Raw genomic sequence first — 87,684 nt, 5'->3', positions numbered from 1 at the left:
ATGGACGATGCCGATTCGAGACTGGAAGCCTGCACTCAATCGATTTGCGATCGAGTTTGAAGGCAGGTTTCCCCTCTAACTTTTACCCTTGACACAAAAAGATTGACATATCCAAATAGTGTTCAAAAGGATCGCTTGAAATTGGCGTAGAGATCATAGAACAATGATGAAGTATAGCTGCGCTACTATTGTAGTACGTTCTTTAGTTGGTGGCAAAACGCAGCAGTAGCAAACAACCTTTACTACTTTGCAAACGGCTTTCGTCCATTCGCTATCACACAGTATTATCCTAAGTTATCAACACTCTGCACCCATGATTGAACTTCATAGTCTTGCTTCTTGGGACTATAAGTAAGGACGACATTAGTGGGATAATCATTTCCGATCTGCTCAAAGATTCTAATAATTTCATCGATTTCGAGGAAGTAGAGGACTTGATAGCGTTCTCTGTCTGAACTTACAAACACTCCACCTAACTTATGTTCATCGTTAAAAAACTCTACAAAGACGTAACTGTGTACGAATTGGTGACAGAAGAAAAGCAGATTTTTGGTAACAGCTTGTGGAGAATCGAGATTGTATAACTTATCTATATCAAGCCAGTTCATCCTAGTAACTAGCTGACCTCTCCAGGTGTAGGCACTGGCTTCAATATTTTGATTTACCATTGAATCTGATAGCTTCTTGGCTTCAATAAGTTTACGAATCGTGTAGAAACCAAGCATTACTGCCTGTTCTAACTGTCCGGAAGATATTTCAGTCCATCGCTTCTGTACAGTCTTAGAACGAAGAAACTTTGCCCTCTTTAAAAGATCATCTTTCCAAAATCTTGATTCGTAAATCATCTTAAGCTTGCGAGTTCGTCTTCCACATCATAACTAACAAGCGAAGCAGGCCAACAAAAGAATTAAGGCTTTAATTCAAAACTCGAGTATCTTGTTGTCCGACATTCAAGTAGAGGTACATCTTGCACCCTAACCATCAAATTTCCGCTCGTTAGGTGGACGCACCCACAGCGGACAAAATCCGCTAGTTGCTGGTTTTCCATTCACCTCGAATGTCACCTTGAGCTGTGCGGCCTGCTGCTCACAGGCAAGTCGCCCCGATGGACTACGAGTCAATCCGCGCTGATTCCACTGCATAATCTGCTGAGCCAAGCGTCCTTGATTGCTGTTTGCCCACTTCAGAGCGTCCACATCGGCCTGGGTGAGCTGATGCGTTCCAGGCGTGTATTTGACCAGATTTTGCTGCCAGCGCATCAGGCTGTAGGTCACGCCGCTCCCTAACGCGATCGACAGCAGCAACAGCAAAATTCCGCCCGTCACCGAGGCCGCATTGAACGATCGCATCACCTGCTCGATCGCCGTGCGTCGCACCAAGTTGTTGACTGCGACTGAAATTTCTTTTTCCTGCACTTTGACGGCGGCTTTGGCGATCCGATCGCACTGATCGATGCGCTCTTGATACTGATCGTGCAGCCGCTCCTCCCAAGCGTCGAAGAGGGCTTCCAGTTCCTTGGGGCGATCTTCTAGAAGCGCCTCTAGCCGTCCGGTTGCGACCATCAGCAAAAAGGCAGGCTCTTCAGGATCGACTCCGGTTTGCACGACAATTTCCCAGACCTTTTCCTTGAAGGTGGCATCGCGATCGCGCATCACCATATCGAGCAGTGTGGGATAGGCGACTGTCTGCCGCTGGCGATAGCGGGCGATCGTGCGTCGTCGCTGCTGCACGACATCTTCCACACTGGCATCCACACTCGATCGGGCCTGGGCAAGTGACATTGCTTCGGCCTCATTAGCCTCCTCAAAGTCGGTCTCTGGCTGCGCTTCTTCCCATTCTTCGGTTAGCCCTGGTTCAACGTTATCTTGTTGAAACTGCTGTGATCGCAGCGGCGATCGATCGGATTTGTGTCTACGTCGCTGCGTCATGATTCCCCTGTTACATCAGATTTTGGTTTCGGTTTGGCCGCTTGTTTGTTCCACATGCCGCTGCTGTCGATCGAGTCGTGGGCAGAGCGCAGAAACTTGAACACGCGCTGCATCCCCAGGATGCCGAAGCGTGACTCAGCTAGCGCCTGCGAAAATGAAATGCGGTGTTCGTCAAAATAATCGCGTTCGCGGTAGCTGAGCTTGGGCAAATCAACGATCGGAATTTTGTGTTTGCTCAGGGCGGCTTGCAGGACGGCGTGTTCCTCCAGATGGCTCCAGTCATCTTGCAGCCCCCAGTTTCGCACTAGAATATGGGGCAGTTTGCCGCCGTAGTGGTCGATCGAGGCCAGAAACAACCGCACACTGTCATAGCCTCCGGTGCAAACAAACCACTTGCACAAGCGCACCTGATGCTGATCTTCGAGTTCGAGTAGATTGTTGCGATCGATCCACTCGTTCACCAGCGTGAACACCTGCGCGGGCAAATTCACGATTACGGGCTGCTTGAGCGCCAAGTCAAACAGCAAGTCCGCTTCGTCCGCTTTGCGCTCTGCTTCGCTAAATACAATGCGTGTGTAGTCGTAGCGGCGAGATAACGCACCGTTCTCCGACTTCGCCTCGGATATGACTTTCGAGAAGGTTTCGCCCACATCCGGGTTAGAGGCGTCGGCCTCGACGAGATGATAGTCAAGCTGGCGATCGATGCAGTACTCCACCAGAACGCGAGCAAACAGCGATTTGCCTGCGCCGCCTTTTTCACTATCGACAAGATGAATCGTTGCCATTGCTGCTCCTTAAACTAAAGCTGATCGAGTAGCGACTGATAGTTCGGCTTGGGTTCAGACCGAATTTCATGCGTGGCTGAGGAAGTTGGCGCACCGCCATTGGCGATCGCTCCGCCCATTTCGTTCGCCGTCATCACCGTTAAATCGAACTGTGCCGAGAGGTAGAACACCTGCTGCTGCAAAGCCGCACAGCAGCGTCGCGCCATCTGCTGCACCTCGATCGCGGAATAGCGATCGCTTTGCTGCATCGCGATCGCCAGCCAATACGCTCTGATCGCCTGCAACAGCAATGCTTTCCCCGTACTGACGCCATCCCCTTGCTGCATCAACTCCAGCAAACAGCCGTCGAGCGATCGCCGCTGGACACGAAAGCGCGCACTGAAGTCAATTCGACTAGAATCGTCTGCTGGTGCTGGGGCGAAATCTTCAGGTGCATCCATTGCTAGTTCTCCTTGCCCAGCGCGATCGCGCTACGAGCGCTGAAGTCTTGAAACAGTCCAAAGCCATCGATCAGCCGAAACGCCAAGCGATCGAGTTCGGCTGCTGAACCGACCTGCTGCTGCACCGATTGCTGCACTTCCATTCCCCATTCGGTCGGCGTGGCGGGGAAATGAGCTTCAATCTCCGATCGAAATGCCAAGGCTGCGCCGCCGCCCACGATCACTTCATCTACGGGTTGCCGCAATACGCTGTGTAGCCATTCGCATAGCTGCCGGATGTGTGCTGTTCGTGCGGCGGCGATCGCACTGGTAAGCTGCTGCGCTTCGAGCTTGGCGTTGGTCGGGTCGTAGCTTTTCAGTAGCGATCGAATCGTGGCGGAAGCAGGCTGTGGCTGAGCGCCTGCTGCGGCTAAGGCTGGTGTGAGCTGCGTTGTGTTCTGGCCTGCGGTTGCCGACATCACCCGCTGCACAAACTGGCTAAACCCTAACGGTGTCGTTTCGCCCTGCGTGTAAACGCCCCGTTCAAACACCAACAAGCTCGTATTGCGGTGGCCGCACATCAAAATCGCGATTCGCTGCTGCTGTATCCAGTCCAGCCCCTGCTGCTGTGCCCGCAATAGCAAGAGTCCTGACCCTTCGGTGCGGCACTCAAATCGATCGAGCTTGACCTGATACTGGACGCCGCGAAACTGAAATCGTCGGAGGGCAGCTTCAAGCTGCTGCTGCAAGCGATCGCGGTTAGCAATTTCGTTGGGCGGCAGCAAGCTGGTGATCGCAACGGCAAACTTTGCGGGCAATCGTTCTTGCTGAGCGATCGCACCAACGACGGCCAGCAGCTTATACAGAGCCAATTCGTACTTCAAGCGATCGAGACGCGGCAGCGCCTGAAACTGACGTGCCAGAAAGCCGACCAGTTGCACGACTGACTCGCTGCCCTCCGGTTGCGGCAGTTCGACCCAAGCATCGTCTGTGGGCTGTACCGTTGTGCTGCTGTTGGCCTGCTTGAGCGTGGCGATCGCGCTGCGGGGCAGTTCGATCACTTCCGGCTCCATCACCAGCAGTTGTGGAACAGTATGACGCCCCACTACTTGATACAGCACCTTCGTCAAGGATGCTCCTGGATCGAAGCCAATTAAAACCAGCGGTAAGGGCGATCGACTGCTGCGACTTCCGATCGATCGCGAGGATGACAAACCCGCCATCGACAACCTCCAAACTCAACTTCAGCCTTGAGGTTAAACGGGTCGCTTCCTGCTGCTATGGCGCGCTCGTGACGCTCAAGTGACGATCGCCCAAGCCGAAGAGTCAAGCGATCGCAGCTTCTCAGTGATAATGTGCTGCCATCTCACCGCCAAAGTAGCGCCAGTCCAACCCACTCCGGCCACCACTCCAGCGCCATTTTCTTTCCGTCAATCCTCTGCTGTTTCTAGGCTGATGTCGATAATAGTGCGTTGTTGACAGGTAAACCGCCCAGATTTCGCCAGTCCCTCACCACCCGATCGCCCGTTCAGCGCCACCAAGCGATCGATCGCGATCGCCACCGCAACCGCAGTTTGTGAGCGCCCCAGATGCCAACAGCAACGAAAGCAAGATGTGTCAAACGTCGATCGTACCCCTTGAGATTTTGCTGATTTCGCCCTAGCGCTCAAGCTGTCGATCGAGCGGCTTTTCGATCGCCTGTTGCTGTTGCTGCAACCAATAACGACATTGGCTCGCGCTCCACTGCGAAACTTGATGCAGGGCAGCAGCTTGATTGGGATGGTGGGATTGGACTAAGCCGTTGCGCTGCATTCCAACGAAGCTATACTGCCGCCCAAGCTGCCGCCCTGTAAAATGCTGTCCCTCCAGACCGTAGCTGATACCTACAACATCGCCTGCAACCTGCTTCAACTGCACTTCAACGTCATTGGCCTTGAGCCGCACTAGGAGCAGGGCGATCGACGGCTGATCTTGAGTCGCGGCCTGAAGCTGCTGCCAAAGCTTTTCCTTGGGCAAAACTTCGCCCGTCCGCTGCTTGTAGCGGTATTCGCCCGTTGTCAGGTTGTGGCGATCGCGCTCTGGCCGCTGGCTGCTAGCAACCAAGCCAAATTCTTGCTCTAGCTGTGGCTCTAGCTTTCGCAGCCGCAGCCGAATGAAGCTGTCGGAAACGTGCTTTCCTGCCCAATCGGCGGTTGACACGCCAATATGCCAGTGCTGTACCTGCGCTTTATGCACCTGATCAAAATGCTCAACGGATAGAAACGGACAGTTCCCATACCCCATTTCGTGCAGCAGTCGATCGGTGATCGCGCCGCGCATCTGCGGCGTGACTTGCTCCCCAGGCGTGAGCGAGATGGAAAAATGCCCCATCGTCTTTTTCACCCGTCGATTCAGTTCATGCACCGATCGCAACTGCGCGGCCATTTCGGTGGCTCGATCGCTCTCCAGGTTTGTCTGTACCTGCATCGCCTGTCCTGATGGCTGTTTAGCCGGATCAAGCAGGTAGGTTACTAGCCCCAATGGATCACTGCCATTCGTAAATTTGATTCGCATTAAACCAATCCCTCATTCAAAAACGCCGTCAAGCTAGCGGATGCCAGTGACGTTTTTGTGTCAGCGCTGCTATCGCAGCCGTTGCAGCGTCGATCGCAATTTGAAAATTCTTCTTATGACCACATCGAAGCGCCCTATCCTACTTGCTAAACCTCAGCGCCCTGTGTCAACAAGAGTGGCGACGATTCGGCAAAATCGCCGCTGGCGTGTAGCTTCTGCTTCTCAGCCTGATGTGCTTGCTGCTCAACCCCGACGGCGCAAGTCGATCGCCATCGCGCCAAAGCCCAAGCCGCAACCCACTCCTCAAACAATTGAACACCGCTGGACACGAGAGCGCATTGCCCAGTTCTATAGTCAAATCAGCCAGCTTCAGGTGCATCTTGAGCGGGAACACGGCCAAATCTTTAGTCGAGAGCAAATTGCCAATGCCGCGATCGTTTGGCTTGAGGAGTGCCTGGAGCAGCTTGTTCGCGAAACGGCTTGGCACTGTATGACGGGGAATCCTGACTTCAGCTTCAACCGCCACAGCTTTGAGCGATCGCTGGCTCGATGCAATCCACGACAGCGAGGACGCCAGCCAAATTCGCCGCGCTAAACCCAGAGGCGATCACGATTCGCCGCAGCGATCGCCTCTGGATGCGATAAAAATAATTGGCGGAAAATGACAAGGAAGACCGCAACGCAAATGATCGATCAAACCTATTGTTGGCGAGGATTAGGCAACTGGGATTCGCATTGCCGCCTTCGTATCTTTCGCCCGCATCCCGAATCGATAGTGGTTGTCGTTGGCGATCCAGGTGGCGACAGCGGCACGTCAATTACCAACGGTGCAGGTGAGTTAGCGACTTGCATCATCAATCAGTTCCGCCTTGCCCCGGAATTACTGATCTGGATCGAGCATATTCCGTCTTCTTCTGTGGAATTTAGCCGAGTTGAATTTGACTGGTTCAATGGTGTAGCTAGTCATCCGCGCTGGTCGTACCTGACACGACTCGAAGCTGAGGCGATCGCCGGAGTGCCGCTATAAAGTCTCCAGCCGCAAGCAGCAGTTTACAACATTGGAATCTGTCCTTTATCGCTGCTTCTTTGTCCCGTAAAGGCTCAAACAATCTCTGTAGAATCGCCAGATCTTGAGAAGTTACCGTTGTCAAAATAGTGGGTATTCTGTCTGCACCCTATTCACCTGATTGAATTGTGGGTTCTGGGCGGTGAATTTTGGGCGATCGCCTATCCAGCCTGATGAATTGTCAGATGCAACCGCCCTGGCTACAGTCAGACAAGATTGGTCATCAGCGCAAATTGGAAGTGTGAGCAGTTGAATCGAGATGTTTTAGGAGCCTGAGTCACCCGTGTTGTCGTCTGTTTTCGATACCTGCATTCCCAGAGACGAAATTCTCGCGGGCGATCTCTCGCTCGATCGCTTTGCCGCCAAGCTCCGCCTCGTGGTCGAAGGCAACGCGCCGCAGGTTTACCAGTCGCCCGATGTTTTCTTTGCCAGCACCTACCCGACCGAGGGATTGAAGACGTTGATTGCCGAGGTCTTTGGCCGACTCGCAGGCGTGGCGATCGGTTCACCAATCATTCGACTGGAAACTAGCTTTGGCGGTGGTAAGACGCATGATGAAATCGCCCTCTGGCATATTGCCAAGCAGGGTCGATACATTGGAGGACTCGATCGCTTTGTTGACCTCAACCTGATTCCCGCCCAGAGCGTGCAGGTGGCGGCGATCGCCTGCCAAGATCTCAGTCCTGCCGACGGCGTTTATCATCCTGAAACAGGCATTACGACTTACACGCTTTGGGGTGAGATCGCCTATCAAATTGGCGGAATCGACGGCTACCGCTTGCTGCGCGGTTCGGATGAGCAAAAAATCAGCCCCGGCACGGCTGTTCTCGAACGCCTGATTCGCGACCAGCCCACGCTGATTGTCCTAGATGAGATCGCCCGTTATCTACGAGCCGCTAAAGCAACCAAAGTTGCGAATAGCGATCTCGCCGCTCAAGTTGTGGCCTTTTTGTTCTCGCTGATGGATTTGGCTGCTGCCTGCAACAACCTGGTTTTTGTCTATACCTTAGCCTCCTCAAAGGACAGCTTTGGCGAAGAAACAACAGAAATTCGTGAGGCGATTCAGGCTTCGGCAAGGCAAGAGCGCGTTCTCAGCCCCAGTACCGACGTTGAAATCTACAACATCGTCAAACAGCGCCTCTTTAACAGCGTTGATGCCAAAGCTGCTGAATCCGCTAGTCGTGAGTATCTCAATACCTATCGAGCTAGCCGCATCGCCCTTCCCGATGGTTGCAAAGACGTCAGCTACGCGCAGACGATTCAATCGAGCTATCCTTTCCACCCAGAACTGTTCAATCTGCTCACCAAGAAAGTTGCCTCCATTCAGAATTTCCAGCGCACACGCGGAGCTTTGCGCCTGTTTTCCCTGGTGGCTCGTCATCTCTGGCAAAATCCCTCAATCTGGTTGCCGCTGATTCACCCACACCATCTGCCGATCGGCGTGAATGAAGAAGTGACAAGCGATCTCACGTCTCGACTAGAGCGTCCTTTGATGCGCCTGCCGCTCCAAGCCGACCTCTACAACCCCAATGGTCGAGAGGCGCACGCGCAAGTGCAAGATCAGGAATGGACGGCAGCAGGAAAGCCGCCCTTCTCAACTTGGGTGGGACGCACGATCTTCTTGCACTCGCTGACGCAGGGCATTTCTTCCGGCATTCGTCGCCCCGAACTGAATCTGTCACTGCTCACGCCTGGACTGGAAATCGGCTTTGTCGATCGCGCCGTCGAGCGCCTAGAAGCGGTGGCCTGGTATCTCGACAACGACCCGATTACCCAGATCGCCCGCTTCAAAGAAGAACCTTCGATCAACAAAATCATCGCTGAGGAAAAAGAGCAAATTGGCCGAGGGGAAGCCAAAGATGATTTGCGATCGCGCCGCGACACAATCTTCGCCGACAAGTTTTTCAAACTGATCTCTTCCCCTGAAGGAGCCGGAGAAGTTGATGATGTGGCTGACTCGATCGCCCTGTGCCTGATTGACTTTAACGAAGCCACTGTCGCCACCTCAACTGATTCTGCGCCTCCGGTCGTCGAGCAAATCTTTCACAACACGGGCGAATCGGGCAAGTTTCGCACCTTCAGAAATCGCCTGCTGTTTCTCGTCGCAAATCGACAGGAGCTAGAGCGAGCAATTAACAACGCTCGCGAATATCGAGCAATTGGGAATATCTTGCGATCGCCCAATCGCCTGCAAGACTTGTCGGAAAGTCAGCAAAAGCAGCTTAAGCAGAAAGAAGGCGAACTCGATCTGGCCGTGCGAATTTCGCTCACGAATGCCTATCGGCACTTGTTCTATCCAGCCAACGACTCGATCAAAGCGCCCAAAGGCATCATGCACTACACGCTTCCGGCGCAAGATGTTGGCGATGTGAAGGGCAAAAACAACCAGCAGGACGTGATTCTCAAAGCCCTCAAAGACTGCCAGAAAATTCGATCGGAAGATGCCACACATTATGCACCCGCCTATGTGCTGCAAAAAGTGTGGCTCGCAGGGCTAGACCACTGGACAACCAAAGCGCTGCTCGAAGCATTCGCCAAAGATTTGAGCTTGAACATTCTGTTGCCAGGGGAAATGTCGAAGCTGCGCGACACAATTCGATCGGGTTTGCAGAGCGGCCAGTGGGATCTTAAGATTGGTGATCGCGTCTTCATCTGCAACGAGAACGGTCAGATTGCGCTGCCTGACACGATCGAATTCTCCGATCGCATGATTCTCTACCGTCGCGGCATCCTGCAACCGCCCCAGCCGCGATCGATCGAACTGAGTGCCCAGCCAATGCCTTCTAGTGAAGAGAAAAAGCCCGTGCGCCTGCGCTGGCGAGCGTCAGGAGCGATTGCGATCGCACTCTACCAAGACGACATCGAGATCCCTGGAGAGTTTCAGCCCTCAGATGCGTATGAAACCGCGATCGATCGCACGACGAGCTTCAAGCTAGTGGCTGACTACGGCAACGGTGAGACGGCGACGCAATCCACCTCGGTTGCGATCGCCTCAGTAAGCGGGCGAGTTCAAGACGGTGGCGCGGATTTTGTGACGCTGCCGCTGCGACCCGAAGTGATCGAAACTGACGGGACGCCCAACAGCGTGTTCACTGACCTGAGCGATCGCTGTGCAGACTACAAAGTGCAGGGCATCAAGGCGTTGGAGATGGCGGTTGGGCAGGCGATCGACTATCGCAGGCTGACGACAACATTCCCCCTTCTAACGTCTCGTTTTTCCCTCCAAATTGACCAAACCGCTACGATTCAAGTCGAGGGCCAGTTTGTGCGCTTGGTCTACCAAGGGTCAGCTAAGGGCTTTCAAAGCTATCTCACGCCCACGAACGCGCTGCTGAGCAATCCTGATGCCAAGGCGGACGTGCTGCTGAAGCTATCGATCGAGTTTGCGGCTCTGGTGCAGCCCGATGGACAGGAAGTGAAAACGATCGCGCAGGCGTTGGGGCGCAATCCGGTCGATCGAATGCACTTGACAGCGCGAGTAACATATTAAGTCTGGAGGGCTGTTGCCCACTAGCTGTCCGTTGTGTTGCTCCCTTGTCCTATGCAGGAATTTCAGCTTCGCGTCGTCCCTACTGACAACAACAACTTTGCCCTAGAGCTATATCAGTGCGCCTATAAGAAGGCGGGTGAGAAGAAGCGATCGCCAGCCAAGCGGATCGGGCGACTCAAGGGGCAGGCATTGGTGCAGGCACGGCAGGCGATCTATGACTGCCTGAAGGCGAACGGCTATGACCCCAAGACGCTCAGCCAGTCGCGGCAGTCTCCCTATGTCTTGAATGAAGAATCGGGCGTGAATTTGGCGCTGCTGTTTCAGACGTTGCAGCCGCTCTCGAAGCCGGAGCGCATTGCGAATATTGCGGCGGGGGTGCGATCGATGAGCAACGAGGAATCGCACTACTGGTTTGCCAAGGTGTCGAACGGAAAGCGAAGCCAAGCTTTGAGAGCCATTCGAGTATTGCTGGGAGATTAGCCGTGACGACAGGAACACCGAAATCAATAGCAGATTGGAAGCGAATTGCAATCGTTCAAGGCGATATTACTCGCCAGGATGTCGATGCGATCGTCAATGCTGCCAACGAGTCTTTGCTTGGAGGGGGTGGTGTCGATGGTGCAATTCATCGAGCTGCTGGGCCACAACTGCTAGAGGAATGCCGAAAGTTGGGTGGTGCTCAGACCGGACAGGCAAAAATCACGCAGGGCTATCACCTGCTGGCAAGGTGGGTGATTCATACGGTTGGTCCAGTTTGGCGTGGCGGGCAGTTTCATGAAGAGGAACTGCTGGCAAAGTGCTACCGCAGCAGCCTTGCGCTTGCTGTGCAGCACTCGGTTCGCACGATCGCCTTTCCTGCCATCAGTACGGGAGTTTATGCTTTTCCGCTCGACCGCGCCACTCACATTGCGATCACAGAGGTCAAAGATTTTCTTGCCCAAAATGCTTCGATCGAGCAGGTTCGGTTTGTGTGCTTTAGTGCGGCAGCGTACCGATGCTACCTGGACACTCTGAGTCAGACAAACAAATAAGATCGCTGCTAAGGTTGGACTATGCGATCGCCCTTCCCCGGAATGAACCCGTACTTGGAGAACCCTGAGCTATGGTCAGAAGTTCATAGCCGCTTGATTGTGGCGATCGCAGACGACCTGACAGACCATCTGAGCGAGAAGTACCGAGTTGCGATCGAGAAGCGGATTTATCTCAGCGGTGCAGACGACAGCGTGTTGGTCGGAATTCCTGATGTTTCTATTGTCTCCAAGCAGCCTCAGAATCAGCCTGTCGCGACAGCAACGCTTACTCAGTCAGCCGAGCCTATTACCGTGACTGTGCCGCTTACGGAGGAAGTGCAGGAGCGGTATCTCGAAATTCGGGAAGTGGCGACGGGAGCAGTCGTGACGGCGATCGAAATTCTTTCGCCTAAGAACAAGCGAGCGGGTGAGGGCAGGCAGGCGTATGAGCGCAAGCGAAATCAGGTTCTAGCGAGCTTGACGCATCTGGTTGAGATTGATCTGCTGCGAGGCGGGCAACCGCTGCCGATTTTAGGAGGTGTGAAATCGGACTATCGAATTTTAGTGAGCCGCAGCGATCGCCGTCCTTTGGCTCAGCTTTATGCTTTGAGTGTTCAGCAGGAAATTCCTAGTTTTTTCATACCAATAGGGATAGGTGAGGAAGAGCCTTTGCTAAATCTGCAAAATATTATTGGAAAAGTTTATGAGCGAGGACGATATCATTTAGCGATCGACTACACTCAACCTGCTCACCCGTCGCTCGCTCAGGAAGATGCAGATTGGGCAGATACTCTGTTGAAGGAGCACAAGCTCAGAAACTAAACTGCCTCAGCAGGAAAGACTGAAACCGCCTGGTAAACTTGTTTCGGCTGTCTGTAAGAAGACGAATAAATAAATCACGCACTGAAAGGACTTCAGCACTGTTAGGAAAATAGATTACGCTAAACTCTAAGACGTGGCAAGATCTGGGTTCGTAGGCGATTGTAAAGCTGTACCTCTGGGTCAGAGTGGCTAACAGCCACTACCAAGGCATATCTTTGAGAAGGAATTTCCTCTACCTTCACCCATTTGCGGTTACAACTTACAACCAGATATAGCGAACCTGCATCATATTTTGTTGCTAAATTTGAAATTTCAACAACTCCGCGTTGCAGCGTTCCTTTTTTACGACAGGTTGTACCCGGTGAAAGATCGACAATGCAGCCAGACGTAAATTGTTGCCTCAGTTTTTCTTTGGAAAGCTCAGAGTAATCTCCATCGTCTCCCAATTTCTGAGCTTTCTTAGCATCAACGTAGGTACTGACTACGCTATCTCGGTCAACTCCCTTAAACAGATCGAATTCCATCGTAATGCCTAGATAAGAATCTCCACGAGTAGGACGAGTGGGGGGATCGAATGCTAAGGCAATTGAAAGAAATCGCTTCCCTTTCTTTTGTAAAAACTCTGGAGGCAACGCAGGAATCTCAAAGAGGTCGAAACTGCCTACTCGAATGTCGAGATGGTCTTCCAGCAAAACGACGTAATTATCGGCAGAGTACATAGCCCGTTGACTATTGGCTTGCCCATAACCATAGATCGCAAGTCGATTTTTGAGTTGTTCTGATTTTTGCTTGTCAGATTGTTTGGAGCCAGTTTGAAACTCTAGCGGGATTTCCTGGGGCAGCGAGGCTGAGGTCGCTAGCAAGGCTCGAATCAAATTTGGTGATGCAGTTGGATACTTGTTGTAAAGTTGAGCGGCGAGATTAGCAACACGAGGGGCAGCAAAACTGGTGCCGCTGGCTACTTTGAACAGAGAAGATGTGTAGTTTTGGGAGAAGGTGACGATCGAAACGGCGGCATCACTGTCACCCGCAACACGATCACCGTCTAGCACAAAATCTCCACCAAAATCTACTAGGTCGGGCTTGATCATGTCATCGACTCCAAAGCCCGTGCGAGTAAAGGGGGAAGGATAGCCCAATACTTTAGCGACAGCATTACGGCGGGCATCAGTCGCGTAAGTCATGCTATTGCGACCAAGCGATAAAGCGCCGACTGTTAAAGCGATCGCTGAGGTGGCGGGGTCAATAATTCGTGCAGCAGGGTCTAGTAAATAATTGGGGTAGTCTGTGCGAAGCAACTCCCGTTCGCCCGCATAGGGAAAGGAATTGCCTGCTGCAACTACAAACAGGATATTATGCTGCTGGTAGCGGTATGCCAACTCATCAATTTTGGCAGCAATGCGAGTCTGTTTGTTGCCCTTCTGGTAAATCTGTTCGGCATTGCCCAGCGATAAGTTAATGACTTTGCAATTGGAATATTCCTTGATGAAGTAGGAAATTGCTTGCTCTAGCTGGTTTTCCAGCAGCAGGTCTTCATCAAACTGGTTTTTCTCATTCAGAACACGGGCAGAAAAAATCCAGGCAGTGGGATCAAAGGACTTCTTCTGAATGCAAGCTTCAATGTCACCATAAGCCGCAATGCCTGCTACGCCTGTGCCGTGATCTGCTTGATCATCTGGTTCTGTTTTGAGAAACTCACGTTTGGTATCTGGAAAAACTTCCGCCTCTCCAATTACAGATGACAGTAAGGGATGACCTCTCTGTACGCCGGAATCAATCACGAGAATTCCGCAGGTCGTAGTGCTGGGAGAGACAACTTTAGGAATGTCAGAAAGTGGCGGGTTGTAGTCAGTTCGTAGCTCAAACGCCACTTTGGGACGGCGATCGATTTCTTTGACAATCACCTCGGTTAGCAAATCGTTGAGGAGTTCTTGATCGACTTTAATTCGGGCAATGCAAAGATAATCTCCAATGTAAAAGTCTGTCAGGTCAAAGGGAGCAGATGGAGTGGCGCGATCGCGCAAGCCTTGCCGTACCTGATCGATGTATTTTTGCATCTCTTGGCGATCGCCCGTATGCCAAAACTCCAGATCGAGTGCTGCAATTTCCCCGGCTTGTAGTGGCTCCAATTCTAATAATCGTCCCAAGCGATCAGCAGGTTCCAGCGGAGCAAGCCACTCTACTGCATCCAGATAGCCATTCTTGAAGCCCGATTTGATGCCAGCATAAGTTTCCCAGCGAGTACGAAATTCTGCCAGTCCTTCATCTGAAGAAAATACGACGATCGCTTTGTTGGCAGCTGGTTCACGTCCCAGCAAAGTCAGTCCTGACTTCGGTAAATCTTCTTCAAGATCTTCAAACTCGTTTGCCAGCTTGATCTTGAAGATTAGCTTCGGATCAAGGCGAAAGGAGCTTTTACGCTCTTTGACAGTTTGCGTAAGAGACGAAATTTGAGCGAGGATCTGAGTGCCGTGAGTGTCACGGTTGTCACGGTACTTTTTGTCACCACCGCCACCACCCGCACGGCGCGGTAGCTGAATGTTGATTCGAGGCAGTTTTAGATGCTCAAACTCGCTCGCCATGTTCAGTATCTGTAGAGAAGTCTGTTGAGTCCGATATTATACGTTCTCTCCGCAAGTAGCGCCCAATTGCCGCTTCCAAATCAGTGACAGTTAATACGTTGTCGCCCCGCAGAATCACCATTTTAATTGCATCAGCACAAATGCGCTCCACATCTGCACCTGTGGCATTTTCAATTCGAGCAGCAAACGAGGTTAAGTCGATGCCAGGATAGCGAATTGCTGACAAATATCGCTTCAGCAGGGTGATTCGTAAATCTAGCGTAGGCGGCTCAAACAAAATCACCTCGTCGAAGCGTCGCCATACGGCACTATCTAGCAAGGATTCATGGTTGGTGGCAGCAATGAAGAGGCTTTGGCTCGTGGTGGTGTCAATCAGTTGCAGAAGGCTATTGACCAGTCGTTTGACTTCGCCATGCTCATTGGGCGTATTACGATCGCGGGCAATAGCATCAAACTCATCGAACAGAACGACCCATTCGTCACGCTCAACGTAGGTAAATATCTTTTGAAGATTGGTTGCGGTTTCACCCAAAAAGGATGAAAAGACAGCCGTTAGGTTAACGTAGACAAGCGGCAATCCCAGTACGCTAGATAGAACTCTGGCAGTCTGTGTTTTACCGCACCCAGGTAGCCCACAGAATAGAAGTTTGTTTTTGGGTTTTAAGCCGTAGGCAGTCAGAACGTCCTGCTTGCGATTCTCTAGCACAACCTCATTCAGGGTGTCGAAAATAGTGTCGCTGAGAATGATGTGATCCCAGGTTAGGTCGAACCGCTTCACATCGAGTAACGGCAGACCTGTTTCTTTGTCCTTGGGCGGTTCAGGAAACTGATGCCATGGAGCAGGGTTAGAGGCAAGAGGTCTAGAAGAGTGCCCATTGCTGTCGTGAAGAACCGTTTCTAAGTCTTTAGCAAGGAGAAGATGATTTTTGCCGCGCTCTTCTTCAATTAATTCTTTTGCAGCAGAATAGAAGGCTTCTCTCTCATTGCGAGAAAAGCTCTGAAAGAGTTTTTTTAATATCTCTCCTCTTGCCATCTGCTAAAGTTGCTGCTTACTCCCTCATTTTAGTACAAACGAACTAGGCTGTAGCCAGTTAGTCACAAACCCTTTAGGGTAACACTAAGGTAGCGTTCGCCCTCTTCTCTGTTCTTAATCTACATGACCGACCCTACGCCTAAGCGCAAATCCGTGTTCATTGAGAAAATCATGCCTGTGACGCTGCTCAATCGGCAGGTGTATTACGAGCATGGCGGGAATCCGTTTAAGGGGCTGCATCGGTGGTATTCGCGCAAGCCGCTGTCGTTTAGTCGCGCTTCCGTGCTGGGATCGCTGCTGCCTGCGGATGTGTCGATCGAAGAATTTGAGTATCTGCTGGGACTCGATCGGCGCGTGTCGGGACAGCAAGACCAAACGACGAAGCTCTACAAAACGCCGCCTACTTCCGATCGCATCCAGAAAGTCCAAGAACTGTGTGAGCAGATGTGGGGGACGCGCACTCCGACCATTTTGGATGCGTTTGCGGGTGGCGGCAGCATTCCGTTTGAGGCGGCGCGATATGGGCTGAATGTGCTGGCTTCGGATCTCAATCCGGTCGCCGTTGTGACGATGAAGGCGGCGATCGAATATCCGCTCAAGTTTGGGGCAGACCTTCAGGTGGAGATCGATCGCTGGGTGAAATGGGTCGGTGAAGAAGCCGAAAAACGTCTCGCTCCATTTTTTCCCTCGCTGCCCGGAGAGAAGGTTCAAAATTATCTTTGGGCGCATACGGTGAAATGCCCAAACTGTGAATCGATCGTGCCTCTGAGTCCGAATTGGTGGTTGTATAAACGACCGGAGAAACAGAATCTAAATAAATGGTGTGCAGTTAGACCAATTCCGAATCCGGTTGAGAAGCGGGTGGATTTTGAGTTGGTGAAAGGGAAGAAGGGGAAGGGGGATTCGATCGTTCTTGAGTCAGGTGAAGAATACGACCCATCAACGACAACAACATTAAGCCGAGCAGTCGGTAAATGTCCAAATTGTGAAAGCGTAATAGAAGATAATGTAATTCGTTCTCAAGGAAGTTTAGAGGGTTTAGGACATCAGCTTTATGCTGTTGCTTACCGTAAAGGAAGAGGCATATTGGAATTCAGAGTTCCAATAGCAGAGGATTTAGCAGGTGTTACATTTACTGAAACAGCTATTCATCAGAAGAATCAATACTGGCAATCGTTGGAATTAGTGCCGAATGTCGAGATTCCTTATAGTCACATGGCACATGAAAGAAATGCTACTGCTGAACTGGGATTAACGCACTGGCATAAGTTCTTTAATTTTCGCCAACTTCTGACACTAATAACCTATGTTGAGATTCTTGATGATGTGAAGCAGAAATTACAGCAGGAGTACGAACCAGAAAGAGCAGAAGCAATCGCAACTTACTTAGCTTTGGTATGCGATCGCTGTGTTGATCACAACTCTCGGCTTTCAGGTTGGCACTCCAGCCGTGCTTCTGTCGATCGGGCTTCCAAAACTCATGCTCTTAATTTGACGTGGAACTATCCTGAAGTAGCAGGAACGGGAGAACTATGGCACTGGTGCGCCGATGCTTTTGCTTCAGAATACATCGACCTATGTAATTTGATTGGAGCAAAGTCAAATGTTCCTGAACTTGAGATTCATGGTCATAAATATATTCAAATTAATTTAGCGTCAGCCGATAATTTAATTCATATTGCTAGTGATTCGATCGATGCAATAATTACCGATCCACCCTACTACGGAACGATTCAATATGCTGAAATGTCTGATTTCTTCTATGTTTGGCAAAAGCGCACATTAGGCGACATCTTCCCCGATCTGTTCGCCTCAGAACTCACCGACAAAGACCGCGAAGCCGTTGCCAATCCTTCGCGCTTTCGCAACATGGGAGCCTCGCCCGAAGAACTTGCCAATCAGGACTACGAAGCAAAAATGGCGCTCGCTTTTGCCGAATATTATCGAGTTTTGCGCGATGATGGCGTGATGACCGTGCAGTTTAATCACAAAGACTCCGGCGCGTGGGACGTGCTAGCCAAATCGCTGATCGATGCCGGATTTGAAATCACCGCATCCTGGGCAGTCAGTACCGAAAATCCGCAGAACTTGCATCAGGCGCAAAAAAATTCCGTTTCCAGCACCGTCCTTTTGGTGTGCCGCAAGCGCGATCGACTGGCCGGACAAGCCTGGTGGGACGATCTGCGCCCCGCCGTCGCCAACTTGGTCGAACAACGCGCCCCCGAATTTGAAGCCAACGACATCACGGGCATCGACCTCTACCTGAGCGCCTTTGGCCCCGCCCTCAATGTCTTCTCGCGCAACCACCCGATCCTCGACTCGTCCGGCAACGAAGTCCGCCCCGAAGAAGCCTTTGCCGAAGCAAGACGGGCGATCGCCAACTACCGCTTCTACAAACTCGCTCAAACCGACACAGCCGGATTCGACCCGCTCACCACCTGGTATATGCTCGCCTGGGATGCCTTCCGCGCCCGCGAATTTCCCTTCGACGATGCCCGCCAGCTTGCCCTCGCAGTCGGAGGATTCAGCGTCGCAGATCTGGCAAAAACCTACAAGCTGCTCGACTCCACCAGCGGCACGTGCAAATTCCTCACGCCCCAACAGCGCCACAAAAAACGCGCCTTCTCCCTCACCGACACCGAATTTTCCGCCCGCCACCTGATCGATGCCCTCCACGCCATCATCACCCTGTACCTCGAAGAGCAATCGATCGACCCCGTGCGCCGCTTCCTCAAATCAACAGGTCTATTGAGCAACGATTTGTTCATGCGATCGTGGGAAGTCGCCCTCAAAGTCATCCCCAGAATCGGTGACGAACGAAAGCGCATCCCTGAAGAAAAAGCCCTCGCCGACCTGTGGCTGGCAATGGACGAAATCAAAGCCAAAGTTGCCTACGTCCAGCCAAATCTAGAATTGGAATATGGACAGCAAAGCTTAAACTTTGATGCTGCCAATGAGCAGGAGGAATCCTAACCGTGAAATCGACCGCCCCCAAGAAGAAAGCTTTCTCCAAATTCAGGCTCGATGAAGCTTACAAACAACTCAATCTCACACAGCTTACTAGCTGGAAAATCAAGTTTAACCCAGTTCCTCCGAGCGATGCGTTTCAAACTCATCTCGATCGCCTGCAAGTATTCGATGTAGGTCGATCAGAAGAAGGAAAAAAACTAATCATTGATGCAATTTTGATCGAAGCACTCCAGCCCTTCAAGCGGCTCAAGTTTTGGAAAGGCGCAACCTTAGAGAGTGAAGTTGCACACGGAGCCGCCGACTATTTGATGACAGAAAATAGAGGATACTTTGAAGCTCCTTTCTTGTGCATCGTAGAAGCCAAAAAGGACGACTTTGAGCAAGGCTTGGCACAATGTTTAGTTGAAATGCAAGCTTGCCTGTGGAGCAATCAGGCGATCGATCGAACCATTGATGTATTTGGAATCGTGACCAGCGGTGAAGGCTGGAAATTCTATCGACTTGATCTAGCAGGAGCCGTTCACGAAACCTTGCTATATTCCGTGAGCGATACTAACTCGATCTTAGGAATACTTCACTCTATTTTCGAGCTTTGTGAACAAAACCTACAGCAACAAGAAAATACACCATGAAGATCAAAGGAATTAAGCGCGGACAAACGATCGAACTCATTGAAGCAATCGATATTCCAGATGGAACCGAAATCTCGATCGAAATTGACGAACAGCAGTTGATCAGCGCCGAAGAGCGCCAAATGTTAGAGCTATACTACGGCAGTCGGGACGAGCTAGCCGACAATCGACCGCTCGCTAGCTTTATTGGAGCCGCGAAAGGCAGTTTTGCTACACCTGAAGAGGGTCGATCAGTTCATCCGACAGGAGCGTGATGCATGGGACTCCTGACCGCAATTGTGGGCGATCGAATCTATTTGGATGTCAATATCTGGATCTATGCGCTAGAGCAACACCCCACCTCCTCCCAATCATTAACTGAACTGTTTCAAAAAGTTGACGAGAAAAAACTTACCGTTTTGACAAGCGAACTGTCATTGACAGAAGCCCTCGTTGAACAAAAATTAGACTACGGACAACGAAGCTTCGATTTCAACACTGAAGTGTGAATTAACTGCTAGGTGGGCATTATGTGTCTATCTACTGAAGTGAGCGAAGACAATGAAGTCAATGCAGAACCAAGACTACCTTGAGCTATTAGAGCAGGGAGTGAATTCTTGGAACGAATGGCGAGAAAAATATCCTTGGATTAATCCAACTCTTGAAGGTGCGGTACTCACAAACAAGTACCTTGTGTCCTGCAACTTTAGAAATATGGATTTAAGATCTGCTACTTTCCGTTTTTCAAATCTTGAGAGAGCAGATTTTGAGGGAGCAAATCTTGAAGAGATTTGTTTTAGCGAGAGCCGTCTCTCGTCGGCAAACTTTAAAGGGGCAAATCTTGAACAGGCTAATTTTAAGGAAGCTGATCTTGTTAAAGCAACTTTTGAGAATGCCAACTTAAAGTTTGCGAAACTTGAAAAAGCTGATTTGATTGGTAGTAATTTTCAAAAGGCAAATCTTCAGTGGGCAAGTTTGGCGAAAGCAGATTTAGGCTGGGCAAATCTTGAGCAAGCAAACCTCATTTACACCAACTTAAAGAAGGCCAATTTAAGCAAGGCTAGCCTTAAATGGGCCAATCTAGCGGGTGCAAATCTTGCAAGAACCGATTTGCAACAGGCAGATTTATCTTGGACTAAACTTCATGGTATTAACTTCAATCGAGCATACTGCTGGGGAACCCTCTTCGAGGGAGCTAACTTCTCGATGTATCTTGGTATCAAGCGCCGTCCTGGGAAGGAGGGGGAGAACTTCGATGAACTAGATTTTGAGGAGGCGAGCCTCATTGGAGCAGTTTTAGAGCAAGCGAAATTCGACTGCGCTAGTTTAGAAGGAGTTGATTTCAGCTTTTCAGATCTTGAGGAGGCTAGCCTTGAGTGTGCAAATCTTCAGGGAGCATACTTTATTGATGCAAGTTTGAAGAACGCTCATTGTGAAAACGCAAATTTTAAGGGAACGCTCTTAATACGCACGGATTTAAGTGGAGCAAACTTTAAAGGAGCAAATCTTGAGGAATCATTTGTCTGCGATGCTGACGTTCAAGAAACAAGTTTCAAAGACGCGGCTATGGTCGGCATCGAACTTGTACGGACGGATTTACAACAAGCGGTTGACGTAAATTTACAACAATAAAATCCAGTAAATGATGCCGCAATCGCTCCGCAATTACAACTGGCTAATCGCTTACTCCAGCGACGAAAATAATCCGGTAAGTGACTTTTTCATTCCCGCTCTCGAATGCGCCCTCCAGTACGATCGCAAATCTGGCTTTTTCAACAGCAGCATCCTCAGCAAAGTGGCGCGAGGATTGGGGGCAATGCTGCAAAATCAAGGGCGAATACGGCTGATCATGGGCTGCCAGTTCAGCCCTCAAGACTTACGGGCCGTCCAGCAAGGCTACAAACTGCGAGAAGCCCTGACCGGTCGCCTCGATGCCGACCTGCAACCGCCCAAAAACTTCGCGCAACTCAAGCACTTCGAGATTCTAAGCTGGCTGATTCAAACCCAAGCCCTCGACATCCGCATCGCCGTTCCGCTCAAGGCAGACGGCACACCTGAAGAGAGCGATCGCCAGCTTGACCCCAACCGCATCTTTCACGAAAAAGTCGGGATCATCACCGACGCCAACGGTGACCAGCTTGCCTTCAGCGGCTCGAATAACGAATCGATCGGCGGCTGGGAAGCCAACATCGAATCTTTCCACGTCTATTGCGCCTGGGATGGCGGACGTGACCTAGAGCGCGTTCAGCTCGAAACTCTCCGATTCGACAAGCTTTGGAATGACGAGCTGCCCAACGTGCGCGTCTTTGAGATTCCAGAAGCCATCCACAAAAAGCTGTTGCGCTACGCTCCCACAACTCAACCTCAGTGGAGCCACCAAGCTGAATTTGATGCGCGATCGCTGCCTGCTCCGCAGTCGATCGAAGAACCGTTCTCCACACTGCCCATTCCCCCTGCCTCTGCCGAAGATTTGTCACGGGAACGACAAGCCTTTGCTCAGCTTGCCACCTTGCATGAACATCCGGGCTGTCTCGACTTCTCGATCAAATCCGTCCCGGTTAAACCCTGGCCGCATCAGCTTAAAATTCTGCGGCGCGTGGCCGAGCAGTTTCCCCGCAGCTACTTGATTGCCGATGAGGTGGGACTGGGAAAGACGATCGAGACTGGCTTAATCTTGCGCTACCTACTGCTCTCAAAGAAGGTGAAGCGCGTTCTAGTTTTGGCTCCCGCCAGCGTCCAACCGCAGTGGCAGGAGGAACTGCGCGAAAAGTTCAACCTCCACTTCTGGTCGCTCAGCCAAGGAGAACTCAAAGATCCGTATGGAGGCGCGATCGCCCCTGCTGTGAATCTCTGGAATACCCAAAACCTGATCCTGGCTTCTAGCCACCTCGTCCGCCGCAAAGAGCGGATGCAAGAACTGCTCGAAGCCGATACTTGGGATCTCGTCGTCCTCGATGAAGCGCACCACGCCCGCCGCAAAAATCCCCAAGCGCGGCAAGACACCCCCAATCGACTGCTGGAACTGATGGGGCAACTGCGAGACAAAACGAAAGCGCTTCTGCTGCTGTCCGCTACCCCGATGCAAATTGACCCGATTGAAGTCTTTGACCTGCTCAAGCTACTGGAACTTGCAGGCCGTTGGCGCTCTGGCGACAGCTTCTGCCACTACTTCGCCAGTTTGACAGACGAGCCAAACCAGCAAAGTCTGGACTTTTGGCAGCAGATGTCTACCGACTATTTCGATCGCGGCGGCAAACCCTGCCCTCACTTGCAGCAATACCTGGAGCGCGGTAGCTCAACTGATCCGCAAGCATCCCGGATGCTCGCCTACAAAGTGGAAGACATCTGGGAAGGTGGCATGAGAATTGTCAATGCTCGTCAGCTTCTAGCAGATGAATCGTTCCTGATGGCCTCACGACAATACCTCACGGTCAACACGCCGCTCAAAGACCTGATGTTTCGCCACACTCGCGACACCCTGCGCCAGTACTACCAACGGGGACTGCTCGATCGAGATATCCGCGTCCGGGAAGTCAAAGATAATGCGATCTCGCTGGAAGTCGATCGCGAAGTGCCGCTCTATCGAGCCGTGAGCCAGTATGTCCGCGACTTCTATCGACTGGCTCAAAAGGAAAACCGCAAAGCGCTCGGCTTTTTAATGACGCTCTACCGCAAGCGGCTCACCAGTTCCTTCTACGCCATTCAGCAATCGTTGCAGCGCCGCCTTGATGCCCTCCTCGCTCAGCAGGGAACCGGACTGAGCGAAGACGATTTGGCAGATTTCGATGATGCGGATGATGCCGTGATCGAAGGGCTGGAGTCATACCTAGAGCCGATCGACCCGCAGGAAATCCAGTACCTTCAAGACCTGCTGCGCCAGTTTGAGAACACCGGAGAAGACACCAAGCTCTCCTGCGTGATCGCAATGCTGCGTCAGGAGCTAACCGATCGCGAAAGTGCGATCGTCTTCACCCAGTACACCGACACGATGGACTATTTGCGCGGCGAACTGCGGCTGCTCTATGGCGCTCAGGTTGCTTGCTACTCCGGGCGCGGCGGCGAACTGCTGCGAGACGGACAGTGGCAGCGAGTGCCCAAAGAGCAAATTAAGCAGCGCTTTCGCGATGGCGAAATTAAAATCCTTCTGTGTACCGAGTCCGCGAGTGAAGGCTTGAACCTGCAAACCTGCGGCGTGCTGTTCAACTACGACATGCCCTGGAACCCGATGCGCGTTGAGCAGCGAATTGGCCGGATCGATCGCATCGGCCAAAACTACCCGACCGTGAGAATCCATAACTTCTACTACGACGGTACGGTCGAGGCCAAAGTCTACAAGAAGCTGCGCGATCGCATCAACGCCTTTGCGATCGTGGTTGGCAATCTGCAACCCATCCTGGCAAAAGTGCCCCGCTTTATCGAACAAGCCGTAATGAGTGCTGATCCACAAGAAGAAGATGTGCTGCTCTCTGAGTTCGATCACGACCTCGACAGCCCGCCGCTACGTCCAGCACTCGATCAGATGGTGGTGATGGATGTGGAAGCTGATATCGCTGAAATTCGCAAGGCGACCTCCCCGTCACCCGTCACCCCAGAAGCGATCGAGCAACTCTTGACGACCTCAACTTTGATTCGCTCTTGTGGTGCAAGGTTTGAATTGCTTAGCGATTCTTCAGCAGGACGCACCTGGAAACTGACGTTTAAGGGTCAGATTCATGCTGTGACTTTTTACACAGCGGTGTTTGAAGAACAGCCCTCCCTACGTTTGATGAGCTTTGGCGATCCGCTGTTTGAAGAATTGATTGCGACTGTGGTGAGCGATCGCCCTTCGTCGCGCTAGCGATTCAGATTTGCAACTGCTTGGAGTTTGGTTAGCCCCCATCGCAATTTCTGCTATCGCAGAACCTCGATCGCTCTTTTCGATCGAGGCTTATGGTTACGACTTCCAGCTTCCTGCCCTGCCACTTCAACGCCGTCCAACAAGCCCAACTTGCAAAACTCAAAATCGCATCAATTCGCGATCTACTCTATTACTTTCCTCGCGACTACATCGACTACAAACTCGTCTCGATCGCAGCCGCCGCGATTGGCGAAACGGTTGCGATCGTCGCGACCATCGGGCGTCATCGCATCACCAATGTCCGTAACGATCGATTGCTGCTGCAAACTTGGGAAATCAAAGACGCAACGGGACGAGTGCGCTGTACTCAGTTCCATCGCTCCGCCTGTCGATCGCAATTCTGGCGGCACCAGCAGCACGCTCGCCATCGCCCCAGCACGAAAATTTTGGTGTGCGGCAAAGTCTATCGAGATAGTTACAGCGGCCAAAAAGCAATCAAGGCCGATCGAGTCACACTGATCGACTTCCCCACTACCGTAGAAGATTCAATCATTCAAGCCGTTTACGCGCTCAAGTCCGGCGTGGATGCGACGACACTACAAGCTTGCATTCAGCAGGCGATCGCCCACTCCTCGATCGACGATCCGCTTCCCCATAAAATTCAGCAGCACTACGGCCTTGTGGATCTGGCAACGGCGATCGCTCACCTGCATCAACCGCCCAATCGAGCCGCCCTAAAAGCAGCACGCGATCGCATTGCCTTTGATGAATTGTTCTACCTGCAACTTGGTCTGCTGCTGCGCCGACAGTCCCTTCGCGCTCAGTCGCGATCGATCGCCCCGCTGCACTTTGATCTGCTCGATCGCTTTTACGATACGCTGCCCTTTGCGCTCACGGGCGCTCAGCAGCGCGTGATTGCCGAAATTCAACAGGATTTCGCGCAGCCTTACCCAATGAATCGACTGGTGCAGGGCGATGTGGGATCGGGGAAAACCGTCGTAGCTGCTGCCGCTTTGCTGCTGGCGATCGCTACTAGGCAGCAAGCAGCACTGATGGCTCCGACCGAAGTTTTGGCCGAACAGCACTACCGCAGCTTATGCCAGTGGCTTATGCCTTTGGGCATTTCTACTGCGCTGCTGACGGGTTCAACGTCACTGGCCGATCGCCGTCGCATCTACGCCGCACTGCGGTCGGGTGAACTGCCGCTAATCATTGGAACCCATGCCCTGATCCAAAAGTCCGTGCAGTTTCAGCAGTTGGGCTTGGTGATTATCGATGAGCAGCACCGCTTTGGTGTGAATCAGCGACTGTGCTTGCAGCAAAAAGGCGATCGCCCGCATGTTCTAACCATGACGGCAACTCCCATTCCGCGTACACTCGCACTCACCCTGCATGGCGATCTCGACATTAGCCAGATTGACGAACTGCCGCCGGGACGCCAAGCCATTGAGACAACCGTGTTGACGCCCGACGATCGCGATCGCGCCTATGCCTTGATTCGCCGTGAACTGAGCTTGCGCCGCCAGGTCTACATCGTGCTGCCGCTGGTTGCCGAATCGGAAAAGCTCGACCTCAAATCGGCGATCGAAGAGCATCAGCACCTTCAGGACGTGATCTTCCCGCAATTCAAAGTTGGCCTACTGCACGGACGGATGACATCGGCTGAGAAGGATGACGCGATCGAGCAGTTTCGCCAAAATCAAACGCAAATTCTCGTTTCCACCACCGTTGTCGAAGTCGGCGTGGACGTTCCCAATGCCACCGTCATGCTAATTGAACATGCCGAACGGTTTGGCCTGTCGCAGCTTCATCAGTTGCGAGGTCGAGTCGGGCGTGGGGTGGCACAGTCATTTTGTCTGTTGATAAATACGGCTGCGAATGAAAATAGTGCTGAGCGACTAGCCGTGTTATCTCAATCTCAAGACGGCTTCTTCATCGCCGAAATGGATATGCACACTCGCGGCACAGGCGAAGTTCTTGGCTACACACAAGCAGGCGTTCCAACCTTTACCGTTGCCAATCTCGATCGCGATCGCCACTTGCTCCTCAAAGCTAGACAAGCGGCTGAAAAAGTCGCTGCCAAATCAACCGAACTGCAAAGTTGGAACGTCCTCTACAGCGCTTTGCAAGAACACTATCCCCACCTCGATATCGGCGATCGATCGAATTAGAGCAACCGCAACTCCAGTCGATCGGCTATCGCCGTTGCCCCGTTTGACCCTAATTTTCGACTTTTCGCAGCATGGCCTACCTTAACTTCAACCTCACCACCACGCCGCAGCGGTTTCATGTGCTGTTTCCCTACAGCAACCCAGGTGCGGTCAACTTCACCGCCTGGGAAAACCACCTCAAGATGCTTTTGACTGAATCTGACTATAACGATACTCGTAAGCTCAAGCTCACCGATCCTGACCCCGAACCTGAGAGCGTTGAATTTCATGCTTGGCGGCGTCAGCAGCAAAGCACTCCTGCTACGCCTCCATCTTCCGATCAGCGCTGAATCCGGCGCGATCGACTCAGTTGACGCTGCGGCGTGGATTTCGATCGCGCTGGTGGAGTAAAAGTTGCACCATTGCTGTTCAAGTACGATAGACGGTACTGAGATTTTGCCATGCGCTGCGCATCCTTCGCGCTCCACCGCTTAACTCGCTCCAGGTTTGGCACTCCCCAGAGCGATCGCCGCACCCGATCATCACCGCTCAACCGTGCCACGATCGCCGCAATCAGCTTGCAGCAGGACAAGGGCGATCGCACGATTTGAGATTCGGCCAGTCGCACCACGATCCAGTTGCCCCGCAGAAAAAACTGGTTGCGTCTCTCCTCCTTGCGATCGCCCGTGCAGTGAATGGGTGCTTGGCTTTTTCCTTCATACGGCTCGTCGCACTCCACGTCAAATGCCAGTCCCGATGCGTGGTGGTAAACCACAAAATCCGCGCAGTAGGATTGATCTGTACCGGGAATCGCAAATTCGATGCCACAGCACACGGAGAAATCTGGGTACGGAAACCATTGCAGCAAATGCACGAAAAATCCTTGCTCACTCACGCCCTGCTGCGCCTGCACTCTTCCCTGAATTAGATTGGGAGACATGACCTGTTCATTCTTTACTTGCTGAAGCTGGTGAATGGGTCGAGTCTCGTTTAGATCTTGCAATGATATCAGTGCTGCTGGGATCGATCGGGTCGAATGAGCGGATCGCGCTTTTGCAAGTACGCCGACTACGATCGAAGCTCCGATGATCCAGCCAACCCACATCAGCCAGCTACCCCAACCCACAAACACAATTCCAGCCGAGACAAGTAGGGCGAGGAGCAGCGCGATCGCAGCAACCAGATTTGATGTCTTCACGGGTTGAATGTCTGGCCGCATCAAGGTTGGTTGATTTGCTTTTTGTGCTGGTGGTGATTGTGGCGCGATCGAGGAAACAATTTTCGGCCTTTTCTGCAAACTTGCTGGGTACAGCACGACTGGGTAATAGTCACTCATGCTTCAGACCCAACTGCCGTCATAGTCAACGTAATTCATCTTTTCGCTCACCTGCAATAAGCCTTCTTTAATTCTATTTCTTGGCTTTTAGGCGCTGTTGACGTTGCAACGATCGAACCAGAAACCCGACGCTCTTAATGGTTAGGGTGCGAATTTAGCTCCCGACATCAATGCAATCTTGCGCCCTAACCAGCGATCGCGCTATCGCGCTGGCGGCACTGCCGTTTTTTGTGTCGCTTTCAAATGCTGATTCAATTTCTTGACTACCTGACAGCCCTGCAACACTGTTTTGTCTTTGCTTCCAATCCTGATACGCTGCTGCTCGAAGCGATCGCCGCCGATCGCGACTACCTCGAAGTGGGAGGCCGCTGGTGATGACCTTAGCTACCACACTTAGCACGATGCACCAGCGCTGCCAGGAAATTTGGCAGCAGCTTGAAACTGCCGATTCTGCCGTCCAAGCTCAACTGCTTGATGAACTTTGGGCAAATCAGGCTGATCAAGAAGAAACGGTCGATGCGATCGTCGAGCTGATGCTGCAAATCGACGCGCAAATTCAAGGCCACCAGCAGCAAATTGATTATTACGTGCAGACCCACGAAGGCGCGATCGCACAACTCAAACAGCAGCGCGATCGCATTACGGCCTCAATCGATCGACAGTACCAGTGCGGTGTCATTCCTCAAAGGCTCGTCGGCACTCAGCATCGAATTTCGGTGCGGTTCAATCCGGCGAGTGTCGATGCAACTCAGGTTGATGCCACAACCTTGCCCGATCGCTTTCGTCGCAGCAAAACCGAATATGTCGTTAACAAGAAAGCGCTGCTAGCGGCTTACAAAGCGAATGAACCGCTGCCGAGCGGCGTTCGCGTTTTCCAGCGCCGCAAAATCGAGTTTGGGCCGATTTCACACCTGGTCGATTTGGCGTTTCAATCGCCAAGTTAACCGAACAGAAATCGTAATTTTGCCAATCTTTGCGCTTCTACATTTTATTTGCGATCGCCACAGAATTTGCCCTGCAAGTTTCATCGAGGCTCTATGACCCAGTGGCTCACGATCGAGCAGGCAGCGACTCAGTTTAAGCTGGAAGCTGCCACGCTCACCCAGTATCTTTCACAAACAAATCCGGCTTCGCACTTCAGCCAGGTTGGGCTGTACTTCGATGCGAATCGCTATCAAAATCAGCAATCTGACTTTTTGCGGCAACTAGCTCCCAGCGATCTACCGTTCGACTTCGATCGCGGCAAAGTTGACATTCACCTCACGCTTTATCCTGCAATGGAAGGCGATCGTCTGGTGTGCCTGTCGATTACAACTCAGGAAGACTTCCCGCTGATCGCTGCCTGCAACTTTGCGGAGTTGATGCCGCTGCCTGCACCTCTGGCAGAACTAATCGATCGCTTCCAGCAGGATTTGCCGCTGCGACAGTTGCGCCATCAAGTGCAAGAACGCCAAAAATCCCAAAAGCAGCACCAGAAACCTGCTTCCCCTACCACAGCGCCAAGTCAGCCTGCGACAACCGTGCCGAGAGGCGGCGAAGCCATTGTTCCACCTCCACCTGCGCCAAAAGTTCAGCAAATTTCCTTGCTATGACTACACCAGAATCCTCGACCTTTGATTTGCAAGAGACGGTAATTGTCGTTTATGAAGGCCAGCAGCATCCGGTTCCCCGCTGCATTGCTGACGACGATCAAAAGTTGCGTGATGCCTTTGCGCCGATTCATCCCCAATTGAAAGAAGCCACGATCGAGCGTAAGGATGGAGAACCGATTCAAATTCGCCGTAAACCCGGCGCAAAAGCGGTTTCTACTCCGATCGATCATCTGATTGCTGCCCCTGCCAACATCAATCCAGCGATCGCGCTGCTGCATTCAAACCGCAAAATTGCTGCTAGCGATTTGGTTGCTGAGCTTGAGCGATCGATCAGGGATATTGAGTGCGTCGATCGCAGTCTGCTCTACCTGTGCCGCGTCGATGCGAGTGTGCTGCCGCTGAAAATTTGAATCAATCATGCCAATTTCACTCGATAGCCGTGCTGCTGTTCTCACCTTGGCGCAGCAGCTTTCTCCAGCGGCAAGGCTGCCTCGATCGCTACAGGGGTGGATCGAACATCAGCAGCTAGCGCAAACGCTGCGATCGCTCCACCAAACTTACTTTCCGCAGGCGTACTGTCGATCGCGCCGTGCCCTCGTGCCCAACAGCGATGCGAACGCTCACACGGCACTAGAGCAAGAATTTTTTGCCCTAGTCGATGAACATCTATTTCCACTCAATGGATGGGCACTCGATACGGCAAGGACAGAACGCCTGTGGACAATTCCCATCCTGAGCTACTGCCTGTGCTGGGAAGAAGACTTCGACCAGTTAATGCAACCTTGGCAGGCGCTGCTGGTTTTCACGGACTACGGGCGCGAATGGATTGAAGACGATGGAGATACGGAGGAATGGTATCGCGACATTAGCGGGCGATCGATTGCCGACATTGCTCCTCCCGATCGCATCAACTTCAAGCAGCTTCGCCGTCAGTGCCGATCGAGTCCAACGCCAATTCGACACCTGCCCCACGCGCTCAACTGGCTCAATCACTCGACTGGTAATCTCTGGCTCGATCTGCATCCGGAGTATAGCGATGAGTTCGCCTGGTCAGCGGTCAATGTGCAGCGGCTGACGCGATCGTGGCAAAAGGCGCGATCGATCCTCAATCGCATCACCAGCTTGATTGACTGGCTAAACGAAGATTTTGAATCCAACTTTGACTTGCTCATCACCGAATGGAACGCTTGCCAACTTCCTCACCCCCGTCCACTCACCTCACCGCCCAGATAGTTGAACAGATCCTTGCACCCGTCCAGCAAGAACGATTGTCTCTATCAGGTACTTCAATTCAAGCAGCCTTGCTGTTTATGGAGGGCTGGTATCTATTTCAGTATCAGGCGGGCAGCCAAACGCAATACAAATGCCTCGATGCCGCTACGCTTCGCACTGCCTTTAGCCACGACCCGATCGACAGCGGCTTCCTTCCCCCAAATTTGTGGCGCTGGGCACTGACACCGCAGGGCACTTGGGTTGTGCAACTGATCGCTGCTCAGCAGGTCACGATCGCCCACGACAACGATACGTCGTTCACGATTCCTCTTCCGCCCCTCGTCTTTGCAGGCTGTCAGCAAGAGTATTACCTGTGGGCGCTGAACACCCCGAATCCAACGCCCGACTCGATCGCGTTTGCGGCTCCCCTTCCGAACGTGAACGCTGGAACGGGCGAAATCTGCTGGGGCAACAACAACCCGCCGATCGCGCATCCCACAACGATCGTCGCCGCTTGGAATTTGTTTATTCAAAGTCCTTTCAGCCATCACTGGACGGGCGGCAAATCCAAGCAGTTTCGCGACATTTGCCAGCAGATTCAAACGCTCGATCGCAATCGTCGCCGCCGCTATCCCCTCCCAGATTTGATTTCCACTCAAGTTTCGATCGATACCTGCCTCAATCGCCTGATTTATGGATCAACTAACTTCGCTCATTGACCACAAGCTGGTGGCTGACGCGCTACCTGAACACACCAGCTCGAACCGTGAATATCTGTATGCCAGCAACGGCGTGTTTGTGCGTGCCGTTCGTCCTGGCTTAGTCGCGATCGTTCCTATCCATTGGTACGATCGGGTGATTCCCGGACTGGGGGCGATCGCTCCGATCGTCCAGCTCACGCCGCGCCTGCCTGAATTTTTGCTGCTGCAAGCGTGGCAGCGCTGCTATGCCGCCTGCACTGAGTCTAAAGAACTGCTGTGTCATTTCGTGTATGAGAATTCGAGCTGGCAGCTTGTCGTTCCCGACCAAATTCAAGAGAATTCGACCTGCCACCCGCCCGATCAGCCAGATTCGTCTTACTACAGCGCCACGATCGATCTGCACTCGCACCAGCGCTATCCGGCTTATTTCTCAGACACCGACAACGCCGATGAAGTCGGATTTCGCCTCTACATCGTTCTCGGCCAGTTGCACCTGCCAACGCCGCAAATTCTCACTCGCGTCGGCATCTTCGGCCATTACTGGATAATTCCAACAGCCTGGGTTGCCGAAGGCGCAGACCACTTCATCGATGCCGCCTTTGAGAATGCGCCATGCTAAATCTTGACTATCTCAACGCGCAGCGCATTGTCACCTTTGACTACCGCGCCATTGACATTTGGCTAGTTGGCGTGGGTGGAACTGGATCGTGGCTTGCGCCGATGCTGGCTCGCTGGGCGATCGCTCAATCATCACCGTATCGATCGATCACCTTAACGCTGGTTGACCCGGATACAGTGGAACGCCAAAATCTGACGCGGCAAAACTTCAGCGCGGCGGAACTGGGTGCAAACAAAGCGAGAGCGATGGCGCTGCGTCTGTCTTTGACCTCTACCTTGCCAGTCGTTGCGATCGATCAAGTCTTTGACCCAGCCTGGATTCAGCCGAGTACCGAAACGCTGACGCTGCTGTGTGGCTGTGTCGATAATGCCGCCGCTCGCCGCAGCATGGCCGCCGCCCTGCCGCACAATCGCAATTGGACGCTGCCGCGCCTTTGGCTGGTTGACTGCGGCAATCACCGCACGTCGGGGCAGGTGGCGATCGGCTCTCATCTTCAGGATGACCCGAACTTCTACCAGTTTCAGGCGATCGGAGCTTGGGCACTGCCTGCTCCTACCGTCATCCTGCCAGAACTGAGTTTTGACGAATCGCCCGCCGCGCCGCAGTTTCGCTGCGTTGAGGGGGATGATCAAACTATGAGCGCGAATCAGATGGCCGCGACACTGGCGCTGGTGCTGATCGCGCAATTAATGAGCAATCGCCTCAAGCATTTCCTCACCGACTTCGATCTAGAAACGGGCAGTACGCGATCGCGCTACATCACTGCTGACACAATCGCGCAACTGCTGGGTCAAGCCGCTGACATCCGCAGCCGTCACACTCGATCGATGCCTTTGCGCTCAAACGCGCTTTAGTCGCAGGGCGCGATCGCGCCTTCCCTCGGGGTTCCCTATCACCCCACTGCAACCGTTCACTTTTTCGTGTCGCTATGGCAAAAACGATTCGACTCAAAGATGGAACACTCCGCGTTCCCGTATTTGACGGCTCTGCTTCCAGCGGCAAAGGCGAATTTCTAGAGCCAGTCAAGCTCGCCAATACGCTGCTGCAAGATCTCTTCGACCTCGAAGAATTGCGATCGCTCCTCATCGTCAAGATCGACCAGGACTTTGACAATCCAGGCGATCCCAAACATTTGTGTATGCGCGAATTTGACGATGGCAATCTTCGCCAGCTTGCCTTTTCTTCTGGCAAAAACTACTACTATGCCGATCGCGCCCTCAAAGATAAAATTAACCAGCTTTTTGACATCGAGCCAGATAAAGCCTGTAACTACGGATCGCTACTGACGAGCAACTGTCATGAAGGCGGCGGACGCTTTGCCGAGTTGCGCGTCAAGCTCGTCGATTACCAAGACCCCAAATTTGCTCGCTACAAAACCAACGATTGTCACGGCAAAGCTGCGCCCTGGATCGTTGAAGCCCTCGGCGGCAGTTCCAGTCGTCCGTTTCAGTTTCGGCTCGGCTACCGCGACCAGGCTGCTGCCCACAGCGAGGATGCGCCACCTGGAAGCTTCATCGCTAAGGGAACACTGTTGCAGCATCAGCGCTTGTGCGAACAAGAAGATTGCGACATCATTCTCGATCGCTCCTCAATCAAGCCGAAGCGCAACCTTGACTGCCGCACCTACACCCTGCCACTAGCGGCACTGGGCAACCGCAGCAACGCGAGAAATTCTCAGTTCAACTGTAGCTGGCAGTTCATCCAGTGGTTTTCGCCGGATGCGGTGCGAACTGATTTTGGCCCTGCTACCGCAAGAGCTGCCCAGCAGCTTCGCGATTTGCAAAAAGATCCGCGCCGCCTGATTGCCTATCTAATTGAGCAGCACGACCAGCGTAAGCAGCACAGCGGCAGCGATGATTCGATCGACACCCCAGATGACAATGACGATCGCAACTCTACTGAACAGCGCGAAGACACCAAGATGATTCGCCTGCTGCGAAGCGATCGACTCGGACTGCTGACTAGTTCACCCCGGTTTGGCGTTTACCTCGAACGCGCCACCGCTAGAGCCTGGAACAATCTCGCCAGCAAAAGCGCCGTCAAGTTTCGATCGGGCATGGCAATTCCCGCCAGCGCCAGCGAACTCGATCGCAGTCAGGTGTGCATTCCCGGTGTGCCCGACGGCGAAATTGTGCTGCTCACCCGCTACCCGATCATCAACCGCGACAACATCCGCAAATATGTCAACGTGGCTCATCCGACGCTCAGTCGGCTCAAAGGCACGATCGCAATTCGCGGCGAAAGCCAAGGCGACCCCGGTGATGCGGCTGAATTTCACCAGATGGATTTTGACGGCGATGAAGCAGCGTACCTGCTGGCTCGCGACTATCCCAACGTTGCCCGCGAATGTTACTGGGCAGGCGCAAACGCCAAATATGATTTCGACCCGGTGACGCAGCGCCCCAAGCAGTCTTACCTCGACATTCGCGACGAGCAGGGCGATCGCAAATACCGCAATCTCGCTTCGATCGCCGTCGCCAGCAGCAATCACAGCGTCGGACGCATCGCCAACTACATCGGTCGAGTGCAGTGTTCTAGCTCTAATCCGCGTGAACAGCCAAAGCAGTTTCGTGCTGCTCAGCGATCGCTGCTCAACCGCTGCTTTGATGGCCTTCAGGTCGAAGTAGACTATGGCAAAAGCGCCCTGCGCATTGCTGATACTGACCCAATGCTGATTGACGACTGCATCGCCTGGAAAAAGCAGCACCCTGTCCCCTTCTTCGACTTTCTCAAGCACCCCGACTGCTACCGCAAATTTCCGCTGCCAGCCGTTGGCGAAAGCTCGGTTGACCTGTTGGCGCGAGAAGCGGTCAATCCCCAGTGGGAGGCGGCTCGATTGCAAAAGCTCGATCGCCACTACTTCCAGTTTCTATTTGAGCCGCCGCGCAACTCGAATCTCAAAGATTGGGCAGCTCAAGTCTCAGAAGAGGTGAAGCGGGCAACCAGTCGCATTCGTCGCCGCTGCACCAGTAGTCAGGGACGCTTCGATCGCGACCAGTTTCAAACTGAGCTAGGTGATCTTTATCAGGCTTACGAAGAAAAAGTAAACCGCGCCTTTCCGCCGAGCGCTCCGAATCGCCGGATGCAGGCCGCAGCAGCGCTATGGCACGAGCAGCATAAAATGCCCAGCGAAAGCGTCGATCGCAAAAAGTCGTTGCAGTCCGCGCAGGGCATGAAGATCACGTTTGAATTTGAGCAGGAGCGCAAGCTGCCCAACCGCGCCTTGCCAATCGATACTCATGTGCTGACGGTTCCCTTTCAAAAACCGCTTACAGATGGCAACGGGGACAGTCGCGATCGCAACGGTCCGCTGTACTGGCGCGAGTCGCTTCAGGCTAAGGGTATCGAGTTTGTTGCCGTTGTCAACCCGAATCTGCCCGTTGTGGAATTCATCTTGCCCAATTTGCGCGAAGCCAACGTTCAACTTCTCGATCGACGCTTTGGGGGTAACGACCTCGATCCCACTTTCGAGACGCTGCCCGATCGGATTGTGCCCCCGACCGAATACAAGCACTGGACAACTTCTGAGCAAGAACCGAGTCAGGGCGCACTGGTTTATAACCTGTTTACCGAAGAGATTTGCCAGCGGCTCGAAACCTATCAAATTCACGAACTGTTGGTGCAGGGCATCGATCGCAACGCTTACGCCAACACAAACTTCCACTCGTCAAGCTGGCGCACTCAAACCATCGAACTCACGGTTGAGCCGTACCAGCTTGACCCCAATCACCCCGAATTCGATCGCTACAGCGGCGTTCCCGCCCTCACGCTTAACGGCAAATTTCTCGGCATGTTCACGCCGCAATCGCCGAAGCTGCCGATCGGCAGTCGGATTGAAGCCACGATCGAGCCACAAGATAAAATTTTGCGGCTCCACACCCAGCCCGATCGCGTCTACGTTCCACCCCTGGAAGCCCAAACGGATACGGCTACGCTAAGTGTGAACTCGCTGCGGCGTGAACTGCAACAGGTTCACGATGAAACGCAAGCGGTGCGCTTTCGGCTGGGGCCGTTTGCGGTTCGGGTTGATGCTGCCGATCGCAGCTTTACGGCCTACGACGAGCAGAGAAACCCAATTTGGCAAGGTGCGATCGATCGAGCAGGCCAAGACGAAATTCCGCTCAGTTCCACTCACCTTGCTGCAATTCAAATTGCTTTTGACGAGCCGCCTGCTTCTGCTGTCGATCGCCTGCCCGTGCAGCCCCCAGCGCAATCGATCGCTTCACAGCCGCGACACAGCCGCAACACATCGACGCTAGAGCGTTAATTCACAGTTGCCTTAGTTTCTGCTTTTTCTTGCAGGCTATGGCAACTCGACCTTCTGTTTCTTCCCGTTCAAAATCGCATCGTGACAACGGCAATAGCTACCTAACTGACGAAGCCGACCTCAACTACATCCTCGACACGCTCGACGCTGCGGTTGATGCCGCCGATGTGGGGCAGTTCAAATCCTGGCAGGATTTCGCTGCTTACGTCGAAGACTTTAGCGCCCAAGGCGGGAACGACCCGATCGGGGTTGATTTGGTCAAGGGCAATCACGGCAAAGTCGTCGAATTTCATCTTTCCCTGGCAGATAGCCCGCACCAGTGGACGACGGCGAAATATCTGGCAACGAACCTCGGCCTCGTCGATGATCAGGGCAACATTGACCCAGATTACGACTTCAGCCCCAAGGGACTCGAATTCCTTGAAGTTCCCGATCGCAGCAAAGCCAAAGCCGCAGCTCGCGATCGCAGCAGTTCGGGCAAATCTGCGACTCGCCGCGATCGCCGTGCTGTTGCAGCTCCTGATCTTGGCGATGATCTGTTTGATGATGCCGATGCGGACAACGCAACCGCTGACGACTCGGCAACCCGCCCTAACCGCAGCCGTCGATCGACCAAAGCTACGCAGCTTCTTGGTGAAATCGAATCCGCATCCAGCCAGACTACAAGTCGCGCCCGTTCTCGATCGCGCCCACAGGCCGAAGATGAAGAGCTGGACGTTGACGAAACCGGAGATGAGCTAGAAGACGAAGCCCAATTTGTGCCAGCGCCGCCTCGCACTCGCCCTTCGTCCCAATCGTCTGCTCGTGCCGCCAGCCAAAAGCGCGATCGATCGCAGCTTGAAGTTGACCCGGAGCCAGTTCGCCGTCGTCATGTCCAAGTCGAACCGATCGAAGGTGAACTCGCACAGGCTGCCGCTGACGTTAGCCGTCGAGTCGCTCAATCAAGTGCAGAAATCGACGGCGCGACCGTCTCTGGCCTCAGCGCTCAAACCGCGATTGCTGGTGTCAGTACGATCGCGCTGCTTTACAAAGTTGCCAAAGATGCCCACCAGCGCGATCGCCTCAAAGCACTCGCAGAGCGACAGGTTGCCTTCGATGAGGACGTTGCTACGCTGCACCAAAAAGCCGAGCAGCTTGAAGATCCCACTGTTCCTGCTCAACCAACAACGCAGGCGCAGTCTGCTTCGCCTTCTCGAAAATCATCGCCGCCATCGCAAGCAGCACCCCCGACCGCTGAGCCGAAAACCAGCATTGACAAACTCGATGAAGTCGGTCGCAAGCTCGACCCCAACTACCAGTCGATCGCCAACGACCTCCCTCAGTTTGACCCCAAGGCCAGCATTGAAGCGCAAATTGCCGCACTCGAAAAGCGGATGACCCGATTAGAGCAGCGCCTCGATCGGCTTGAAGCACTGCTCGAAGCCAAGCTGGAGCAGCAGTCGTCTAACGACAAGGTTCACACCAGCGACACGCCCCTGCCAATCTCAGATTCGACCATACAAACACAATCGATCGCTTTGGAGGATAAACCTGCAACGCCTTCCACTCAACGTCACGCGCCAGACCATACGCCAATCACGCCCCTTGTGTCCTCGACTCCTGGAGCCAATCCGCTCGAAGATATTTTGAGCGATCAGCAAACCAAGCAGCAGCAAACGCTTTGTGTCGAAGCACTGGCGGCCTACGCCAAGACGATCGCCACCGTCGAACACATTGACCTTAACCACAGCCCGGTTCCGCTCAGCCACGATCGCTTCATCTATCTCACCGAATCCGATCGCGGTACAACGATTTCGCTAGAGCAGACGGTGGTTGGCACAGCCCTAGAAGATGGCAAGTTCAATCAGCAGTTTGCCGCTCATAAACCCGCCAACCAGAACGCTTGGCAGATTACGACCGATCAGCTCAGTGCCGACGACAAAACGGCGCTGGCACGACTGCCTCAATCTGCTGCCGCGCTTGAACAGCAAGGAGCCGCCCAAGCGTTTGTCCACTCGCTTGAGCAGCACTTTCCCGATCGCTTCACCGCTGAGGCGGCCAGCTCAATTCAGTGGAACGAACAGGGACGGCCAAAATACCGATTCGATGTGGCTCGCGAGAACGATCGCACCACGATTCTGGGGCATAACGCCCATAAAGACCTCGTACTGCAAGCCACGCTGGGCGATCGCAACAACTCTGTTGCCGATGTTGCGCTCTGCACAATTCCAACTCACGAAATGGTGCAGGCGATCGATCGGCTGGGTCAGGTTCAAGACGCGCCCGCAGCAGAAGCAAGACGGCAGCGCGATCGCAGCCCAGTCAGTGCGGCTCCAGATCAGGAACGCTAATTCTCTCCTCACCATTCAACGAATTTAAGCTATGAAAACTCGACTTCGATCTCTTCCTCGCAATCGCGCCCTGCCCATTCGCCGCAGCGATTTCGCCTTTATTGGCATTTGCCTGTTGGCGATCGCTTACTTGCTAATTCGAGAACCGCTGCTGCTGGCAATTTTAGGCTGCGCCAGCATTGTTCACATGGGGTCGTGGCAGATTGTTCGCGCTTTGCCGATCGTCGAAAAGTGGCTCAGTGCCAAAATTACGCCTTGGCATGTCGGCACGATGATTATGGCGACGACTGCTGTATTTGCCGTGCTGCCGCATCCGGCTCACGCCATTTTCCTCAGCGGATTGGAGAACTTTGTCACTGACATTGCCAACAGCGCTGGAACAGCAGGCGGCGGCACGGCAATTCCGGCAACAACGGTGGCGCTAGTTTTCAACATGATTCGCGCCGTGTTTTTGCTGCTGGTAGGCGCTGCCGCTTTGTATTCGTACAACCAGGCGCAGCAGGGCAATGACTGGAGACCGATCGCCAGCCAGGTTGGAATTGCGTTTGGTGCAGTTTTGGGCATCGATGTGATCACGTTTTTGTTCATCGGCAACGGCCAAACCGCCTAGCGCTCGCTTTGCTCAACTTCACTGACTGATGGACTATGCAAGACGATCGCTTCATCAAGTACAACAAGCTGCTGGGCAAGCAGGCCAGCATTGGTCCGATCGCTGCCGACCAGATCATCCCCTGGATGGCAATCATCTTGCTCAGCTACCTGGTTACGAATGGACTATTTAGCTTTGGCCTGCTGTGGTTTTTTGGGGTGGCGTTCTGGCTAATTGTCAGTTGGACGCTGATTGCAGGCGATAAACCTCACAAGTTCACTGACCAGTGGCGTCGCCCGCCGGGGCGAGATTGGTACAACGCCCGCATCCGCTATGTTTCCCCGGTCAGCGAGTTTCGATCTCCAGACTCAAGCATGGGATCGATGCCGATGCGGATTCGTGCGAAACCCCTGACTGTTCCAAATCCCGATCGAGGCAAAAGCAGATTTATGCCGTTTCAAAACGAAGTGAACCTCTGCTGCATTGCGGAACTCAAAGTTGAAGACCGCGAAGCTGCTGCCTTTCTGCTCGAAAAAGGCAAAGACGAATATCAGGTCGTGTTTGCCTTTCACGTCGAAGGACTGCACGACATCCTCCACGCCAGCGAAGTGGAAGAAACGGCCTTGGCGATCGAAGCGGCGATGAAAGATTTGCCGCCTGGAGAGAAAATCACGTTCTCGACCAGTTGCACCAGCGACGATCGCGACCGTCAGCAGGAGCTAGAGCAGCTTGCCGATGGCTGTAACCTGATGCCGATTTCTGTTCTGCTCCGCAACGAGCAAGTCAAAGTGGCTGAGCTAAGCGATCGCGGTGTGCGGCAGCGCTGGCAGCAGATCGCGTTTTGCACCTGGACAAGCAACGCCAAAGGCAACTCCAAACAAAGTGACTGGCTCTCGAAAGCGCTCGATGGCCTGTTTGATGTGGGAGCGATCGCGCTCAACACCTTGACGGGCAATCAGCGCGTCTACCGCGAGAGCTTTTTCAAGCATCTGCTGCTCAAGAGCTTTCACGAAGGCTTTTTACCCTGGGAACTGCTGCTGAGTACAAAAGCGGGTTTGACCGTGCGCCCCTACTCGCAATCTGAACTGTGGCAGTGGCTGTATGGCCGCTTTAATCCGGGCAATGCGCCGCCAACGCCGCAGGTACTGACGCTAACTGAAACCAAAACCGGGTTTCACCTTGACGAGCAGCGCACAACGGAAAAGCACGCCGTTACCGTTTTGATCGAAGGCATGAACGGTCACTCAAGCTGTCCGCGCCACTACGAGCGCACGGATCTAGTGTCGATCGAAGGCCACCAGCAAAAATGCGGTGTTTTGACGATGGAAGAAGCGCCTGGAGGCTGGAGCAGTTTGCGCGATCAGCTCAAGTGGACGTGGAAAATTCTCAGCGCCAGCTACGTCCACAACACCGAAGCCTGGATTGAAATTAGTCGCGGCAACGATTTTCTGATTCAAGACAATCTTGCAAGGCAGGCTAGGCAGTCAAAGACCGCTCGCATTCGCGCTACGACGCAGGGGCAAGGCCGCGATGTCGGTGCTGAGATCAAGCAGGAAGAATCGTTTGACGCGCAGCGCCGTCTGTATCAGGGGCAAAAAGGGCTGCACTGCGGAGTTGCTTTTTTGGTTTACCGTCCCAATGCGGAAGAATTGGCGATCGCCTGCAACACCTTATGCAGCGGCTTCGATTCGGCTAAGGTGCTGCGTGAGCCGAATATTGCCTGGGAAATTTGGCTGCAAACGCTGCCGATTACTACGCGCTGGCTGCTGCACGACAACAATTTGTTTAGCGAGCGCCGTCTGATGCCGGACAGCCACACGATCGCCGGATTTTTGCCGCTGACCGTGCCTAAACCGATCGACTCCGCCGGAGTAGAATTCCTCAGCGAGCGCGGCGGCAAACCGATTTACATCGATTTGTTTCGGCACAGCGCCGATCGTGCCTTGATTACCGGGATGTCCGGGTCAGGTAAAAGCGTGTTGGCATGGCGCTTTATGATCGACGCGCTCGCGCTCAACATTCCGATCGTCGGCATGGATATGTCGGCTTCGGGCGGCAGCACCTTCAAAACCGCGATCGAGCTATTGGGCGACGATGCCGCCTACTTCGACATCCGCCAGGGCAGCTCAAACCTGATGGAGCCGCCGGACTTACGCAAGTTCAGCAAAGAAGAGCGGCTTGAGCGCATGAACACCTGGAAAGATTTCATCCACAGTGCGCTGCTGGCGATCGCGCTGGGATCAGATCTTAAGGTGCATAGTGCCCTGCTCAGCCAGCGGATCAACTCAATTTTGATTCGCACCCTCGACCTCTACCTCAAGGACGCCGATATCAAAGCTCGCTACAACGAAGCGTTTCGGCAGGGCTGGAAGTCTGCGGCTTGGCAGACGATGCCGACACTGCTCGATTTTGCTCGCTTTTGCACCCGTGAACGTCTCAACCTGCGGAATTTGGAGGACATCGATCGAGCGGCGATCGGACAGATTCAAAGTCAAATTGAAGCGCTCAGTAAGTCGAGTTTGGGGCCTGCCATCTGTCGTCCCAGCAGCTTCTCACCTGACCCCGCCGTCAAGTTTTTTGCCCTAAGTAATCTGAGCAACGAGCAGGATTCCTACCTGATGGCAATCTCGGCGCACACGGCCTGTATGCGAAATGCGCTGTCGCACCCGCAAAGCTTTTTTGTCGGAGACGAACTGAGCGTTTTGCTCAAGAAGAACGGCTTCGCGCAGATGGTCGGCGAAACCTGCGCGACCGGACGCAAAGAAGGCATCTCCGTTCTGCTGATCAGCCAAGACCCCGACAGCATTTGCGAGTGCAGCAGTGGCGCTCAGATCATGCAGAACATCAACTACCGCATCACCGGGTCGATCACGGCTGCCGCTGCTGCCTCATTCCAGAAGTTTCTGGGCTATCACCCCAGCTTGATCGATCGCAATACGACCGAGGCATATCTTCCCCGCACCAGCGAACTGCTGTCGCACTGGCTGATCGAGCGCAACCAGCGATTTTGGCGCGTCAACTATCATCCTGGCGAGATGGCGCTGGCAAGCGTCGCCAACGCTCAAGACGAAGCTGCCGCCCGCGATCGCATCTTTGCTACCTATGACACCGATGCGATCAGTCGGCTCCGTGCCCTCAAAGCGTTCACTGACCTTTACATTCCGGCCACGCAAGCAGGACGAGGCTATCGCCAAATTCAGCCTGCTGCCACCCAGCGCGATCGCGCTGCGGCTTAACCCATCCTTTCACCCTTGATTTTGACTATGCTTCCTTTTCGCTCCCTCACCGCTGCCACCGTTTTAACGGTCAGCTTTGCTCATCTGGCGATCGCCCCACCCGCTGCGGCTAATTCGATCGAAGCGGCGGCTGATGCTGCGGTTCACCCCTCTACAATCACCTCGGCTCCGCGTGTCAGTGCTGCCTGGGATGAACAAATTCCCGGTACAGGCACGAACACGGGTAGTGGTGGGATTGACCTCAACTTTCCGATCGATGCGGGTAATTTGCCGACGCGCCGCGTGTCGATCGGTGGTTTTGGCATTCGCATTCCCGACGTAGGTAGCATGACCCGTAGCCTCGAAGCTTGGTTTCGCAATCTGGGAGATGACCTGCTCGGTCAAATTCTCGGCAACATCCTGGGTGGTGATGGGCGAACCGGAGGCGATCCCGCTACTGGGACAACGGACGACAAAGACTCGATCGACCACAAAGACCTGGGCGATTTGTTTGGCGACCTGGGCGTTCCCGATGTCGAGAAGATTCGGAAGCTCTTGCTCGATCGTCCCACCAGCACAACTGAAGCAACGCAGCTTGCCGAAGTGTTGCAAAATCGCATTCCCGGCTCAGGCTCCTACATCATTCGTCAGGAAGTCGCTCAAGCTGGAGTGCGCGAACTGGCAAACCAGATGGCTGAAGCAGCAACGCTGAGCAAACCCGCACAGGCAGAATTAGCGCTCGAAGCAGTGCAGGCGCAGGCAACGACCGAGCAAAACGCCAAGCTTGCAGACGAATCGCAGCACCAAGATGTCTCGCAGCACATCTTGCAAAATCTGTCGGCGCAATCGGGTTTGAGTGCCTCGATCGAATTCAAGCAGCTTAAAGAAGCGTGGCAGGCTCGCGTCGATCGCGCCTACAGCAACGTTCTCAACGCGCAGCAGGCGCACGAACTCGCGGTCGTCAATACGGCAGATCGCCGTGAAGCGATCGGGACGGGCAACGCTGCCAACATCGAAACCGCCTTGATTACGCTGCCGGGTGGCTACTACCTGGGATCGCCAGGAAAGTCGAGGTGACGCAGATGCTTTCTCCGCTTTATTTGGCTCAAGCCCTGTCTGATCAGGCAGGCGGCATTCCCGTCACGGGCGGCGAACAAAGTGCGCTCAACATTGTCACGCAGTCGATCAACATCGCCAAAGCCACGACTGAATCTTGGAATTCGCTGTGGGTGATGCTGTTTGACCCGACCTTGAGCGGATTGTGGACGGGATTGGTGTGGTTGGGATTGTCGCTAGCTGCGCTGTCGATCGCATACATGGCGCTGACAACCGTGCGAGAAGCCGTCGAGAAGCAATCTTGGGCGGATCTGGTGGCGATATTTGTTTGGCCGCTGGTGATTGCTTTGTTTTTGCACAGCAACGGCGCGTTTTTGGCGCACACGACGATCGCGATTCGCAACTTCGGCCACAGCCAGGTCGAGAAAATCTTGGATATCCAGGTGGGAGAACTCAGCTTTCGTCATGCTGTCTCCAACATCGGCATTAGCTCAACTGCCCGACAGGAACTGGAAAATCTTTATCGCGAATGTCAAGGACTCGTCGCCGATGAACTGATCGAGTGCTGGAACAACAAGTCCGATCGCGCCCAGGAGATTATCAAGGCGGCTCAAGCAGCGGTCTCCAGCCCGATTCGCGGCATGGCCGAACTTGCCGTTGAGCTATCGACTGTTCCTGGCATGATCTCCAAAGCTGCCGAGCTTGGCTCGAATGCGATCACGTTTGACTATGCCAGTACGCTCTCTCACAATGTCGTCCTGCCGCTGATTCGCTTGGTGCTGGCGGCGACGCAGTGGGCATTCGTGAACTGTCTAGAGGCCACGATTTTGCTGACGGCCTTGTTTGGCCCCATTGCGATCGGCCTGTCGATTTTGCCGCTGCAAGGCCGCCCGATTTGGACATGGCTAACCGGATTAATTTCGCTGTTCGGCTTGCAGCTCGGCTACAACCTGCTCGTAGGACTGGTAGCCGTCGTCATCGTCAAATCCGGTGCGGAACTTGCCAGCGACATTGCTTTTTTAATTTTCATTAGCTGGTTTGCGCCGATCTTGGCGGGTGCAGTGGCAGGCGGCGGCGGACTGGCGCTGTATCGCGGCGTTGCCAACAATGCTGGACGCATGGCGATGTTCGCAAGCGATCTGGTTGCCGCCGGAGCGCGACTGGCGATCAAAGCTTATACCGCTGTGGGGTAAAGAGATGAGAATCAACAAGCTTCAAGGCGAACTGCTGCCTCAAACCAAAAATATTCTTGCCTTGTGCTTCATTGCGCTCACGGCTTTTTCGGGGCTAGGCTTCGTCATCAGCCTCTACACCAATGCCAAAGTTCTCGCAGCGACCAATCGCCGCATCACAATGGCGCAACTGACCAACGGCAACACGATCTATGTTGCGCCTCGCAGCGCCAACTGGCGCGATCCCGAAGTGATCAAGCAGTTCGTCTCCAGGTGGGTGACGCTCAGCTTCAACTGGGACGGCACACTCACAGGCTCAGACCAGCCCGATGAAGGTGTGCAGGTGCGAGAAGGCGGCAAAGTTCCAACCAACACCTGGTTTGCCTCGATTTTGCTAGAGCAGCAGTCGGGGCAGCAGGGCACATCGAGCTTTGCGGAAACTTCGCTTCAGCAAATCGCTGAGTTTGTGCCGCCCGGTGTGTTTAGCGGCGTCTACCGTCAGGTGATTGTGATCTCCTACCTGTCCGAGCCGCGTCAGATTGCTCCGGCCACCTGGGAAGTCGATATGGTGGCAACTCGCGTATTGATCAACCGTCAGGACGGAACTTCTGAGCGCATTCCGTTCAACCGCACGTTCACACTAAGAACCGCAGAAATCCCCGAATCACCGTTGGGCGCAGATGCACCACCTGTCGAGCAAAAAATCTACGAGTTTCGATCGGCAGGCTTGGAAATTACCAAAATCGTCAGCTTCAACCCCAACAATCCCAACAACCTCACTAGCCCCATCCCCGATCAGCCCAGTCCTCAATCGAGTTCTCCTGCATCATGACTTCTCCAAACAATTCTTCAACTTCTCCCAGTTCGATCGCCGACATTGATTTCTTTGACGATGCGCCAGCCCCAATTCCTGCGCCTGAGTCGGATCACAAAGCGCTAGAGCAAGAAATCGCCGGACAGCTGCCGCTGACCCCAGCCCACCTTCAGCTTGACAGCCTCGAAGCCCCGCCCACCGTTGCCACCAGCCAAAAACCGCTGGTTCGAGCCGCGATCGTGCTAACTGGCATCGGCGGATTGTTGCTGCTCACTCTTAGTTTTCTCTTTAATTTGCACAGCAAGCCTGCGCCCCCTACCTCCGCTACTGAAAAAACGCCGATCGCCCCGACCACAACTGATGAAGAAGGCACACTCAAAAGCCAGCTTGCCTTTCAAGGCCAGCAACAGCAGACTGAAGCGCGATCGCCCCAACCCGCTTCGATCCCAAATGCCAGTTCGACCTCCGGTTCAACTCCGACTCCACCGCCACCGCCGCCTCGCTCAATATCTCGCCCTGCTTCTGCACCGCCACCGATCGAAGTTGCCCGACCCAGCCGCGCAATTTCGGCTCCAGCCTATCGGCCTACGATCGAGCGATCGCAGCCGCCCGCTCCTCAAGCAACTCCAGCAGAAGCGATCGATCCGTTTGAGCGCTGGGCACAGCTTGCTAGCTTGGGCAATATGGCAAGTACGAGCAATCCTGCTGAACTCTCCAGCACCAGTGCTACCTCAACGCCAGAAGCGCCTACCCCTGATCCTGCGGGTACGACTGTCTTGGTTTCTGCACCTTCTGATCCTGCTGCGATCGAGCTTCCCGCCGATCCATCGATCAAAGCCACTCAGACAGCGGGCACGATTGGAATTTTAGAGCGCCGCCCTGCCGATACGGTGCAGCTTCCACCCACGATCGCACCAGATACAACCGCACAGGCGACGGTCACGCTTCCCTTGATTTGGGAGTCCGATCGCGACGCTTCCAGCCGCGACAGTGCTGCTCACCGATTTTTGCTCAAGCTGGACGATCCCTTGCTCGATTCGACCGGAGTGATCGCCCTGCCTGCGGGCAGCGTCATCGTGGCCGAAGCGAGCGACGTGGGCGCTGATGGCACAGTTGCAGCAGTTCCAGTTGCGATTGTCTACAGCGATCGCAACGGTTTCGTACACCAGCAGACAATTTCACCTGAGACGCTGGCGCTGCGAGGCGAGGATGACGAACCGCTGCGGGCGCGATCGCAACGCAATCAAACGGATGTAAATTTGCGCCGAGCGCTGCTGCATGGCGTGTTAGGCGGCCTCGGTCGTCTAGGTGAAACGCTTTCACAGCCGGATGTACAGACGCGATCGCACGGTTGGGTGAGCGAGCAAACCGTCACGACGGATGATTCTCAGCTTGTCGCAGTGGCGCTGGGCGGATTTTTCAACACTGCCCTAGACGAACTCGATCGCCAAACCTCCAGCAGCGATCGGCAAAGCAGCGCTGAAGACCTTCAGATTCTGCCAAGAGGCACTGCCGTTTCTGTCATTGTCACTCAACCGTTTCAACTAGAAAATCAAGATGCACAAACTGCTCATTCCACTGCTGCTCCTTAGCGGCATCAATGTCTGGAGCGCTTCTCCTGCTTACGGCTTGCCCGCTAGATCTCCAATTTCTCCAGGTCGTTCCGCCGATCGACCAAATGCTTTGCGGATAGTCGATCGCGCCAGTGCGATCGCCAGCCTTGTCGATGTGCCGATCGTGCCCGGTCGCGCCACGCCAATTCAGTTTCAAACGGGCGAACAAATCACCAGCGTTTTACTTGCCGATCCGTCACGCACGGTCTACACCACCAATGCGCCGATCGGCAGCGAACAGGCGACCATTTTGTTTTTGCGATCGATTCAGCCCTTGGCCTTTCCCGGCGTGACCCACGCAGTTATCACCAACTTAGAAGTAGTCACCACTGATGCGGCTGGGACACAGCGCCTATACAGTTTCAACCTTGTGCCTGCCACTCAAACTCCGAATGCTGTGGGGGTCGCGATCGTTGCAGGTGTGCCTGGAGCGCAAACGCTATTGCTCCCCTCGCAGCAAAGGGCAATGCTCAGCGATATTGAAGTCGGCTTGGAAGTTGCACTTCAGCGGGGCTATACGACTGCTGCCGATCCGATTGTCGATCGCGTCCGCACCTGCTTGTCGATCGCACGTTCGCAGTCAGTGTCGATCGAGCAAGCTGCGGCAGCAAGCAATGTTGAAGTTCGGGTGCTGCAAGCTTTGGCACAGTTGGCGATCGAGCAGCGGTTACGCGAAACTGTTTCTTTGCCACCGTGATGTGAAATTCATGCTACTGAGCGGCTGTTGGAAAACTCAACATCGATACTAAGCGCTTCTCTCAGCCTGCTCCAACTGTGAGTTTTAGTTTCTGCTTAATTGTGTCTGTCTCAAAGACTCAATGATGCCCTGTTTCTTGATGGTATCCTTGCGGTCGTTCAATGTTCAAGTTCGTCTTATTACGGAATGAAGATTTGCCTTGCACCGCGATAGCTGTCAATATCAAGCACAATCTCAATCAAACTTTCAATACACCGATTTCGATACTCACTGTCGTTTAGCAATCGGTCAGCATTGCTAATAGTCACTACAGGCAACGACGCTGAGGTGTTTTCTTCACGCATGACTTGTTCTAGAGAATCTTTTCCTTTCATGCTGCGATTAGCTGTGAGCAAAACCATTTGATTTTCTTGAGCGAGTTGCCAAACCGTCCTATCATCGCTGTCAATCGATAACTCCATTTCTAAAAACGTGACAAAGCGAATTGGGACAACATCAAGCCAGCCTTGACTTGCGATCGCGCCAAAGAAGATTAGGGCGTGACCTTTGAGATTGTGATCGATCAAGAAAATCATGCCCTAGACATGCGCTTTGCTTTCGTAGCTCGAAGTTTTTCCCAAGCAGCTTCGGTTCCAGGTTTGGGTGGCTGTGCTGCAATCCGGGTAATTAACTCACGATTTTGCTCTTCGTAATACTGTCGGAGTTCTTCAGACTCTTTGAGAACTTGCTGGTACTCGACTTCTACTTCTGAACGATGAGTTTCGATATAAGCTAGAGCAGCATTAATTTGCTGCTCTGTCAGCTCAAATAATCCTTGAATAAACTTAGGTGGATACTGAGCCGTCACGTAGTCCATCACATCGTAGAGAGTGATGCGCGTGCCTGCGATCGTCAATCCGCGCTCAGTACGAATAATTGCGGCTTGCTCCTTTGGCGCTGAAGTCATAACTGCTTCTTTGCAAAATACAACCTTATACTATCTCAAACCCAGTAAAGATGTTGAACTATTAAATAGAGTTTTACAGTTGCTTGTGCTTCTGAATACCTTATTTGTTTTGGTGTATTTTCAACCTTAGAACTTAGCATTTTAGGGAGTTTACTATTCTGGTTAAAGAATTGAATAGTTCTACACATCATACTGCTGCGATTGCCCCCTTCATTGAAATGCGATCGCCTTCATCGTTGGAGTAGTTAGATCCTCGTTCACTGCCTCAAACAGCTTAATCTCTGCGCGGCGTGATGTCTCGATAGCTGATAACTCGACCGACGATCTCGCCTTCGAGCAAATGTGGCTTAGAAAAGCGCTCAAACACTCGTCCGTCTTGAAGCTGAACTTCGCCGTGACAGTCAAGGTCGGGAAATAGATATTCGGATTCGACCTGCTGCAAAAAGTTCTCTGGGTTCTTGAGTTGCGCTTGTTGAAATGGCAGTAGATGCTGATCAACTCGCTGCGCCAAAATATGCGCTGGAATGCGCCAAAGCTCGATAAACTTTTGATTGCAGTAAAGAATGTCTCCATCTCGGCTTAGCACCAGCAATCCGTCTGCCGTTGCTTCCAAAGTTGTTTCTAGTAGCGATCGAGATCGCGTTAGCTCAGCACTCGCTTGATTACGAGCCGTCACATCCATTACCAGTGACAGAAACGAGACAACTTGACGCTGCGGATCGAACAACACGGAGTTGTGCCACTCGCACTCGATTACGCTGCCTGATTTAGTGTAGTTGCGGTTGCAGCAGGTATTAAACGTGATCTCACCGCTCCTAAGCTGCTCGATGACGCGCTGCACCTGCGGTAGGTCTGCTAGCACAATCATTTGCCAGTCAAACGGATGCTTGCCCATTACTTCTGCGGCACTCCAGCCAAATAGCGCTTCGGCGCGATCGCTCCACTGCTGCACGCGAAAATCCGCTGTCCACTCAATCACTGCCAGCGGCGAATTATTGATATGTCGCACAATTCGCTGGCGAGCATCAAACAGTTGCTGTTGCGCCTGCGAGTACTCAGTTCGATCTTCAATCAGCGCAAAGCTGCCAGCAGAATCGGCATCAGCATCAATCACCCAGCTCACTGTGATCCGCACCCAAACCGCATGTCCCGCTTTGTGCAAATAGCGCTTCTCCAATGAATAGGATTGCCGTTGCTGCTGCTGGCACTGCTGATGGAGAACCAGTTCGTTCTCAAGGTCTTCTGGATGTGTCAACGCTATCCAAGTTTGCTGCTCTAGTTCATCCGGCGTATAGCCCAACAGCCGACAAAAAGCGCTGTTCACTTCCACATAGCGACCCGTCTGGCCGTCTGTAAACGTGATGCCGATCGGGGCATGGTTGTAGATCCGAAACAGGCGGTCTTCACGCGCCCTCAGCGCCATCTCTGTGATCACGCGATCGCTCACATCGAGCATAACGCCGTCGATCCACTCAAGTTCGCCCGCCGCATTCCACACGCCGCGCCCCCGATCCTCGATCCAGCGAATCCCATTGGCTTGAATCCGATATTGCAGGACGAACGGCGCTTGATCTGCCAGCGCTGCCTCTAATTGTTGGTCGCACCGCTCCAAATCTTCCGGCAAAATCAGATCTGCGTAAGCTGCATCACCCTCTGTTGGAAACGCCATCAGCAGATGATCGATTGCCCGAAATAGTTGCCCTGTTAGCCCTTGAAAGCCTCGACTGACATAGCGCTGCCGCCACTGCTGACCTGCTTGGCTGCGGTAGAAAGCACCCGGAAAATTATCGACTAAAATTTGAACTTGCTCAGTCGTTTCCTGCAACGAAGAGCGCATATTCTGTTGCTGGGTAATGTCTTGAGCATTCACTATCCAAACAGGCTGTGCGGCGATCAAGGTTCGATGAATCTGCATCCGCATCCATACCCAGCGCGCTTCTTGATGTCGCACCCGCAGATCGATCGTACCGCCCCCTTCCCACACAGCAGCCAGAATGCTTTGGTCTTGCGGATGAATCCATGCCGCCAGCGGATGCGCCAGCCAATCTTGCTCAGAGTACCCCAGTAAGCGGGTGAGCGCCGCGCTCACAAACGTCATTTGTCCTTCGCTATCTGCTTGAATTGCCAGTTCTTGCGAGTGCCGCCACAGCGCTTGCTGACGATCGTGCAGCCGCTGATACATGGTTTGAGCAATCACGCGATCGCTCACGTCCGTCACCACTTCAATCAGTTGCTGTGCCTGCCCAGTGGCATCACGAATTACAATTCCCTCATGCCGCAGCCAGCATTGAGACCGCTTGGCCGTGCGACATTCGTATTGATAGGTCGAGCCGCGATCGATCGCCACTGCGATCGCTTGTCCAACCGAGGCACGATCGTCGAGATGAACCAGCACTAGAAAATTTGCTAGGGTTGCGATCGACTCAGCAGGGACAGACACGCCATAAAGCTGCCGCACCGCTGTTGACCCATGCCACTGGTCAAGCGGAACGCTGTATTGAGCGGTTCCAATTTCTGCCGCGTCTAGCGCCTGATTGAGCAAGTGCGCTGCGATCGCGGTGGGTGTGGTTTGATCCAAGTTCAAGAGCGCGTGAGTGCTGACCGACTACGATAGGCGAAACAGAATCTGCAAAAACTGAGCCTCATTGCCTTTTGCTTCGTCCAAAGCGAAATCAAGCTGTACCAGCCATCTGCCTGCTGTTTGCGCCAGCGCTGGTTCTGGCGAATAGTGAGTAACGGCAGCCAGCAGCGATCGAAACTGCTGTATCCAAGTCGATCGATCCACCCCGATAAAAAGTTCGCCAGTGGTCACGCGGTAGCGCCAGAGCAACTGCTCGGCTGCATCGCGCAAAACCCATTGATTTAGCTCAGACTGATATTCTAGCCGCCAAGCCTCGGCAGTCAACTCACTCAAAGTCTCCCATTCTCGCAAAATGGCAACTACGCGCTCGCGATCGGCCTCTGACACCAGAATTCGCCTGCCGTTTGTGGTAATTACTGTTCCTTCAAGCTGGTTTCGCACCGATTCTACTTGGACTTTGCGCGATCGAGTTTTGCCCGCTGGGGTTTGACTTTGCTCCGGTTCCAATTGAGGTTTAGCCTCGCGCAAATCGAGGAGGTCGCGCAGTCGATCGGTGACTAGCTCTTGCAGCAGCAGCAGTTCGGCCACACTGCTCATTTGCTGAACCTGCATTCCCAGTTCTGGACGCGCGGCTGGGTCGAGGTCGATCACCTGTGTGAGTAAAAATCGCTGCTGCTCTGGCGTTAGGCAGTTAAAAATCTGCTCAAACTTATCAAGCTGCGGGAACGTATGGCCGTTGCGGAATGTGCTGATCGTTTGCTGCGAGATATTGCTCGCTTTGGCAAGCTGTGTGGCGTTGATTCCAAACTTATCTAACGTGATTCGGAACGCCAGCGGAAACTTAAATTCCATTTGCTAGGACTGTCCCCCGTCTTCAAATATAGTTTAAGATTGCGATTAGATTTAAGATTGGGGTTTGGTAGAAGCACCCAAGCTCAAATCCCACCCGATCGTTCAACTACTGATGGTTGAGTCTCAGTATAGTATTAAGCACTCACAAGGTTGCATAGTACGGATACGCCAATCATTTCAGCGTTAGCGCAACCGCGATCGGGTGACCTCCTGAAATCGAAGCGAAAGGAGTCATCACCATGTAATCCCTCAAACAAAGTCAAAAACCCCAACTGGAACCAACAGCGGGGTTTGACAGCTTATTTGCGTTTGCAAAAGGTGCAGGGTTTAGATACCTAACCAATCAAGCTTTGGCGAGCAGTCAGGTTAGGGCAGCCCTCGAATTGCTGTGCTTATTTTACGGCGAATTTGTGCGATCGTGCAAGTTCCCACAAGCTGCTGCATGGCAAAGTTTCGCAGTCAGGGTGAAAGTAGGAAGTTTCAAAAAATGTAACGTTTCGCAAACGAAAATTAGCTGTTGCTCCCCTCGACTCACTCAACAGCCCGCCTCACACCGTTGCGATCGCGGGCTGTTTGCACACAAGAGCAAGCAGCAATGTCACTAGAATCAACAGTTTCGTCCTTCGCCTTTGTGCGCGAATGGCACGATGAATTTTTGACTTTATTTCCGCATCGTGGTGATTATTTGTGGGCAACGCATCCTGATCCTGGTCAAAAGCCGACTTGGAAAACTGAATCGCGGCATTTGCTGAGCGATCGATTAATTGCCCAAGGCCGTCATCTCTACGGCGTTCGGTTCGGCCAAGCCACTCAATATCTGCTCATCGATATCGATATTGGCAGCCCTTATCACCCTTGCCACGATGAATTTGCGATTCGTCGAATTCTAAACGCACTGGAACCCTTGGGGATTACGACGGCGGTTGCAATTCAAAGCAGCGATCGCCAAGGTATTCACCTGTATTTGCCCCTGTCTGAGCCGCATACTTGTTGGGCGATCGCCTTAGCTGTCGCCACGCTGATTGAGAATGTAGGCTACTCGCTCAAGTCCGGCCAGGTTGAACTCTACCCCAATCCCAAACCTTTCAGCAGCAGTTGCACCCTATATGGCGGTCACCGTTTGCCGTTGCAGCGTGGCTCCTACCTGCTGAATGCTGACTGGCAGCCGATGTTCACAACTCCGGCAGCGTTCGTGCGTCAGTGGCGCTGCGCCCAAGTCAAGAACGAGGTTGATCCGCAGGTGCTCAAGCAGGTTTTAGCGACCTGTCCCCGAAAACATCTCGGTTTACGCAGTAAGGGCGAAAAGTACCTCAACGACCTCAACACAGATATTGAACCGGGCTGGACGGCAACCGGACAAACAAATTTTCTGCTGGGAAAAATTGCCAATCGCGAGCGCGTGTTTCACCATGTCGTTTGGGGCGGTGAACCGCTCAGCAGCGGAGCGCTGGTCGAGACGATCGTACAAACGGCGCGATCGCTACCAGGATTTACTCAGTACTGTCGTCATCAAACCGACCTAGAAGTTCGAGCAACGCAATGGGCCAAAGCCGCTGAGCAGCGCTACTACCCTTACGGCTCCAAGTTCATCACTCGCTCATCCGCCACAGCCGTACCTGCCGATCGACCAACCTGGAATCAGCAACAGTCCCAATCCGCACAGCAGCGAATTACGGGTGCGATCGCTCAGATGCTGCAACAGAACTGTCTACCCGCTCAAGCGACCTCGCGCTATCGCGCTCTCAAAACTTTTGGGATCGGTTCAACCACGTTAGATAAATATCAACATCTCTGGCACCCTAACCATCTTCAAGCTTGTTCGATCGATCATCGTGAACTGCTGCCACCGCCGCTTGAATCCCACCCCTCTGACGCAGAAACTGCTGATCGCGATCGCCTCAATTCGGCTGTAGGTGAGCAGTCCCACACCACTAAGACAAATAAGCTTGCGCTTGAGTCTACGTCTGTCGATCGCGACTGGTGGCAGGAAATTGAGCCGCCTTCACTTGCTGCTGCGGCTTGGCAGTGGCTTGAAGTGGCTTCCAGCTTCGGCTGTGTAGACTGGTTGGCCTTCATATCGCTGCCACCGAATTATCGGCCTGAAGATTTGCACTGGTGGATTTTCGATGATGCGATCGCACTGATGTGCAACGAAGATGAGTCGAACGAGAATGCGGTGCGGCTCGATGTGGCAATGCAGGAGATTCCGATCGAGGCATGGCAGCGAGTGCGATCGCAGCCTTCCCCGACCCAAGCGATCGCAACCGATTCGATCGCTTTGACATCTGGCATCGCCCAAGCTAAGAACGACTTTGTTGCTCGATTAATCCAACAAGGTTTAGATCCCTATCGATATGGCCGCTGTCGGCAGTGCGATCAACCCATTCGCATTCCTGGTTTGGATCACAATCTCTGTGCGGGTGAGTGCGGCTGGGTCGTTGATTTGGAGTGGTTCGCTTGGTACTACAGCGGCGAGAGGAGGGCGACTTAGCTGAAGACTCCATAATTCAAATCGGTTTTCCGTGCTGTCGCACGATTCTCGGCGTCAATCTCGATCGCGGTTACGGCTGAGTGTGAACTTCCGGCTGAGCGATCGGGCGACAACAGCAATATTTGTGGTTAGGGTGCAAACCTTAACCACGTTAAGCCTGTAAATTTGCACCCTAACCATGTCACATCTCCACCTATTGAACTGGGGCATGGGTGTCGAAAGCACAGCGATTCTCGTACGCTGGCTGCGAGAACCAGAATCGCGCCCATTCTCAGACTGCCGACAGCTCATTGTGGTTTGCGCTCAGACGGGCGATGAAGTCCAAGAAACTAAGTACTTGGCTGAGCACTATTTGTTTCCGCTCCTGCGACAGCACAACGTTCGCCTGGTGCAGCTTGCCAAGCGATCGGCGTCGAAGCGCGACGGTTATGTAATTCTTTCTGATACCTCGCAGCCGGATGTGCTGCACATCGAAGGCTGTACCAAGCTCAGCGATCACTGGCTGCTAAACGGCACATCCCAACGATTGTCGCGCCCGCACATTTGCGCCCAGCGCTGGAAAGGCGAGGTGCTAGAGCAGTGGGCGATCGACACAATCTACTCCCCACAACTGCTGCTCACCTGTTTAGGCTGGCAGTCGCTAATGATTTTCAAGGCTCTGTGCCTCGATGCCGGAGAGTTCTGGCTGGTTTGTCAGGGTATTCCCTTCAGTCGCGCTTGGCGATTTTACGTGCGTTTGCACCAGTGGACAGTGCAGCAGCTCGATCGCTTCGTGTTCGGTCCCTACCTCGGCTACAGTGCCGAAGAGACCAAGCGATCATCAAAGTCCGATGGCTACGGCTGTTTAGGACGCGAATATCGCTATCCGCTGCAAGAGTGGGGTTGGACGCGCCAAGACTGTTTGAACTACCTTCAGCAGGGGTTTGGCGTCATCTGGGTCAAGAGTGCTTGTAAACAGTGTCCGTTTCAAGAGCGCAGCGTTGCTCTCGCTCGCTACCAGCTTCAGCCCCAAGATGGCATTGACACGCTGCTGATTGAGCGGAACGCTCTGGCATTCAATCCGCGTCTTCACCTATTCAGCTTTGGCACGGCTTACTACCTGATGGTGAAAAATCAGAATCAAGCCGTTCTAGCTGGATATCGACAGGCGCTCGATCGATTGGAGTGGGCAATCTACCACGTGCGGCGAATCTACAAGCGCTATTCGACGGCAAATGGCAAAAGGCGCATCGATTGCGATCGCTGGGTGCAGATGGTCGCGACTGGCGATCGTCCTACGATGCATCGCGCCCTCCGTCAGCAAGCAGAGCAGCAGCAGGCAACCGTGATCAACGAGTGGGGCTGGCGCTTCTACCGTCATCGCAAACCGAAGCAACCGCAATGCTATCCGGCGATCGAGGAGTTCTATGTGGCAGCACCGCGATTTGCCCAAGCCAAATGCCGCAACTGGCAGCGCTTTGAGCAGGAATGGAACCAGCTTACTGGCACCTCTGCAACTGGCAACCATGCGCGACTGATTGTCGATCGCGCTCTCAGTTTGCTAGATCAAGATTCAACCTAATATCTTCAAAGTCTGTTTCTGGAGCAGAGATGCTTCTTAGACGTGATTTAGTAAGATTTGAAGCTGTTCGATCCATTGTTCTACTTCTATTACGACGCGGCTATTGTTCCAAGCCTTTTCCTGAATCAATAGCCGCGCTGCAAAGCGAGCGACATTAACCAAAATTTCTGCGTCTTCAGCCCGACTTGGCAGCAATTCAGGTACAGTCCACTCAACATAGCGCTCAATTTTACGAAGTATTGAATTACACGAATCTTGAGCATCACTGGGCGTAACCGTGTACCCAACCTCTACCTCATTTTGCAAAGCTTGGAGTTCGCTGGCGATCTGTAAGATACGAGTATCGAGGGTAAGTGAAGTAAACTGAGCCTGCAAGGGTGCCCATTCTGGTTTAACTGTCTGCATGATACTCTCCAATCAACTGATTGATAATTTCATTAATTCTCGATCGAATGCTAGCATCTTGAATCACCATTGAGCGATTGCCTTGGCTCGGACGAATATTAATGATCGAGTCGTATTCTATTTGATGGGTCTTCAAATTAAGCCCAGCACCCCAAATATTTTGCTGCATACTGTCAACGCTTAGTAAAACCGCTTCACATTCAGCGTGGGATTCACCACCTCCTGCTAGAATACTACGTTCCACATCCACTGCCAGTTTAATGTAGTTTCCGAACATTCTTGACATTCGATACATCTCAGCAGGGGTTGCAGGTTTGGCGATAATACAAATCATGAACAGAGGCTACAGACTTCTTAATTGGGTTTAGAAAATATTACCAATTAAGGCACAATCACTTGTAGATGCAGTCTTGAACATGATGTGGTTTTGGCTGGTAGTGCGGCTAGCCTCTCAAGAGCAAACGGCACACGTGTTATCTTAATCGCTCTGCTTCCAAGTAGGATTCTCCTTGCAGATAAGCGTAATTAGCAAGCTTTCTTTCAAGGCTACCAGGGAAAGAATTCCCTCGCTTTTTTCCCCGACTCTCGAACCGTGTCTGTTATTTTATTGTTGATTTCTCGTTGGGATGTATCTTGAATCTCTTGACCGTTGAGATCGTAAGTGGCGATCGTTTCACCGACAATAAACGCTTTTTGAGCATCTTTGGGTAAGGTTGATCGATCGAACGCTCTGCCACCTGTTGCTCGATAAAGCTGCGCGGGACTGACATCAAATAGCTCGTTGCTCATGGCAGTGGCGCTATCGATTTGAGCGCGATCGTCTCCGCCTTGATGCTCGATCGCTTTGCGAAAATCTTTGTTAACAACCGCTCCATCAACTCGCTCATGCCGTTCAATTTCAGCATCAGAACTATGGCCGTTCAGATCCAGTGAGAGCTGTTGTTCCTCCGGTTCTTCCTGATTGTTGACCCACCATTGCAAGAAGCCCATAGCCTGCCTCCTTCTCTTGGGTTGTGAACTTGATATCTGAGTCAAATAGCTGCTCAAATCCAACTTTGAGCGCATCGAATGCGCCTGGAATCGTCAGAAATTCATCGAGAATTTGCTGCCGAAACTCATAATTCCAGCAACCTGACTGAAAATTGAAGTGCAAGGTGATCAGCGTCCACGAGTCCATACAGCCTTCCCAAACATTGAGCGCATGGAAACGGCAAAGGGCGCGAACCCAGGTTGACCTACAGCGCAGATCGCCAAAGGTGCGAACCTCAAGCTTGAACAATTCCGGCTGAATAACTGCGCCATTGTACCAGCAGCGGCGCTCCCAGTCTTCATAAACCTGCTGCTTCAATTGTTGTAGCCGCATCGCTACTTCTCCAAGACTGAGCAAAGCGTACAGTCATACTACAACAATTATTCGTCAATTTTGTCTCCTTAAGGTTACCTCGTCGATCGCTACCGCTGCGATAGCAGCCCGATTCGAGCAGGCGGCCAAAATCGCAAGATGGCTCGACCCTCGATCGCCTGCACGGGCAAAGCGCCCCAAATATGGCTATCGCAGCTATTATTACGGTTGTCGCCAAGCACAAAAACGCTCTGGGGTGGAACGGTGCTAGCTGTCATCTCATAGTTTGGTTGCGCCTGCACATACGGTTCCTTCAGCGGCTGGCCGTTCACGAAAATCTGCCCAGACGAAATTGCCACGTGATCGCCTGCCACAGCTACGACCCGCTTGATCAAATCAATTCGAGTTCCAGGTGCAACGTGACAGGCCGCCAGCGTTTGGGTGGGAGCGGCGAAAACCACAATGTCACCCCGCACGGGCGCATGAAAGTGATAGGACAACTTCTCAGTTAACAGGGTGTCGTTCACAGCGAGCGTGGGCTGCATTGACTCGGAGGGAATGTAGACCGGGGAAGCGATCGCACTTCTCACACCCATTGCGATTAATAAGCCACCCACTGTCATCGTCAGCGGCTCATGCCAGCAGCGCAGCAGTTTCGATCGAGAAGACTGGGTAGATGACCGAGTTGAACGGCGCAAAGGTAAGGACATCGATTTCAACTATTTCTCAGCATCGTCAAGCTAGAGCGCGGCTATCGCATTGCAATGACGCTGTGACTCCAACGATCGTCACAGTGCAACTGACTTTGTAAAGTGGTTAGGGTGCAAAATCGAACCATAACTAGCCGACCGTTTGCACCCTAACCACAATCGATCGCGACCCCACCACTTAGGGATTGCCCTCACTGCTCAATCCGAGCACTCCTCCCCAAAACAAGGAAAGCTGAGCAAAGTCGAGGATGCCTGGATTAATTGCTGCCCAGGCCATTGCCTCAGCAACCAGAATCGGGTCACCAGAATTTAGAAACTGCTGCATTCTTGCCATCTGCTTTATCTGGGATGCCTGTCGTTTGAGGTGTTGTCGCTGCCTTTGCGCATCTCGATCGGCCTGTTGATGCACCGCTTGCCAGGTTTGCACGTCAAATAGGGGTGACTGAATATAAGAATTGGATTGCAGCGAATCTGAGGCAAGATTGGCATCGCTGCAATCGCCAGATGAATTACCTGCTGATGAATCCTGAGATTGTGATGCTCGATCGCTAGAACCTTGACCTGGCAAAGCATCACCGCCTACCTCTAAAAATAAGCTTGGGGGTGTTTGAAAGTTATTTGAAGCTGGTTCTACCTCGCTAAGATGGTTGGGATGCCACAAGTCACGGTGACGGTAGAGTGAAGCACCACCAATGCCATAGGTGAGGAGCGATCGAAAGCGTGCCGTTGCTTTACTGGGAAGTGTGTTCTTGTCTAGCAGGTCTGCGATCGCTGCTCGAATCCGTTCTCGTGCTGCTGTGGATTGCTGTTGATTCCAACTGGGGGCCTGCTCGATCGCTGCTTTAAGTTCTGGATCTGCTTTCGCTTTTAATTTTCCTTGGGGATCGCCGTAGTGGTAGTAGTGGCTACTTTCGATGCAGCGCGTCCATTCTTCAGCGCGGTGTTCGATCTCATGCTGATGGCGACACCACTCTTGGTAGCCAGGAAGCGATCGAGCCGTTTCAACAATTTCTTTGACCAGTGTTTGTCCAACTAGTGGTTCACCGCCGGAGAGGACGTGGTGAAAAATGAACGATCGCATTGTGATCCGTCCGAGTAGTCGATTGCTTTGTCCATACCCAGTCCAACCCAACTCAATTTCAGCGTTCAAGTCGTTGAGGAACTTTTCGGCTTTGCCTGAAATGCCGAAGTGCTGTCGCTTTGCTTGCTTGAGAATCTGTTTGAGTGTTTTACTTTCAACATCGTTGTGAGTTTGGGTAAGCTGCCATTGGCTTACAAACTGGTTAGTGTCACTCCAGACTGGCTGATATTCTCGATCGAGCAAATACGACCCGATTTGTAGGGGTAGTCGGTGAGCATTGAATAAGCTGAAACTGCCGTCTGCTGAAAACGGTTTTGGGTTTGGAAAAACTTCGAGTTGTCCGGGTTTGAGTTTGAACCCGGCGTTTTCGAGTAGGCACGCTAGGGCGATCGCTAACTGCCAAGAGCTTTGAGCCTGCTGGAATGGAAAGTAGACGTGCAGGCCGCCGCTGTAGCTCGAAGTGCAGGCAAGATGTCGAACTAGTCCGAGTGGTTCGAGGGCAGCAGTGATTCGAGAAATTGCAAACGGATCGCGGCTGGGGTGGTAGGGGCTGCCCGTGTCAATGTCGAGGAGGCAGTAGTTTGTTTTCGTGGCAAAGCGAACCCCGTAGAGGTAAGCACCTTGTCGGATCAGGCGATCGCTTAAGAGATGACGACTCTCAGTTTTCCACTCAACTGCTGCACCTGACTCTGGGTGCTTTGCCCAGATGTAGTCGAAGCGATGCGGGAAGAGAGCTAAGAAGCTGTCGTCCCATTCGTGGATATATTGAAATTTGATTGGTGGGTCGGCAATATCCATATCGGCTCCATTTGGATAATGGAACCGGTTCAGATAACCCCTGCTTACACAAGTTCAATACGACAACCTAACAGCCCGAAGGCTGTCACACTACAGCTTTAGCTCAACTAAAGCAAATTGTGCCAGGGCTGGCTAGACCCTGACAATTTTGTGTGACAAATCCTTGGGGACTGCTATCATGCAGATACACAAAAACCCGGTTGAAGAGATAGGCGTTTCTTCAACTCAAGGCTAGGAAGCCGGGACGATTGAGACTTTGGCGAGGCTCTGTTCCGGTTTCTTAGCTATTGTGGGTCAATGTTGCAGGCTTTTTGAAATAGAACTTGTCTAAGCGCTGGCTTTCGAGCAGCCATTGCGTCATTGTGTTGTAACCTCCAAGTTGTAAAACGAGTGGGACTAGGAATGTATTGATGCTTAGAACTGAAGAACTAAGCGCTAATGCACTCTATTAAACACCTAAAGATTTACAGTAAAACTGGCCGAAACTCTTAATTGAAGAGGATTACGCGGGAGTGATAGAACAGATATACTCAGGAGTGATAGAGCGATTTGTACGTCGGAGTGATAGAACAGAAATCAACTATCCTTCGGAGTGATAGAGCGACTTGTACGTCGGAGTGATAGAACAAGGAGTTTAATCCTTATTCTTGAAGGATTATGCTGTGAGCATCTTTCTCATCTTGACGTGGGAGTGATAGAGCGATTTGTACGTCGGAGTGATAGAACGGGTACAAAGCCATACGTGAGAGTGATAGAGCAATTTGTACGCGGGATTGATAGAGGTTAGATATAAAAACATACGTGGGAGTGATAGAACAACAGAGCTATTGGTAGGGTGTACGAGATCAAAAATCCAATACATCTAGTAGAATTCGTCCATTGCTCAGCTTTGTGATTCTATGACTGCCAGTAAAAGTAGCTTAAATTTTCCGGTAGATGGGCAGCTTTTGATGGTGCTGCCCAGAGCCGGAGCCTCCGTTAATAATCCCGATGTCCATTTACCGATCTTGCGCTCAGACGGAGATGGCTACTATCTGGAGATGCGGGTTGAGGCAGATACCGCAGATGTTGGCGAAGTTGCAGTGACAAGGCGGGTTCCGCTCGAAGACCTGACAACAGATGAATGGGAAGAATTAAAGCAGCAGTATGACAGCCTTGACCTTGAAACTTTAGCCGCTCAAGGGATCGGTAAGGGACTTGAAAAGATTCAAGACCGTAAGATTCAGCGCCTGTTCATGGCACTGCTGACCTTCTTAAATCCTCGTCAGGTTGGAATTGTACTGTATCTCTATAAGCTAGCAGCCGAGCAGAATAATGGTCCGATCGTGACTTTTCGCTCCAATGACTTGCTGGAAAACCTCGGCTACTCGCGCAGCAAAGGAGGCAGTTTTCACGCCAAGATGCGATCGCAACTCAACCGTGACCTCGTAGCACTTCATCGAGTTGAGCTAGTTCTTGCCAAGTCTTTGAGGGAGGGAAATAAAATCGGGGCAGAAGTCATTATTAAGAGTATTCTTCGGATTAAAAGTTACAAGATAGAAAACCTCTCTCGCGATTTTGATTTAGCAAAAGCGGCTGATTACACTTATGAACTGGCTGATTCATACACAGTGTCGTTAGAGTTTTTTGAAGGCCCCAGTCGCACAGGCGATTATGTCCTGTTTGCTGGAGATGTCGATATTGCTCAAAAACTTGGTAGCAATACCAAGAACGACTACAGGACTAAGCTGCTTGTTTATCTAGCAAGCCGACTGAAATGGGATTCTCCCCAAGATGGACAGTATCTAACGATTTCTAAGCAATATTTATTCAAAAACCTTGATTTGTTCGGCAGCAACTCCTCACGAAACAATCAAATATTTTGGCGCACAGTCGAGGAGTTACAGCAGGAAGGCTACATTCTTGGCGCTAAAGAGCTACCCGGTAAAAGGAAGACACCCAATATTCAATTTCAAATCAACTCTGAAAAGCTAAAATCAAATCTCAATTGAATTGATGGAATAATGAGGATAGGGAAAGATTCTTGCTATTCGTGTTGCTTCGTCAGATTGCCTATAGGATAACTGATGAAAATTAGGTCAGTTTCAATTTCTTCAATAAATTGTTGGGGTGAAGCGAGGTAGCAAGGTGTCAAGTAATTTCCTGACGCTAGAAGACAAGGTAGTGTTGAGGTATAAATAGGTTGTGACCGAGGATGAGCAACGAAATTCATTGTCTTCAATTGAGTCTGTCGAGTACGGTGTCGTTCTAGCGGGAGTTGCTGAACTGCTAGAATCAGCGCGGCGGGCAGCAGCGCGATCGGTCAATGTTTTGATGACTGCTACCTATTGGGAAATCGGACGACGCATTGTTGAGCTGGAGCAGCAAGGAGAGAGCCGAGCAGAGTATGGCAAGCAGCTTGTTGGACGGTTGGCACAAGATTTGTCTACTCGCTTCGGTCGAGGTTTCAAGCGCAGCAACCTGTTCCAAATGCGATCGTTTTATCTAACCTATCCGACGATTTCAGAACCACTGGTAGGACAGTTTGACGATCCTGACATTTTCCAGACACTGTCTGGAAGATTCCCACTGCCCTGGTCACATTATGTCAAATTGCTCAGTGTCAAAGCACCAGGAGCTAGAGCATTTTATGAAATGGAAGCTGTACGTAGCGGTTGGTCGGTGCGGCAGTTAAATCGGCAAATTGCAACTCAATTCTATGAGCGCACAATGCTCTCTCGCAATAAGGCAGCAATGCTAGAGAAGGGGAGCCAAGCTCAAATTGAGGATGCAAGTCGCCCAGAACATGAAATCCGCGATCCGTTCGTTTTGGAGTTTCTAGACCTCAAGGACGAGTATTCAGAAAACGAGCTTGAAGAGGCGTTAATTCGCCACATCGAAAGTTTTTTACTGGAGTTAGGAACGGACTTCGCATTTCTGGGACGGCAACGTCGCCTACGAATTGGTGAACAATGGTTTAGGGTTGATTTGTTGTTTTTCCACCGCCGTCTCCGCTGCTTGGTGATTGTCGATCTAAAATTGGGCGAGTTTACTCATGCGGACGCAGGTCAAATGCATTTGTATCTCAACTATGCGCGAGAGCATTGGATGTACTCGAATGAGAATCCACCAGTTGGACTGATTTTGTGTAACAAAAAAGATGAAGCGGTAGCTCACTATGCTCTAGATGGCCTTCCCAATAAAATTATGGCGGCAGAATATCAAACGATGTTGCCTGATGAAAACTTGCTGGTGAGTGAACTAGAACGCACTCGTAAGAGACTAGAGGAGCGATCGCTGACCAAAGAAGCTCAAGAACACGAAGATTCAAAATAGCTTTTAGCATTTCGCAGTGGCTCGCTCGCTGTCGCTCAAACTAGATACAACTTGAAGGTAAAAAGGCAACTGCTTTCTTCCCTTTCCTACTCCCTAAGAGTTTACAACTTCAGACTGCTTTTTGCTGGTTAGGGTGCAAGTTTGCAGGCTTTTAGCGTGGGGTGTTGCACCCTAACCAACAGGCGACTCAAGGCGCGATCGCTTGGAGCTCTGTATGCTAAGCGCTGCTCCCAGAAAAATGGTCTATCTGTACGTAATTCTGGGTTAGGGTGCAAACAGATTGAGTAAATTCCTACTGTATTGCACCCTAAGAAACAGAAAACTTGCCTCTGAGCCACTGATTTAGGTAATAAAAAACTGCATAAGCTATCTGTGTCTGGAGCATCGTCTGGGATTACAGCGCATATCAAGGTGGCGATCGCTGCTTGACAGGGAAGTTATTTCGATTATCTTGGAAATACGGCATATTTCGATGATTCTAGAAATACCATGAACAACTCTGCCCGCTACGCCGATGTTTTCGCTGCACTGGGTTCGGAGCCACGCTTGGACATCATGCGACTGCTGTTTGCCGCTCATCCTCAAGGCATGACGGTCGGCCAGTTGCAGATACAACTGCAAATTCCTAACTCCACCTTGTCGCATCACCTCGAAAAGTTGCGAGTTGAAGACCTCGTGACGGTGCAGCGCGATCGCCAGTTTTTGTGGTACTTTGCCAATGTTGAAACCACCGAAGCACTGCTGACATTTCTCTACAACGGCTGTGCCATTCGGCAACCCGCTTCCACTCAGGAGCAGGCGTATCAGGCGCTAGAGCTAGAGGTCGAGTCAACTGCCGCTCAAGAAAGCGGTATGTTTGAGAACTTTTTACCCGCCCTCCAATCGCTGATCGGCAATCTGTTTGGGCGAGTTGCACTGCCCGTCGGTTTTGAGCGGTTCACCCAAAAGGCAATTCAAGCGATTTTTCTAGCACAGAATGAGTCACGCCGCTTGCAGCATCAATACGTCGGCACTGAGCAACTTCTGGTCGGGTTACTTGCTGAAGGAACAGGCATCGCGGCTCAGGTTCTGACGGCGGCAGGGGTAAGATTAGATGCCGTCAAGCAGGCGATCGAACGTCAAATCGGGCAAGGACGCGGCACTCCAACTGAAATTCCCTTCACCCCCAGAGCCAAAACCACGCTCGAAATCGCGGTCAAGCAGGCTCGACAGTTGGAGCATTCGTACATCGGTACGGAACATTTGCTGCTGGGCATTCTCGTCGAGGGTCAAGGGTTGGGCGCGATCGTTTTGGAACAGTTAGGGTTGGATTGCAAACTGCTCGAACAACAGGTGCGGGACGCGCTACATTAACCGGATTTATACGGGCGATCGATGGTCGCTTGCGATCGCTGCTGGAGGAGACAACGGCCAGTGCTGCGTATGGCAGTCGATCGGCGGATCGATCAAAGGTGGCAAACAGCGGCGTTTCAGGGCGTGACATTTACATCGACTTTCCATTACTGATATACTACAAATACTACAAACGTAGTTTTGCCATGAACACGCCCGCCTACTACAACTTAATTTTGCCTGTGGGTACGCAAGTCGTCACTCGCATCGAAGTCAAAACGCCCACTGGGGAAACCACTTGTCTGTGCGGTGCAGTCGGGGAAATCGTGCAGGCTCCAACAGACAACTCGCATACCTACCAGATTCAACTGCCGACGGGCGATCGCGTCTCACTCCGACGGCACGAGTTCATCATCCGCAAACACTTTCAGCAAGCCGACTGGCAGCGCGATGATGTGTTAGCCGACTACAACCTGTTTGACACGGTAATCTATCGCTGCATCGTTGGGTCGAGAGCCTATGGACTCGATCATGCTAATTCAGATGTCGATCGACGCGGAATTTATTTACCGCCCGCCGATCTGCACTGGTCGCTCTATGGCATTCCCGAACAGATTGAGGATAAGCCTGCCCAAGAATGCTACTGGGAACTGCAAAAATTCCTCGTACTGGCGCTCAAGGCAAATCCGAATGTCCTTGAATGCCTCTACACGCCATTGGTGGAGACGGCCACGCCGATCGCCCAAGAACTCTTGCAGGTGCGATCGATTTTCCTGTCCAAGCTGGTGTATCAAACCTACAACAGCTATGTCCTGTCCCAGTTCAAAAAGTTAGAGCAAGATCTGCGTAGTCACGGTCAGATTCGCTGGAAACACGCGATGCATTTGATTCGCCTGCTGCTGTCGGGGATCACGATTCTGCAAGAGGGTTTTGTGCCTGTGAAAGTCGAGACGCATCGATCGCAACTGCTGGCAATTCGCGATCAGCAAATTGGTTGGGACGAGGTGAACCAGTGGCGCTTAAGTCTGCATCAGCAGTTCGATCGCGCCTTTGCCGAGACGAGCTTGCCCGATCGCCCGAACTACGAACAGGCCAATGCTTTTCTGCTTCGCGCCCGTCGCTCAATGGTTTAACCTGATGCTACCTGAACTCAAAGCGATCGCCCAAGCACAACCGTATCCGCTGCTGTTCGCAACAGTCAGCGGCGCACATCTATATGGCTTTCCTTCTCCTGATTCCGACTACGACTTGCGCGGCGTCCATGTGTTGTCTTTGCCAGAAGTCGTGGGACTAAATGCGGGGCAAGAGACGATCGAGCAATCGCAACTTCAAGGCGATCTAGAGCTTGATCTCGTCACGCACGAGATCAAGAAGTTCATGGGCTTGATGCTGAAGAAAAACGGTTACGTGCTAGAGCAGCTTTTCTCGCCACTGATTGTGCAAACTACGCCCGCTCATGATGAGCTGAAAGCGAGCGCCCCACGCTGCATCACGCGCCATCACAGTTACCACTACCTCGGTTTCGCTCAAACACAATGGCGACTGTTTGAGAAGGAGCAACCGCCCAAAGTCAAACCGCTGCTGTATGTGTATCGCGTTCTGCTGACGGGCATTCACCTGATGCAAACAGGCGCGATCGAAGCCAACTTGGTGACGCTCAATCAGCAATTTCAGCTATCACAAATTCCTGATTTGATTGAGCGCAAGCTGCAAGGAGGTGAGCAATCGACGCTAACAGGAAGCGATCTGGCGTTTCATCAGCAGGAATATCACCGACTGACGCAGATGCTGATGGAGGCAGGCGATCGATCGCACCTGCCGGAGACTGCCACTGCTCAAGCTGACCTGCATGATTTGCTGGTGCGCGTTCGACTTGCTGAGGTGTAGCGCGTCTGAACATTCGGCATCAGAACGCGACAGACCGAAATACGCACCGACTTAGCCAAGAGCGATCGCCTCTAGCTTGAACTTATGGGTATGGATCAAGGCTTCCACTGAATTTGCTGCAATTCAATTATTCCTTTGCCAAAGTTTATGGTACATTTGTATCAACAAATTTTGTTGGAGGTCATGCCCCCTGACCGCATCTCATCTACTTGCAGACTACGAAGCGCTCGTCCAGCAGCATCAAGCGCAGTTCACGCCCCTGCTTGAGGAGCTGCAAACAGTGGTGAACCAAACGTTACAACAGCTTCAGCAGCAGGAGCGATCGATCGTCGCCTGCTGGTGGGACTGAACAGTAATTGTCGTTATCACAAAAGCAATGGGATATCTAATCAGCTATCGCTTTCACCAGGTTCGTATTCTGGCGACTCACGTCGAAGCAGCACTCGCGGCTATCCACCTGCTTTATCAGCCGGAGACGATCGAGCGGTGGGGAACGGGCATGACGTTTGATCGCACCACTCGAACCACCAAACCCTGCTATCGAAGCGCCAGCCTTCCACCGGATGGCGGCTTTGCGACCCTGATCGATGCGTTGCGATCGTGGTCATTGCAAGCAGTACAGCAGCCGAATGGCGATGTTGAAATTGTCGAATACTTAGCGGATAAAGCAGGCGATGAAGCAGTGCTGTTCGCGGCGATCTCGCCGTATCTCGACCAGAGCGATCGTCCCAAAATCGATGCCTTTCAAGACAATCAGCAGTACTGGCGACACACCTTTGCGGGCGGACAGCATCGACAGGTGTGTGGCAAAGTTGTCTATGCCGATGAGCATCCGCAGTTGTTCGATCGGGCAGAACGGTTCGATGAGACAGAAACTGCATCAGACTAGAAATGACAGGCCGTTTTGCGATTCTTCCTAAGTACCGGACAAAAGCTTGCAAAGGTAGAGTAAGACAGGGTTTCATGAGAACTACCTCATTCTTCAACCACAAACCCTCTTGCATCAAGTGACTCGTTTACACGCTGCGTTGCGACCACAGTCGGTTTGGCACGGCGAATTGTCCTAACGGCTCAAGCACGATAGAGATTAGGATTTCCTCAGCCAACTGGCGATCGCCGTATCCAGGGAAAATAATCCCCCACCATTGACCAGGAAGAAGCCAAACCACATGGCATAAAGGGAAGCCATTTCCAGCGGTGCAATCTGCCAACCATCTTTTTTGAGATGGAAGACAATCGCAATTAGCATGGTGAATAACAAGATCAAGGCATTGAGCCGAGTAAATAACCCAAGCGCCAACAGAATCGAACCCACAATTTCAGCGTAGGCAGCACAGTAAGTAAAAAATACTGGGTATGGAAGGCCAATAAAACTGACAACCCCATTGGCGAACCCCTGCACATCCGCCAGCTTGCTCAATCCGTTATGGACCATCAACAAGCCCACCGCCACTCGAAAAACTGTCCAGATGATTTGAAAAGCGCGGCTTTCGATCGCCGTGGATTGCACAATGGCGCTCAGTAACGTTGGTTTTGTTTGAATCGTTGTCATGGCTAAGAATGTTCCCAATCACGTTTATTAGTGTTTGTCAATTTAGAATGCGGGCAATCAGCATTGTTGCAACACGGGCATCACGAACAGCGAAAACGACCTGCTGGGACGGGATGCTGCACATCGCTTCGGTCGCCTAACCTTTTTTACACTTGTTTCTATTATCTCATTACCCTTGATTTCACCCTCTGCACTAAACAGGCAGTCGGGCAATGAGGGAAGCAGCTAGCTTCACGCAATTGCAGCAGTGGATGGAGTCTTGGAACTTAGGGGCAGCATTAGAGGATACCTACACGATCGCCCGTCGCTTGATTCGGGTTCATCTCGCCCAGCCCACGCCAGCCCAGCAGACGTTGATCGAGATGCTGTTGACCAGTGATGCTCAAGTGGTTAAACCAGATGAGCCGATTCAGCAACAAATCGTTGCAGTGTTGTTGGAGATGTTGACTCGAGAAGACTGGCAGACGATCGCAACAGCGGCTTCCCAATCGATCGCCGAGCGAGTCATGACAGAGCAAACTCAGGCGAAAACCGCAATTGTATAAAGTCGCCATATCTGGTGCTATGGCGATCGCCCTCACTTCCCTGTCTCTAGGTTCTTGATCGGCAGCGACATTTGAATACCGAAGATGAACGACCGTACAAGGAGCGGAGCATTGTCCTCCGGTGCAATCAACTGGCGAAAAACTTCTGCTGAGAAGCACCAAGCTCGATCGCACCAAAACATCGACTCGCCCCTTCAAATTCCCATAACGTTATAGCAAATCTTCTGCTACTTCCCCTATGCTGTATGGCAAGCGCCTCGAATGATCACAGCGAGGTGGTAACGTTTGACTGACAAGTTGAAATCCACACTTGGTCTCGATCGTAAAACTCGCCGCGCTGCTTCAATTCAAATCCACTCAGCAGTAAGGTGAGCCAGGTCTTCACCAAGTCTTGGTGCACGTTCGGCTCACCACCGTCAATCAACTGGTAATCCAGCGCATCGACAAGTTCTTGCAAGCGCACGGGCTGCGATCGTGCGCCCAAAACTGAAGCGATCGCCTGACTCCAAGCGGCAAAATTCTCGCTATGTGCCACCTGCATTGGATCGATTGGGGATTCTGCTTCGATCGCGCCCGTCGCCTCCAGAAAGTTCAGCATCTCCTCAACGGACTGCTCAACCACAACCGAGCCTGAATCTAGCGATCGCACTTCATACGGCTTGCGCTCAAACTCCGGTGCACTCAGCAGAAACGGCGTAAAGTCAAATTCAAAACTCTGGCGGACATCAGGAGCAAAAGCAGCATCCGGTATGTCTAGCCCGCGATCGCCTGATGCTTGCTCTAAACTCTCCAGAACGGTTTGAGCAAATTGGCAGTAGCGACCCACGATCTCGCTCACTCCGGCGGCGACGATCGCGAGCTGCATCGGGCGTTGCTCAGACGTTTCTGCTTGCTGATCCAAGTTCCGCCACATAACTTCTAAATCCAAGCGCAACCTGTGCGATTGAACTTCAGTTTCAGACTCTTCTGATGCTTCCGCCTGCACTCGATCGAGTCGTTTATCTAGCAGGTTTGCAGGTTGTCGCTCCAGATAAGCAAAGCGGCCAGTGCCATAGTGCTGCTTCAGCACGGCTCGTAAGCGATCGAAGTAATTGGCAAACTCGGTTGGGCTGACGCCGCGACAGTCAAGTGGTGGAAATTCAGCAGTCCGCTCAGAACCATGCCATACCTCGACACCCAGACCGACTAGTCGATCGTCACTGTCGCGATACAAAACCAAGCTTGCTGCAAATCGATCGGTCACGCCTGCAATATCAATTTGCCACTGCGCCTTCGCTTTCGATCGCGCCTCACTCGCCTGCTCCCAGGTGTGCGGCGGCAGAACTTCGATGCCGTTGAATCCCTCAATTCCGTAGCGATCGCGCAACGTCTGCCGCACCTGTTGCAGCCAGCAGTCGAGGTGTCGTGGCGTCATTCCACCACAAAAGAGCGGGGCAAGTTCAGCGACGCGCCGCTTGTTTTGACGCACGACGACCGCAACGGCACGGACGGGTGCATCGACCCCAAATTCTCGATACAGCCGCAGGTCAGCTCGTATTGCAGATGGCTCGATCTCCGGTGTGTCCACGCGCTGCTGTCCGTAGGCAGTGCGGCGATCTTGATTGCGGCGATCGCGGTGACGAGCGTGGGAACGACGGGCATAGCAGATGTTGGGATTCCAGCAGTTATCGCCCGACTCGCCATGGCGCGATCGCGCTTCTTGAGCGGTGAGCAGCGCACACTTGCGGCACTTTAGCGGAATCGATCGCCCCTGCCCCATCGGTATTTTGTGCGCTCCTCGTAACTTCCTTTTTCTTACTTTACCAATGTCATCCTCTCAAGTTGCCCCAAAGCGTGAATCCAGCAGAATTTTGAGTCCACCCGCCGCAAAGCAGATGTTCATCAAAACCTTCAAGGAGATCTGCGGCTCCGGTGCGTCACGCCATCGCATTTTCTCTGACTGGCTTGAATGTGCGGCGATCGCCCTGCATCAGCTTCCCTACCACGCCCAGGAGTTCGAGAAAGATAAAGCCTATCATCGTTTAGAGCAGATCTACCTCGATCGCATCCAGCCCTACAAGCTTGAGCAGCTTCATGGATTTTCGCACCTGCTGAGTATTACGATGCTCGCGCTGCAAGAACCCTGCTGTGACTTCTTGGGTGAAATCTATGCTGAGCTAGAGCTGGCTAAAGCTCATGCTGGGCAGTTCTTTACGCCCTACCCTGTTTCCCGCACAATGGCAATGCTGTGTATGGGCGATCTCAAAACGGCGATCGCACAGCAGGGCATCGTGACGATCGAGGAACCCGCAGTCGGTTCGGGTGGCTGTCTGGTTGCTGCCGCCCAAGCCGCATACAAGCAACACATCGATCCGCGCTGTTCTCTGCAAATGCGAGCAGTAGACATCGATCGCGACTGCTTCAACATGACGTACATTCAGCTTTCCTGCTTGGGATTGCAGGCGATCGTCTCTCATGGCAACACGTTGACGCTGGAAACTTGGGAAGCTCGACCGACGATGCAGCTTCGCTGCTTCTGGCAGTGGATGGACGAAACGGGCTTGAGTCGCGTTGTCTGGATGCACCGCTTGATGCAACAAGCACTCGACCTTGAAGCACCCGCTGTCACCGCAAATCCTGCTTCTGCTCCAGCGCAATTGCCCACCTACAAGCAACCCTCCAGAAAAACCAAGAAACCAAGCAGAAAACCAGAACTCCAGCTTAGCCTCACGCTGCTGGAGCCAGAAGACCTCACCTCAGCTCGATCGAGTCCGCAGCCGCGATCGCCCAAGCTGCCGACTGAGCAGTTTCAGCCTGCCCCGATTGCCCAGCTATCCCTGCTGCCATGATCTGCGGCAATGGAAAATTAGGCTGCTTGTAGTGAAATTTCAGGAAGATCCAAATCAATGGTTTCGTACCCAGAAATGCGCTTGAGAAACTGCATCGCACAAATGCGATCGCTCTCAGTCAGCGGATCAGAATAAAGTTGTTGCAGACCATTTTTCACCTGAGCCAGTCCAGACGGATGGGCGAGAACTGCGTCGAGTAGTTCAGCAGGGTAAGCTTGGGCGATCGGCGTGTCCGGTGCGGCAAGGGTGCGGATCAAATCACAGTTCTCTAAGCCCTTGAGCAGCCAAAGCGCTTCAAGCTGGATGCAGATGCGCTCCCAAGTCGATCGATGCCGCAAATCACCAAACTTTCGCATCACAACTTGGAACGCTTCTGCGGTCAGTTCTGTGCCATCTAGGAGGTTCAGCGTCTCCCAACTCGATTGCGCTTCGGCTTTGAGGTCTTGCAGCTTGAGCATCGCGACTTCCTCACCAAGGTAGAATGTGACGGGCTTTTTTGCTGCCTGCATCACCCGCCTTGAGGATCTGCTGGTGGCCTTGGGCATCTTGGGTGACGATCTCGTGGCGAGCTGCCAAATCTCCGACCATCAGTGCTTCTTGGGCTTCTTGCGGCAGCGAGGAGCGATCGTTCCTGACAGCGCCCGTTTGCTCGTAGAGTTCATCGACCGAGCAGTCAAGCAGGTTGCGCGTAACGATCGCGTTGAGTTGAGCATGAGTTTTGGCGTTGCCCCGACGCTGCTTGACTTTGTGCTTGCAGCGCTCTTTGCGCGGTTGCGCCATCGACGCGATGCTGCGGAACGAATGCTTGATTCTCACCAAACAGCCCCAGTTGTTCTTGGTCTTTCGGTGCTTCCTTCCAGCGATCGAGCCAACCCATTTAACCAATCCTTGTCACTGACATCAGTTTACCGCCTGTAATCGAACAGGTTTAATAGAACAACGTAGAAATGAGGATGCAATTAGACTGTCGTTTTTTCTTAGGGTGCAATATATCGCCAATTTTAGACGTTTATTTGCACCCTAACCAATAAAAACTGCGTCTTTGCCACTCTGGTCGTGCTGCTCCTCAAGCTGCTTAGCCAGCTTACGCCAATTCCTACTCACTCGCATCTTATGGTTAGGGTGCAATATTGAACAAACTTTCACTAGTTTTGATGCACCCTAACCACATTTTTCTCAATCTTGTTTCGCTACAGGCTACAGTGCAGAACTCCAATGTTGTTTTGTCGTTGCGCCCCAAGTTCGATCGACTTGCCTTAGAAGAACGCGCTCATCCGCGATCGCTTGTCTTTTGGAGTCTCTACTCCGGCTGAACTGGCTTGCACAATGTTCTAGCAATTATATATATTTACTGTGCTAGAACTAATGCGCCAACTCTTTCCCCTTCACCATGCCCAAGAAAGTCTGTGGCTTTGGTTTCGACTGCGGCTCGATGCTGCTGCAACCTGGCCTAGAGCCGGGAGAGTGTCCGAACTACACTACCTGCGGCAGAGCGACTCGGTTGACACCCGATGAAGAAATCGAACTGATTCGCGTCCGTCGGGTGCAGCGCGAAAAACGGCAACGGCGATCGCGGCAAGCACAACGCGAGCAAGCACTACGGCGGGAGGTGTGGAGAACGACGCGGCGGCAGATTGCCCTGGAAATGCTGATGCAGCGGGGCTGTCCACAAACCTATCGGCAGTACGTTCCCAACGAAACTTTCGAGCAGTTAACCGAGGTGATCGCCCAGCTTCAAGCTCAACTTGCCCAGTTTGAGGGCAGCTACATTCCGCCAGAAGGCACGATCGCGCATCGCTATTGGGTGCATCGCGGCTACGCCAGCTACCCCTACAACAAGCTGATGGCTCGGCGGGCGATGTTTGCGCCAGCGCAGGAAGAGCAGGCGGTACGGATGATTCACCTGAGTCGAGATGACGACCCGCGCAACCTGGAAGCTCGCAAAGGCATTACTCGAATGCATAGACTCGTCGCGATTCGTGAGCAGTTGCAGGTCGCTCAGGCAGCAGTCGCGGAAGCGATCGCCCTAGCAACGGTAACTGTCGAACCGTTCGGAGTGGAGCAAACCGAGACAGATTAAGACTTCAACTCTAGCCTGTAGTTCTAGCGCAAATAATACGCACATTTGCTAGAACTATTGCTGAAATCAATTTCACTATAAACTGTAAAGGTTCAAGCCTGGATGCTTGTAGTCGTTGAACAGGTTATGGCTTCAACTCCCAATTCTGCGACTACACCTCCTGTTGTGCCCAGCGGCTATCGATCGCAGTCGGCTGATACCAGCCCTCAAGCGGACTGGGTGCTGTTCGAGCAGCTTCGACGAATGCCCGCCTCAGATCGATACCAACGCTTTCGCAGCTTCAATTCCGCTTGGCGATCGCGCCTGTGGTGGCTATGCACTCCAACCCCAACCGCTGTCAGGTGGCGATAGGCAGCACAACTGCAAGTCGAAGTGGAACTCGCGCAAGTTACTCAGGAAGCGGGACTGTAGTGAGCTTGGCGATCGTCCAGATGCAACGTTGCTGCCGTCGCAACACCCACAGCAAATGGACGGCAGCAGCGGGCAATCTCGATGTGCCACCGCGATCGATTCAGTTCCATCGCACTAGCAGTAGGATGAAGGCAAGTGAGGATTGAGGCAGTGAGAACGGCATGAGCGCAAACGATCGCCCCTCCGGTTCCTACCACGCTCCGCCGATCGAGTCGTTGCAAGGCGTGGTCGAACGCTTAACTTACCACTCCCAAGAATCGGGCTACACGATCGCCCGCCTCAAAGCGCCTCGCACCAGCGAATTGGTGACGATTACGGGAAACTTCGCCAATATCCAGCCTGGACAAACTTTGCACCTGAACGGCACATGGCGCGAGCATCCCAAGTACGGGCAGCAGTTCCAGGTGACGCAGTATCGCGAAACGAAGCCTGCCACCATCACGGGCATCGAAAAGTATTTGGGCAGTGGCCTGATTAAAGGGGTTGGCCCCGTCACCGCGAAACGCATCGTTGCTCATTTCGGTTTGGACACGCTCGACATCATCGAGCAGCAGATCGATCGCCTCGTCGAAGTCCCCGGCATTGCCAAGAAGCGCGTCAAGCTGATTCAGGCTGCTTGGCAAACGCAGAAGGCGATCAAAGAAGTCATGCTTTTCCTGCAAAGTCACGGCGTTTCGACTACTTACGCCGTCAAGATCTATAAGCAGTATGGCGACCAGTCGATCGCCACTGTCACCGCCAACCCCTACCAGCTTGCAACCGACATCTACGGCATCGGCTTCGTGACGGCAGACGCGATCGCCCGCAACCTGGGTGTGGCTCCGGGTTCTGAGTTTCGCTACCGCAGCGGTATTGTGCATGTGCTGGGCGAAGCAGCCGAAGAAGGCCACTGTTTCTTGCCCGCAACCGAACTGGTCGATCGCATTGTCAAGCGTTTGGAAGTGGCCGACCACCGCCCCGATGCGGCTGCGGTGCGATCGCTCATCGCTCAAATGGTCATGGATGGAGAACTGGTCAAAACGGACGAACTGATCGAGCAATTTGATGAGTATGCCTACTACGCGCCGACCTTCTACGGAGCAGAGCAGAAGCTGGCCAATCGCCTCCAGCAGTTGCTCAGTCAGCCGATCGCCGTTGACCTGCCGCGTGTGCAGCGCTGGATCGATCGCTTCGTGTCGCACACGGGTCTTGAGTTATCCGAACAGCAGCGGTACGCCGTCGAAATGGCCGCCAGCCAACGAGTGCTAATTCTCACAGGTGGTTCCGGTGTGGGCAAGACCTTCACCACGCGTACGATCGTGGCCTTGTGGAAAGCGATGGGGCTGTCGATCGCTCTAGCTTCGCCAACCGGACGCGCTGCCCAACGCCTGAGCGAGATGACCGGCAAGGAGGCAAAAACGATCCATCGCCTGCTGGAGTTCGATCCCAGACATATGCAGTTTCAGCGCAACTCGGACAACCCGATCGAGGCGCAAGCCGTTGTCGTCGATGAAGCTTCGATGCTCGACTTGTTTCTGGCAAACTCGCTGCTCAAGGCGATCGCGCTGGACGCCCAACTGCTGCTAGTGGGAGATACTGACCAGCTACCGAGCGTTGGTCCCGGAGCTGTACTACAAGACTTGATCGCATCGGGACAAATTCCGGTTGTGCAACTGACGCAGGTGTTTCGTCAAGCGCAAGCGAGTCAGATTGTCAGCAATGCACACCGCATCAATCAAGGGCAGTTGCCCAAGCTGGAGCCTGTCTCCAACTCGCCGCAAACCGATTGCCTGTGGCTCAATGCGTGGGAGCCGGAGCATGGCATTCAAGCGCTGCAAGATCTGATCACGGATCTCGTTCCAAAACTGGGCTTCAAGCCCACTGTTGATGTGCAGGTACTTTGCCCGATGACCCGAGGCACGATCGGCACGCGCAATCTCAACGCTGTATTGCAACAGTTGATGAATCCAGCGAGTGCGGCCAAAACCGAACTGACACGAGGAGGGATGGCGCTGCGGGTGGGCGATCGCGTCATGCAGAAGGTGAACGACTACGATCGCGAAGTGTTCAACGGCGACTTGGGCACGATCGCGGCGATCGACATCGAAGAACAAGAAGTCAAAGTGCAGTATGGTGATCGGATAGTGAGCTACGACTACGCCGATCTGAACGAGGTTGGCTTAGCTTGGGCAGTGACGATTCACAAAAGTCAGGGCAGCGAGTATCCAGTCGTGATTTTGCCCATCTACATGCAGCACTACCTGATGTTGTCGCGCAACCTGATCTACACGGGGTTGACTCGTGCCAAACGGTTGGCGATTCTGGTCGGGCAGCAGAAGGCGATCGCGCTTGCCGTCCGGCAGGTGAAAGACCAACAGCGCTACACTCTGCTTGACCAGCGATTGATGCGATCGCAGGTGTAAACGGTGAGCGATCGAGATTCAGCTCGTGATACCGTGCAGGTGCACTTGTTGCTTTTACGAAGATCGTGGCAAAAAAACTGCTGGTGGCCGAAAGCCCAGGCAAGGTCAAGAAGTCAATTGATTCTCAGCCGCGCAACAGCCGTAAGCCGCTCAGCGTCACCAGCACGGTTGAGCCTTCATGCCCAATCACGCCCAGCGGTAGGGTGATGTGGCTGGCAAAGTTCGCGACGAGCAGCAGCACGATAAATCCGATCGCAAACGTGATGTTTTGTCGAATCACCGATCGCGATCGCCGCCCTAAGCGCACGGCAGCAGCAAGCTTTTCGAGGCGATCGGCCATCAGCACGATGTCTGCCGTTTCCATTGCCACGTCGCTCCCCGCCACGCCCATCGCAATCCCAACTGAAGCTTGAGCCAGTGCAGGCGCATCGTTGATGCCGTCTCCAACCATTGCCACTGTGCGATAGCGCTGTTGCAGCGATAGAATCACGCTGACTTTATCTTCTGGCAGCAAATTGGCGTAGACGCGATCGAGTTGCAGGGCGGCGGCGATGCTTTGGGCGGTTTGCTCGTTGTCTCCGGTGAGCATGACGATCTCTTGGATTCCCAGTCGTCGCAGCAGCGCGATCGCACGTTCAGCTTCAGGGCGAATCGTATCGGCAACGGCAATCAACCCTAAGGGCTGCTGATTGGTGGCAATCCAAATCACCGTTTGTCCAGCCTGTTCGCACTGTTGCGCCAAGGCTTGAAGTGAGGCAGGCCAATTGCTCACCTGAGACTGCACGAAGGCGGCTTTTCCGGCGATCGCCCTTTGCCCATCCACCTCGCCCGTGATGCCCTGCCCAACCTGAGCTTGTACCTGCTGCGCGATCGGCCAGTTCACCTGCTGCTGGACAAATTGAGTGATCGCTTGCCCGATCGGATGCTCTGACTGACTTTCGAGCGCGGCGGCAATTTGGAGAAGGCAAGTTTCAGTTTGTGGATCAACGGCCTGCACCTGAACGACTTGCAGTTTGCCTGTGGTGAGGGTTCCGGTTTTGTCGAAAGCGATCGCCCGCACCTGACCGATCGCTTCAAGCTGTGCGCCGTTCTTAAACAGAATGCCCTGTCTGGCTCCATTGGCAATGCCTGAGAGCAGTGTGGGCATGATCGCCGCCATCAGCGCACAGGGAGAGGCGACAACGAGGAAAATCAGCGATCGATAGATCGTGTCTTCCCAACTCCAGCCCAACAGCAGCGGCGGCAAAGTGGCGAGGAGAATGCCCAGAAGGACGATCACCCGCGCATAACCGCGCTCAAACTGCTCAACAAACTGCTGGGAAGGCGGTGCTTCCGTTTGCGCCTGTTCGACCAGACGAATGACGCGCTGAATTAAGCTGCTTTCCGGGGATTTGTGAACCTTGAGCGTCAATGCGCCCTGTCCGTTAATCGTTCCGGCGAACACTTCATCGCCCACTGTTTTGTCAACCGGAAGCGATTCTCCCGTAATCGGGGCTTGGTTGAGGGTGCTGTGACCTTCGAGGATAATGCCGTCGGTGGGAACGCGCTCTCCCGGTTTGACGCGGACGCGATCGCCCAGTTGCAGTTGATGGACGGCGATCGATTCCTCCTCACCGTGCCGCAAGACCTGCGCGACATCCGGCGTCAGACTCATCAAGCTGCGGATACTGCGCTCCGTCCGCTGCATCGCATAGCCTTCGAGTGCCCCGCTGATCGCGAAGATCAAAATCAGGACGGCTCCATCGACAATCAAAAAGTATTCTCGCCGCCACAGTCCCAGCCCTGCCGCGCCCAATGCCGCCACGATCATCAACAAATCGACATCGAGTTCCTTGTCTCGAATCAGCGTGGTCAAGCCTTCCCGCGCACTGTCAAAGCCGCCAATCACATAGGCAGCCGGAAGCAACAGCAGCGCCAAACCCAGCCAGCCCAAATGCAGCGTCAGCCAGCCCAGCAAAACCAAAAGACCGCAGACGGCAGCAGCGATCGCGTCCGGATGTTCTTTCCACGCCAGCCGCAAATTCAAAGTCGTCATCGCACCCCATCTCAAACAGCTTCCTCACTCTAAACCTTGACATTGATGTAAATGTCAACCCCAATTTTTGCTAATTTGAGAACATGGCAACACAACATCTGACGATCAAAGAACTAACCGAGGCCGCAGGCGGACAGGTGACGCCGCGCATGGTGCGCCACTATCACCAGTTGGGCTTACTGCCCTTACCGCAGCGATCGACCGCCAACTACCGCCTCTACACCCAGCAGGACGTGCAGCGACTCCGGCGCATCGTCGCCCTTAAGCAACAGGGCTTTCAGCTTTCGCACATCGGACAGCTATTAGAAACTGATGCGGAAACGGACGCGAATCAAACCTTGATGATTCAGCTACAGCGGCAGTATCAAACGGTGATGCAGCAAATGGCGCGACTGCGACAAACCGCCACCGCGCTTGAAGGCTTGCTGGGGCGCGATCGCCACTGTCTGACCACGCAGGCGGAAGCACTAGCGCAACTCAAGCGGCTCGAAGCAGACGCGCAATCGGGCTGCGGCGAACTCGAACAGCTTTGGCTCAGCTTGGATGCTGAAACGGCCACGCACCCCGAAACCTTTCAAGAATCGCTGCAACGGTTGCTCCCTGATCTGTCGCACTATTCCGAAATCACCGTTCATTTGCTGCATCACTTAGTATTGGCCTGTGGCGATGTCAGTCTGGTGAATTTTGTGCGCCTCAGTGATGGCGCGATCGCAGCCGCACGAGATGCCTTGAAATCCGGCTGTGCGATCGTGACAGATGTAGCAATGGTGGCTGCGGCACTCGATCGCACTCGACTCGCTCATCTCAACTGTTCCGTCGAAACGCTGATCGCCAATCCGCACGTGACGGCAGTGGACGAGGCGGAGCAAGCCTTTTGGGATGATGCACTGGTACAGGAACGCTTGGCGCAAATTCCCGTAGGCAGCGTGTTGGCGATCGGCTATGCGCCCTCGGTTTTGCTGGCAGCCTGTCAACTGATCGAGCAGCGGCAGATTCAGCCTGCGCTCGTAATTGGGATGCCGATCGGGTTTAGCCATGCACCTGCGGCCAAACGGCAACTGATGCGATTGCCCACGCCCTACATCACGATCGAGGGCACGATCGGCGGTGGATTGCTCGCCGCCGTTGCCCTCAATGCGTTGATTGAAACTCTACTTGAGAAACCGGACTGCCACTGCTATTTGACTCGTCTGTAATCAATTACCGAGCAGCAAAATGGTTCAGCTTGGCGATCGCTGCAATACCCCCCTGGGGCATAAAATACTTTGCTCCTAAGCGGTCTTTCATTGGAGCAATTCAGAAGCTAAATAAATATGCCCCCCTATGGGATATGTCTGAAATAGCTTTGCTTGAACTATTCTGTATGTATCCCCCTACCTTCTAGCGCTAACTCGTCTTCGAGGAGGCAGTTCCAGATGAACACCTTTTCACTTTTTCACAGCTTAAGAAATCCCACATTTGCAAGGCTGTATGCGGCTCAAACAACAAACCTGATTGGCGATGCGTTGACTTGGGTGGGACTAGCTCTGCTCGCGTTTGAATTGGCGGGCAAAGATTCAGGCATTGTTCTCTCAGGCGCACTCACGTTGCGCGTGTCGGCGTTTGTGCTGCTGTCACCCCTGGCAGGCGCGATCGCCGATCGCTTTGATCGCAAACGCATCATGGTCGTCACGCATCTGGCGCGAATGCTGATTGTCAGCCTGCTGCTGTTCGTTAGTCAGGTATGGCAGATTTACGCGATCGTCTTGGCACTCAACGTTTTCTACGCCTTCTTCACACCTACCTATACGGCAACCATTCCTCTAGTGACGGGGAGTGCCGAGTATCCACAGGCGATCGCCCTGTCCAGCGCGACGTTTCAACTGCTGGGCGTCTTGGGGCCAGGACTGGCGGGTGCGGTTGCCGCCTTCATTGGCGCAAGGCAGGTCTTTTTTCTCGATGCGCTGTCGTTTCTTGTGGCCGCAATGCTGCTCGTGACGCTGCCTGGAGAACTGAGGATCGACCAGAACCGCCAGTCTGTTAGAACAGTCAGCAGAACACTCCAGGACATCAAGGCGGGAACCACTCGCCTGTTTGCAGACGCGCCGATTCGATATGCGCTGGCGATGCAGCTTGTCGCATCAATCACAGGCGCTCAAATCTTGGTGAACACCGTTGGCTATGTGCAGGGAACTTTGGCGCTGGGCAAGGTCGAGTACGGCTGGGTAATGGCCGTCTTTGGGATTGGGGCAACTTTGGCCTCGATCGCCTTTGGCAACTTCAACCAGCGCTTTGCCAGAACAACGTTTATCGGCGTGGGTGCGGCTCTGATTTCCTTGGCGTTGCTGCCTGCAAACTCTGCGGGTCTGGTTCCGTTAATGCTGCTTTGGCTCATGGCGGGAGTAGGACAATCCTGGGTGAATTTGCCGACGCAAACCTTGATTGCCGATCGCATTCCCACCGAATTCCAAGGGCGAGTGTATGGAGCACATTTTGCCTGGAGTCATTTGTGGTGGGCGTTCGCCTATCCGATCGCGGGCTGGCTCGGCAGTCATCAGCCCACTCAAATGTTTTTCTACGGTAGCTTGATCGGCTTGGTTCTTCTCGTCACTGTCCAACTGACGCTTTCACATCCGGAGCCAGTCCATCGGCATGAAAGCTACTGGCACGATCACGAGCATCGTCACGATGAGTCTCATCAGCACAAACATCATCCCGGCATCTTAGCAAGTGAGCCGCACACGCATCCTCATCAACATGCCGCCTTTCGTCATGTTCATCTCTATGCTGAGATGCATCATCACGGGCATAGATAATCTGTTGTTAATAACGCAGTTGTGAAGTTGTGGCACATTACGACATTAGGTTGTTGTTTCTAGGCTAATGCTGAATTAGGAGACCAGCTAATCCCAACGAGCGTTTTATGCTCTGCCCTCAGCAACAGTGCAACTGCAAGAATCTATTCAAAACCGATCGCGCAAAGGATAGTTTTGTTTCCCTGTTGCCGACAAGTATCGACTCGCGAGATTGCGTAACCCGCGAAGAGAATTAGAGCGGTAATCATCATTACTGCGAGAATTTGATCTGTTTGCATTTGTTTTGCTTTGTAGTGAAATCAGTCGATCGCGATCGCTGTGAATCTGTTAATTGATTCAGGAGAATTACGGTAATTTACTGACCGAAGAAACAGTTTCAGAAGAATTTGAAGCGGGCAATCGATAGCGCATTTCCTGACCAATCTGCTGCTCAATTTTTTCGTAGACAAGCAGGGAGCGCAAAGCTCTGGTGATTCTGGAGGCGGGACGATCCAAAATTTCACTTAGCTCCTGCTTGGTTCGAGGAGCTTCTTGCAGCAGCGCGAGGATGGAATCTTGTAGAGGCGAATGCGGTGGTCTGGGTGGAATCTTCATTGGAATTCGAGCATCAAACTTCACGGGGTTACTCGTAAATCTTGAGAGAAATAAAGTGCAGCTTAGTTGTATTCGTAAGGCTCCTTCGGTTGAGGAATTGGCGTGAGCGATCGCGCCTGAATCACCAGTTCGCGCTGGCCGTTAAAGGTTTCGGTCATCAAATCACCGCGCACTTCAAGCCAAGTGTCGGGCGCATAAGCTTGACGACTTTCGTTGAGTTTGACAATCATGCCGACCGGATAGGCATCCAGCGCACAATGGGCAATCACGAAGCGAGTAATTGCAAAATAGTGGTCTGGCAAGTTGGGAGAATGGACGACAAAGCCTTGCACTTTTGCCTTTTGCCCTGCGTACATATCCGGTTCTGGGTAGACGGTGAGCGTTCTTGCCCACTGCAAAATGGTTCGCTCCTCCGAGTTGACCGTACCCCGAAACGCCTGCGGCTGAATGCGCGTTGAAATCAGCGCTTCGGTAATGCCTTGCTGCGTTGCCGCTGCACTGCCCAGCACTTGCGGAGCCGTCAGCAGTCCGAGCAGTGCCGTTGCCGCCAAGAGTCCGCTAGCGAAACCTGCGGGCAGTGAGGTGGTGTGCGGAGCAGTTGGAAACGATCGCCTTTGCAGCAGTTGTCGAGTTTTAACGCCGCTGATCACCAGCAGCGCCAGTCCCGTGCCCACCACAATTCCAAAGAACCGGGGATGCACCAGTAAGGCGAGTTCTCCGGTGAGGCGATATTTGAACATCAGCAAGCCCCAGGCGGTGATCGCCACGATCGTCAGCCAGTTGGTTAAGACCTTCGATCGACTTAGCTTGAAGGATTTGAGGGATTGAGTGGTCATGAGATGCAGATGAGTTCGGGCAGGATTGCCCCAGTGCAGACAGGCTACACTGGGGCGCTGAAGCTAGGGTGAGCAATCGCGGCTTACTGGTTGTACCACTGCTGCTTCCACTGCTTCATCTGGTTGATCTCTTGCTGCTGGCTGTCGATGATGCTCTGCGCTAGCTGCTTAATTTCCGGGCGATCGCTGTTTTGCAATGCCTGCTGCGCCATCGTTACAGCGCCCTCGTGGTGTGGAACCATCGCATTAATGAAGCGCAGATCGAACTGGTCATCGGCGGCACCCAAGCTGCCCTCCATCCTCATGCTCGCTTCCATTTCCTGGGACATCGGCATATCGTGCCCCATCTGGGCGTCGAACATGACGGGTTCAGTCGGAGCGTCCGGATACCAAGATTGTCGCCAAGATTTAAGTTCAGCAATTTCGCGCTCTTGAGCATCGATGATTTCTTGAGCCAACTGCTTGATTTCCGGGCGATTCGATTTTTGCAGCGCTTCTTGCGCCATCACTACCGCGCCCTCATGGTGCGGGATCATGCCGTCGATGAAGCGCAAATCAAACGTTTCGTTTTTTGGCCCCAAGTCCATGCTCATCGACCCCATCGAGCCGTGATCCATGCCTGCCATTGGTGATTGACCGCCATGATTCATTCCAGGCATGGATGACATTCCTGGACTTTGCGCCGTTTCAGTCGTGGGCGATTGGCCTTCAGTGGTCGATTGCGTCGTGGATTGACCCGCGCAAGCGGTCAACGCCAAAGCGCCAGTGAAGACGATCGCCAATAGGGGGTTTCTCAGTTTCATGATTTTGTCAGGTTGTGTACTCGTTGTTACAATTCATGCTAGATTCTCCAGTCGGCTGGAGTGTCAAGGGGAGGCACTAGGTCAGCCGAACGCGCCGCAGCAGCACGGCATTGATTGAGACGATCACCGTCGAGAGGCTCATCAGCACGGCTCCGATCGCAGGCGACAGCAGAATACCCAGCGGAGCCGCAACGCCCGCAGCCAGCGGGATCGCGATCACGTTGTAGCCCGTTGCCCAAAACAAGTTTTGGATCATCTTGTCGTAGGTGGCTTTCGCTAGCTTGAGCGCGTAGACGGCATCAAGCGGATTACTGTTGACCAAAACAAGATCTGCCGATTCGATCGCCACATTCGTTCCCGCCCCGATCGCCAGTCCTAAATCAGCCTCAGTCAGGGCAGGCGCGTCGTTGATGCCGTCACCGACAAAGGCAGTGGGGCGATCGCGCTTGAGTTTCGTAATCAGCGCGGCTTTGTCTTGTGGTAGGACACGAGCAAAGTATTGATTGATCCCTAGCTCTGCCGCGACCGTTTTCGCGACGGCTTCGGCATCTCCGGTAATCATCACCACGTCCACGCCCATCTTCCGCAGTTGCGCGACCGCTTCACGGGCGGATTGTCGCACCTGATCGGCGAGTCCAAACAGCGCCAGCATCCGCGCCTCATCGAACAGCGCGATCGCACTTGCACCCTGCACTTCGATCTGCTGCAAGCCTGATCGCAGACGCGGCTGAAAGTCGAGGTGCAGTTCCTCCACCCATTCCGGTCGCCCGACGCGATAGCGCTTGCCCGCGATCGATCCCTCGACGCCTTTACCCGTCACGGATTGAAAGTTATCCGCTTGGGGAGGCGTAAGCCTTCGATCAGCGGCGGCCTGCACGATCGCTTGTGCCAGTGGATGTTCGGATCGCGATTCGAGGGCGGCAGCAATGGCGATCGCGTTTGACTCGTCAATTCCTTCGACAAAAATGCGCTGAACACCAAACTTGCCCTCAGTCAGGGTTCCAGTTTTGTCAAAGGCGATCGCTTTGATGTTCCTCGCCCGCTCAAACGCCTCGCGGCTGCGAACGAGAATGCCGTGTTTGGCAGACATGGCGGTGGCATTGACGATCACCAGGGGAATTGCCAATCCCAGCGCATGAGGACAGGCAATCACCAGAACGGTTACGGCGCGATTGACGGCAAACACCAAACCGCCACCGACCGCGAGCCAGACGATGAGCGTGAGTGTACCAACCGCGATCGCCACCAGCGTTAGCCAGTAGGCAATCTGGTCGGCGAGTGCCTGATAGCGACTGCGGGAGTTCTGCGCCTCTTCCACCAGCCGCATGATCTGGCTGAGCGTGGTTTGATCGCCTGTGCGCGTCACTTCCACCGTCAACGCCCCCTCGCTGTTGACCGAACCCGCCACCACCTCATCTTTGACCTGCTTGAGAACGGGGCGCGATTCTCCAGTGAGGAATGCTTCGTTGAGGCTGGATGCACCCTCGACGACTGCTCCATCGATCGGCACCTGTTCGCCCGGACGAATCAAGATGCGATCGCCCTGCCGCAGTTCACCCACTGGTACATCTTCTGATTGCCCCTGGCTGAGTCGATGGGCAACGGCTGGCACAAGTTCGGCTAAATTTTCGAGAGCGCGACTGGCTCCTTGCACCGAGGCCATTTCAATCCAGTGCCCCAGCAGCATGATGTCTACCAGGGTTGCCAGTTCCCAATAGAACGGTTCACCCTCTAGCCCCAGCGACACGGCCACGCTATAGACAAACGCCACCGTAATCGCCAGTGCCACCAAGGTCATCATGCCAATCTTGCTGTGCAGTTCACCCCACGCACCGCGCAGGAACACCCAGCCGCCGTAAAAGTAGATGATGGCCGACAGAATTGGGCTGACCCATTGCGCCCCTGGAAACTGAATCGCTTGGTAGCCAAACCAGTCTTGAAAATGCGACGCAAAGTAAAGAATTGGCAGCGTCAGGAGCAGGCAGATGAAAAAGCGCCGCTTAAAGATCTGGGGATCATGTCCAGCGTGATTGCCATGTCCAGCGTGAGTAGATGCATGAGAACGCGGGGAATGGTGCGGATGATGACCATTCGCACCGTGATCACCCTGATTGTGATGATGGTCGTGCTGCATTTACAAAATTTCCTTGCGGCAAAACACAGTCGATCGAACCCATAACACGGAGTCAACCAACTAGCTTCGCAGACGATTGTGAAATCAGGATGAAATTGCGATCGGACTCTGATTCGTTCTTCAAACGAAGCGCAGATGTTAACAGCACAATACTAAATTGAAACTATCCAGCTTTATTGAAACCTTATGCAGTTTAATAAGAGAAAGATAAAAATTTCAAGACGTTTTACGTTGTTTCAAAGTAAGAATCTTGCCTTCTCAAACTAAGAAGGTTAAAAACCATGATTGTCATTAATACGACTGATTTCATTCTAATTTCATAATTGAATTGAAAAATAATTAATAGAATCCTACTTCTCTTCTATAAAGGATAAATGTAAGCTTATGAATTTTGACTATGATTTGGTTGTGATTGGAGCGGGTCCAGGCGGCCTTGCTGCCGCTCAACGAGCAGCTAGTTATGGAGCAAACGTAGCGATCGTTGAGCGCGATCAGGTCGGTGGTACTTGTGTCGTTCACGGCTGTATTCCTGAGAAACTGATGGCCTACGCCGCGAGCTTCATGCAGTTTTTTCAGAATGCGGATGAGTACGGTTGGGGAAGCGTTTCTTGTCAGTTTGATTGGTCTCAATTTATGAAGGTTAAAGCTCAGCACATTAAGCATCTAAGTCAGGTTCATCGAGACCATCTGCAGAAAGCCAGGGTCAAACTGCTAGAGGGTCATGCTCAGTTTGTTGATGCTCACACGCTGCAAATTGGTGGCGATCGCCTCACCGCCAACAAAATTTTGATTGCAGTCGGCGGAACTGCGGTGAAGCCGAATCTTTCCGGTAGTGAACAGGCAATTACAACTCGTGAATTGTTGGAGCTTCCTGATCGACCCGATCATCTTGTCATCGTGGGCAGCAATCACATTGCAGTGAAGGCGGCGGGCATGATGAATGCTTTAGTTCCAAAGGTGACGCTGATTACCTTGGAAAATCAGATCCTTCCAGGCTACGACGATGATTTGAGCGCCACCATTCAAGCCGAGCTTTCTAAATCAGGTGTTCAACTGATCTGTCGATCTCAGGTGCAACGGCTTGAGCGTCAACAATCTTGTGTGAAGCTGACGCTATCGAGCGATCCTTCCAGTTCGATTTCCGCCAGCGTTGTGGTGTGGATCGAAAAGCGAATTCCCAATTTAGACGGATTGAATCTAGAGCAAGCGGGTGTCCGCCTTGAGCAAGATGCGATCGCAGTCGATACCTATAGTCGCACTTCACAACCAAATATTTTTGCGATCGGTGATTGTACCCTTCGCCCTCACTGGACGCCAGTGGCGATCGCATCTGGTCGCGCTTTTGCAGACGCCGAGTTTGGCAATCAACCTCACATCGTAAGCGATGAAAGTATTCCGGCTGTTGTCTCAACGCAACCTGAAGCTGCAACCGTTGGCTTATCTGAAACGCAAGCCCGCAATCAGTTTGGTAATGCTGTTCAATGCTATCGCAAAACATTTCAGCCGCTATTTAATCTGATGGGAGAATCAAAGCAGTCAACATTTCTCAAGATAGTCGTTGATCCATCGTCCGATCGAATCCTGGGAGTTCACATGATGGGCGAGTATGCTAGCGAAATTATTCAAATGGTTGCTTTAGCAATGAAAGCTGGACTGACAAAAACACGTCTTGATCAAATGATTGGCATTCATCCTTCTATTGGCGAAGAATTTTTTACAATGAACTAAGAGGAAACAACGAAAGTTCGATCGAACTGAAGCCGTCCTCTACTAATCTGAAACAATAGATTCAGCCTGCGCTGCTCCAGTCGCTTGAGTGCCGTTGAAGTAAGTTTCGAGGACTTGTCGCACCATTGGAGCCGCCACTGAACCGCCACCGCCACCCGAATTCTCAACAAA

General features: G+C 52.9%; 76 protein-coding genes. 47 read left to right on the top strand and 29 right to left on the bottom strand.

The features are described 5' to 3' along the window. Positions 1 to 284: 284 nt before the first annotated feature. The 6 genes from H6F67_RS25855 to H6F67_RS25830 form a co-directional block, all read right to left on the bottom strand. Positions 285 to 845, bottom strand: a complete 561-nt coding sequence (locus tag H6F67_RS25855; RefSeq protein WP_190769531.1) for a hypothetical protein — start codon at positions 843 to 845, stop codon at positions 285 to 287. A 129-nt stretch (positions 846 to 974) separates the two neighbouring features. After that, a complete protein-coding gene (locus H6F67_RS25850) occupies positions 975 to 1,928 on the bottom strand; it encodes a DUF6753 family protein (protein WP_190769530.1) in 954 nt (317 codons plus the stop codon). Next, complete coding sequence (locus tag H6F67_RS25845) at positions 1,925 to 2,713, bottom strand: mobilization protein (protein WP_190769529.1); 789 nt, start codon at positions 2,711 to 2,713, stop codon at positions 1,925 to 1,927. The genes H6F67_RS25850 and H6F67_RS25845 overlap by 4 nt, the downstream gene beginning before the upstream one ends. Positions 2,714 to 2,727: 14 nt before the next feature. Next, on the bottom strand, positions 2,728 to 3,153 hold the full coding sequence (locus tag H6F67_RS25840; protein ID WP_190769528.1) for a hypothetical protein: 426 nt from the start codon (positions 3,151 to 3,153) through the stop codon (positions 2,728 to 2,730). A gap of 2 nt (positions 3,154 to 3,155) precedes the next feature. Next, a complete protein-coding gene (locus H6F67_RS25835; protein WP_190769527.1) occupies positions 3,156 to 4,355 on the bottom strand; it encodes a ParM/StbA family protein in 1,200 nt (399 codons plus the stop codon). A 436-nt stretch (positions 4,356 to 4,791) separates the two neighbouring features. Next, positions 4,792 to 5,685 carry a relaxase/mobilization nuclease domain-containing protein gene (locus H6F67_RS25830; RefSeq protein WP_190769526.1) on the bottom strand — a complete coding sequence of 298 codons (894 nt, stop codon included), beginning with the start codon at positions 5,683 to 5,685 and terminating at the stop codon, positions 4,792 to 4,794. A gap of 163 nt (positions 5,686 to 5,848) precedes the next feature. Between H6F67_RS25830 and H6F67_RS25825 the strand changes: the two genes are divergently transcribed. From H6F67_RS25825 to H6F67_RS25800, 6 genes are all read left to right on the top strand, one after another. Then, on the top strand, positions 5,849 to 6,280 hold the full coding sequence (locus H6F67_RS25825; protein WP_190769525.1) for a hypothetical protein: 432 nt from the start codon (positions 5,849 to 5,851) through the stop codon (positions 6,278 to 6,280). 66 nt (positions 6,281 to 6,346) lie between these two features. Further along, complete coding sequence (locus H6F67_RS25820) at positions 6,347 to 6,712, top strand: hypothetical protein (RefSeq protein WP_206753944.1); 366 nt, start codon at positions 6,347 to 6,349, stop codon at positions 6,710 to 6,712. Positions 6,713 to 7,034: 322 nt separating this feature from the next. Further along, positions 7,035 to 10,241: an ATP-binding protein gene (locus tag H6F67_RS25815; protein ID WP_190769523.1), complete on the top strand. Its 3,207-nt coding sequence runs from the start codon at positions 7,035 to 7,037 to the stop codon at positions 10,239 to 10,241. 51 nt (positions 10,242 to 10,292) lie between these two features. After that, positions 10,293 to 10,721, top strand: a complete 429-nt coding sequence (locus H6F67_RS25810; protein WP_190769522.1) for a hypothetical protein — start codon at positions 10,293 to 10,295, stop codon at positions 10,719 to 10,721. A 2-nt stretch (positions 10,722 to 10,723) separates the two neighbouring features. Then, positions 10,724 to 11,272, top strand: a complete 549-nt coding sequence (locus tag H6F67_RS25805) for an O-acetyl-ADP-ribose deacetylase (RefSeq protein WP_313927095.1) — start codon at positions 10,724 to 10,726, stop codon at positions 11,270 to 11,272. Between the two features lie 21 nt (positions 11,273 to 11,293). Beyond that, on the top strand, positions 11,294 to 12,073 hold the full coding sequence (locus H6F67_RS25800; protein WP_190769521.1) for a DUF4058 family protein: 780 nt from the start codon (positions 11,294 to 11,296) through the stop codon (positions 12,071 to 12,073). Positions 12,074 to 12,192: 119 nt separating this feature from the next. Here H6F67_RS25800 and H6F67_RS25795 read toward each other — a convergent pair whose 3' ends face one another. Both H6F67_RS25795 and H6F67_RS25790 read right to left on the bottom strand, forming a co-directional pair. Next, complete coding sequence (locus tag H6F67_RS25795) at positions 12,193 to 14,130, bottom strand: S8 family peptidase (protein ID WP_242020802.1); 1,938 nt, start codon at positions 14,128 to 14,130, stop codon at positions 12,193 to 12,195. A gap of 508 nt (positions 14,131 to 14,638) precedes the next feature. Next, positions 14,639 to 15,688: an AAA family ATPase gene (locus H6F67_RS25790; protein ID WP_190769519.1), complete on the bottom strand. Its 1,050-nt coding sequence runs from the start codon at positions 15,686 to 15,688 to the stop codon at positions 14,639 to 14,641. Positions 15,689 to 15,811: 123 nt separating this feature from the next. Between H6F67_RS25790 and H6F67_RS25785 the strand changes: the two genes are divergently transcribed. From H6F67_RS25785 to H6F67_RS25750, 8 genes are all read left to right on the top strand, one after another. After that, the gene (locus H6F67_RS25785) at positions 15,812 to 18,661 is read left to right on the top strand and encodes a DUF1156 domain-containing protein (protein WP_190769518.1); all 2,850 of its coding nucleotides are present in this window, start codon (positions 15,812 to 15,814) and stop codon (positions 18,659 to 18,661) included. 2 nt (positions 18,662 to 18,663) lie between these two features. Next, positions 18,664 to 19,290: a hypothetical protein gene (locus tag H6F67_RS25780; RefSeq protein WP_190769517.1), complete on the top strand. Its 627-nt coding sequence runs from the start codon at positions 18,664 to 18,666 to the stop codon at positions 19,288 to 19,290. Continuing rightward, complete coding sequence (locus H6F67_RS25775) at positions 19,287 to 19,544, top strand: hypothetical protein (RefSeq protein ID WP_190769538.1); 258 nt, start codon at positions 19,287 to 19,289, stop codon at positions 19,542 to 19,544. Before H6F67_RS25780 ends, H6F67_RS25775 begins: the two co-directional genes overlap by 4 nt. A gap of 3 nt (positions 19,545 to 19,547) precedes the next feature. Further along, complete coding sequence (locus tag H6F67_RS25770) at positions 19,548 to 19,778, top strand: hypothetical protein (protein WP_190769516.1); 231 nt, start codon at positions 19,548 to 19,550, stop codon at positions 19,776 to 19,778. A gap of 61 nt (positions 19,779 to 19,839) precedes the next feature. Continuing rightward, positions 19,840 to 20,901, top strand: coding sequence for a pentapeptide repeat-containing protein (locus H6F67_RS25765; RefSeq protein WP_206753943.1), 1,062 nt, complete (start codon positions 19,840 to 19,842; stop codon positions 20,899 to 20,901). A gap of 10 nt (positions 20,902 to 20,911) precedes the next feature. Further along, complete coding sequence (locus H6F67_RS25760) at positions 20,912 to 24,106, top strand: DEAD/DEAH box helicase (RefSeq protein WP_242020801.1); 3,195 nt, start codon at positions 20,912 to 20,914, stop codon at positions 24,104 to 24,106. A gap of 92 nt (positions 24,107 to 24,198) precedes the next feature. After that, positions 24,199 to 26,277, top strand: coding sequence for an ATP-dependent DNA helicase RecG (gene recG, locus H6F67_RS25755; protein ID WP_190769514.1), 2,079 nt, complete (start codon positions 24,199 to 24,201; stop codon positions 26,275 to 26,277). 71 nt (positions 26,278 to 26,348) lie between these two features. Continuing rightward, the gene (locus H6F67_RS25750) at positions 26,349 to 26,606 is read left to right on the top strand and encodes a hypothetical protein (protein ID WP_190769513.1); all 258 of its coding nucleotides are present in this window, start codon (positions 26,349 to 26,351) and stop codon (positions 26,604 to 26,606) included. Here the strand turns inward: H6F67_RS25750 and H6F67_RS25745 are convergent. Further along, on the bottom strand, positions 26,597 to 27,592 hold the full coding sequence (locus H6F67_RS25745) for a hypothetical protein (RefSeq protein WP_190769512.1): 996 nt from the start codon (positions 27,590 to 27,592) through the stop codon (positions 26,597 to 26,599). The genes H6F67_RS25750 and H6F67_RS25745 overlap by 10 nt on opposite strands. 243 nt (positions 27,593 to 27,835) lie before the next feature. Here H6F67_RS25745 and H6F67_RS28275 point away from each other — a divergent pair, with 243 nt between their 5' ends. The 17 genes from H6F67_RS28275 (at position 27,836) to H6F67_RS25665 (ending at position 47,469) form a co-directional block, all read left to right on the top strand. Then, on the top strand, positions 27,836 to 27,967 hold the full coding sequence (locus H6F67_RS28275; protein WP_277874632.1) for a hypothetical protein: 132 nt from the start codon (positions 27,836 to 27,838) through the stop codon (positions 27,965 to 27,967). A 26-nt stretch (positions 27,968 to 27,993) separates the two neighbouring features. Further along, positions 27,994 to 28,536: a hypothetical protein gene (locus tag H6F67_RS25740; protein WP_190769511.1), complete on the top strand. Its 543-nt coding sequence runs from the start codon at positions 27,994 to 27,996 to the stop codon at positions 28,534 to 28,536. Between the two features lie 93 nt (positions 28,537 to 28,629). Further along, on the top strand, positions 28,630 to 29,184 hold the full coding sequence (locus H6F67_RS25735; protein ID WP_190769510.1) for a hypothetical protein: 555 nt from the start codon (positions 28,630 to 28,632) through the stop codon (positions 29,182 to 29,184). Further along, positions 29,181 to 29,594, top strand: coding sequence for a hypothetical protein (locus tag H6F67_RS25730; protein ID WP_190769509.1), 414 nt, complete (start codon positions 29,181 to 29,183; stop codon positions 29,592 to 29,594). Before H6F67_RS25735 ends, H6F67_RS25730 begins: the two co-directional genes overlap by 4 nt. A gap of 7 nt (positions 29,595 to 29,601) precedes the next feature. Then, the gene (locus H6F67_RS25725; RefSeq protein ID WP_190769508.1) at positions 29,602 to 30,417 is read left to right on the top strand and encodes a hypothetical protein; all 816 of its coding nucleotides are present in this window, start codon (positions 29,602 to 29,604) and stop codon (positions 30,415 to 30,417) included. Then, positions 30,363 to 31,115, top strand: a complete 753-nt coding sequence (locus H6F67_RS25720) for a hypothetical protein (protein ID WP_190769507.1) — start codon at positions 30,363 to 30,365, stop codon at positions 31,113 to 31,115. Before H6F67_RS25725 ends, H6F67_RS25720 begins: the two co-directional genes overlap by 55 nt. Next, positions 31,090 to 31,716 carry a hypothetical protein gene (locus H6F67_RS25715; RefSeq protein ID WP_190769506.1) on the top strand — a complete coding sequence of 209 codons (627 nt, stop codon included), beginning with the start codon at positions 31,090 to 31,092 and terminating at the stop codon, positions 31,714 to 31,716. Before H6F67_RS25720 ends, H6F67_RS25715 begins: the two co-directional genes overlap by 26 nt. Then, positions 31,710 to 32,570, top strand: coding sequence for a ThiF family adenylyltransferase (locus tag H6F67_RS25710; RefSeq protein WP_190769505.1), 861 nt, complete (start codon positions 31,710 to 31,712; stop codon positions 32,568 to 32,570). The genes H6F67_RS25715 and H6F67_RS25710 overlap by 7 nt, the downstream gene beginning before the upstream one ends. A 74-nt stretch (positions 32,571 to 32,644) precedes the next feature. Continuing rightward, positions 32,645 to 35,983 (top strand): hypothetical protein, encoded by a 3,339-nt coding sequence (locus tag H6F67_RS25705; protein WP_190769504.1) that lies wholly within the window; start codon positions 32,645 to 32,647, stop codon positions 35,981 to 35,983. A 38-nt stretch (positions 35,984 to 36,021) separates the two neighbouring features. Further along, positions 36,022 to 38,313, top strand: a complete 2,292-nt coding sequence (locus tag H6F67_RS25700; protein ID WP_190769503.1) for a hypothetical protein — start codon at positions 36,022 to 36,024, stop codon at positions 38,311 to 38,313. Positions 38,314 to 38,344: 31 nt separating this feature from the next. Continuing rightward, a complete protein-coding gene (locus tag H6F67_RS25695; RefSeq protein ID WP_190769502.1) occupies positions 38,345 to 38,923 on the top strand; it encodes a hypothetical protein in 579 nt (192 codons plus the stop codon). A gap of 35 nt (positions 38,924 to 38,958) precedes the next feature. Beyond that, a complete protein-coding gene (locus tag H6F67_RS25690) occupies positions 38,959 to 42,138 on the top strand; it encodes a hypothetical protein (RefSeq protein WP_199304641.1) in 3,180 nt (1,059 codons plus the stop codon). A 27-nt stretch (positions 42,139 to 42,165) separates the two neighbouring features. Then, positions 42,166 to 43,194 carry a hypothetical protein gene (locus tag H6F67_RS25685; protein WP_190769501.1) on the top strand — a complete coding sequence of 343 codons (1,029 nt, stop codon included), beginning with the start codon at positions 42,166 to 42,168 and terminating at the stop codon, positions 43,192 to 43,194. Between the two features lie 5 nt (positions 43,195 to 43,199). Continuing rightward, the gene (locus H6F67_RS25680) at positions 43,200 to 44,366 is read left to right on the top strand and encodes a hypothetical protein (protein WP_190769534.1); all 1,167 of its coding nucleotides are present in this window, start codon (positions 43,200 to 43,202) and stop codon (positions 44,364 to 44,366) included. Between the two features lie 4 nt (positions 44,367 to 44,370). Continuing rightward, positions 44,371 to 45,177, top strand: a complete 807-nt coding sequence (locus H6F67_RS25675; RefSeq protein ID WP_190769500.1) for a hypothetical protein — start codon at positions 44,371 to 44,373, stop codon at positions 45,175 to 45,177. Further along, positions 45,174 to 46,751, top strand: coding sequence for a hypothetical protein (locus H6F67_RS25670; RefSeq protein ID WP_190769499.1), 1,578 nt, complete (start codon positions 45,174 to 45,176; stop codon positions 46,749 to 46,751). Before H6F67_RS25675 ends, H6F67_RS25670 begins: the two co-directional genes overlap by 4 nt. Beyond that, a complete protein-coding gene (locus H6F67_RS25665; protein ID WP_190769498.1) occupies positions 46,717 to 47,469 on the top strand; it encodes a hypothetical protein in 753 nt (250 codons plus the stop codon). Before H6F67_RS25670 ends, H6F67_RS25665 begins: the two co-directional genes overlap by 35 nt. A 179-nt stretch (positions 47,470 to 47,648) precedes the next feature. On the opposite strand, the gene H6F67_RS25660 is transcribed toward H6F67_RS25665, so the two are convergent. From H6F67_RS25660 to H6F67_RS25645, 4 genes are all read right to left on the bottom strand, one after another. Further along, the gene (locus H6F67_RS25660; RefSeq protein WP_190769497.1) at positions 47,649 to 48,044 is read right to left on the bottom strand and encodes an ACP S-malonyltransferase; all 396 of its coding nucleotides are present in this window, start codon (positions 48,042 to 48,044) and stop codon (positions 47,649 to 47,651) included. Further along, a complete protein-coding gene (locus H6F67_RS25655) occupies positions 48,041 to 48,415 on the bottom strand; it encodes a DUF433 domain-containing protein (protein ID WP_190769496.1) in 375 nt (124 codons plus the stop codon). Before H6F67_RS25655 ends, H6F67_RS25660 begins: the two co-directional genes overlap by 4 nt. 274 nt (positions 48,416 to 48,689) lie before the next feature. Next, positions 48,690 to 50,999, bottom strand: a complete 2,310-nt coding sequence (locus tag H6F67_RS25650; protein ID WP_190769495.1) for a PAS domain S-box protein — start codon at positions 50,997 to 50,999, stop codon at positions 48,690 to 48,692. 21 nt (positions 51,000 to 51,020) lie between these two features. After that, positions 51,021 to 51,848 carry a helix-turn-helix transcriptional regulator gene (locus H6F67_RS25645; RefSeq protein ID WP_190769494.1) on the bottom strand — a complete coding sequence of 276 codons (828 nt, stop codon included), beginning with the start codon at positions 51,846 to 51,848 and terminating at the stop codon, positions 51,021 to 51,023. A 595-nt stretch (positions 51,849 to 52,443) separates the two neighbouring features. Between H6F67_RS25645 and H6F67_RS25640 the strand changes: the two genes are divergently transcribed. Together H6F67_RS25640 and H6F67_RS25635 are read left to right on the top strand one after the other, a co-directional pair. Next, positions 52,444 to 54,339 (top strand): hypothetical protein, encoded by a 1,896-nt coding sequence (locus H6F67_RS25640; RefSeq protein WP_190769493.1) that lies wholly within the window; start codon positions 52,444 to 52,446, stop codon positions 54,337 to 54,339. A gap of 178 nt (positions 54,340 to 54,517) precedes the next feature. After that, positions 54,518 to 55,900, top strand: a complete 1,383-nt coding sequence (locus H6F67_RS25635; RefSeq protein ID WP_190769492.1) for a hypothetical protein — start codon at positions 54,518 to 54,520, stop codon at positions 55,898 to 55,900. Between the two features lie 36 nt (positions 55,901 to 55,936). Here the strand turns inward: H6F67_RS25635 and H6F67_RS25630 are convergent, their stop codons facing one another. The 6 genes from H6F67_RS25630 to H6F67_RS25605 all read right to left on the bottom strand — a co-directional run bounded on the left by H6F67_RS25630 (position 55,937) and on the right by H6F67_RS25605 (position 60,236). Next, positions 55,937 to 56,305 carry a hypothetical protein gene (locus H6F67_RS25630; protein ID WP_190769491.1) on the bottom strand — a complete coding sequence of 123 codons (369 nt, stop codon included), beginning with the start codon at positions 56,303 to 56,305 and terminating at the stop codon, positions 55,937 to 55,939. Further along, positions 56,292 to 56,639, bottom strand: coding sequence for a DUF5674 family protein (locus H6F67_RS25625; protein WP_190769490.1), 348 nt, complete (start codon positions 56,637 to 56,639; stop codon positions 56,292 to 56,294). The genes H6F67_RS25630 and H6F67_RS25625 overlap by 14 nt, the downstream gene beginning before the upstream one ends. A 212-nt stretch (positions 56,640 to 56,851) precedes the next feature. Beyond that, on the bottom strand, positions 56,852 to 57,295 hold the full coding sequence (locus H6F67_RS25620) for a hypothetical protein (RefSeq protein WP_190769489.1): 444 nt from the start codon (positions 57,293 to 57,295) through the stop codon (positions 56,852 to 56,854). Continuing rightward, positions 57,216 to 57,668 (bottom strand): hypothetical protein, encoded by a 453-nt coding sequence (locus H6F67_RS25615; protein ID WP_190769488.1) that lies wholly within the window; start codon positions 57,666 to 57,668, stop codon positions 57,216 to 57,218. Before H6F67_RS25615 ends, H6F67_RS25620 begins: the two co-directional genes overlap by 80 nt. Positions 57,669 to 57,757: 89 nt before the next feature. Further along, a complete protein-coding gene (lepB, locus tag H6F67_RS25610; RefSeq protein ID WP_190769487.1) occupies positions 57,758 to 58,357 on the bottom strand; it encodes a signal peptidase I in 600 nt (199 codons plus the stop codon). 178 nt (positions 58,358 to 58,535) lie between these two features. After that, positions 58,536 to 60,236 (bottom strand): hypothetical protein, encoded by a 1,701-nt coding sequence (locus H6F67_RS25605; RefSeq protein WP_190769486.1) that lies wholly within the window; start codon positions 60,234 to 60,236, stop codon positions 58,536 to 58,538. A gap of 899 nt (positions 60,237 to 61,135) precedes the next feature. On the opposite strand from H6F67_RS25605, the gene H6F67_RS25600 reads away from it, so the two are divergent. The 6 genes from H6F67_RS25600 (at position 61,136) to H6F67_RS25575 (ending at position 67,659) form a co-directional block, all read left to right on the top strand. Beyond that, positions 61,136 to 62,227, top strand: coding sequence for a hypothetical protein (locus tag H6F67_RS25600; RefSeq protein ID WP_190769485.1), 1,092 nt, complete (start codon positions 61,136 to 61,138; stop codon positions 62,225 to 62,227). A 220-nt stretch (positions 62,228 to 62,447) separates the two neighbouring features. Next, on the top strand, positions 62,448 to 63,551 hold the full coding sequence (locus tag H6F67_RS25595; RefSeq protein WP_199304640.1) for a YhcG family protein: 1,104 nt from the start codon (positions 62,448 to 62,450) through the stop codon (positions 63,549 to 63,551). A gap of 489 nt (positions 63,552 to 64,040) precedes the next feature. Further along, entirely contained in the window at positions 64,041 to 64,904 is an 864-nt protein-coding gene (locus H6F67_RS28560) for a Clp protease N-terminal domain-containing protein (RefSeq protein WP_190769484.1), read from the top strand. Then, positions 64,862 to 66,016: a DNA polymerase beta superfamily protein gene (locus H6F67_RS25585; protein ID WP_242020800.1), complete on the top strand. Its 1,155-nt coding sequence runs from the start codon at positions 64,862 to 64,864 to the stop codon at positions 66,014 to 66,016. The genes H6F67_RS28560 and H6F67_RS25585 overlap by 43 nt, the downstream gene beginning before the upstream one ends. 4 nt (positions 66,017 to 66,020) lie before the next feature. Beyond that, positions 66,021 to 66,770 (top strand): nucleotidyltransferase domain-containing protein, encoded by a 750-nt coding sequence (locus tag H6F67_RS25580; RefSeq protein WP_199304639.1) that lies wholly within the window; start codon positions 66,021 to 66,023, stop codon positions 66,768 to 66,770. A gap of 376 nt (positions 66,771 to 67,146) precedes the next feature. Next, a complete protein-coding gene (locus tag H6F67_RS25575; protein WP_190769482.1) occupies positions 67,147 to 67,659 on the top strand; it encodes a hypothetical protein in 513 nt (170 codons plus the stop codon). A 198-nt stretch (positions 67,660 to 67,857) separates the two neighbouring features. Here the strand turns inward: H6F67_RS25575 and H6F67_RS25570 are convergent, their stop codons facing one another. Further along, entirely contained in the window at positions 67,858 to 68,322 is a 465-nt protein-coding gene (locus H6F67_RS25570) for a DoxX family protein (protein WP_190769481.1), read from the bottom strand. Positions 68,323 to 68,534: 212 nt separating this feature from the next. On the opposite strand from H6F67_RS25570, the gene H6F67_RS25565 reads away from it, so the two are divergent. Further along, the gene (locus tag H6F67_RS25565) at positions 68,535 to 68,867 is read left to right on the top strand and encodes a hypothetical protein (RefSeq protein ID WP_190769480.1); all 333 of its coding nucleotides are present in this window, start codon (positions 68,535 to 68,537) and stop codon (positions 68,865 to 68,867) included. A 265-nt stretch (positions 68,868 to 69,132) separates the two neighbouring features. On the opposite strand, the gene H6F67_RS25560 is transcribed toward H6F67_RS25565, so the two are convergent. Next, the gene (locus H6F67_RS25560) at positions 69,133 to 70,626 is read right to left on the bottom strand and encodes a hypothetical protein (protein WP_190769479.1); all 1,494 of its coding nucleotides are present in this window, start codon (positions 70,624 to 70,626) and stop codon (positions 69,133 to 69,135) included. A gap of 46 nt (positions 70,627 to 70,672) precedes the next feature. Between H6F67_RS25560 and H6F67_RS25555 the strand changes: the two genes are divergently transcribed. After that, entirely contained in the window at positions 70,673 to 71,695 is a 1,023-nt protein-coding gene (locus tag H6F67_RS25555; RefSeq protein WP_190769478.1) for an N-6 DNA methylase, read from the top strand. 17 nt (positions 71,696 to 71,712) lie between these two features. On the opposite strand, the gene H6F67_RS25550 is transcribed toward H6F67_RS25555, so the two are convergent. Continuing rightward, a complete protein-coding gene (locus tag H6F67_RS25550; protein ID WP_190769477.1) occupies positions 71,713 to 72,204 on the bottom strand; it encodes a hypothetical protein in 492 nt (163 codons plus the stop codon). Beyond that, entirely contained in the window at positions 72,164 to 72,475 is a 312-nt protein-coding gene (locus H6F67_RS25545; protein ID WP_190769476.1) for a hypothetical protein, read from the bottom strand. The genes H6F67_RS25550 and H6F67_RS25545 overlap by 41 nt, the downstream gene beginning before the upstream one ends. A gap of 610 nt (positions 72,476 to 73,085) precedes the next feature. Here H6F67_RS25545 and H6F67_RS25540 point away from each other — a divergent pair. Then, the gene (locus tag H6F67_RS25540) at positions 73,086 to 73,775 is read left to right on the top strand and encodes a hypothetical protein (protein ID WP_190769475.1); all 690 of its coding nucleotides are present in this window, start codon (positions 73,086 to 73,088) and stop codon (positions 73,773 to 73,775) included. Positions 73,776 to 73,901: 126 nt separating this feature from the next. Next, entirely contained in the window at positions 73,902 to 74,126 is a 225-nt protein-coding gene (locus tag H6F67_RS25535) for a hypothetical protein (protein ID WP_190769474.1), read from the top strand. A 41-nt stretch (positions 74,127 to 74,167) separates the two neighbouring features. Here H6F67_RS25535 and H6F67_RS28265 read toward each other — a convergent pair whose 3' ends face one another. Beyond that, entirely contained in the window at positions 74,168 to 74,296 is a 129-nt protein-coding gene (locus tag H6F67_RS28265; RefSeq protein WP_277874631.1) for a hypothetical protein, read from the bottom strand. Between the two features lie 51 nt (positions 74,297 to 74,347). Here H6F67_RS28265 and H6F67_RS25530 point away from each other — a divergent pair, with 51 nt between their 5' ends. Then, positions 74,348 to 76,588, top strand: a complete 2,241-nt coding sequence (locus H6F67_RS25530) for an ATP-dependent RecD-like DNA helicase (protein WP_190769473.1) — start codon at positions 74,348 to 74,350, stop codon at positions 76,586 to 76,588. A gap of 124 nt (positions 76,589 to 76,712) precedes the next feature. On the opposite strand, the gene H6F67_RS25525 is transcribed toward H6F67_RS25530, so the two are convergent. Then, positions 76,713 to 78,623 (bottom strand): heavy metal translocating P-type ATPase, encoded by a 1,911-nt coding sequence (locus H6F67_RS25525; RefSeq protein ID WP_190769472.1) that lies wholly within the window; start codon positions 78,621 to 78,623, stop codon positions 76,713 to 76,715. Positions 78,624 to 78,706: 83 nt separating this feature from the next. Between H6F67_RS25525 and H6F67_RS25520 the strand changes: the two genes are divergently transcribed. Both H6F67_RS25520 and H6F67_RS25515 read left to right on the top strand, forming a co-directional pair. Next, positions 78,707 to 79,819, top strand: a complete 1,113-nt coding sequence (locus H6F67_RS25520) for a precorrin-8X methylmutase (RefSeq protein WP_190769471.1) — start codon at positions 78,707 to 78,709, stop codon at positions 79,817 to 79,819. A gap of 219 nt (positions 79,820 to 80,038) precedes the next feature. Then, positions 80,039 to 81,418, top strand: a complete 1,380-nt coding sequence (locus tag H6F67_RS25515) for an MFS transporter (RefSeq protein WP_190769470.1) — start codon at positions 80,039 to 80,041, stop codon at positions 81,416 to 81,418. Between the two features lie 345 nt (positions 81,419 to 81,763). Here H6F67_RS25515 and H6F67_RS25510 read toward each other — a convergent pair whose 3' ends face one another. From H6F67_RS25510 to H6F67_RS25495, 4 genes are all read right to left on the bottom strand, one after another. After that, complete coding sequence (locus H6F67_RS25510) at positions 81,764 to 82,012, bottom strand: helix-turn-helix domain-containing protein (protein ID WP_190769469.1); 249 nt, start codon at positions 82,010 to 82,012, stop codon at positions 81,764 to 81,766. A 62-nt stretch (positions 82,013 to 82,074) separates the two neighbouring features. After that, complete coding sequence (locus H6F67_RS25505; RefSeq protein ID WP_190769468.1) at positions 82,075 to 82,848, bottom strand: TIGR03943 family putative permease subunit; 774 nt, start codon at positions 82,846 to 82,848, stop codon at positions 82,075 to 82,077. 83 nt (positions 82,849 to 82,931) lie between these two features. Next, on the bottom strand, positions 82,932 to 83,651 hold the full coding sequence (locus tag H6F67_RS25500; RefSeq protein WP_190769467.1) for a DUF305 domain-containing protein: 720 nt from the start codon (positions 83,649 to 83,651) through the stop codon (positions 82,932 to 82,934). Positions 83,652 to 83,727: 76 nt separating this feature from the next. Then, entirely contained in the window at positions 83,728 to 85,785 is a 2,058-nt protein-coding gene (locus tag H6F67_RS25495) for a heavy metal translocating P-type ATPase (RefSeq protein WP_190769466.1), read from the bottom strand. Between the two features lie 384 nt (positions 85,786 to 86,169). Between H6F67_RS25495 and H6F67_RS25490 the strand changes: the two genes are divergently transcribed. Further along, positions 86,170 to 87,513 carry an FAD-dependent oxidoreductase gene (locus H6F67_RS25490; protein ID WP_190769465.1) on the top strand — a complete coding sequence of 448 codons (1,344 nt, stop codon included), beginning with the start codon at positions 86,170 to 86,172 and terminating at the stop codon, positions 87,511 to 87,513. The last annotated feature ends 171 nt before the right edge of the window (positions 87,514 to 87,684 follow it).

Origin of the sequence: Microcoleus sp. FACHB-1515 (assembly GCF_014696105.1) — a bacterium.
Taxonomy (GTDB): Bacteria; Cyanobacteriota; Cyanobacteriia; order Elainellales; family Elainellaceae; genus JAAUTJ01.
This window is presented reverse-complemented; position numbering and strand designations above follow the sequence as displayed.

What these genes read in the sequence shown, in the direction of transcription:
- H6F67_RS25500 (WP_190769467.1), bottom strand. Translation starts at nt 83,651, where the DNA reads ATGAAACTGAGAAACCCCCTATTGGCGATCGTCTTCACTGGCGCTTTG.
- H6F67_RS25675 (WP_190769500.1), top strand. Translation starts at nt 44,371, where the DNA reads ATGAGAATCAACAAGCTTCAAGGCGAACTGCTGCCTCAAACCAAAAAT.
- H6F67_RS25720 (WP_190769507.1), top strand. Translation starts at nt 30,363, where the DNA reads ATGGAACGCTTGCCAACTTCCTCACCCCCGTCCACTCACCTCACCGCC.
- H6F67_RS25840 (WP_190769528.1), bottom strand. Translation starts at nt 3,153, where the DNA reads ATGGATGCACCTGAAGATTTCGCCCCAGCACCAGCAGACGATTCTAGT.
- H6F67_RS25665 (WP_190769498.1), top strand. Translation starts at nt 46,717, where the DNA reads ATGCACAAACTGCTCATTCCACTGCTGCTCCTTAGCGGCATCAATGTC.
- H6F67_RS25745 (WP_190769512.1), bottom strand. Translation starts at nt 27,592, where the DNA reads ATGAGTGACTATTACCCAGTCGTGCTGTACCCAGCAAGTTTGCAGAAA.
- H6F67_RS25710 (WP_190769505.1), top strand. Translation starts at nt 31,710, where the DNA reads ATGCTAAATCTTGACTATCTCAACGCGCAGCGCATTGTCACCTTTGAC.
- H6F67_RS25645 (WP_190769494.1), bottom strand. Translation starts at nt 51,848, where the DNA reads ATGGAATTTAAGTTTCCGCTGGCGTTCCGAATCACGTTAGATAAGTTT.
- H6F67_RS25830 (WP_190769526.1), bottom strand. Translation starts at nt 5,685, where the DNA reads ATGCGAATCAAATTTACGAATGGCAGTGATCCATTGGGGCTAGTAACC.
- H6F67_RS25580 (WP_199304639.1), top strand. Translation starts at nt 66,021, where the DNA reads ATGCTACCTGAACTCAAAGCGATCGCCCAAGCACAACCGTATCCGCTG.
- H6F67_RS25855 (WP_190769531.1), bottom strand. Translation starts at nt 845, where the DNA reads ATGATTTACGAATCAAGATTTTGGAAAGATGATCTTTTAAAGAGGGCA.
- H6F67_RS25695 (WP_190769502.1), top strand. Translation starts at nt 38,345, where the DNA reads ATGAAAACTCGACTTCGATCTCTTCCTCGCAATCGCGCCCTGCCCATT.
- H6F67_RS28560 (WP_190769484.1), top strand. Translation starts at nt 64,041, where the DNA reads ATGAACAACTCTGCCCGCTACGCCGATGTTTTCGCTGCACTGGGTTCG.
- H6F67_RS25760 (WP_242020801.1), top strand. Translation starts at nt 20,912, where the DNA reads ATGATGCCGCAATCGCTCCGCAATTACAACTGGCTAATCGCTTACTCC.
- H6F67_RS25655 (WP_190769496.1), bottom strand. Translation starts at nt 48,415, where the DNA reads ATGACTTCAGCGCCAAAGGAGCAAGCCGCAATTATTCGTACTGAGCGC.
- H6F67_RS25715 (WP_190769506.1), top strand. Translation starts at nt 31,090, where the DNA reads ATGGATCAACTAACTTCGCTCATTGACCACAAGCTGGTGGCTGACGCG.
- H6F67_RS25560 (WP_190769479.1), bottom strand. Translation starts at nt 70,626, where the DNA reads ATGGGGCAGGGGCGATCGATTCCGCTAAAGTGCCGCAAGTGTGCGCTG.
- H6F67_RS25750 (WP_190769513.1), top strand. Translation starts at nt 26,349, where the DNA reads ATGGCCTACCTTAACTTCAACCTCACCACCACGCCGCAGCGGTTTCAT.
- H6F67_RS25510 (WP_190769469.1), bottom strand. Translation starts at nt 82,012, where the DNA reads ATGAAGATTCCACCCAGACCACCGCATTCGCCTCTACAAGATTCCATC.
- H6F67_RS25820 (WP_206753944.1), top strand. Translation starts at nt 6,347, where the DNA reads ATGACAAGGAAGACCGCAACGCAAATGATCGATCAAACCTATTGTTGG.
- H6F67_RS25540 (WP_190769475.1), top strand. Translation starts at nt 73,086, where the DNA reads ATGCCCAAGAAAGTCTGTGGCTTTGGTTTCGACTGCGGCTCGATGCTG.
- H6F67_RS25725 (WP_190769508.1), top strand. Translation starts at nt 29,602, where the DNA reads ATGCCAATTTCACTCGATAGCCGTGCTGCTGTTCTCACCTTGGCGCAG.
- H6F67_RS25765 (WP_206753943.1), top strand. Translation starts at nt 19,840, where the DNA reads ATGCAGAACCAAGACTACCTTGAGCTATTAGAGCAGGGAGTGAATTCT.
- H6F67_RS25515 (WP_190769470.1), top strand. Translation starts at nt 80,039, where the DNA reads ATGAACACCTTTTCACTTTTTCACAGCTTAAGAAATCCCACATTTGCA.
- H6F67_RS25810 (WP_190769522.1), top strand. Translation starts at nt 10,293, where the DNA reads ATGCAGGAATTTCAGCTTCGCGTCGTCCCTACTGACAACAACAACTTT.
- H6F67_RS25530 (WP_190769473.1), top strand. Translation starts at nt 74,348, where the DNA reads ATGAGCGCAAACGATCGCCCCTCCGGTTCCTACCACGCTCCGCCGATC.
- H6F67_RS25570 (WP_190769481.1), bottom strand. Translation starts at nt 68,322, where the DNA reads ATGACAACGATTCAAACAAAACCAACGTTACTGAGCGCCATTGTGCAA.
- H6F67_RS25630 (WP_190769491.1), bottom strand. Translation starts at nt 56,305, where the DNA reads ATGCAGACAGTTAAACCAGAATGGGCACCCTTGCAGGCTCAGTTTACT.
- H6F67_RS25600 (WP_190769485.1), top strand. Translation starts at nt 61,136, where the DNA reads ATGACTGCCAGTAAAAGTAGCTTAAATTTTCCGGTAGATGGGCAGCTT.
- H6F67_RS25545 (WP_190769476.1), bottom strand. Translation starts at nt 72,475, where the DNA reads ATGGCGCAACCGCGCAAAGAGCGCTGCAAGCACAAAGTCAAGCAGCGT.
- H6F67_RS25670 (WP_190769499.1), top strand. Translation starts at nt 45,174, where the DNA reads ATGACTTCTCCAAACAATTCTTCAACTTCTCCCAGTTCGATCGCCGAC.
- lepB (WP_190769487.1), bottom strand. Translation starts at nt 58,357, where the DNA reads ATGTCCTTACCTTTGCGCCGTTCAACTCGGTCATCTACCCAGTCTTCT.
- H6F67_RS25835 (WP_190769527.1), bottom strand. Translation starts at nt 4,355, where the DNA reads ATGGCGGGTTTGTCATCCTCGCGATCGATCGGAAGTCGCAGCAGTCGA.
- H6F67_RS25690 (WP_199304641.1), top strand. Translation starts at nt 38,959, where the DNA reads ATGCAAGACGATCGCTTCATCAAGTACAACAAGCTGCTGGGCAAGCAG.
- H6F67_RS25790 (WP_190769519.1), bottom strand. Translation starts at nt 15,688, where the DNA reads ATGGCAAGAGGAGAGATATTAAAAAAACTCTTTCAGAGCTTTTCTCGC.
- recG (WP_190769514.1), top strand. Translation starts at nt 24,199, where the DNA reads ATGGTTACGACTTCCAGCTTCCTGCCCTGCCACTTCAACGCCGTCCAA.
- H6F67_RS25615 (WP_190769488.1), bottom strand. Translation starts at nt 57,668, where the DNA reads ATGCGGCTACAACAATTGAAGCAGCAGGTTTATGAAGACTGGGAGCGC.
- H6F67_RS28265 (WP_277874631.1), bottom strand. Translation starts at nt 74,296, where the DNA reads ATGGAACTGAATCGATCGCGGTGGCACATCGAGATTGCCCGCTGCTGC.
- H6F67_RS25800 (WP_190769521.1), top strand. Translation starts at nt 11,294, where the DNA reads ATGCGATCGCCCTTCCCCGGAATGAACCCGTACTTGGAGAACCCTGAG.
- H6F67_RS25550 (WP_190769477.1), bottom strand. Translation starts at nt 72,204, where the DNA reads ATGCAGGCAGCAAAAAAGCCCGTCACATTCTACCTTGGTGAGGAAGTC.
- H6F67_RS25700 (WP_190769503.1), top strand. Translation starts at nt 36,022, where the DNA reads ATGGCAACTCGACCTTCTGTTTCTTCCCGTTCAAAATCGCATCGTGAC.
- H6F67_RS25640 (WP_190769493.1), top strand. Translation starts at nt 52,444, where the DNA reads ATGTCACTAGAATCAACAGTTTCGTCCTTCGCCTTTGTGCGCGAATGG.
- H6F67_RS25490 (WP_190769465.1), top strand. Translation starts at nt 86,170, where the DNA reads ATGAATTTTGACTATGATTTGGTTGTGATTGGAGCGGGTCCAGGCGGC.
- H6F67_RS25535 (WP_190769474.1), top strand. Translation starts at nt 73,902, where the DNA reads ATGGCTTCAACTCCCAATTCTGCGACTACACCTCCTGTTGTGCCCAGC.
- H6F67_RS25740 (WP_190769511.1), top strand. Translation starts at nt 27,994, where the DNA reads ATGCACCAGCGCTGCCAGGAAATTTGGCAGCAGCTTGAAACTGCCGAT.
- H6F67_RS25680 (WP_190769534.1), top strand. Translation starts at nt 43,200, where the DNA reads ATGCTTTCTCCGCTTTATTTGGCTCAAGCCCTGTCTGATCAGGCAGGC.
- H6F67_RS25770 (WP_190769516.1), top strand. Translation starts at nt 19,548, where the DNA reads ATGGGACTCCTGACCGCAATTGTGGGCGATCGAATCTATTTGGATGTC.
- H6F67_RS25635 (WP_190769492.1), top strand. Translation starts at nt 54,518, where the DNA reads ATGTCACATCTCCACCTATTGAACTGGGGCATGGGTGTCGAAAGCACA.
- H6F67_RS25575 (WP_190769482.1), top strand. Translation starts at nt 67,147, where the DNA reads ATGGGATATCTAATCAGCTATCGCTTTCACCAGGTTCGTATTCTGGCG.
- H6F67_RS25705 (WP_190769504.1), top strand. Translation starts at nt 32,645, where the DNA reads ATGGCAAAAACGATTCGACTCAAAGATGGAACACTCCGCGTTCCCGTA.
- H6F67_RS25505 (WP_190769468.1), bottom strand. Translation starts at nt 82,848, where the DNA reads ATGACCACTCAATCCCTCAAATCCTTCAAGCTAAGTCGATCGAAGGTC.
- H6F67_RS25845 (WP_190769529.1), bottom strand. Translation starts at nt 2,713, where the DNA reads ATGGCAACGATTCATCTTGTCGATAGTGAAAAAGGCGGCGCAGGCAAA.
- H6F67_RS25850 (WP_190769530.1), bottom strand. Translation starts at nt 1,928, where the DNA reads ATGACGCAGCGACGTAGACACAAATCCGATCGATCGCCGCTGCGATCA.
- H6F67_RS25730 (WP_190769509.1), top strand. Translation starts at nt 29,181, where the DNA reads ATGACTACACCAGAATCCTCGACCTTTGATTTGCAAGAGACGGTAATT.
- H6F67_RS25625 (WP_190769490.1), bottom strand. Translation starts at nt 56,639, where the DNA reads ATGATTTGTATTATCGCCAAACCTGCAACCCCTGCTGAGATGTATCGA.
- H6F67_RS25685 (WP_190769501.1), top strand. Translation starts at nt 42,166, where the DNA reads ATGCTTCCTTTTCGCTCCCTCACCGCTGCCACCGTTTTAACGGTCAGC.
- H6F67_RS25555 (WP_190769478.1), top strand. Translation starts at nt 70,673, where the DNA reads ATGTCATCCTCTCAAGTTGCCCCAAAGCGTGAATCCAGCAGAATTTTG.
- H6F67_RS25785 (WP_190769518.1), top strand. Translation starts at nt 15,812, where the DNA reads ATGACCGACCCTACGCCTAAGCGCAAATCCGTGTTCATTGAGAAAATC.
- H6F67_RS25795 (WP_242020802.1), bottom strand. Translation starts at nt 14,130, where the DNA reads ATGCAAAAATACATCGATCAGGTACGGCAAGGCTTGCGCGATCGCGCC.
- H6F67_RS25660 (WP_190769497.1), bottom strand. Translation starts at nt 48,044, where the DNA reads ATGATTTTCTTGATCGATCACAATCTCAAAGGTCACGCCCTAATCTTC.
- H6F67_RS25620 (WP_190769489.1), bottom strand. Translation starts at nt 57,295, where the DNA reads ATGGGCTTCTTGCAATGGTGGGTCAACAATCAGGAAGAACCGGAGGAA.
- H6F67_RS25525 (WP_190769472.1), bottom strand. Translation starts at nt 78,623, where the DNA reads ATGACGACTTTGAATTTGCGGCTGGCGTGGAAAGAACATCCGGACGCG.
- H6F67_RS25520 (WP_190769471.1), top strand. Translation starts at nt 78,707, where the DNA reads ATGGCAACACAACATCTGACGATCAAAGAACTAACCGAGGCCGCAGGC.
- H6F67_RS25775 (WP_190769538.1), top strand. Translation starts at nt 19,287, where the DNA reads ATGAAGATCAAAGGAATTAAGCGCGGACAAACGATCGAACTCATTGAA.
- H6F67_RS28275 (WP_277874632.1), top strand. Translation starts at nt 27,836, where the DNA reads ATGCTGATTCAATTTCTTGACTACCTGACAGCCCTGCAACACTGTTTT.
- H6F67_RS25495 (WP_190769466.1), bottom strand. Translation starts at nt 85,785, where the DNA reads ATGCAGCACGACCATCATCACAATCAGGGTGATCACGGTGCGAATGGT.
- H6F67_RS25735 (WP_190769510.1), top strand. Translation starts at nt 28,630, where the DNA reads ATGACCCAGTGGCTCACGATCGAGCAGGCAGCGACTCAGTTTAAGCTG.
- H6F67_RS25605 (WP_190769486.1), bottom strand. Translation starts at nt 60,236, where the DNA reads ATGGATATTGCCGACCCACCAATCAAATTTCAATATATCCACGAATGG.
- H6F67_RS25565 (WP_190769480.1), top strand. Translation starts at nt 68,535, where the DNA reads ATGAGGGAAGCAGCTAGCTTCACGCAATTGCAGCAGTGGATGGAGTCT.